The organism is Arthrobacter sp. FW306-07-I, assembly GCF_021800405.1.
Classification (GTDB): domain Bacteria; phylum Actinomycetota; class Actinomycetes; order Actinomycetales; family Micrococcaceae; genus Arthrobacter.
Genome location: NZ_CP084551.1, coordinates 1 through 101,757 on the forward strand (window position 1 = coordinate 1; position 101,757 = coordinate 101,757).

The 101,757-nt window shown below is 61.8% G+C and carries 86 protein-coding genes, 4 pseudogenes and 1 riboswitch; of the genes and pseudogenes, 56 read left to right on the plus strand and 34 right to left on the minus strand.

The window, feature by feature from the left end; all coding sequences use genetic code 11:
- From LFT46_RS20680 to LFT46_RS20735, 12 genes are all read left to right on the plus strand, one after another.
- The coding region (locus LFT46_RS20680; RefSeq protein ID WP_236822114.1) for a class II fructose-bisphosphate aldolase at positions 1–758 on the plus strand (758 nt) is incomplete at its 5' end.
- On the plus strand, positions 758–2,842 hold the full coding sequence (locus tag LFT46_RS20685; RefSeq protein ID WP_236822115.1) for an alpha-ketoacid dehydrogenase subunit alpha/beta: 2,085 nt from the start codon (positions 758–760) through the stop codon (positions 2,840–2,842). The genes LFT46_RS20680 and LFT46_RS20685, both read left to right, overlap by 1 nt.
- 4 nt (positions 2,843–2,846) lie before the next feature.
- Positions 2,847–3,104: a biotin/lipoyl-containing protein gene (locus LFT46_RS20690; protein WP_236822116.1), complete on the plus strand. Its 258-nt coding sequence runs from the start codon at positions 2,847–2,849 to the stop codon at positions 3,102–3,104.
- A complete protein-coding gene (locus tag LFT46_RS20695) occupies positions 2,990–4,642 on the plus strand; it encodes an FGGY family carbohydrate kinase (protein WP_236822117.1) in 1,653 nt (550 codons plus the stop codon). The genes LFT46_RS20690 and LFT46_RS20695 overlap by 115 nt, the downstream gene beginning before the upstream one ends.
- A gap of 153 nt (positions 4,643–4,795) precedes the next feature.
- Complete coding sequence (locus LFT46_RS20700; protein WP_236822118.1) at positions 4,796–5,689, plus strand: sugar-binding transcriptional regulator; 894 nt, start codon at positions 4,796–4,798, stop codon at positions 5,687–5,689.
- A gap of 517 nt (positions 5,690–6,206) precedes the next feature.
- A complete protein-coding gene (locus LFT46_RS20705) occupies positions 6,207–7,586 on the plus strand; it encodes a sugar ABC transporter substrate-binding protein (protein ID WP_236822119.1) in 1,380 nt (459 codons plus the stop codon).
- 8 nt (positions 7,587–7,594) lie between these two features.
- Complete coding sequence (locus LFT46_RS20710) at positions 7,595–9,109, plus strand: sugar ABC transporter ATP-binding protein (RefSeq protein WP_236822120.1); 1,515 nt, start codon at positions 7,595–7,597, stop codon at positions 9,107–9,109.
- Between the two features lie 18 nt (positions 9,110–9,127).
- Positions 9,128–10,168, plus strand: coding sequence for an ABC transporter permease (locus tag LFT46_RS20715; protein WP_236822121.1), 1,041 nt, complete (start codon positions 9,128–9,130; stop codon positions 10,166–10,168).
- A 77-nt stretch (positions 10,169–10,245) separates the two neighbouring features.
- Complete coding sequence (locus tag LFT46_RS20720) at positions 10,246–11,808, plus strand: FGGY-family carbohydrate kinase (RefSeq protein WP_236822122.1); 1,563 nt, start codon at positions 10,246–10,248, stop codon at positions 11,806–11,808.
- 106 nt (positions 11,809–11,914) lie between these two features.
- On the plus strand, positions 11,915–12,682 hold the full coding sequence (locus tag LFT46_RS20725) for an SDR family oxidoreductase (RefSeq protein ID WP_236822123.1): 768 nt from the start codon (positions 11,915–11,917) through the stop codon (positions 12,680–12,682).
- A 175-nt stretch (positions 12,683–12,857) separates the two neighbouring features.
- Complete coding sequence (locus LFT46_RS20730; RefSeq protein WP_236822124.1) at positions 12,858–13,163, plus strand: plasmid pRiA4b ORF-3 family protein; 306 nt, start codon at positions 12,858–12,860, stop codon at positions 13,161–13,163.
- On the plus strand, positions 13,160–13,441 hold the full coding sequence (locus LFT46_RS20735) for a plasmid pRiA4b ORF-3 family protein (protein WP_236822125.1): 282 nt from the start codon (positions 13,160–13,162) through the stop codon (positions 13,439–13,441). The genes LFT46_RS20730 and LFT46_RS20735 overlap by 4 nt, the downstream gene beginning before the upstream one ends.
- A 378-nt stretch (positions 13,442–13,819) precedes the next feature.
- Here LFT46_RS20735 and LFT46_RS20740 read toward each other — a convergent pair whose 3' ends face one another.
- Positions 13,820–14,497 (minus strand): Abi family protein, encoded by a 678-nt coding sequence (locus LFT46_RS20740; RefSeq protein WP_336885566.1) that lies wholly within the window; start codon positions 14,495–14,497, stop codon positions 13,820–13,822.
- A gap of 414 nt (positions 14,498–14,911) precedes the next feature.
- Between LFT46_RS20740 and LFT46_RS20745 the strand changes: the two genes are divergently transcribed.
- The gene (locus LFT46_RS20745; RefSeq protein WP_442863703.1) at positions 14,912–16,051 is read left to right on the plus strand and encodes an IS30 family transposase; all 1,140 of its coding nucleotides are present in this window, start codon (positions 14,912–14,914) and stop codon (positions 16,049–16,051) included.
- 47 nt (positions 16,052–16,098) lie between these two features.
- Here the strand turns inward: LFT46_RS20745 and LFT46_RS20750 are convergent.
- Positions 16,099–16,368, minus strand: a pseudogene (locus LFT46_RS20750) (PfkB family carbohydrate kinase); the annotation flags it as partial.
- Positions 16,369–16,600: 232 nt separating this feature from the next.
- Between LFT46_RS20750 and LFT46_RS20755 the strand changes: the two are divergent.
- The 11 genes from LFT46_RS20755 to LFT46_RS20805 all read left to right on the plus strand — a co-directional run bounded on the left by LFT46_RS20755 (position 16,601) and on the right by LFT46_RS20805 (position 28,743).
- Positions 16,601–17,617: a zinc-dependent alcohol dehydrogenase family protein gene (locus LFT46_RS20755; RefSeq protein WP_236822127.1), complete on the plus strand. Its 1,017-nt coding sequence runs from the start codon at positions 16,601–16,603 to the stop codon at positions 17,615–17,617.
- 52 nt (positions 17,618–17,669) lie between these two features.
- Positions 17,670–18,320 carry a DUF2291 family protein gene (locus LFT46_RS20760; protein ID WP_236822128.1) on the plus strand — a complete coding sequence of 217 codons (651 nt, stop codon included), beginning with the start codon at positions 17,670–17,672 and terminating at the stop codon, positions 18,318–18,320.
- Positions 18,317–19,858 (plus strand): sugar ABC transporter ATP-binding protein, encoded by a 1,542-nt coding sequence (locus LFT46_RS20765; protein WP_236822129.1) that lies wholly within the window; start codon positions 18,317–18,319, stop codon positions 19,856–19,858. Before LFT46_RS20760 ends, LFT46_RS20765 begins: the two co-directional genes overlap by 4 nt.
- Positions 19,855–20,982 (plus strand): ABC transporter permease, encoded by a 1,128-nt coding sequence (locus tag LFT46_RS20770; RefSeq protein ID WP_236822130.1) that lies wholly within the window; start codon positions 19,855–19,857, stop codon positions 20,980–20,982. Before LFT46_RS20765 ends, LFT46_RS20770 begins: the two co-directional genes overlap by 4 nt.
- A gap of 53 nt (positions 20,983–21,035) precedes the next feature.
- Entirely contained in the window at positions 21,036–22,031 is a 996-nt protein-coding gene (locus tag LFT46_RS20775) for a D-ribose ABC transporter substrate-binding protein (RefSeq protein WP_236822131.1), read from the plus strand.
- Positions 22,032–22,122: 91 nt separating this feature from the next.
- Positions 22,123–23,850: a dihydroxyacetone kinase family protein gene (locus LFT46_RS20780; RefSeq protein WP_236822132.1), complete on the plus strand. Its 1,728-nt coding sequence runs from the start codon at positions 22,123–22,125 to the stop codon at positions 23,848–23,850.
- On the plus strand, positions 23,847–24,317 hold the full coding sequence (locus tag LFT46_RS20785; RefSeq protein WP_236822133.1) for a ribose-5-phosphate isomerase: 471 nt from the start codon (positions 23,847–23,849) through the stop codon (positions 24,315–24,317). Before LFT46_RS20780 ends, LFT46_RS20785 begins: the two co-directional genes overlap by 4 nt.
- A 39-nt stretch (positions 24,318–24,356) precedes the next feature.
- Positions 24,357–25,154, plus strand: a complete 798-nt coding sequence (locus LFT46_RS20790) for a triose-phosphate isomerase family protein (protein WP_236822134.1) — start codon at positions 24,357–24,359, stop codon at positions 25,152–25,154.
- Between the two features lie 52 nt (positions 25,155–25,206).
- Complete coding sequence (locus tag LFT46_RS20795) at positions 25,207–26,079, plus strand: DeoR/GlpR family DNA-binding transcription regulator (protein ID WP_236822135.1); 873 nt, start codon at positions 25,207–25,209, stop codon at positions 26,077–26,079.
- Between the two features lie 172 nt (positions 26,080–26,251).
- Complete coding sequence (locus LFT46_RS20800) at positions 26,252–27,292, plus strand: NAD(P)-dependent alcohol dehydrogenase (protein WP_236822136.1); 1,041 nt, start codon at positions 26,252–26,254, stop codon at positions 27,290–27,292.
- A 245-nt stretch (positions 27,293–27,537) separates the two neighbouring features.
- Positions 27,538–28,743 carry a hypothetical protein gene (locus tag LFT46_RS20805; RefSeq protein ID WP_236822137.1) on the plus strand — a complete coding sequence of 402 codons (1,206 nt, stop codon included), beginning with the start codon at positions 27,538–27,540 and terminating at the stop codon, positions 28,741–28,743.
- Positions 28,744–28,983: 240 nt separating this feature from the next.
- Here the strand turns inward: LFT46_RS20805 and LFT46_RS20810 are convergent.
- Positions 28,984–29,307 (minus strand): annotated as a pseudogene (locus LFT46_RS20810) (SDR family NAD(P)-dependent oxidoreductase); the annotation flags it as partial.
- Between the two features lie 602 nt (positions 29,308–29,909).
- Here LFT46_RS20810 and LFT46_RS20815 point away from each other — a divergent pair.
- The 7 genes from LFT46_RS20815 to LFT46_RS20845 all read left to right on the plus strand — a co-directional run bounded on the left by LFT46_RS20815 (position 29,910) and on the right by LFT46_RS20845 (position 36,033).
- The gene (locus tag LFT46_RS20815) at positions 29,910–31,016 is read left to right on the plus strand and encodes a tyrosine-type recombinase/integrase (RefSeq protein ID WP_175319800.1); all 1,107 of its coding nucleotides are present in this window, start codon (positions 29,910–29,912) and stop codon (positions 31,014–31,016) included.
- Positions 31,013–31,348, plus strand: coding sequence for a helix-turn-helix domain-containing protein (locus LFT46_RS20820; RefSeq protein WP_141161575.1), 336 nt, complete (start codon positions 31,013–31,015; stop codon positions 31,346–31,348). Before LFT46_RS20815 ends, LFT46_RS20820 begins: the two co-directional genes overlap by 4 nt.
- Positions 31,338–32,855 (plus strand): recombinase XerD, encoded by a 1,518-nt coding sequence (locus LFT46_RS20825; RefSeq protein WP_236819513.1) that lies wholly within the window; start codon positions 31,338–31,340, stop codon positions 32,853–32,855. The genes LFT46_RS20820 and LFT46_RS20825 overlap by 11 nt, the downstream gene beginning before the upstream one ends.
- Before the next feature lie 551 nt (positions 32,856–33,406).
- Positions 33,407–34,000 (plus strand): hypothetical protein, encoded by a 594-nt coding sequence (locus LFT46_RS20830; protein WP_236822138.1) that lies wholly within the window; start codon positions 33,407–33,409, stop codon positions 33,998–34,000.
- Positions 34,001–34,083: 83 nt separating this feature from the next.
- Positions 34,084–34,476: a hypothetical protein gene (locus LFT46_RS20835; RefSeq protein WP_236822139.1), complete on the plus strand. Its 393-nt coding sequence runs from the start codon at positions 34,084–34,086 to the stop codon at positions 34,474–34,476.
- Between the two features lie 19 nt (positions 34,477–34,495).
- Positions 34,496–35,185 (plus strand): RES domain-containing protein, encoded by a 690-nt coding sequence (locus LFT46_RS20840; RefSeq protein ID WP_236822140.1) that lies wholly within the window; start codon positions 34,496–34,498, stop codon positions 35,183–35,185.
- Between the two features lie 176 nt (positions 35,186–35,361).
- A complete protein-coding gene (locus tag LFT46_RS20845) occupies positions 35,362–36,033 on the plus strand; it encodes a helicase associated domain-containing protein (RefSeq protein WP_236822141.1) in 672 nt (223 codons plus the stop codon).
- 128 nt (positions 36,034–36,161) lie between these two features.
- Here the strand turns inward: LFT46_RS20845 and LFT46_RS20850 are convergent, their stop codons facing one another.
- The 3 genes from LFT46_RS20850 to mobC are packed head-to-tail and all read right to left on the minus strand — an operon-like array spanning position 36,162 to position 39,073.
- Entirely contained in the window at positions 36,162–37,103 is a 942-nt protein-coding gene (locus LFT46_RS20850; protein ID WP_236822142.1) for a hypothetical protein, read from the minus strand.
- An 18-nt stretch (positions 37,104–37,121) separates the two neighbouring features.
- Positions 37,122–38,681, minus strand: coding sequence for a relaxase/mobilization nuclease domain-containing protein (locus LFT46_RS20855; RefSeq protein ID WP_236822143.1), 1,560 nt, complete (start codon positions 38,679–38,681; stop codon positions 37,122–37,124).
- Positions 38,681–39,073 carry a plasmid mobilization relaxosome protein MobC gene (gene mobC / locus LFT46_RS20860; protein ID WP_236822144.1) on the minus strand — a complete coding sequence of 131 codons (393 nt, stop codon included), beginning with the start codon at positions 39,071–39,073 and terminating at the stop codon, positions 38,681–38,683. The genes LFT46_RS20855 and mobC overlap by 1 nt, the downstream gene beginning before the upstream one ends.
- 422 nt (positions 39,074–39,495) lie before the next feature.
- Between mobC and LFT46_RS20865 the strand changes: the two genes are divergently transcribed.
- On the plus strand, positions 39,496–39,756 hold the full coding sequence (locus LFT46_RS20865; protein ID WP_236822145.1) for a helix-turn-helix transcriptional regulator: 261 nt from the start codon (positions 39,496–39,498) through the stop codon (positions 39,754–39,756).
- 10 nt (positions 39,757–39,766) lie between these two features.
- Positions 39,767–40,090, plus strand: a complete 324-nt coding sequence (locus LFT46_RS20870) for a hypothetical protein (RefSeq protein ID WP_236822146.1) — start codon at positions 39,767–39,769, stop codon at positions 40,088–40,090.
- A gap of 323 nt (positions 40,091–40,413) precedes the next feature.
- Here the strand turns inward: LFT46_RS20870 and LFT46_RS20875 are convergent, their stop codons facing one another.
- The 6 genes from LFT46_RS20875 to LFT46_RS20900 form a co-directional block, all read right to left on the minus strand.
- A complete protein-coding gene (locus LFT46_RS20875; RefSeq protein WP_236822147.1) occupies positions 40,414–41,763 on the minus strand; it encodes a ParB/RepB/Spo0J family partition protein in 1,350 nt (449 codons plus the stop codon).
- 206 nt (positions 41,764–41,969) lie between these two features.
- Positions 41,970–43,199, minus strand: a complete 1,230-nt coding sequence (locus LFT46_RS20880) for an IS110 family transposase (protein ID WP_236820602.1) — start codon at positions 43,197–43,199, stop codon at positions 41,970–41,972.
- A 1,084-nt stretch (positions 43,200–44,283) separates the two neighbouring features.
- Positions 44,284–44,433: a hypothetical protein gene (locus tag LFT46_RS20885; protein WP_236822148.1), complete on the minus strand. Its 150-nt coding sequence runs from the start codon at positions 44,431–44,433 to the stop codon at positions 44,284–44,286.
- A 194-nt stretch (positions 44,434–44,627) separates the two neighbouring features.
- The gene (locus LFT46_RS20890; protein ID WP_236822149.1) at positions 44,628–45,620 is read right to left on the minus strand and encodes a DUF4192 family protein; all 993 of its coding nucleotides are present in this window, start codon (positions 45,618–45,620) and stop codon (positions 44,628–44,630) included.
- Positions 45,621–46,208: 588 nt separating this feature from the next.
- The gene (locus LFT46_RS20895) at positions 46,209–46,559 is read right to left on the minus strand and encodes a hypothetical protein (protein WP_236822150.1); all 351 of its coding nucleotides are present in this window, start codon (positions 46,557–46,559) and stop codon (positions 46,209–46,211) included.
- 76 nt (positions 46,560–46,635) lie between these two features.
- Positions 46,636–47,064 (minus strand): hypothetical protein, encoded by a 429-nt coding sequence (locus tag LFT46_RS20900; protein ID WP_236822151.1) that lies wholly within the window; start codon positions 47,062–47,064, stop codon positions 46,636–46,638.
- A 1,052-nt stretch (positions 47,065–48,116) separates the two neighbouring features.
- Here LFT46_RS20900 and LFT46_RS20905 point away from each other — a divergent pair.
- From LFT46_RS20905 to LFT46_RS20930, 5 genes and pseudogenes are all read left to right on the plus strand, one after another.
- Positions 48,117–48,955 (plus strand): annotated as a pseudogene (locus tag LFT46_RS20905) (ATP-dependent DNA ligase).
- Positions 48,956–49,312: 357 nt separating this feature from the next.
- Positions 49,313–51,262 (plus strand): type I restriction-modification system subunit M, encoded by a 1,950-nt coding sequence (locus LFT46_RS20910; protein ID WP_236822152.1) that lies wholly within the window; start codon positions 49,313–49,315, stop codon positions 51,260–51,262.
- Complete coding sequence (locus tag LFT46_RS21230) at positions 51,259–52,377, plus strand: restriction endonuclease subunit S (protein WP_272910847.1); 1,119 nt, start codon at positions 51,259–51,261, stop codon at positions 52,375–52,377. The genes LFT46_RS20910 and LFT46_RS21230 overlap by 4 nt, the downstream gene beginning before the upstream one ends.
- The gene (locus tag LFT46_RS20925; protein WP_236822153.1) at positions 52,374–55,472 is read left to right on the plus strand and encodes a type I restriction endonuclease subunit R; all 3,099 of its coding nucleotides are present in this window, start codon (positions 52,374–52,376) and stop codon (positions 55,470–55,472) included. Before LFT46_RS21230 ends, LFT46_RS20925 begins: the two co-directional genes overlap by 4 nt.
- A gap of 5 nt (positions 55,473–55,477) precedes the next feature.
- Positions 55,478–55,690 (plus strand): helix-turn-helix domain-containing protein, encoded by a 213-nt coding sequence (locus LFT46_RS20930; RefSeq protein WP_236822192.1) that lies wholly within the window; start codon positions 55,478–55,480, stop codon positions 55,688–55,690.
- A gap of 70 nt (positions 55,691–55,760) precedes the next feature.
- Here LFT46_RS20930 and LFT46_RS20935 read toward each other — a convergent pair.
- Both LFT46_RS20935 and LFT46_RS20940 read right to left on the minus strand, forming a co-directional pair.
- Positions 55,761–56,371, minus strand: a pseudogene (locus LFT46_RS20935) (recombinase family protein).
- 886 nt (positions 56,372–57,257) lie between these two features.
- Complete coding sequence (locus LFT46_RS20940) at positions 57,258–58,370, minus strand: DUF6602 domain-containing protein (RefSeq protein ID WP_236822154.1); 1,113 nt, start codon at positions 58,368–58,370, stop codon at positions 57,258–57,260.
- A 542-nt stretch (positions 58,371–58,912) separates the two neighbouring features.
- Here LFT46_RS20940 and LFT46_RS20945 point away from each other — a divergent pair.
- Both LFT46_RS20945 and LFT46_RS20950 read left to right on the plus strand, forming a co-directional pair.
- Positions 58,913–59,344, plus strand: coding sequence for a hypothetical protein (locus LFT46_RS20945; RefSeq protein WP_236822155.1), 432 nt, complete (start codon positions 58,913–58,915; stop codon positions 59,342–59,344).
- Positions 59,341–59,688 carry a GntR family transcriptional regulator gene (locus LFT46_RS20950; RefSeq protein ID WP_236822156.1) on the plus strand — a complete coding sequence of 116 codons (348 nt, stop codon included), beginning with the start codon at positions 59,341–59,343 and terminating at the stop codon, positions 59,686–59,688. The genes LFT46_RS20945 and LFT46_RS20950 overlap by 4 nt, the downstream gene beginning before the upstream one ends.
- 54 nt (positions 59,689–59,742) lie before the next feature.
- Here the strand turns inward: LFT46_RS20950 and LFT46_RS20955 are convergent, their stop codons facing one another.
- On the minus strand, positions 59,743–59,994 hold the full coding sequence (locus tag LFT46_RS20955; protein WP_236822157.1) for a hypothetical protein: 252 nt from the start codon (positions 59,992–59,994) through the stop codon (positions 59,743–59,745).
- A 480-nt stretch (positions 59,995–60,474) separates the two neighbouring features.
- Here LFT46_RS20955 and LFT46_RS20960 point away from each other — a divergent pair, with 480 nt between their 5' ends.
- Positions 60,475–60,903 carry a hypothetical protein gene (locus LFT46_RS20960; protein WP_236822158.1) on the plus strand — a complete coding sequence of 143 codons (429 nt, stop codon included), beginning with the start codon at positions 60,475–60,477 and terminating at the stop codon, positions 60,901–60,903.
- Positions 60,904–61,076: 173 nt separating this feature from the next.
- Here the strand turns inward: LFT46_RS20960 and LFT46_RS20965 are convergent, their stop codons facing one another.
- From LFT46_RS20965 to LFT46_RS21000, 8 genes are all read right to left on the minus strand, one after another.
- Entirely contained in the window at positions 61,077–61,298 is a 222-nt protein-coding gene (locus LFT46_RS20965) for a hypothetical protein (RefSeq protein ID WP_236822159.1), read from the minus strand.
- A 406-nt stretch (positions 61,299–61,704) separates the two neighbouring features.
- Entirely contained in the window at positions 61,705–62,025 is a 321-nt protein-coding gene (locus tag LFT46_RS20970; RefSeq protein WP_236822160.1) for a hypothetical protein, read from the minus strand.
- On the minus strand, positions 62,025–62,657 hold the full coding sequence (locus tag LFT46_RS20975; protein WP_236822161.1) for an AAA family ATPase: 633 nt from the start codon (positions 62,655–62,657) through the stop codon (positions 62,025–62,027). Before LFT46_RS20975 ends, LFT46_RS20970 begins: the two co-directional genes overlap by 1 nt.
- 651 nt (positions 62,658–63,308) lie before the next feature.
- The gene (locus LFT46_RS20980; protein ID WP_236822162.1) at positions 63,309–64,913 is read right to left on the minus strand and encodes a hypothetical protein; all 1,605 of its coding nucleotides are present in this window, start codon (positions 64,911–64,913) and stop codon (positions 63,309–63,311) included.
- 688 nt (positions 64,914–65,601) lie between these two features.
- Positions 65,602–67,035 (minus strand): MinD/ParA family ATP-binding protein, encoded by a 1,434-nt coding sequence (locus tag LFT46_RS20985; protein WP_236822163.1) that lies wholly within the window; start codon positions 67,033–67,035, stop codon positions 65,602–65,604.
- Between the two features lie 9 nt (positions 67,036–67,044).
- Positions 67,045–67,560, minus strand: coding sequence for a hypothetical protein (locus LFT46_RS20990; RefSeq protein WP_236822164.1), 516 nt, complete (start codon positions 67,558–67,560; stop codon positions 67,045–67,047).
- On the minus strand, positions 67,557–68,639 hold the full coding sequence (locus tag LFT46_RS20995; protein ID WP_236822165.1) for a CHAP domain-containing protein: 1,083 nt from the start codon (positions 68,637–68,639) through the stop codon (positions 67,557–67,559). Before LFT46_RS20995 ends, LFT46_RS20990 begins: the two co-directional genes overlap by 4 nt.
- A 30-nt stretch (positions 68,640–68,669) precedes the next feature.
- Positions 68,670–68,957, minus strand: a complete 288-nt coding sequence (locus LFT46_RS21000; RefSeq protein WP_236822166.1) for a helix-turn-helix domain-containing protein — start codon at positions 68,955–68,957, stop codon at positions 68,670–68,672.
- Positions 68,958–69,100: 143 nt separating this feature from the next.
- On the opposite strand from LFT46_RS21000, the gene LFT46_RS21315 reads away from it, so the two are divergent.
- The 10 genes from LFT46_RS21315 (at position 69,101) to LFT46_RS21050 (ending at position 82,659) form a co-directional block, all read left to right on the plus strand.
- Entirely contained in the window at positions 69,101–69,718 is a 618-nt protein-coding gene (locus LFT46_RS21315) for a DUF6668 family protein (protein ID WP_336885567.1), read from the plus strand.
- 15 nt (positions 69,719–69,733) lie between these two features.
- Complete coding sequence (locus LFT46_RS21010; RefSeq protein WP_236822168.1) at positions 69,734–70,021, plus strand: hypothetical protein; 288 nt, start codon at positions 69,734–69,736, stop codon at positions 70,019–70,021.
- 12 nt (positions 70,022–70,033) lie between these two features.
- Positions 70,034–70,759, plus strand: a complete 726-nt coding sequence (locus LFT46_RS21015) for a hypothetical protein (protein ID WP_236822169.1) — start codon at positions 70,034–70,036, stop codon at positions 70,757–70,759.
- Between the two features lie 10 nt (positions 70,760–70,769).
- Positions 70,770–72,116 carry a hypothetical protein gene (locus tag LFT46_RS21020; RefSeq protein WP_236822170.1) on the plus strand — a complete coding sequence of 449 codons (1,347 nt, stop codon included), beginning with the start codon at positions 70,770–70,772 and terminating at the stop codon, positions 72,114–72,116.
- 2 nt (positions 72,117–72,118) lie between these two features.
- On the plus strand, positions 72,119–73,630 hold the full coding sequence (locus tag LFT46_RS21025; protein WP_236822171.1) for an SCO6880 family protein: 1,512 nt from the start codon (positions 72,119–72,121) through the stop codon (positions 73,628–73,630).
- Positions 73,630–75,264 (plus strand): ATP/GTP-binding protein, encoded by a 1,635-nt coding sequence (locus LFT46_RS21030; RefSeq protein WP_236822172.1) that lies wholly within the window; start codon positions 73,630–73,632, stop codon positions 75,262–75,264. The genes LFT46_RS21025 and LFT46_RS21030 overlap by 1 nt, the downstream gene beginning before the upstream one ends.
- Positions 75,264–77,033, plus strand: coding sequence for a type IV secretory system conjugative DNA transfer family protein (locus LFT46_RS21035; protein ID WP_236822173.1), 1,770 nt, complete (start codon positions 75,264–75,266; stop codon positions 77,031–77,033). Before LFT46_RS21030 ends, LFT46_RS21035 begins: the two co-directional genes overlap by 1 nt.
- Positions 77,026–77,448, plus strand: a complete 423-nt coding sequence (locus LFT46_RS21040; RefSeq protein WP_236822174.1) for a DUF4913 domain-containing protein — start codon at positions 77,026–77,028, stop codon at positions 77,446–77,448. The genes LFT46_RS21035 and LFT46_RS21040 overlap by 8 nt, the downstream gene beginning before the upstream one ends.
- A gap of 427 nt (positions 77,449–77,875) precedes the next feature.
- Positions 77,876–81,286, plus strand: a complete 3,411-nt coding sequence (locus tag LFT46_RS21045; protein WP_236822175.1) for a serine/threonine-protein kinase — start codon at positions 77,876–77,878, stop codon at positions 81,284–81,286.
- A complete protein-coding gene (locus LFT46_RS21050; protein ID WP_236822176.1) occupies positions 81,283–82,659 on the plus strand; it encodes a hypothetical protein in 1,377 nt (458 codons plus the stop codon). Before LFT46_RS21045 ends, LFT46_RS21050 begins: the two co-directional genes overlap by 4 nt.
- A 589-nt stretch (positions 82,660–83,248) precedes the next feature.
- On the opposite strand, the gene LFT46_RS21055 is transcribed toward LFT46_RS21050, so the two are convergent.
- The 7 genes from LFT46_RS21055 to LFT46_RS21085 all read right to left on the minus strand — a co-directional run bounded on the left by LFT46_RS21055 (position 83,249) and on the right by LFT46_RS21085 (position 90,408).
- Entirely contained in the window at positions 83,249–83,449 is a 201-nt protein-coding gene (locus tag LFT46_RS21055) for a hypothetical protein (protein ID WP_236822177.1), read from the minus strand.
- Between the two features lie 188 nt (positions 83,450–83,637).
- Positions 83,638–85,116, minus strand: coding sequence for a mannitol dehydrogenase family protein (locus tag LFT46_RS21060; RefSeq protein WP_236822178.1), 1,479 nt, complete (start codon positions 85,114–85,116; stop codon positions 83,638–83,640).
- 221 nt (positions 85,117–85,337) lie between these two features.
- Positions 85,338–85,949, minus strand: a complete 612-nt coding sequence (locus LFT46_RS21065; protein ID WP_442863704.1) for a nucleoside/nucleotide kinase family protein — start codon at positions 85,947–85,949, stop codon at positions 85,338–85,340.
- Between the two features lie 68 nt (positions 85,950–86,017).
- Positions 86,018–87,076: an NAD(P)-dependent alcohol dehydrogenase gene (locus LFT46_RS21070; protein ID WP_236822180.1), complete on the minus strand. Its 1,059-nt coding sequence runs from the start codon at positions 87,074–87,076 to the stop codon at positions 86,018–86,020.
- Positions 87,077–87,108: 32 nt separating this feature from the next.
- Entirely contained in the window at positions 87,109–88,026 is a 918-nt protein-coding gene (locus LFT46_RS21075; RefSeq protein WP_236822181.1) for a carbohydrate ABC transporter permease, read from the minus strand.
- Positions 88,023–88,991 (minus strand): carbohydrate ABC transporter permease, encoded by a 969-nt coding sequence (locus tag LFT46_RS21080; protein ID WP_236822182.1) that lies wholly within the window; start codon positions 88,989–88,991, stop codon positions 88,023–88,025. The genes LFT46_RS21075 and LFT46_RS21080 overlap by 4 nt, the downstream gene beginning before the upstream one ends.
- Before the next feature lie 64 nt (positions 88,992–89,055).
- A complete protein-coding gene (locus LFT46_RS21085; protein ID WP_236822183.1) occupies positions 89,056–90,408 on the minus strand; it encodes an ABC transporter substrate-binding protein in 1,353 nt (450 codons plus the stop codon).
- Positions 90,409–90,729: 321 nt separating this feature from the next.
- On the opposite strand from LFT46_RS21085, the gene LFT46_RS21090 reads away from it, so the two are divergent.
- Both LFT46_RS21090 and xylB read left to right on the plus strand, forming a co-directional pair.
- On the plus strand, positions 90,730–91,680 hold the full coding sequence (locus LFT46_RS21090; RefSeq protein ID WP_236822184.1) for a sugar-binding transcriptional regulator: 951 nt from the start codon (positions 90,730–90,732) through the stop codon (positions 91,678–91,680).
- Positions 91,677–93,077 (plus strand): xylulokinase, encoded by a 1,401-nt coding sequence (gene xylB / locus LFT46_RS21095; RefSeq protein WP_236822185.1) that lies wholly within the window; start codon positions 91,677–91,679, stop codon positions 93,075–93,077. The genes LFT46_RS21090 and xylB overlap by 4 nt, the downstream gene beginning before the upstream one ends.
- A 255-nt stretch (positions 93,078–93,332) precedes the next feature.
- Here the strand turns inward: xylB and LFT46_RS21100 are convergent, their stop codons facing one another.
- Complete coding sequence (locus LFT46_RS21100) at positions 93,333–93,476, minus strand: hypothetical protein (protein WP_236822186.1); 144 nt, start codon at positions 93,474–93,476, stop codon at positions 93,333–93,335.
- 353 nt (positions 93,477–93,829) lie between these two features.
- Complete coding sequence (locus tag LFT46_RS21110; protein WP_236822187.1) at positions 93,830–94,654, minus strand: alpha/beta fold hydrolase; 825 nt, start codon at positions 94,652–94,654, stop codon at positions 93,830–93,832.
- 606 nt (positions 94,655–95,260) lie between these two features.
- Positions 95,261–95,370, plus strand: a riboswitch (TPP riboswitch).
- Here LFT46_RS21110 and thiC point away from each other — a divergent pair.
- Entirely contained in the window at positions 95,368–97,098 is a 1,731-nt protein-coding gene (gene thiC, locus LFT46_RS21115; RefSeq protein WP_236822188.1) for a phosphomethylpyrimidine synthase ThiC, read from the plus strand. (Overlaps the previous riboswitch by 3 nt.)
- 342 nt (positions 97,099–97,440) lie before the next feature.
- Here thiC and LFT46_RS21120 read toward each other — a convergent pair whose 3' ends face one another.
- Entirely contained in the window at positions 97,441–98,127 is a 687-nt protein-coding gene (locus tag LFT46_RS21120; RefSeq protein ID WP_236822189.1) for a dihydrolipoamide acetyltransferase family protein, read from the minus strand.
- Positions 98,128–98,152: 25 nt separating this feature from the next.
- Entirely contained in the window at positions 98,153–99,556 is a 1,404-nt protein-coding gene (gene lpdA / locus LFT46_RS21125) for a dihydrolipoyl dehydrogenase (RefSeq protein WP_236822190.1), read from the minus strand.
- A 361-nt stretch (positions 99,557–99,917) separates the two neighbouring features.
- On the opposite strand from lpdA, the gene LFT46_RS21130 reads away from it, so the two are divergent.
- Together LFT46_RS21130 and LFT46_RS21395 are read left to right on the plus strand one after the other, a co-directional pair.
- Positions 99,918–101,615: a glycerol-3-phosphate dehydrogenase/oxidase gene (locus LFT46_RS21130; protein WP_236822191.1), complete on the plus strand. Its 1,698-nt coding sequence runs from the start codon at positions 99,918–99,920 to the stop codon at positions 101,613–101,615.
- Positions 101,616–101,618: 3 nt separating this feature from the next.
- On the plus strand, positions 101,619–101,757 hold a 139-nt coding region (locus tag LFT46_RS21395; RefSeq protein ID WP_442863705.1), incomplete at its 3' end, for a class II fructose-bisphosphate aldolase.

Here is a 101,757-nt window from a genome sequence, read left to right on the forward strand (position 1 = left end):
TCGGAATCGGCGGACTCTCCGCAAACCACGAATGGCTGCAGTCCGGAGGCATCGAACTCTACGGTGCGGCCTGCCGTGCCCTGGCCGAGCGGGCCAAGGTTCCGGTGGCCACTTTGTTCAACGAGGCCGACAGTTTCGCCGAAGCCGCAGGGGGGCTCGGGGCCGGCTTCAACTCGGTCATGATGCACACGCAGGGGTGGGACCAGAACAAGCTGATCGCGGACACGGCAGCACTGGTCGCAGCAGCCCATGCCGTCAACGTCGCTGTCGAAGGTGAAATCGGCGCCCTGGCGGAAATCAAGGGTGGCATACTGGACGCCGCCGGCGCCTCCTACACGACTCCGGAAGCCGCCGAACTCTTCGTCCGTGAAACCGGAGTGGACTGCCTCGCGGTTGCCGTCGGGAACGTCCACTTCGTCACCGGCGGCCACGTGCCCACGGTTCAGGTGGACCTCATCAAGGAAATCGGCAACACCGTCGATGTGCCCCTCGTTCTGCACGGCGGATCCGGCACACCGGACGAGCAGACGCGGCAGGCTGTGGAAGCCGGCATCACCAAGGTCAACGTCGGGACCAAGCTCAAGCATGTGTTTGGCCAGGCCCTCGTTGCCGAGCTGGGCCGCCCGGTCGAGGACCCGAACCTCGTCTTCGGTTCACGGTTCGAGGGCGATGCCAATTCCCGCGCAGGCGTGGCGCTGCGTAAGGAGATCCAGCGGCTCATGGACGTCTTCGGCTCCACCGGTCAGGCCGGCCGCTAATGTCACACCCAACCGAGACCCTGCAAAAAGAAGTTCTGAACGCCGACGAGGCCCTTCACCTTCTGGAGGAAATGGTCCTCATCCGCCAGTTTGAACAGACCGCCTACCTGCGCTACCTGCAGGGAGAAATCCCGGGAACACTGCACCAGTCCCAGGGGCAGGAAGCCGTCGCTGTCGGTGTCTGCTCGCTGCTGCGGACCGAGGACTGGATCACCTCCACGCACAGGCCGCACGGCCACGCCCTGGCCAAGGGCCTCGATCCCTCTGCTGGAATGGCGGAAATCTATGGCCGGGAAACCGGCTGCCTAGGCGGCCGCGGAGGATCCATGCACCTGGGCGATCCGGCCCTTGGCATCCTACCCTCGATCGCCATCGTCGGCGGCGGAGTCACGATCGCCCCGGGACTCGCACATGCCCTGAAATACAAGGAGACGGACAACGTCGTCGTCTGTTTCTTCGGTGACGGAGCAGTCAACGAAGGCGCCTTCCACGAAGGCGTCAACTATGCTGCCGCGTTCGATCTGCCCGTGATCTTTGTTTGTGAAAACAACATGTACGGCGCCTCAACCCCATTCCACGAGACCACCCGGAACATCAATGTCGCGTCCAGGGGTGCGTCCTACGGGATTCCTTCCGAACAGGCCGACGGCATGGACGTCAGGGCGGTCAGGGAGGCGACCCAGCGCGCATTGGAAACCGCCCGAAGCGGCAAGGGACCAGTCCTGCTCGAGTTCCTCACGTACCGGTACGTGGGCCACAGCCGCGGCGACGCCAGGGGTTACCGCACCAAGGACGAAGAAGCCATCTGGGCGGCGAAGGACCCGATCAAAACGTTCGGTGCTGCACTCGTTGAAGAAGGCACCGCATCCGAGGAACAGGTGAAAGAAGCCACCGCACGGGCCAAGAAGCGGATCGCGGAAGCGCTCAAACACGCCCAACAGGCACCGTGGCCGGATCCGGTCACGGCCCTCGCACCGAACATCATCTTCGGCAACCCGCCCCAGGAAGTTGAAGGTGCCGGCCCGCTCGAAGAAGGCCCGGAGGACCGGTACCTGTCGATCGCGGACTCCATCAGGGAGACACTGCATAGCGAACTGGGCACGGACCAGTCCCTGGTCCTGTTGGGCGAGGATGTCGGTGTGCCCGGCGGATTCGGCGGCGCATTCGGGGTGTACCAGGGACTGGCCGAGGAGTACGGCCGGCACCGCGTGATTGACACCCCGATCAGTGAAAAGGCCATCATCGGCGCGTCGATCGGTGCCGCCATCGGCGGGATGCGCACCGTGCCGGATCTGCAGTACGCGGACTTTGTTTTCGAAGCCATGGACGAACTCGTCAACGAAGCCGCGAAACAACGCTACATGTCCAACGGAAAACTGACTATTCCGATGGTTTTGCGGTGCCCGGTGGGTGCATCCCAGCGCGGTGCACAGCATGCCCAGTGCCCCGAAAGTTTCTTCATGCATGTACCGGGGATCAAGGTGCTCTGCATCTCGGACCCCTACACGGCCAAGGGCGCCCTCACATCCGCCATCCGGGATGACGACCCGGTCCTGGTGTTCGAGCACAAGCTGCTCTACGGGGCGAAGAAGCGACAGGAAGCCGGTTCCATCAACACCCGGGCCTATGTTCCGGAAGAGAACTTCGCTTTGCCTGTTGGTCAGGCACGTGTCCGCCGAAGAGGTAAGGACGCCACCATCGTCGCGACCTTCACCGAACTGTACAAAGCCCTGGAACTTGCCGAAAAACTTTCAGCAGAGGGCATCGAACTCGAGATCATTGACCCCGTATGGTTGTCTCCGTTCGACTGGACGACGGTGATGGAGAGCGTCAAGCGCACTGGCAGGTTGGTCCTTGCGCACGAAGCACATCTGACCGGGGGGTGGGGTGCTGAAGTGAGTGCCCGCGTCTCTGACGAGCTGTTCTCCGATCTCAAGGCGCCGGTGCGCCGCGTCGCCAGCCGGGACATCCCCATGCCCTTCTCACCGCCGCTGGAAGCCGCAGTTCTGCCGTTGGGGGAGCACATTGAAGCTGCGGTCCGGGACGTCCTGTCCCACAACCAAACGCGATCCGAAAAGGAGTAAAACCGTGGAAGCCATCGTAATGCCAGCCCTCGGGCAGACCAGTGAAGAAGCCTACATCCAGGAATGGCTGGTCCAGGAGGGCGACACCGTCGAAATGGGACAGCCCCTGCTGAGCGTGGAGACCGATAAGGCCCAGCTCGAGGTCGAATGCGTCGCCGACGGCGTCCTGCTGAAGATTGTCTGTCCCGCGGACACCACCGTGAACGCGGGCACGGTCATCGCCTACATCGGCGAGCCCGGGGAAACCATCCCTTCCGAATAGCACCATACAAGTGTCCTGGTTCGCATCCCTGCTTGACGCAGGGATGCGAACCATCACTCATCCCAGGAGCGAGCACCGTGGGTCATGCCCAAGTTTTAGCCATTGACTGCGGAACACAGTCCGTCCGATGCCTCCTCTTTGACCCAATAACCGGGTCTCACACAGTAGGGGCATCGGAAAAACTCACGTTGAAAGTCAAGGGCCCGCAGCAAATAGAAATCGATCCCCTTGAACTCGTTGCCGCAACAGTCCGGGTGCTGCGTGCGACCATCGCAGGGTGCGACGAAACCCCGCTCTGCGTTGGCATCACCAACATGCGAGAGTCAGCCATCGCCTGGTCACGCGATACAGGGCTGCCCGTCCATGACGGCATAATGTGGATGTCACAGCAGAGCCAGAACATCGTCGCCCGCTGGGACAACGAAGGGCTGGCGCCCCTGATTAGGAAAAAAACGGGGCTCAGCAACCACACCTTCTTCTTCGGCTCCAAAATAGCCTGGCTGCTCGACGCGAGACCCGACCTCGCCGCCATGGCCCGCTCCGGCAAACTGGCCGTCGGAACCATCGATTCCTGGCTCCTGTACTCTCTAACCGGCGGCGCCGTCCACGCCACCGATGCATCAAACGCGTCGCGATATCAGCTCCTGAACCTGACTTCGCTGGACTGGGACGAACAGCTTCCCGAGGCCCTTGGCATACCCCGGGCAACCCTGCCGGAAATCAGGGCCACCTCGTCACACTTCGGATTCACGGACCCTGAACGCACCGGCTACCGCATCCCAATCACCGGCATGATCGGGGACCAGCAGGCTTCCCTGCTGGGCCACGGCTGCGACCTGCCCGGGGAAGCAAAGGCAACGTTCGGCACCTCCTGTGTCATCAGCTCCAATCTGGGCCATACGCCGTCAACAGCCGAAGGCCTCGTCACCTCGGTGGCCTGGTCCACACCCGGGGCCGGTGCGGTGTATGAGATGGAGGGATCGGCCTTTCACTGCGGGTACACAATGTCATGGCTCTCCCGCGTCCTCTCCCCGGCGGACCACCCCGACAGCGAACCCGGACGCAGTCAGCTGCCAGCGCGACGAAGAGTCTATCTGGTGCCGTCATTTACCGAGTTGGGCGCCCCCCGCTGGCCCAAGGGAACCGGGGCGATCATCAGCGGACTGCTCATGGACTCCGGCCCATCAGACATCGTACGTGCAGGCCTCGAGAGCATGGCCTTCCAGGCCTTCGATCTCATAAACGCCCTCCCCGGTCCCCAACCTGCAAAACCACTATCCGTCGACGGAGGCGGAGCCGGCAGCAACTATCTGTGCCAACTTCTCGCGGACCTCACGTCCAAGACAATCATCCGGCCACCCAGCCGTGAACTCACGGCACTGGGCGCCGCCCGCACGGCCCTCAAAACACTGGGAGACGACCTCAACGCAGCCTCAACGTCAACCCGCGTTCCGGACTACTTTGAGCCCTCAGACCAGTCCTACGCCATGGAAGGATTCCGTCACTGGAAGGAACTCATTACCCGCAACCTCGATTGACCACGGCCGCGACCATGGTCCACCGGGCGGTCGTTATGATTAAAGGAATAATTCGAGGCACTCTAGGTGCCGGTAGGGAGCAGCATGGTAAGGCTAAGCGCTGAGAGACTCGCGCACGCTGCATTCCTGTACTACGTCCAAGGGCTTTCCCAAATGGAGGTAGCCACGCAGTTGGGTGTTACCCGCTCGAACGTCTCCCGCATGCTGACCGCCGCCAGAGAGCAATACATCGTAAGATTCGAGATCGCTTACCCTCTGGACCGGGACCCCGCCATGGAACAGCGCCTCCTGTCCAAATTCTCCCGTGACGGAATTTCTGAGGTCATCGTGGTGCCAGGCCGGGAGACCGGCGTAGGCGCGGCCAGCCACGGGTTGCTCGCCGTAGGCCAGGCCGGCTGCAGCTGGCTTGATAAAAACCTCCATGACGGCCAGACACTCGGGCTGTGCTGGGGCAGCACCGTCGAAGCAATGGTCGACAGCGCCCACTTCAACCGCCGGATGGATGTCGAAGTCGTCCAGATCGCCGGCGAACTCAGCATCGACTCCCGATTCTCCGGGCACGACCTGGTCCGGAACCTCGCCGAGAAACTCGGCGGCCGATACCGGTACTTCAATGCCCCGGCAACAACACAGGACGAAGCCACAGCGGCAGCCCTGATGAAGACCGAGCAGGTCGCCACCGCCCTCGCGCTTGCAAGAACCACCGACGTAGCGGTTCTCGGTGTCGGCCACTACGGCATGGACAGCTCAAACCTGTTTCTCCAGCGCGCTGGCGCATCGGATGAGGAAATCCGGGAGGCAGTCGATCTGGGGGCCGTCGGGCAGATCTCCGGACGCTTTTACGACAAAGAAGGCAAGCAGCTCGACCTCGCCATCAACCGGCGGATCATCTCCCTGGACCTTGACGACCTCAGGAAGATCGACACTGTCGTGGCCGTTGCCAGCGGCAGCAACAAAGCAGAAGCGGTGGCGGCAGCAATCCGGGGCGGGATCGTGAACGTACTCATCGCCGACAGCGCCCTTGGACACTCCCTGGAAGCCGTCTAGGCCCGACATAGCGCTCTCACCGGTCCAGCCCGGGCCTTCCGCGGCCGGCAACCCCGAACCGTTCGCACGCATGTTCCACGTGCCTTCACCTCCATGCTTCCGAACGTGGTGGGAACGGTGACTTTGATTTGATGCCATCCACCTCATGGATGCCCGCAGTGGCGCCCATCCGTGCACTCGGCCCACGAGCCGTTGTGTCCTCATGTACGCCCAAAAGCTGCTTCGTCCTGGTTGTGACAGGTTTGGATGGCCCCGGTAGGACGGCCCCAAAAAGAGTTGACATAGTCATCCTCCCTTCAGCGTCATTGCCGCGAGTTCCGTTCCGCCGGGGATACTGACCTGCGTCTTCGTACTTTCATTGACATCTGTGACTCATAACACTAACGTGGCTTTCACATACGTGACCTTCCTCACAAATGTGATTTCATATTCGCCAAAATGGCACGCCGCCCAAGGAAGGGCGGCGTTTCAGGACGACGATCCCCCATAACTTCTTATGAAACGTGAGTATCCAATGATGAATCCACAGAACTTTGAAGACAGCCCCAAGGCGCGCCTGCTCGCCCGACTGAATGATGGCTCCGTTGACCGCCGGCAACTCCTTAAAGGCCTCGGGGTAGGCGCCCTGGCGCTGGGATTCGGCGGTGCCCTGGCCGGATGCAGTGAACCCCTTGGAGCAGCGTCGGGCGCGAGTGCCTCCGCAGGCGGGGGAGCAGGCGGGGGAGTGGCCCTCGCATCCGTTCCGAGCCTGACGAATGAATACTTCACGCTGTGGAATATCGGCGGTACGGAGGCGGCTAAGGCCCTGGGTCTGACCTTCCGGATGCAGAGCTACGAGGGTTCGGCTTCAGCCCAGATTGATCAGCTGCGTTCGGCCAAAGCGGCCGGCGCAAGCCAAGTGATCACCTTCCCGATCAACAATGATGCGGTCCGTCAGATGGGCAGTATCCTGGCCGACCAGAACATACCCATGGACACCTCATTCACCGCCACCCCGTGGATGGTCCCCTCAGAACCGGATTTCAAGGATCTGTACACTACGCTCTTCACCCCCCGGGAGGTCCTTGGACAAAAAACCCTCAGCGAAGCGGTGTTCAAAGCCATCGGCGGCAAAGGCAACGTCGTCTACATTCAGGGCTCGCCTACCGACCGGACGTCCATGGTGCGGGAGAAGGGATTTGACATGGCCGTGGCGGGCTTCCCGGGCATCACCGTACTCGCCAAGCAGGACGGTAAGGAAAACGGTCAGGACACCCGCCCGGTCGTGCAGACTATGCTCTCGCGGTTCGACAACATCGACGCAATCATCTGCCACAACTCATCGTCAGCGCTCGGCGCTGTCTCCGTCCTGGAGGAAAAGGGCAACGACCACATCAAAGTCGGGGGTACCGATGAGCAAGCCGCGATCCTGGACAAGCTGATCCAGGGCCCGAACGTAGTGGCCGTCCAGTCTATTTTCGGAACCTGGCTGGGCGGCTACATGATCGTCCGCAATTACGACCTGGCCAACGGCGTCAAGATGGATCCAGTCGAACACATGATCTTCCAGGATGCCCTAGTCATCGACACGAAGGAGGCAGCTAAGGAATACAAGAAGATCGCGACGTCGCCGACAACGGGCTTTGACTGGAAAAAGATGTCCCGCCACCTGAACCCTGATGACTGGGACACGCAGGTAGCCCTTGCTCCGGTTGATCCGGTCAAGTTCTTCACCGAGGACCTCAACACCCCTCAACCTGCAGGGTTCAAGTTCCCGGACGCACTGCAGACGTCGCTGGATGCCGGGGGAATAAAGAAGTTCACGGACCTGTACGCGCAGCATGCGAAGAAGAACCCATACGCTAGTGCCATCGCGCTCACGACTACGGGAACGACAGTCTTCGGAATGAAGTTCTAGTTGTGGTTATGGACAGTCTCTTGCTGGAAATCCGCGACCTCAGCAAAGCATTCAAAGGGGTCAAAGCTATTGACTCGGTTTCCTTTGACCTTCACCTCGGCGAAGTCGTTGGTCTCGCAGGGCATAACGGCGCAGGTAAATCCACGCTGTTGAACATTCTGTCGGGACTTTTCACGGCAGATTCCGGATCCATGTCACTAGCGGGAAAGAAATACCGGCCGACGTCGTATTCGGGGGCAACCGAAGCCGGCGTCTTCCGTATCTACCAGGAGCTGTCGGTCATCGACAACCTGACCGTTGCCGAGAACCTGACTCTGGGAACGGAAAAATACATCCGCAAGTTCGGCCTGCTCACGCCCAAACGGACGACCGCGACTGCTGCTGATTTCCTGGACGACACCGGGCTCGGAGACCTCGACGCGAAGAAACGCGTCGATCAGCTCACGATGGCAGAACGGCAGCTCGTTGAAATCGCCAAAGCTCTCTATATGGCACGGCTGGCCAAGATCAAAAAGCCTGTCCTGCTTTTGGACGAACCTACCAGCGGCCTCACCCAGACGCAGGTCGACTTCCTCGAGGGGCACATCAACCAACTTCGCAGCCGGATGGGCATCATTCTCACGACGCACCGGGGCAGCGAGCTTCTGGAATGGAGCGACCGGGTAGTGGTTTTGAGGGATGGACAGGTAGTGGGCGAACCTGACCCGCGCAGGACAACAGCAGAGGAGCTTGGTCAGCTGATGGTAGGCGAAGCGCACGTCACCCGTCACGCCCGCAGAGATGCCCGCGCCGAACAGGGGAAACCCACGCTGGAACTGCAGGAGCTCGTTCTGCCAAGTCTGGCCGAACCTGTCACCCTTCGCCTGCACGCGGGCGAAGTCGTGGCACTCATCGGAGAATCCGAGGAAAAGACGCAGATCGCCAGATGCATCTCCGGGCTGCTCAAACCGTCATCCGGAGAGGTCCGCGTCCACGGAAAGAAAGTCCCAGCCTCCGTCAAGGGCTCACTCAGGGCAGGGGTGAGGTTTGTGCCAGCTGACCGGGGAGGTGAAGGGCTTTCGCTACTTCACTCCGTTCAGGACAATTTGGCCCTGGGCGCCATGGCAGCCGAGCGCCGCCAGGATCTCGCACGTAAACCAAAGGCCGAAAAGGCGTTCGCCCAGGAACTTGTGTCCAAATACGGGATAAAGATTGCGAGACTTGAGCAGCCTGCCGGTGCCCTCTCAGGCGGTAACCAGCAGAAACTCCTGGTGGCCCGTGCAATGTCAGATGCCGCTCAGGTCATCGTCCTGGACAAGCCCACCCGAGGCATCGACGTCCACGCCAAGGCCGAGATATTCCGGCTGATCCTGGAAGCCTCCGACCGGGGAGTTTCGGTCCTTGTCGCCAGCGACGAGCCGGAAGAACTCATGCCGATCTGCGACCGGCTTATCGCCTTCCGCAACGGAAGTATAAGCGCAGAATTCAACTGCCGGTCCGGGGCGGAACCCACGCTGACCGAACTCGCACAAGCAACCTCATAGTTTCAAGGGAGAACCACCATGAGTTCCGAACCACTGGCAGCCACAAAGCCGCCCACCAGCAAAGACACCCTGCCGAGAAAACCCGGATTTGCACCAATCCGCCCGATAAATAAGGCAGGATTTATGAACCGTGACCGCCTCCAGACACTGCTGCTATTCGCGGCCTTGGTGATCCTGCCCGTTATCTTCGTCTCGATGAACCCGCAATACCTATCACCGGGAAACCTCGACAGCATGATGCGCCAGAGTTCGGTCTTGCTTCTTGTGGTGGCTGCAGGAACTGCCCCGATCCTCCTCGGTTCCATCGACCTGTCCGTTGGGGCCATCGTGTCGCTGTGCGCGGTGTCGGCCGCGCTCCTAGCCCAATCCATGGGACAGTCCGCAGTCTTCTTCGTCTTGCCGCTCGGACTGCTCATCGGCCTATTTAACGGCGTCATCGTCTCCTATATTAAGCTCCCATCATTCCTCGTGACATTAGGTACGTCTTTCGCTTTTGGTGGTATCGCCCTCCTTCTGTCCGGGGGCTTTCCCGTTCAGCTGGTCAGCGGGCCGCTGAACGCAGCCTTCCAGCGTAGCCTTTTCGGCGTCTTCCCCCTTCCGCTGGTTTATGCCGTTATTCTTTGGCTTGTTCTGATCGTCTTCCTGCGGCGCACAGCGACCGGCCGGTTCATTTACGCGATCGGCGGGAACGAACGCGCGGCGAAGACATCCGGTGTCAACGTCAAGTGGGTGAAGGCCCTGGCCTTCGGCGCAAGCGGCCTGTGCTGCGCCCTGGCCGGAGTACTCGTGCTCTTCTCAACCACCGCTGCCACCCCCGACATCGGCAACTCCTTCCTACTACCCTCCATCGCCGCCATCGTCATGGGAGGCACTCCGCTTTCGGGCGGCCAGGGAGGTGCGGCACGAGGCCTGATCGGAACACTGATCCTGGTGGAGCTCACAAACGGAATGCTGATCATCGGCCTCCCACCGGCGGCCCAGCAGATCGTTCAAGGACTTGTGGTGATCCTCGCGGTTCTGCTGACGTTTGACCGTCGCGGCGTGGCAGTAGTGAAATAGCGGGCCCCGCAGCCCCGATTACTACAGCGACGGGTTCAACCCACGCTCAGGCGCTATCGCAACTAGGAGAAAATGAGATGGCCACTCGGCTACTTGGGATAGATTTCGGCACAGGCGGCGCCAAAGCCTGCATCATCGACGATCAAGGCGAAGTCCTTGCCTATGCGTTCCGCGAATACCCCATCTTCCACCCGCGTCCGGGATGGTCAGAACATGACCCGGAAACCTACTGGCGGGTGACGTGCGAAATGATCCAGCAGGTGCTCCGCGACACCCAGTGCCTCCCACAGGAAATCGTGGGAATAGCCGTTTCCAGCGCCTTGCCCTCAATGGTGCTGGTCGACACCCAAGGCCGTCCCGTTGCCCCTGCCATGAATCTCATGGACCGCCGGGCACTGGAGGAAGTAACTGTCATCAGGAACCTGGTCGGGGAGTCCGTTATCGAGGACGTTACGGCCAACCGCATCGAGGACCACCCCAACCTGGTCAACCTTTTCTGGTACCGGCGGAATAAGCCTCAGATCTATGACCAGGTCTACAAGGCCCTGACCATCGACGGCTTCATCGTGTCCCGACTCACCGGCGAGTTCACACTCAACACCAGTTCCGCTGTTTTCTACGGGATAGCCTTCGACATCCGTAAAGGCGTTTTCCACAACGACATCCTGGAAAAACTCCAACTCGACCCGGAAATTCTCCCCCGCCTGTGCGACAGCACCGACGTCGTGGGAAGCATCACAGCCGAGGCAGCGGGCGCCACCGGCCTCCAGGCCGGAACCCGCGTCGTAGGGGGACAAGTCGACTGCAATGCCGGCTGGATAGCTGGCGGGGCGGTCGAGGCCGGTGACATGCAGCTGAACCTCGGGACAAGCGGCGTCCTCGGGGTCGTGCACCAGAACATGGATTACCTCAGCTCACCAGACGGTCTGCGGATGGTGAACATCCCCTACACAACCTCCCCCCGGGACACCTTCTCCGCGGTGGCGGTCACCACCACCGGCGGCCAGGCGCTGCGCTATCTCCGGGACACCTTCGGCGAAGGCGAGGCCGACGTGGAACGTCTGCTGAAGGTCAGCTCCTACGACCTGATCACGCTCCAGGCCCGCGACGTTCCCCCTGGCAGCGAAGGACTCCTGGTACTGCCCTACCTCATGGGTGAACGCTCTCCCATCTGGGACACGTCTGCCCGCGCAGTCATGTTCGGGCTCTCACTGCATCATCACCGCGGCCACGTTTTCCGGGCCTTCATGGAAGGCGTGGCCTATGCGCTCTTCGATTCCTTCTCCGTTCTCCAACGAACAGGACTGAATATCACCAACCCCCTCATCTTCAACGAGGGCGGGGCGAAAAGCGAGGTCTGGCGACGGATCATCACGGACGTATTCGGCATCCCAACCGCAATGCTCAAGGGCCGCACCGGCGCCCCACTGGGGGACGCCATTCTGGCCGGCGTCGGTGTGGGCGTCTTCGACGACTTCACCGTCGCCAAAGAGTGGTGCACCTATCGGGAGCACCTTGAGCCTGACCAGCAGAACCACGACATGTACATGGAGTACTTCCAGCTCTACAAAGACGTGTACACAAACATCCAAGGCAACTTCCAGGACTTGCAGGCGATCGTCCGCCGCCACCAGAGCTGACCACCCCTCGCGCTCCCGCTCCGCACATAAGTCATGGAGCGGCCAATGGCGGTCGGCACCCCGTCGCATTGGGAACTAACAGACCCCTTCACCTAGGAGAACTACCGTGAGTGCACCAAAATTCACTCTGGAAAACAAAACCGCCGTCGTGACTGGAGCAAGCAGCGGCATTGGCCGGGCCATCGCCGTTGCCATCGCTGAACTGGGGGCTGCTGTCGGCTGTGTCGACCTCGCTGGCACCGATCTGGAAGGCGTGACCGCCGAGATCAAGAATTGCGGCGGTCGAGCCGCCTACGTCGCAGCAGATGTGACCCAGTCCCAAGACATGATCGATGCCGTTGCCGCCATTGACAAAGAACTGGGCACCATCTCACTGGCGGTCAATGCCGCCGGCATCGCCAACGCCGCGCCAGCGGAAGATATGCCACTCGCCCAGTGGCAGAGGGTTCTGGACGTCGACCTGACCGGCGTCTTCCTGTCCTGTCAGGCCGAAGGCAACGCCATGCTTCGCAACGGGGGAGGATCCATCGTGAACATCGCATCCATGTCGGCCACCATAGCCAACAGAGGACTGGTCCAGGCCCACTACAACACCGCTAAGGCAGGAGTAGTCCACTTGGGCAAGAGTCTCGCCTGGGAATGGGCATCGCGGGGCATCAGAGTCAACAGCGTCAGCCCGGGATACACCAACACACCCATGACCAAACGCCCCGAACAGGCCAGCGCCATGGCTGGCTATGCACAAGATACCCCCTTGGGCAGAAACGCCGAACCCGAAGATATTGCCGGGCCTGTGGCATTCCTCCTCAGCGACGCGGCATCCTTCGTCACAGGCGTCGATCTGCTGGTCGACGGCGGCTTCGTCATATGGTGATAAACCTCTCCGCGATTCTAAGAGCCAATAGTTGATACTTCGTCAACCTATGGGCGCGCCGGGGGAGGTCACCCCGTCTAACCAGTAGGGCCATGAGGCCTGCAAAAATGCGCGGCATGGACAAATTTGAAGCCGGCACCGACGTGGCGCAGGGGACTCGATCCTGGAGGGCCGCGTGGGGCTGGTCGACAGCCACCCTGAGATTTGGCGCCAGCTCGAGATCCGAAGCACCATGACTCTGGATCAAGTCCACCGGGTCCTGCAGGCGGCCTTTGGCTGGAAGGACATGCACCTGCACAGGTTCACAGCCTTGGAGCCTTTCGTGCGGCTGCAGCCGCCCAGCGGCGAGACCCGAAGACCTGCAGCGGCTCCCGAAGCAGGAGCGCTTCGATCCGGGGGACAAACCAGAGGAGCATCCCTCCCTGGAGCAGCTGTTCGCGCTGGCCCCCGGGGTGGCGTTTTACGAATACGACTTCGGTGAGAGCTGGCTGCACCGGCTTGAGCTGGTGTCCCGACGGCCCAATCGACAAAGGCGCGCCGCCAGCCCGTCTGATCGCCGGCGCCCGACGCGGACCGCTGGAGGACTCTGGAGGATTACCCGGGTACGAGGACATCACGGATGCCTTGGCTGATCCGTCTCATCCTGACCACGACGAGTACTCTGCCTGGGTGGCCGATATGACCGGCTCCTGTCAGCCTTTTGACCCGGCTTTTCTGGACATCGCCGCCGTAAACCGGACACTGGCTACATTGTTCTGACGCTGGGACCCGCGACCGAAACTCCACGAATAGCAGGCAGGAAAGAGCCTCATTTAGGGCTCTCCCCCACCTAATTTTAAAGGCCGATAATGAAGATTCCGTCAAGCTGCGTGTTTGAATTCCCACACCTCGGGCGCCCGTCGGGCAGCTAGCTCCAGAGCGGGAATGTGGACCAGTCGCGCGGGGCTCCAATATGTGAGATGGGAAGTAACTGAACATCAGGATATGAGCGCAAGACGGCCGGGAGGAGCTGGAGGCGACCTACATTGAGTGCCTGCAGCATGTACTGGATGAGGGCGAGCTGCCCGAAGGTCCGGTTCATTTCTTGGCGGGCATGATCAAGTTCAGGCAGTCGGCCCACGTTTGGAAGTTTGGGCTTTAGTGCGTGGACCTTATTAAAAAGAGTCTCCCGTGGTGGGCGCAGATGTTCCTCAGGACGTTAAGCGATTTCATCCAGGATTCGAGCTGCGGGGCGGTGAGGCCAAACGTGTCCGCGATGTCGTCTTGGATCTGTCGAGGTGAGAAACCGTACAGGTAGGTGAGTGCTCCCCAGTCGAGAATTTCAACGGCTGCCCAAACGGGAAGAGTTCCCCCATACTTGGCATGATGGTGCTTGACGAAGTCTTCCTTAGAATCGGCGAGGCTCTTCTTGTACCGTTGCATCCACGTCACATAGGAGGTGCCCTGGCCTGCCCTCGGCCCAAGAAGCGCTGGCTTGAGATGGGCGCATTCGTCGATCGTCCCTAACGCATGGCCGAGTAATGCTCGCAATGCCAGCTCGATCGGTGTGAGGGAGGCGAAGGTTGCTGTTCGCAGACTGGCATCGAAGCTGTAGAGCCTGACTACGTCAGCGAATGTTGTTCCAGTGTAGAAGCTGTCGTCCCGGCCTGCAGGTCCTTGGCGCCTGAATGAATACCAATACCCGCTCAAGCGGTAGTAGTTGATGTGCTGTAGCTGCTGGATGGCAGCTTCCCTATCGGCAATGCCCATCCCTCGGGAGGCTAGGAGGTCGACCTGCTCCGTGTAGGTCTTGTAGGCCTTAACGGGTGCGGTCAACTGAGCCTCCTGCTCAGGGAAAGTGAAGACCGGCCCTGGACCTACCGAAGTAGGCGGAACCGGTCGTAGTGCTTCGACTATATCGGTTTTCCGAATGTGGCTCCAGTCGAGGCAGCTGCTGCCAGCGTGCGCCAGCGTCAGAATAGCGTGAGATTCCAATTCAATGACAACGGAACATGACGTTCTTAGATCTCATACTGACAGCATCGGGGACGGTGAATCAGCCTGATGACGCTCGCGTGTCAGCGATGGTCGAAAAGTGAGCCATTTCGCGGGCTTGGCGTCTAGTGGTCGTTGCAACACCTGAGCTTTTGGGAGTTGCAATTGGCAGATATGAAACGACCACGAAAGTCACGGGGTGCCCCTCCAAAGAACGCTGCACGGGCTCACTATGATCAGCTGATGAAACAGGGAATGGGCAATTCCGAAGCGTGCCGAATCGTTGGAATCAGCCGTAGTTCCGGCACTCGATGGCGGCACGGTCATACGGTTGTTCTGAAGTCCGGCGACGTCAAAAAGATCGCCCCCATCTCCCGTCTAAGACCGGCCGCGATTTCTGCCCGATTTCTCTCCGAGTCCGAACGGATCACGATCGCGGACCTCCTGCATGCCGGGCGGAGCATTCGCGCTATCGCAATGGAACTCGGGCGCAGTCCATCCACCGTGAGTAGAGAGATTCGCCGGAACATTCACGAACCCTCTGGCAACTATCGTCCGCGGACAGCACAGCGCAGCGCCGAACGTAGACGGAGCCGCCAGCGGCCCGGCAAGATAGCAGCCAACCCCGAACTGCAGGAGTTCGTGCGTGAACATCTGAAGCAACGCTGGAGCCCCCGCCAGATCAGCAACCGTCTACGCGCTTATTTCCCGGGTCAACCCGAGATGCACGTCGTACCCGAGACTGTTTATCAAGCCCTATATGGGCGCGGAAGCCTGGATCTGGCCGTAGACCCTGCTGTATCGCTGCGCAGCGGACGGACTGGCCGCCGGCCGCGCCGCCGAAAGGAGCACCGGACCAGGCGCTTCCCGGACGTGGTGATGATCCGGGACAGGCCCGCGGAAGTGCTGAGCAGATTAGTACCGGGACATTGGGAGGGCGATCTAATAATTGGGAAGGGCGGTCGCTCCGCCATCGCCACACTGGTCGAACGAACCACTCGCTTCATCATCCTCGTGCACCTGGCAGGGAACCGTGGTGCTGAGAATCTGCGCGATCGGCTAGCTGAGTCGATGAGCCCGCTCCCGCCGCACCTGCGCCGTTCTTTGACCTGGGATCAGGGCACTGAAATGGCTTGCCATCAGGGTTTTACGCGGCAGACGCTGATTCCGGTGTATTTCTGTGATCCCGCGAGCCCCTGGCAGCGCGGCTCAAACGAGAACACTAATGGCCTGCTTCGGCAGTACTTCCCGAAAGGAACAGACCTTGGCGTCCACACCCCCGAACACCTCACCAGGGTCGCCGCTGAACTCAATCGCAGACCACGCGAAATCCTGGGTTGGCAGAGTCCCATGGAGCACCTGGCTAAACTGACTTCACCAGCGCTAGAACCATAAACCGTTGCAACGACCGCTGAACTCCGCCCGCCGGTCAGGTCCACGCTGGCGGCTCGGAGTCTTTCCAGGGCAACGTCAGCGTTGGTGTCCTGGCCCACCGATCCGATAAGCCTGGTTTTCGCACCCAGTCGGGCGGCCGCGAGAGCCTGGTTCGCTCCTTTACCTCCAGGCAGAAGGTGTATCTGCCTTCCCTGCACCGTCTCGCCGGGGCCGGGGTGTCGGGCGACGGTTGTCAGGATGTCCACGTTCACCGATCCGACAACTACCACTTCCCTCTGGGCTTCGGACGGGTTCATTCCATTCACATGCTGATTCATTGCGTTCTTCCCGGCTGGGGGCTCGGATTAGCGGGGCTGAAGTAAGAGGTTGACAGTGAGATAACTCACAGCTACGTTTATTTATAACATGGTTCAGCAACAAGATAACAAAGATCTAACAAACTGAACCTGCAATTCAATTTTTCTTCCAGGACCGGTCTTGGGGGAAAGAAGCGACAGCCCCGCCTCTCAGCCGAGTCGGAGCCCCTTCCGGATAGGAGCGTCAAAGCAGATGCGTGCAATGGTTTTTGAAGGCCCAGGTCAGCTCTCACTCGTAGAGGTTCCCAACCCGACCCCTGGGCCGAAAGAAGTGGTCATCGAAGTGGCGGCAGTTGGGATATGCGGCACGGACACCCATGTTCTCGACGGCGAATTCGAAGGCACCGTTTTCCCGCTCATTCCGGGGCACGAAGCCTCCGGCACGGTCGTAGCAGTCGGCGAGGGCGTCACGAGTCTCGTTGCCGGGGATCATGTTGTCGTCAACCCCAGCACCACGTGCGGCGAATGCGAATACTGCCTGACCGGCAGGGGCAACCTCTGTCGCAACTGGAACGGCCTCGGTGTGGTCGCGAGTGACGGCGCAGCTGCCCAGTTCTTGAAAGCGCCTGTCAGTAATGTCTTCAAGCTCAAGCCCGAGACGGACCTGTATCAGGCGGCTCTTATTGAACCGCTGGCTTGTGCCATCCGCGGATACGACATCCTCCCTCGCAAAATGGGCGAGCACTACCTGGTCTACGGTGCGGGCACGATGGGTCTGCTGATGGCCCAGCTCGCCCCGCGGGCCGGTGCAGCCAGCGTGACCATCGTCGATCTGAACGAAAGCCGGCTGCAGGCCGCCAGAGAAGTCGGTATCGAAAACGTGTATTCGAGCGCAGACGAAGCCAGCCGTGACCAGTGGGACGTGGTAATCGACTGCACGGGAGTCATCCGTGCCATCGAGGACGGGCTGCCCCGCGTGAAGGCAGGCGGAACCTTCCAGCACTTCGGTGTTGCCCCAGCAGAGGCGAAGGCCGGATACTCCCCGTTCCGCGTTTACCGCGATGAACTGAACATCGTCGGCACCATGGCGGTGCTGAACACGTTTGGCCGTGCCGTGGAAATGTTCGAAGCAGGGGCCATTAAGAGTGTGCCGATGATCAGCCACTCGTTCACGCTTGAGGACTACAGCGATGCTCTGGACATGTTCCGAAAGGGCACAGGCCGCAAGCTACAGATCCGGCCCAACGACGCGACGTCCCGGGTGCTCTGATGTCCCAGCCGGCACACTCCATCCCGAATCCAACACAGCAAAGATTGAGCTCATGAGCACTCGCACGTCAACGGCCCTCAGACCGGGCCGTCTTATCGGCCTCGGCGCGATCCTGGTTCTCCTGGTCCTGATGTTCTTCAGCACGAAGATACTTACAGGATCCCAGGCCACGGAGACCGCGCCGGGCACCTTCAGCCCGCAGGCGTTTGCGGAGGAAAAATATGAGTCGGAAATTGCGCCCGACATCGAAAAGCGGGCGACCGACATCGTGACCGTCAGCCAGGCCATCCGCTCTGATCCGGCTGCGGCCGCCAAACAGTACGGCGTTGTCAGCGGAACGTCTCCGGCTGTCTATTCGGTGAAACTGACGGGAGTTGCCGGGGCGCCCGATGCTAATGGTCAGGTGTCCGTGAAGGTCGACGGCGTTCCGGGCGATATCAAGGTTCTCGTTCAAATGGGGCCGGCCGTCAACGGCACGGCCATCCGCGATGCAACGGGAAAAGTTGATTATGCCCAGTTCAAAAACCAGATCGACTATCAGAATGTCGGCGCTGAACTGAATAACCAACTCAAGAAGCTGGTCCTGGCCAGCGTGGACAAGCAGACTCTGGAGGGTAAGACAGTTGCCGTGGTCGGGGCGTTCCAGTTGATCAACCCCGCTGCGTACATCATTACCCCGGTGAAGGTGGACGTGACGAAATGACCACGAACGTGATACTTCGGGCGCAGAACGTCACCAAGCGTTACGGCGGCACGCACGCCCTCAAGGGTGTCGACTTTGATGTCGTCGAGGGCAAGGTGACTGTCCTGTTCGGGGAAAACGGTGCAGGCAAGTCCACCCTGATGAAGATTCTGGCGGGGATCGAAATGCCGACGTCCGGCAGTCTGGAACTGCGCGGCGAGAGGATCGAATTCGCATCCACCGTTGATGCGCGTGAGCAGGGAATCTCCATTATTCACCAGGAGTTAAGCCTCTGCCCGAACTTGAGCGTGCGCGACAACATCTTCATGGGCCGGGAAATCACAGGCCGGACAGGCGCGGTTGACTTCCCGGCAGAACGCCGGGAAGTCAACGAACTGATGGAGCGGCTGGAAGAACCCATCGATCCCGACACCCTGGTGGCAGACCTGCGCCTAGGCCAACAGCAGATCGTCGAGATTGCACGAGCCCTGTCAGTAAATGCCCGGATCCTCATCATGGATGAACCAACATCAGCCCTGAGCGCATCCGAAGTCGGAGTGCTATTCAAGGTAATCCGGGATCTTACCGCCTCCGGCGTCTCCATCGTCTACATCTCACATCATCTCGAGGAAGCGCTGGAGATTTCCGACTACGCAGTAGTGCTGCGCGATGGCTCGATTGTCGCCGCAGAGGACACAGCGAACATCGACCTCGACTGGATCGTCGGGAACATGGTGGGCCGGAACTTCAGTCTCGGCCAGCCGCCGTCGACGGACTTCGGAGAAGTGTCCCTGGAAGTCGACGACGTGAAAGTAGCCGACCCGTCAAATCCGGAACGCCTGTCGGTGAACGGCGTTTCCCTGAACGTACGGGCCGGGGAAATAGTCTGCATCTACGGGCTGATGGGTGCCGGCCGGACAGAAATGCTCGAAGCCCTGGCCGGACGCGTCCCTCTCGTCGGCGGCAGAGTCGTCGTTTCCGGCCGGGACCTGAACGGGCTGTCCATCGCCGAGCGCATCGGCTGGGGCCTTGGTCTGGTACCTGAGGACCGGCAGCGGGACGGGCTGGTGCAGACAATGTCTGTCGGACGAAATCTCTCACTGGCCAGCCTCGGCTCATTCATCCGGGGACTGCTGCTGTCCGGATCGGCCGAGAACACGCTGGTTGCGCAGGGAATTAAGGACGTCAGAGTCAAGACGGCCGGCCCTTCGGCCGCGATAGGTTCCCTCAGCGGCGGCAACCAGCAGAAGGTCGTCATCGGCAAGATGCTCGCCACCAAACCCAACGTGATACTCCTCGATGAGCCAAGTCGGGGAATCGACGTCGGAGCCAAGGCAGAGGTCTTTGGTCTGCTCAGCGAACTGGCTGGCAATGGACTAGCTGTCCTTTATTCGACTTCCGAGGTGGAAGAAAGTTTGAGCATCGCCCACAGGGTAATCGTCATGAGCAAGGGCCGCATTTCCGCCGAATTTGACGCGTCAACCACAACAAAAGAGCAAATCATGGCGGCCTCGGGCGAGTCCACCACCACATCGAAGACGAATGGACACCAGAAATGACTTCAACACGGACACGGATCGGAGCATCCAGGCCAGGATGGCTGTCCGGCGGCCTTGATATCCCCCGGTTGCTGTTGGAAGGCAGGGCCTTCATCGCCCTCATCGTCATCACCGTAATCTTCTCCTTTCTATCACCGAACTACTTCAGCGTTGAGAACCTTCTGACGATGTCGGCGCACGTTGCCGTGTTTGCCATCCTGGCGATAGGCATGCTGCTGGTGATCCTCAATGGCGGCATCGATCTTTCGGTCGGCTCAACGGTCGGGCTTTCCGGCGTCGTGGCCGGGTTCCTCATGCAGGGAATCCAGATCCCGGCGCTGGGCATTGCCTTGTACCCCTCTGTATGGGTATGCGTTGTGATTGCGGTGGCGGTCGGTGGATTTGTCGGTTGGATTAATGGCGTGCTGGTCTCCCGGTTTGGTGTCGCGCCCTTCGTCGCAACGCTGGGCACCCTCTATGTCGTCCGGGGAGCCGCACTGCTGATCACGGGCGGCCTGACCTACCCGAACCTGCGCGGTGACGACGCCTTGGGCAACACCGGATTCGACTGGCTCGGCTTCAACCGGATTCTTGGCATTCCGACCGGCGTGGTTGTCATGGTTGTCATCGCACTCCTCGCCAGTGTGCTGCTGGCCAAGACTCCTTTCGGACGCTGGCTGTTCGCCTCAGGCGGCAACGAACGTGCAGCTGAGCTGTCTGGCATCCCGGTCAAAAAAGTCAAGGTCCGTATCTATGTCATATCAGGCGTCTGTGCGGCCATCGCGGGCGTCATCGTTGCATCCGAACTGACCTCGGCGAACCCTACAACGGGCAATTCGTTTGAATTGACTGCGATCGCCGCCGTGGTCATCGGCGGCGCGGCTCTCTCGGGAGGACGCGGAAACATCCGGGGCACGCTCCTTGGTGCGTTCGTGATCGGATTCCTCTCCGATGGCCTCGTCATCATCGGAGTCTCCGAGTACTGGCAAATGGTCTTCAAGGGTGCCGTCATCGTTGTCGCCGTCATGCTGAACCGCGTCGAATACCGCTCCAAGAGGGTAAAACCGTCCGCCGTCGGATCCGGGCCGGACCCGGCAACCACCTCCGGCGGTCCAGTCCCAAACCTGAGGGAACCGGTGAAGTAGCAGTGATGATCAAACTTTTTCCCAACCTGAATAAACCACTGAAAGGCAAGTCCATGAATCGAAAAGCCGCTGCCATCTTTGCCGCCGGCGTCACGCTCCTCACCCTGGCCGGCTGCGGATCCTCTGCCGGGTCAGGTTCCCCCTCGGCATCCGGCTCCGGCGAAGCAGGCGGAGGCGGCAAGGTCATTACGGTGATCGTCAACGACCCGGCCAACCCGTACTGGGCCACGGAGGGAGACGCAGCGAAGGCCGAAGGTGAAAAGCTCGGATACAAGGTCAACGTGAACGCCCACAAGGGGGACACGAAGGCTGAGAGCGACCTTATCGACGCTGCCATCACGAATAAATCGGCGGCCATCCTGCTGGATCCTGCCAACGCAGACGGGTCCATCGGTGCCGTGCAGAAGGCAACCAGCGCCGGCATCCCCGTCATCCTCGTCAACGCAGAGATCAACAAGCAGGGTCTGGCTAAGGCACAGCTGGTCTCCAACAACGCCCAGGGCGCTGCATTGGGCGCCCAGGAATTTGTCAAAGCGATGGGAAGCAAAGGCACCTACGTCGAGCTCAAGGGAGCGCCTGCGGACAACAACGCAGCAACCCGGTCCAATGGGTTTGCCACCGTATTGTCCCAGTACCCGGACCTGAAGCTCCTCGAAGCCCAGGTCGCCAACTGGGATCAGAAGCAGGGGCACGACAAGATGCAGTCAATGCTGCAGGCACACCCTGACATCCAGGGCGTCCTTGCCGGCAACGACCAGATGGCTCTCGGTGCTATTGCCGCACTGAAGGAAGCCGGAAAGCTGGCCACGGTCAAGGTCGGCGGCTTCGATGGCGCCCCTGATGCCGTTGATGCCGTCAAGGCCGGTTCCCTGAGCTACACGGTCCTCCAGCCCGTTGCCGAGTTTTCCAAGAAGGCGGTCGACTACGCAGACCAGTTCATCAAGACGGGAAAAACGGGGGCCAGCGAGGAGAAGCAGGCTTTCGACTGCACCCTGATCAACAAGGACAACGCCCCCTCATACACCTCCGCATTCACCCTCTCAAAGTAGGACTCGAATAGTCGGCCGGCCGCAGGGCAAACGCGGCCGGCCGCCAACTACCGTACCTACCGGCTTCCTGAATCAAGGAAACAAGGAACTCATGGCTTATCTCTTCAACAATCCGATCGACTTCGCCGACCAACTCACCGACGGATTCGCCGCGGCTTACCCCCAATGGATTAGAAAAGTCCCCGGCGGCGTGGTCCGCAGCAATGGTGCTGCCCCGGGCAGCGTCGTGGTCATCACCGGCGGCGGCTCGGGCCACTACCCTGCCTTCGCGGGCCTCGTCGGCCCCGGCCTCGCCCACGGCGCAGCGATGGGAAACATCTTCGCGTCGCCCTCGGCGCAGCAGATCTATTCCGTAGCCAAGTCCGCCCACGCCGGTGGGGGAGTCCTGTTGACGTATGGAAACTACGCCGGAGACGTTCTGAACTTCACGGTGGCGAAGGATCGACTAAACGCCGAGGGTATACGGACTCTGATGGTCGCCGTCACCGACGATATTTCCAGTGCTCCCACGGCTGAGATCGATAAAAGGCGTGGAATTGCCGGCGATCTGGCCGTGTTCAAGGCGGCCGGGGCGTGCGCGGACGCAGGAGGCAACCTGGACGAGGTCTTCCAGGTGGCAACCCGTGCCAATGAAAGAACCCGTTCCTTTGGGATCGCCTTTTCCGGATGCACCCTCCCTGGCGCCGCGGCGCCCCTCTTCCAGATCCCCGAGGGACGAATGGCAGTGGGCATGGGCATACACGGTGAGCCTGGCATCAGCGAACAGGCTCTTCCGACGGCGGACGCCGCCGCCGAGCTGATGGTCCGCTCACTGCTCGCTGAGGCACCGGAAAACCTGAACGGCCGCCGGGTCGGTGTCATACTTAACGGGCTCGGCGCCGTGAAATCCGAAGAACTCTTCGTCGTATACCGCAAGATCGCACAGATGCTGGACTTCGCCGGGATTGTTGTGGTGGATCCAGAAGTCGGTGAGCTCGTGACGAGCTTCGAGATGGCGGGCGTTTCCCTAACCCTGTTCTGGCTTGATGACGAACTTGAAAAATACTGGACGGCGCCCGCGAGCACCCCGGCCTTCCGAAAAGGTGTCGTCAGCGACGAGGGCCCCCGCTACGGGAAAACCCCGGAATACGCGGCAAAGAACGAGCTGCCAGATGCTTCAGAAGCCTCCCGCCAGGCTGCCGGCCAAGTGCAGAAGCTTCTGGAAACCGTGCAGGCCGAGATAGATGAAAACGCGGAAAATCTCGGATTCCTGGACTCCGTCGCCGGCGACGGAGACCACGGGATCGGTATGCAGCGGGGTGCTGCCGCGGCGGCGGACGCGGGGCGGGCCGCCCTTGCCGCCGGCGCCGGCGCCGGCACCTTGTTGTCCTTGGCCGCGGATGCGTGGGCCGACCGGGCAGGCGGAACATCCGGCGTGCTGTGGGGCCTGATCATCAAATCCATAGGCCAGAGCGTTGGCGACAACGAATCACCCAACACGGCGAGCATCTCACAGGGAATCACCGAGGCGGCCAAACAGGTCATGGCGTTCGGCAAGGCCGAACTCGGCGACAAGACTCTGGTCGACGTCCTGATTCCATTCAGCGTCGCCCTCAGCGAGGGGATCCGGTCCGGAAATGCCCCGGAGAACGCATGGCACGCAGCAGCCGAAGCGGCCGATGAGGCCGCGAAATCGACGGCCTCCCTTGTCCCCAAGATGGGGCGCGCCCGGCCTCACGCAGAAAAAAGTATAGGAACCCCGGACCCGGGTGCCGTTTCCATGGCAATGATCATCAGGGCAGTCGAACGCGACCTCAGCCCAGAAAGAGAAGTCAAATGACTGGCAAGTTCCGAATCGTCATCGGCAGCGACAACGCTGGCTACGAATATAAAGAGGCGCTCAAGGCTGACCTCGAAAAAAGCGAACTCGTTGAGTCCGTTCATGACGTCGGCGTCGACGAAACCGGCCAGACCGCCTACCCCACGATTGCCATCGCCGCGGCAGAAATGATCGCCGGCGGAACAGCTGACCGGGCGCTCCTGGTCTGCGGTACAGGTCTGGGCGTTGCCATCGCGGCAAACAAAGTTGAAGGAGTCCGTGCCGTTACCGCCCACGACAGCTATTCCGTCGAGCGTTCCGTCCTGAGTAACAACGCGCAGGTACTGACGTTCGGGCAGCGCGTCGTGGGACTGGAACTCGCCCGGCGGCTGGCCCGCGAATGGCTCACGTACCGGTTCGACGAAACGTCAGCTTCAGCCCAAAAAGTCCAGCTGATGAACGATTACGAGGCAGACCGGGATGCCTGAACGACACCTGCCATCCGGCAGCCGGCCGGGGGCGGCGTGATGGACCACCCAAAACCCGCGCTCCTCGGAGTCAGTCTCAAGATGTACTTCGGGCATGAAGAAACACTGGAATGGTGTCGGCAGGTGGCTGTGATGGCCAAGGGACACCAGGCCCTGCAGGATGGCGAAGTGGAACTCTTTATACTCCCCAGTTTCCAAGCCTTGGTCCCTGCCCGGCAAATTCTCGCTGACACCCCCGTGGCAATCGGCGCCCAGGACCTGCACTGGGAAGATCGGGGCGCTTTCACCGGCGAAGTCAGCGGACCGGCGCTGGCAGAAGCGGATTGCCGCTACGTCGAGGTCGGGCACGCAGAACGCCGCAGGCTTTTCGGCGAGGATGACGCGGTCGTGAGTGCCAAAACGGCCGCCGCCCTTAGGAATGGTCTCATTCCGGTGATTTGCGTCGGCGAGCCTGACGAAGGTCCGGCGGAGAACGCTGCCGAGGTCTGTCTCGCCCAGCTCAGCTCGGCGCTCCAGCCGGATCAGCGCAACGGACGGGGTTCTGCCGTCGTTGTTGCGTACGAACCCGCCTGGGCCATTGGATCCACGAGCCCGGCATCTTCGAAGCACATCAGCGAGGTCTGTGCCCGCCTCAAGGAATGGCTGAGGACCCAAACCCGCTTTACCCAATGGTCCGTCATCTATGGAGGAAGCGCGGGGCCGGGTCTGCTGACGCAGCTCGACTCCGACGTCGACGGACTGTTCCTGGGCCGCTTTGCGCACCGTGTCACGGCGCTATCGGACATCATTGACGAAGCGTCCCGCCTCCGTGACGGGTACGTCAGGCGAGACGGGTAGGTACGGTGAGAAGCCCGGCAGGCCATGGGGACAAAAAGATTCAGGAGCACGAATGAAATCTGATGCGGACAACCAGACACCGCGTCTTTCCCGTCAGGGCGAACGGCAGCGCGCGATCTCGGAGGCCGTAATGGCCGAAGGGGCGGTGCGTATCGATGAGCTGGCCGAGCGCTTCGGAACCAGCCAGATGACAGTCCACCGCGACCTTGACGAGCTGGAGGCTCGTGGCCTGCTCCGTAAGTCCAGAGGCGTGGCGACGGCATTGTCATCAAGCCTTGTTGAATCCAGCGATGTCTTCCGGACCGGTCAGCAGCAGGACGAAAAGCGGGAGATCGCCCGTACGGCCGTGGAGCTCATCGAGACAGGGCAGGCGATCTTCCTGGACGACTCCACCACTGTGCTCCAAATGGCACGGCTGATCCCTTCACGGACCCCATTGACCGTCATCACCAATGTGCTCACCCTCATCAACGAGCTGAAGGGCACACGAGGAATCTCCCTCGTGGCTCTCGGCGGAAGCTACTACAACTGGTGCAGCTCGTTCATGGGCGGCACCACAATCGAAGCGATCAATAAGCTCCGTGCTGATGTATTCATCATGTCTACAGCAGCGATCACGGACGACATCTGCTTCTTCCAAAGCCAAGCGACGGTAGACATCAAGCGCGCCATGTTCAACGCCGCCGCCAAAAGGATCCTGCTTGTAGATCACACAAAATTCCAGAAACGGGCGCTCTACGCACTGGCGCCCCTCTCGGACTTCGACGTCGTCGTGGTGGACTCCAAAACGAATCCCGAGGACATCAACCGGCTAAGGTCCCATAATGTCCACGTCATCGTCGCCGACGGCCACGCCCGCCATGACGGCCTTCATGAAGATCCAGGCACGGGTAATTCCGCCGCACCCGACAACCGACCAAAATGACACGGCCAATCAGACACCTGCGCCGGTCCACCAAACTCCCTGCGCAAGGATTCCCGCTTGAGCAACACGTCGACCAGCCCGACGACGAAGACGCGCAGATATCCCAGCCAGCCGGAGACCTTCCAGAAACGGCCGACAACGTCCCCAAAAGCACCACAAAGGATCGAATATCATGACGACGCAGAGCACCACATCAACTCCCCGGACCATGCGTGCCAGCGTGCTCGTCACACCCGGAAACGTCGAAATGCAGGACGTGCCGGTCCCCGCCCTGACCTCCACCCAAGTCCTAGTCAAAATCTCCGCCGTCGGGGTCTGCGGCTCCGATACCCACTTCTTCCATGAAGGCCACATCGGAGACATGATCGTGAAGTCACCGCTGATCCTCGGCCACGAATCCGCAGGCAGCATTGTTGCCGTAGGGGTCAATGTCTCCACCTCGCGCATCGGTGAGCGCGTCTCTATCGAGCCCCAAAAACCCTGCCGAATCTGCGAATACTGCAAGGGCGGTCGATACAACCTCTGTCCGAACATTGAATTCTACGCAGCACCTCCCATCCACGGCGCTTTCGCCGAATTCGCAGCCATCGAATCCGACTTCGCCCATCCCGTTCCCGATCACGTAAGCGACGAAGCTGCCGCACTGATGGAGCCGTTGTCGGTCGCAATCGCCACCTGCCGCAAAGCGGCCATAAAGCCCGGATCCCGTGCGCTCATCGCAGGAGCAGGGCCCATAGGAATTCTCGTGGCCCAAATTGCCGGGATCCACGGCGCCACGGACATCACCGTGTCGGATCCGGCCCCGCACCGGCGCGAATTTGCCCTCAGGACGGGTGCCACCCGGACCGTGGACCCCCGAATCGAAGATGTCACCTCCGGTCCACTGTTTGACGTCTTTGTGGACGCCTCCGGCGCCCCGCCAGCGATCCAATCCGGCATTGCAGCCGTCAAACCCGGTGGCAGAGTCGTGCTCGTCGGGATGGGTGCCGACAGCGTGGAACTGCCAGTATCACTTATCCAGAACCGGGAAATCGAGTTGACCGGCATATTCCGCTACACCAACACCTGGTCCTTGGCCATTGACCTGGTCGCTTCCGGCCGGGTGGACCTCGATGCACTGGTCACACACCGCTTCGGCCTTGAAGACGTCAAGACAGCCCTACTCACCGGCGGCGACGATCCCCGGGCCATCAAGTCTGTCATCGTCCCTTAGCGAGTGTTGCTAAAGCTGGCTTTTAACCAGACGAATGGCCCAGTGGGTTGTACGGCGGTGGGGGTATTTGCCTGCGGTTTTGTCCGATCTCATGGCGAGTCCCCGCCAGGACCGCGAAAGAACTGGTCACGCACTCCCCGGATGAATCGCGCAGTTAATCGCTTCGCGTCACCCACCTGTCCTGCACCTGTCCAAGGCCACTCAACGGCAGCCTGAAAACCAAGAATTACGAAAGAGAGACACGGATGTCATCAGCTGCTGCACAACTGGCAAAGGCAATTGCCGAGCATGACGGGGTACTGCCGCTGGACGCGGCCTTAGTCGCCAGGGACTGGCTGCCTGCCGGGCGCAGGCTCGGCCTTCCGGAAGAGCAGTACGACGTGGGGGAGCGGGGCACTATCTGCGAACGGTGGCTCGGATCCACCACTCACGCCGATAACGCCGTCGGGCCGGCCGATGAAGGCGTCAACTACATCCGGCCGTCCAACGGGGAACCGATCAACCTGGCGGACGCTGTCGCTGCAGACCCCGCAGCGATCATGGGTCTCGAATACGCCGCCAGTCATGATGGGCTCGGGCGCTTGGCTAAGATCTTCGATTACGGAGCGCGCATCCCGTTCCACGTCCATCCCCCGAAGGATCAGGCGGCCAAGGTGGGCCGCAATTCAAAGGACGAGGCCTATTACTTCCCATCCGATGTGGATATGGGCGCCCACCCCGAGACCTTCTTCGGCGTGCACCCCGGTATCGCCGAAGACCACCTCTCAAACCTGTTGCTGGATGAATTGATCTCCTGGGATTCTGATGACATCCTCCAGCACGCCCGGGCGTACAAGCAGATGCCCGAGGACGGGTTCTTCCTGCCATCCGGGGTGCTGCACGCCCCGGGCACGGCGTTGACCGTCGAACTCCAGGAAGACTCCGACACGCTGGCCATGTTTCAGGCCCTGAACGCCGGCACGATCATCAGCAAGGAGCTGCTCTTCAAAGATGTCAGCGAACAAGACCGGGCCGAGCGTGGTGAGGCCGCCCTCCTGGACTGGCTGGACTGGGAAGTCAACGGGGATCCCTACTTCTACGAGAACCGCCACATCGCGCCGGTGCTCTTCCACGAATCCGCGGCCGCGACCGAGGCGTGGATCTTCTACGGTTCCACCAAATTCAGCGGTAAACGCCTCATCGTTAAACCGGGCCAGACCTACAGCTGCCGTGAAAACGGTGTGTTCAACCTTCTCGTCTGGCGCGGCGAAGGAATTATCGGAGGCCATCACGTCACCGGCAACCAGCCGGGAGCCGACGAACTGCTCATCGTCCACGACCGCGCCATCCAGCCCCTGGACTACACCAACACCGGCGCCACCGACATGACCATCATCAAATTCTTCGGCCCCGACCTCAACCCCGGAGCACCCACCATCTCGCTGCGCCGTATAGAATCCCAGTCAAACTAGCGAAGAGCAGGCTACACGCTGCTGTCCGTACCGGCCGTGATGCTGCTTGGCATGCAGAATCTGGTTCTGCAGTTCCTTGGTCTGGCAGTACTGGGCTTCCTGCTAAGTGACGCGCACTCCCCGACGTCCGCTTTGCCCCAGCGAGAAGGGCGTCCCAGACACGTACAGGCCGATCGCTGAAGTACGCTCGGAGGTCCACTTTGCCGGTGGTAGATCATTCAGACGCTCGGCTGCGGCAGCGCCCACCACATTCGTGTCCAGCACACGGCGCAGGTCATCGGTCGTCGCCTCGGCCGGTGGCCGCCTGCCGCCGGCAATGCCCGCGTTGTTGATGAGTATGTCCAACGCCCCGGCCTCGGCGCGGACCCGTTCGGCCGCGGCGGTCACCGAGGCCTCGACGGTCACGTCAATCTCGATGGCCCTGGCTCCGAGCAGCCGGGCAGCTTCCGCCCCGCGGGTGACATCACGAGCGCCGAGATAGACGGTATGACCGGCGGCGGCAAGCAAACGGGCGGTTTCGTAGCCCAGTCCCCGGGTTGCCCCGGTAATCAATGTCGTTGTCATGCCACTGATGCTCACTCGTTCCGGAACAGGCAACCAGCGGCCCGCTGGTCCTGGGAGCAGAAGTACCAGCCAATCGTCCGTCCGCTACCTGATAGGCCGCCGAAATTCACCTTGTATTTGAAGGAGCTCACACGACTATGTCCTTCCTCGGGGACGCCGTTCTGGCCTGCGATGCGACAACTGTAATGAAGCTCGCACCACAATGCGTCAGATTGGTTGGAGCTGCGCCAACTTATATTGAAATGGACATCGACCTCGCAGACCTACAAACAGATGAGCGATTCTCGCGCCTAATGGCGGCCAAAACCTAACGCCGATAATTGATATTATGTCAACTAGTACTCTGCGTATTGCATCAGATGAATCAATCGCCCCGATCCCCCGGATCCGCACCAAGTCCTTTCACTTCCCTAAGATTCCGCGGAATTTGCGGTCTGAACAGCGTTAACGCGCCGCTGGCCAGGCGCTGCCCGACGGGCGCAATATCGATCCTTGAAGCGGTTGCGACAAGCGTCTGACCTGCGGTTTTGTGCTGATGATGCATTTAATGAATCATTGATTCAAGATTTGAGCACAAACTTCGAGGGAACTGTGGGGCGAGAATGGCGGTGGACGCGTCCGGGCGTGTGCTGCAGCTGAGTGCTGTTCAGCTGCTGCATCCCGAGGAACAGACTCTTGAGGACATGCTGACCGGGTGGCGCAACCAGCAGCTTTCCAGGAACCTCCAGTTCGACACGATCGACAAGGGCATCGCGAGTGTCCGCCGGTTCGTGAACCATGTGAACGAGTTTCCGTGGAACTGGGCACCGGAACACGTCGAGGAGTATTTCGGTGACCTCCGCTCAATCCACCAGCTGAAGCACTCCACGGTCCGCGGCTACCAGTCCACGCTCCGCCGGTTCACGTCCTACGTGTCAAACCCCGACTACGGCTGGGACCAGGTCTGCGAACAGCGCTTCGGCACGCACCCGTCCCAGGTCTTCTTTGACTGGAACACCGCCTCCCACACACAGGAGTACGAAGGACGTCCCTCCAAGCGGCCCTTCACCAAGACGGAACTCCAGATGCTGTTCGATCACGCCGACGACCAGGTCGAACTCATCGCCGCCTCAGGCAAGAAAGGCTGGCAGGCCGCCTACCGGGACGCCGTCATGCTGAAAATCGCCTACTCGTACGGGCTCAGATTCAACGAGCTCCGGCACCTGCAATCCATCGACTTTGCGGCCAACCCGAAGGCGCGAAGGTTCGGCAAGGCAGGCGTCTGCAAGGTCCGGTTCGGCAAATCCCGCAAGGGCTCCCCGCACAAACCCCGCAGCGTCCTGACGGTCTTCGACTGGACCGCCGGCGTTCTCGAGGACTGGCTCGCCAACGGACGGGGCATGCTCGACACCCTGGACCTGTTCCCCAGCGAACGCGGCGGCCTGATCTGCGAATCCACCCTGCTGCGCCGGCTCCGGCGCTACCTCAACGAGCTGGGCCTGCCAATGGATGGCCTGGACCTGCATTCGCTCCGGCGCTCCTATGCAACGCACCTGTTGGAGGACGGATGGGATCCTAGATTCGTGCAACATCAGATGGGCCACGAACACGCCTCCACCACCGGGATTTACCAGTTCGTCAGCGACGACTTCCGCAACACGACCCTTCGGGCAGCGCTGGACCGCACCATGGATGAAGTCCTGGGCGTGCAGATGCGAGGTGAATGGTGAGACGCGACGTCGAATACAAGTGGCGGCTCTCGGAGCTCATGGCAGCACGGGGCCTGCACAACACCACCGACCTCATCCCCCTTCTGGCCGAGCGCGGCATCACCTTGTCCCGCCCACAGGTCTACCGTCTCGTCAACCAGAAACCCGAACGCGTCGCACTGCAGGTCATCGCCGCGATCTGCGACATCTTCTCCTGCGGACCCGAGGACCTCATCACCGTCACAGCCGCCGACGTCCGCGCCCGCAAAACCGGAACCAGCGCCCCCAACGTCGTCGACCTGAACCGCACCGTCAGACCACGGCGCGCACGCATCATCGACAATGATCACTGACAAACCCGCAGGCCTCAGCCCCCGCAGCACCAGCCGCGGCCGGCCCCGCACCACGGGGACTGCCACCTGCGCACGCTGCGGCCGGGCCGCCGGTAAAACCCGCGCCACCTGGCCCGAAGGCCGAATCTGCGGCCCATGCTTCACCACCGCCACCCGCACCCACGGGACCTGCCCGGAGTGCGGCCAGCACAGACTTCTACCCGGGCCACCGGACATCAGCGGAGGGCCACGCTGCGCGCCCTGCGCCGGCATCCTCCACGACTTCCACTGCACCCGTTGCAATACGGAGGGCGAGTTCTACCGGCGCGGCATATGCGCCCGCTGCGCCCTCCGGGAGGACCTCAACGAACTACTGCTCATGCACCCCGCCGACCCGGACACCGCCGGCAAAATCGTCCATGCGCTTTGCAAAGCGGACCGGCCCGAAAGCATCATCACGTGGAAACGCTCCCCCAAAGTCCAAGCACTCCTGGCCTCTCTGTCATGCGGGGAAACTCCCTTGACGCACGAAGGACTCGATGCCGCGGCCAAGTCAGCGAACCGCGAAGCCAATCACCTGCGCGCCCTGTTCATTCATCATGGACTCCTCCCCTACCAAGACCCGTATCTGGCCCGGTTCGAAACCTGGATTGACGACAAGCTCCGCCACTTGCCCGAGGAGGTCGCCAAACCCGTCGCACAGTTTGCCACCTGGCATCACCTCCGGCGCATCCGGTCCATCACAACACCGGAGAAGAGCGCCCAAGCCCCGGTCCACTCGGCCAAGCAAGAGATCACCGAAACCGTCAAGTTTCTGGACTGGCTCTGGGAAACCCACCAGCGGACAGCGGCGAACTGCACCCAACAAGACATCGAAACCTGGCTCGCAACCGGTTCCACGACCAGAAAAGCCATCCGCACCTTCATCGTCTTCATCAAGAACACCGGCACAAACCACAGGGTGGACATGGGCCACTACACAGCCAAAACCCGCCCCGCGATCACCCAGGACCAGCGCGTGGCCTGGCTCCGGGAACTGCTTACCGGCACCAGCGAGTCCCTGCCCTACCGAGTCGCCGGCATCCTGCTGCTTCTCTACGCCCAGCCGCTCGTTCGGGTCGCCAAACTCCGGACCGACGCTATCGAAACCAATGAAAGCACCGGCAACATGCGGATCACCTTCGGCCCGCACCCAGTGCCCATTCCCGAACCCTTCGCCGACTTGCTTCGAGAGCACCTTAAAGGCCGTCCGAATCTCAGAACAGGATCAGACGCACAAAGCCCCTGGCTCTTCCCGGGGACCCGGGCCGGACAACCACTTCACCCAAACGGCATCATGGATAGGCTCCGAAGCCTGGGCATCGACCTGCGCGGCGCACGAAACACGGCCCTCGACGAACACCTTTTAGTCTCACCACCGCCACTGGTCGCCGACGCACTCGGATACAGCCACCAAGTAGCCTTCCTCCACGCCGACGCGGCAGGCGACGCCTGGTCCCGCTACGTCAACCTAAGAACCGGGCCTTGAAGCGTCCTTGCGAACACTTCGACAGTGACATCTAACTCTCACTCATCAAGGTCTTCTCGCCTGTCTGAGCGCAGATCCTCAATCGGTCTCTTTCCAATGAGCTCCTGACGATAACCCTCAACTTCAGCAGACTTCTTTCGAGACCATCGCCAACCAAAGTAGGACCCAAGAAGCCCAGCTAACGCGAAACCCACCGCCGTCACAGCCGGGGAGCCCGTTGCAACCTGGATCCAGACGGCAATGCCAACAACCAACATCGCTGTGACTACCAAAACGAAGGCTTTCTGCTTTCGACCCGTCATCGCACTCCTCCCCGAGCAGTTGTGCAAATGCTGGCACGAACTAGACCAACAGGGAAAGCCTTGGCAGCAAAGGTAGACATTCCGTGTTCTAGCGGAGGACTTGCACGACGCAGGCTTTCGTGGCGAATACGCTCACATTTGATCCGCAGGGATGCCAGTAGCGTTGCTATAGCGACCTTGCTTGTCAACGCTAGTTGTCAGCGCCCATACTGTCACTGTAGCAATTGCCTGCTGATGAAGGGAAGCACGATGGGCTGGTTCACTGAGGGCAGCGAGCATGAAGGCTATGTCGTGTGCGTCTTCGCGGACGGTATGTACGGGTCCGGTGGCAGGTATATGGAGATCAACCTGATGACGCCCGACGGCCGCCCGGTGGCGCTTGAGAATGAGCCAAGCAGCGACGCATGGCGTCCACCGTCCCAGGTGGTCGGATGGCGGGTCGCCTGCAGCTGTGTTCCGTTTCGGGAACACGTCATCCTGGATCCGCTGTGGACACGGGTCTGGGATCCGGCCGACGAGGACGCCGCCGCGGGGCGCATCTACGCCGGACCGGCGGCCAGCGCCGACGCTGCTGACATCAGCGACCGGGAAGACCTGAAGCCGCTGTTCCTGGATGTGTGGCACCGGCATGTCGCCCCGGACCTGTCGCTGCACACCATCGGCACCCTGAGCCGCAGCCTGAAGGATCTTGAAGCCCAGCTCGACGACGCCGTCGCAGCCGCGAGGGCGGCAGGCGTCTCCTGGGACAAGATCGGCGGAGCGTTCGGGATCAGCCGCCAAGGGGCCCAGAAGCGCTGGCAAACAGGATCCGCCGCTGCGCCTGTCCGGACCGAAAACAACTGAACTCCGGCTGGTTGGGATTTCGCATGTGATCCCGCTTGTGTTTGAGGCATTGATATTTGGTGTTACAAACGTGAGAATGAAGTATGACTGCAGTGACAGGAGCCCGAGGCGGGCTGAAAGCCCATCAGGACTCGATCCGGTTGCCTGAGCCGGAGCTGGTCCGCGATTTGCGGGATCTGCTGGGCGCGAAGCTCGTCGCCTACATCGGTTCCGTGAAGGAAACGCGCGCCGTGCGGCAGTGGGCGGACGGCGAACGGAAACCCTCCGCGGAGGTCATGCAGCGGCTCCGCACCGCCTACCATGTGGCTGCCCTCCTCGCGGAGCGGGATTCACGGGCTGTCGTGCAGGCCTGGTTCCAAGGGATGAACCCGCAGCTGGATGATACCCCTCCGGCCCGGTTGCTCCGCGAAGGCCAACTCGAGGAAGCAGGCCCGCTGGTCCTCGCCGCCGCCCGGGCATTTGCCGCGGCGGGCTGATCGGGTGGTCGCTGGTGAATTGACCGCGTTGGCAGCCGCGGGACGGGTTTGGCGTGTCGGGTTCCGACCGGAACCGTGGGCATGGAGCGGCTGGGAATGGGCCACCGACGGCCGGTTCCCGGGCCGCTGGGATGACCTGCACGGCAACTTCCGCACCGTCTATGCCGGCTCGAGCCTGCTGGCCTGCCTGCTGGAGGTTCTGGCGCATTTCCGCAAGGACGCCAGGCTCAGTCTGGAACTCGATGACATCGTCGAGGACGATGAGGACAAAGTCCTGCACCCCACCATCGCACCGGGCAGCGTTCCCAAGGAATGGCTTGATGAACGTACGGCCGCTTCGGCGGAACTTTCAGGCCGCTATTGCGTGGTGACAGCCTCGAGCACTATCGCGGCGCTGCACCCGCGCTTCATTGGCCTGGCACTGAGCCTGGGGCTCGATGATTTTGACGCCGCGGCGCTGAAGGACGCACGGCCGCGGCGCCTGACGCAGTCGGTTGCCTCCTGGCTCTATGAGACGACGGACTTCGATGGTGTGACGTTCGCGTCCCGGCACGGGGATGATCTGCAGCTCTGGGCAGTCTTCGAACGCCCGGAAGACCCCGCTGTCACTCCCAACATTCGCGACGTGGAGGTCGAGGAGCTGCAGCACGATACCCCGGCACTCCTCACCGCTTTCCGCTTCCTGGGTCTGCAGTGGGAGAACGACTGAGGAAGAACTTACAGGCAGTGTCTGCACAAACACTTTTCCGTCCATGGCCCGCTGCCCCTCCCCGCGGGTCTTCTTGGTGGAGTTCTCTCCCTTGCATTTGTCGGCTGCCAGCCTGTGTTGGGCGATGTGTCCGTAGGCTACCGTGAAGGGAAGAACCGTTTTGTGGGGGTGTAACCGTGGCTCAGACGAAGGAAGCGGTGCCGCAGACGCGCCGCTCTGCTCCGTACTGGGAGTGGGTGCAGATGTACCGGCGGGGCATCGGGCCGGCGAAGATCGCCGCAGTGTGCGGTGCGGCAGTGACCACTGTCCGCTATCACCTGCAGATCGCGGCGACGAGAGATCCTGGTCTTCGTGGAGAGCATGCCGCTGCCCTGCCGGTCAAGGTCCCGTCCGATACGGCTTTGCAAAGGATGGACGAGCTCGTCGCGTTCTACCGCACGCAGGGGCGTCTGCCGGCAGCCCACGCGGCATCCTCCAGCGAACAGGCCCTGGCCAGCTGGCTGTACCGTCGACGCCGGGAATCAGCAGCCGGAACCCTCTCCCCCACACTCAGCGAAGGCTTGGGCGTCATCCCCGGCTGGGATCAGGCGTCGCCCCGGAAGGCCGAGGACGAGGCACGGTGGCAGCGGCGGCTGAGGGAAGTTGAAGCCTTCCGAAAGGCAGGCGGTGAATGGCCACGGCACCAGAAAACCGGCGACCCGGTCGAGCGCACCCTCGGGGTGTGGCTGCACGGCCAGCGCATCAACTACAACCACGGCAGGCTGGCACCGGAGAAGAAGTCGCGGCTGGATAAAGTCCTGCCGGGGTGGCGCGAGGGCCGACCACGCGGCCGCCGCCGCGATTCATAGCCGACGGGCACCCGGCGACACCTGACTCCGGTCACTGGGACATGCTCTCTGGCCAGCGCCCAACCGGGGCCAGTTAGTCGGCCCCGGTCAGCGCTGTTTGATTTTCCCGGGCTGGACGGCCTCAAGGTCTACCGGCTCATGCCCTTTTGAAGGAGCTTTGTCTGTCCGTTCGCTCCGCGCGTTTTGCGGGCCTTTGCAGGCTTTGGCCCCTTAGCCACGGCTGCGTTGGGTGGTGTGCCCTGGTCCTGGTCGGCGCTGAGCCGCGCTTGGACAGCTTCGCGGTCGGCGACGCTTTCCAGGCTGGCAGCCAGTGTCTGGCGGCGTTCGGCTGAATCGTATTTGACTCCGGCTTCATGGTGCAGATGCTCGGCGCGGGGATTGTCGCGGGCGGCTGTCCAATCCCTGATCAGCTTCCTTTCCATGTCCTTTTCCTCGGCGACTCTGTCCGCAAAGTTGTGCAGCTGTTCCCAGTTATGTGCCTCGATGGGTTTTGCCTCATGGAGCCACGCCAGCGCCTCGTTAAGGTCTTCCTTGGAGGGTGCCTCAACGGCGGCCGCCCGTTCCCTGTCTTCTCGGTCGGCTTCGGCCAGCAGCTGTGCAGTCTGGGCATTCTCGTCCCGGCCGGCGGTGCGTTCCGATTGGGCTTGGTCGCGGTCCCGCTCGGCCTTCGCCATTGCGGCAGCCACGGATGCTTCGTCGGCGCCCGGGTTGTCCACGTCCAGGCCGTAGCGGCGTTGCACCTGGTCGCGGATTGCCTCGGCTGCGTCGCGCGCTGCCGGGTCGTGGTCCTTCCATGCGGTGGCGGTCTCGTGGACCCGTTCGATGTCTCGGCCGCTGGCTGTGTCCCACCATCGGTTGTCCATGACCGGGGCGAGCTGTGCGCGGGCAGCAGCACGCTCGGCGCCGTACCGGGCCTGCAGTTCCCGGGCTTGTTGTTCCTCGGCCGCCTGGGCGCGGCGCAGCTCTTGTTCGCGTGTCCTGGCCAGCTGCTCACCGAGCCGTCCGGCGACGGTCAGCCCGACGCGGGTCATTCCTTCGATGGCTTCCTCGATGCCGTCAGATTCACTCATGGTTCCCCCTCCTGGTGGTCATCTTTCAAGGTCCGGGCGGGTGCTCCCGCCCCGGGTGGTCGTGTGGGTACGTGCCTGCTCGTATTTCGGTGGCAGCACCGAACCGGCGGGGCGTCCTTGGGTCTGGCCGGCAGTGCTCGTGCCTACAGCTTCGGCCGCTTCACTATCTACAACCGGTGCCGGCGCGGGAGTGCTGGGCAGCGCGGCAGCGACCTGGCTCAATTGGTGCCTGACCATGTGGCTGATCTGCCGTGCCCGGCGAAGATCGTTTGAGGCCTTGTGCATGTCGTGGACGGCCTTGGCGACGTTGAGCAGCTGCCGCAGCATGATCGCCTGGGCAGCGGTTCCCGCCCCGCCCATCGTGGCCGCCATGAGCATCAGCGAGGCTCCCCGGGCCGATGGTCCGACGCTGCGGATAGGCCTGACTGGGTAGCGGCGGAGCTGCGCCGTCTTGGCCAGTTCATCGGCTGCCGCTGCCAGGGGTCCAGGCGTTGGTTCCGTGGCTGTCGACCAGGCAGCAAACGCCCCCGACGTTTCGCGGGCTACGTGCGCCCAGGTGGCGTGGTCATCCAGCGGAACGGAGCGCAGGTTTTCGCGCAGCCGTGCGACTTCGTCGCTGTACTGCTCCCACAGTTGCGGGTCCGGTTCGTAAGCTTCACGGCCGACAGTTACAGGGCGCCGTCCGCGGGCTGCTGCCTGCCATTCGGCGACGGCTTCAGCCGCCCCTTGCGGGGTGTCCTGCCACTCGGTGCGGAGCTTGGGCAGGGCAAGGTCTTTGGCGAGGTGACCGCCGCCGAACCAGACCGGCCGGCCACCCTTTGGGGGACGTTCGGCCACGCTGTAGCCGACCACGACATCGTCGCGTCCGGACGCGTACCGTGGCCGGACCAAGGCACCGATACGGCGGAGACGGCGGACGAATTCTGCCTCATCCTGGGCTGCAGTCGCGCAGGCACGGACCTTGCGTTCCAATGACCGGCGTTCCGGTTCGGGTGCGCCGCGCCGTGCGGATGCTTCGCGCTCACCGGGACGCAGACCGCGGGTGGAATGCGTGGGTGAGAGTTCTTCCAGGCCGTACTTTTTCTCAAGCTCGCGGGCTACTTGTTGTGCGCGCGGGAAGTCCCGCCAGCTGCTCCACTTGGTGCCGTCCTCGCGGACCATGGACGCGGCAATATGGATGTGGTCGTTCCCGGCTTTGCTGTGGCCGTGACGGATCGCGACCCATTGTGCCGGTGCACGGCCGCTGGCTTCGGTGAACCCCATTTCGTCCATGAAGTCCTGGGCGATGGCCGCCCATTTCTCGTCAGTGAGGTCGCCTTCTTCGGCACGCAGTGACAGGGAGCAGTGCCAGACATGTCCGCCGGGAATCTCGACACCCAGGACGCTACGGGCGCGGTCGAGTTCCTTGGCAATGGCCCCGGCGCCCTCAGCGTTCAATTCGTCGTCGTTGTGCCAGGCCATGATCGACGGTGAGCCTGCGACCAGGTGCGGGTCGGTGTGCTCGTTCGCCCTCCCGGGACCGGCAAGGTATGCGATCAACCCATGCATGCGGGTGCCCTTGGTGATGTTGGGAATCATCAGCGCACCATCGAATCCAGCATCGAATTGAGCCGGTCGGCGACAGCCCGGACACGGGTCAACACGGTGCGGGCAGCTTCCGGGAACTCGTCCGTGGCGTTCGCGTGACGGGCCAGCTGGTTGACGTTGTTCGACAGGGCTGCAAGGTAGCGGCGTGCGGCGATGAATTCCACCGCCATCGCCCGGCGTTCAGCCAGCGACTCGGAGTTCTCCGCGTACAGGGCAGCGCTGACAAGGATCTCCGACGGGCTGCGCCCCGTCCGCGCCTCCAGGACCTTCAACTGCGCGCGCTCAAATTCGGACATCGACACGCGCACGTACTGGGTAGCGCCGTCAATGTTCGCCCGGCGCCGGCGGGTGAACCGGCGGGGAGACTTCGGCTCTTCGCTCATCCCGTGCCCCTCCCCCACATGCCCAGCGCAGCGCCCCGGAATTTCCGGGCCGACACCCTCAGTGTCGCCGATCAACGCGCGCAGGCCGTGGATCGACACGCGGGTTATGGCACATAACCGCCTAGCTTGCTCCGGAAAATCGCCTGCGCTCTTATTCGGCGCTTTGGTGGTTGTCCGGTACTGCCCTGCAGGACGCTTCGCGTCTGACTTGTTCACAACGACTGCGTCGTTCCGTTTCGGCTGGGTGAGGCTACTGCCCGGTCCTTCCTTGGCAAGTCTCCGCAGCCGGCTTTCGCGGCATATCCTCGCTCCGCTCCGGTATTCCACGGTCCGGCCACTCCGACTGGCCAATTCCTTCACCGGCCAAGTTTCGGCAAGCGTGCCGAAAGGAACGCGGCATAGGGATAGCGAAAGGTACAGTTTTGGCTCTCATCTCACCAACCACAGTGGCCAGGCAATACGGCGTCTCATCGACGCAACTGCGACAGTGGCGGCAGCAAGGTATCGGCCCCGAATACTTCCAGTTCACCGCACGCACCGTCAGCTACGTTGACGACTATCTACGGGACTGGTTCAACGACCCCAACAACGCCGGCCTGCTGGCAGAAGGTCCTGCGGCCACCGGGCAAACCTCATGCCGGGATGGGCGCGTCCGGCGGACCCGGCGTCGGGACGATCGTTAGGCTGGATCCCATGGCGAATCTCGACATTGAACAGACACGAAACCAGGCCCGCGCTCTCCTGGACTCACGGATAGAGTCAGTGACCAATCTGGTACGAACACGGCAGCGCATCACAGATCTCAAGGACCAGCTCGCATCAGCCGAGCGTGACGACAAGCGCGCGTACGTTCAGGCAACCCGTGACGGGTGGAGCCCCGAGGAACTCAAGAAACTCGGTCTCGAACCGGCCGCAGCAGGACGGCGCCGCAAGGCCCAGACTAAAGCCACCGACACCGCCACGCTTCAGGGTGAAGCCCGGCAGCCGGATGGGCATCATGCGGCTTCCCTGAACTGACCCCTGCATGCGCTCGTCCGGGCGGCATTCCCGCACTACACGTGGCACTTATTAGGACACAAAAAGGGCCGGCTTTAGCCGGCCCTTTTTGTTCTCCTCGGACAATGGAAATCTGGTCACAACTCTACCAGCCTCTGCAGGTGCTGCGCGGCACGATGGTGCGGGTCGTAGTCTTGCGCAAACGGCGGTCCGCCGCTGGTGAGTGGCTGTCATGGTGCGCACACGGGCGGCGGACCGCCCGACTTTTGGAAGGTTCCTGGCCCTCGGATGATGAGCGGGTGGGGCCTTGCCGGGCGGCGTTCGCGGCCGCCCGGCACGGGACTTTAGGCTTCTTCGTCCGCGGTTGGGGTACCGCTGTCGAGGATGATTTTTTCAACCTCACTTGCGGTGTATCCCCACGTCACCAGCTGGTTCAAGTAGTCCCTGTGGGCTTGGCTCGGGGACCGCCATGAGTCCTTCGCGATCGTCTTCTCATACCCGGCACAGACCAGCGCAATCAGGGAAAACTCTGGCCGTGCCGTGGACTTCGCCACGTGAGTGCGGAGCGGGTTCCACGCCCAGGTCTTCTCCTCGACCATCTTGGCCCCGACCATCCCTGCAGCCACCTCCCCGTCGTAGCCGCTGGCCGTCTCCGGGTGGTGAGTGATCGCGTGGACGGTGAAGTACTGCCATCCCTTCGGTGCCTGCTTCTTCGCCAACAGGCCGGTCACAAAATCACGGCGGACCACCTGCGCGGACAACATCGCTTTATTGCGCTCGATCAGCGTTTTACGCTCGGCCTTCTGTTCCTCGCTCATGGGACCCTTCTGCTGTTGCTGGACACCGTCGTAGCGTTCGTACTTCGGGACGAAGCCCGTGTCCTTCCACGCCGCGATCACGGAATGCGTGCGGTGCTGGCCGCGGTAATCCGTGGTGATCAGGACGGCGTTGGCGTCCTCCTCAGTGGCAGGTTCCCCGTCCTCCCTTTTCGCGGCGGTGACGTAAAGGTTCTCGTCGTCGGCGTAATGCCCGGCGTCCTCCACGATGGTCTTGCCCTGGGCTTCAAGTTCCTCCTGCAGGGCGGCGAGAGCGGCGGCGCTCTCACGCTTATCGCGCAGGAGCTGGGCGACGTGCAGGAGCTGATCGGGTTCGTCCATCATGACCGACTCGAGCTCCTCAGACGCTGATACGTCACCTTCAAACTCGGCCATGATCAGGGCCTCCTCAATCGACCATCCTTTGCCCAGGGCTGCCGCTCCCGCGTCGGAGGACTTGGCCTTCAGTGCGCTTTCAACGGTGGTCCGGGTGCGGCCTGTCTTCTTCGCGATCGCTGCCGCCGACACCCCGATCAGGGACAGCTGATGGTACGCCTCGGCCTCGTCCGCTTCGGTCAGTTCGGCGCGCTGGATGTTCTCCACCACCTGCGTCACGATCCGCTCCGCTTCCTCGGGGGACTGGATGATCATTACTGGGATCACCGGCCGCCCTGCTTCGACGGCGGCGCGGGTGCGACGCTGACCCATCAGCACGTGCACGGTACCGTCGTCCTTGCGGTGGGCGATGACCGGTTCCATCACGCCGTGTTCTTTGATGCTGGCGACGAAATCCGCGGTGAGGGCGGCGTCCTTGCGGACGTTGACATCGACCGTCAGGCTGGCCGGGTCGAGCATCTCCAGTACAGGTGTTGCGCTCATAAAATATCTGTCCTTCTTGTCCGAGAAGTTGGGTGGGTGGGGCGGTTCGTGGTGACCGGCCAGCTCCCCTTCTCCCCGGCGTTGTTTTGGCTGCTGGCGGAGCTTGCGGAGCTGTGCCCGACGGAGCGCCTGTCCACCCGTAAGGGCAAGGGGCGGAAATCTTCGTAAGGAAATCAGCGACGCAGACATCTCACGTGTTTAGGAAGTCAAGCAGCGAGCTCTGCGGGTGGGGTGAAGGCTGTGGTTTCGTCGAATTGGGTGTTGGTGGTGAGGCAGTGGTGGAGTTGGCCGAGGAGGCGGTTGAAGAGGTTGCGTTGGGCTGCTGCGTGCCAGTCCCCGGCTGCGCGGCGGCGTTTGTAGTGGGCTTTGGCGCCTGGGGATCCGGTGAGGGCGGACAGTGCCCACATGTAGCCGACGGTGCTGAGGCGGTCGTTCTTGACGAATCTGCGGCCGACGAATTTCTTCTTGCCCGAGGCTCTGGTGATGGGTGCGGAGCCGGCGTAGGCCTTCAGGGCGCGGGCGTCTGCGAACCGTTGCCTGTCGTCTCCGATTTCGGCCAGGAGCCGGGCTCCGAGCTGGTTTCCGATCCCGGGGAAGCTGAGCAGGATCTGGGCGTCGGGGTGGGTGAGGAAGGCTTCCTCGACGGCGGCGCCGAGCTGGTCGACGGCCTGGCAGGCGGCGTCGAGGAGAAGCAGCAGGCCGGCGGCCTGCTGGCCCATGGCGTCTTCGACGGCCTGGGGCTGGCGGGCGTGATCGCCGCGGAAGATGGTTTTGATCCGCTGGGCCTGGGCAGTGATGCCGCGGGACCGTCCCGCGCGGCGCAGGGCGGTTTCGATCCGGGCGGTGCTGAGCCGTGCGCCCGTGCCCGGGGTGGGGGCGATGCGCAGCAGTTCCCTGATTTCAGGGCGGGTAAGGCCGTTCTGCCAGACCGCGCCGGCCTGTAGGAGGGCCGGGTAGAACTGGCGCAGCACGGAGCGGAGCTGGTTGGCGGTCTGCTGGCGTGCCCAGACCGCGTCCTGCTGGGCGCGGGCCAGGACGGTGATCGCCCGCGCCTGCTCGGTGTCGGCCGGCAGGGGGCGGTGCGCATGGGCGTCGGTGCGCAGGATGTTCGCCAGCACCAGGGCATCGCCCGGGTCGGACTTCTTCTTCGAGACCCCGTGCCGGTCGCGGTAGCGGGCGGCGGAGAGCGGATTGACCGCATAGATTTTCCGGGCGCCGGCGCGCAGGGCCGCGACGAGCAGGCCCTGGCTGGTTTCGATCGCCACCGGGACGGGGTCCTGGGGTGTGTCCCCATGGTCGGCGAGCAATTCCATCAGGTCCCGGTAGCCGGCGGCGTCGTCGGTGATCCGGCGTTTGGCCAGCAGCTCGCCGGCGCTGTCGATAATAGCGATGTCATGGTGGCCTTCGGCCCAGTCGATCCCGCAGTAGAGGTCCAATCTGTGCTCCTCGCAGTCAAGGGTGTGTTCTGTTCTCGGGGTGTGCCAGTTCGGATCACGCAGCGCCCTAATTCCAAGACTCGAAGGTCTGCCATCTCACCAGCCGTTCGTGAAACGAGTCCACTTCGGGCGCCCCGGTCTAACCAAGAGCTCCACGGCTCCCGGAGAAGGAAGGGGTCATCCCGCAGCCTGCACGCCACCACGAGAACCAAGTACCACGCCATCAGTCGGGGGTTCCGCCGCCACGCGGGCGGCGGAACCTGGCCGGCAACAACACCGAAGCATTGGCCGGCCCGGTCCGGGGGGCCTGCGGCGTGAATCCGCCGTTACGCGCCGCTCTTCGTCGAGGGTTCAAGGACCGAAGAGCGCCGGAGGCGTCGCAGCAGCGCTGCCACCGCGGGAACCCCGATAACAGCTTCCGGCGGGGCCAGCTGACCTGGTCCCGCCGGAAGCGATTTGCGGTCACATCTGGGAGTCCCGCGGTGGGGCCGCCGGTGACCGCGCCGCTCTGCGTCGAGGATTCCAAGATCCAAGAGCGCCGAAGGCGTCACCACCGGTAACTCCCCCACAGAACCCCAACAAGACAGCCCCGGGAAGAGCCCCACCACCTGGTCACCTGGAAGCCGCTTAACTACGAATTAGGAGCGCCGTCGAAGAATTTCCACACCGCAGGCCCCTGGAGGAACGACAGGGGCTGGACGGGCCGGAGCGGGCACGTACAATCCGTCAGGACAGCAGCCAAAAAGCGTCGCAGACAAAAACGGGCCAGGGGGTCCGGAGCCCTGCGACGGCACCCCCTGACCCCAACAGCCGGCCGCGGAGCCTGCGGAGCGGACGCCCGAACCTTGGAGGTGAAGGTTCCCGGGTTTTGGTGAGGGTGTTGCTAGGGTTGTCCCGTCCTCCTGCGCCGGTTGTTCTCTAAGGACGTCCGGCCGCGGCGGGCATCCTTCTGTCCTTCTGCCGGAGCTTGTCCCTTGCGGGTAGGGGTTGATGGAGGACGCAAAGAGCCGGCCACCATCGGGGCCGGCTCTTTGTGTTCCTCGGACAAAGGAAGATTCAGGGCAGCATCAGTGCTGCGAGATGCTTAGAAGTTGTGGTGTTCCTGGGCCCACGCAATATCCACCGGCACGCCGGATTCGTCGGCGGTAAGCAGGCTCAGTTCCATGATGTCTTCGGCCAGGCTGGCGTCGTCGCCGGGTAAGTCGTCCTCGGTGAGGATGTAGTCGGTTGCCATGCTCGCGCGCTTCCTGGTTCGGTGCAGTGTTCCAGGGTTTCACTGTAGCCGTGGTTTCTGCGCGTTCAAGGGATTTTGTGGCTGCGCCCGCGCCAGCGTGAACGGCGGCCGGGGGAGCGCAGCGGAGGAGGCCGCCCCGCCACCACAGGAAGGCCGGGCCGGGATCGTATAGTGATCCGGCCCGGCCCGTTCCCCTACTGAATGATGCGGCGCTGGTAGGACTTTCCGGGGTCGCGGGCTACGTCAGCGACTCGGCCCTGGATAATCACTTCCCGCAACAGCACGGCGAGGCGGAAACCTGCAGCGTCCTCGGTAGCGAGCTTCAGGTACCGGTCGGCTTGGGATCCGCGGCCCTTCAGCCACTGAAGCCAGCCCATCAGGGTCAGCATCGGGGCGCGCTGCCCGGCCGGTACAACCTTCATCAGCTCGAAGGCGAGGGCTTCCGCGCGGTCCACGCGGTCCCAGTCGGGACGGGCGGTGAACGTGCCCATCAACACGTCTTCAAAGCTGCCGTTGTGGGTGGTGATGATGTCCCGGAACAGGTAGTCGCGGATGTGCCGGTGCTGGAATGCCGCCGCCAACTGCCGGGCGGTGTCCGTGTCCAGCGCCGGTGCTCCATCCACGCGATCCAGCGCGGCCGCCCACATCCCGCGGGCGGTGTCCAGGTCTTCGTCGGTGCCTTCCGGGGCCTGGACCGGTGCCGCCCACGTGCCCAGGAACTCGGGGTTGTACACGTCAAGGTCCGGGGCGGACCCGAAGTAGGTCAGCGTAGCGTTGGCGTTGCTGTCCCGAACCTCGTCCAGCGCGTTCGTCTCGGCCGTCCCGTAGGGTGCCCAGTGGGTACCGGTGACCAGCAGAACGATGTGGACGGGCATCCGGGCGGTGGCCAGCTCGTTCGTGAGGGCCGCGACGTGCGCGGCGTACGGGCAGCCGCTGCCGTGCTCTTCGTCGGTGTACACGATGACGACGCTGCCTGTCGCCTTCTCATCGTAGGCCGCGTAGGTGGTCATCAGCTGCGCGTAATCCTCCGGGGCCGCCTCCGCCGGTGCATCCATGCGCAGGCTGGCGCCCAGGATGCCCGCACGGAGCGTGAACACGACGAAGGACTCCTTCGGCTCGGTGCCCAGCAGGTGCGGGACGGCGGCGAGCAGGTCAGCGGAACCGGAGATCGTCAGTTTTTCAGTCATGGGTGTTGTTCCTTCTTGTCCGAGAAGTGGGGTGGGTGGGGCGGTTCGTGGTGACCCGGCCAGCTCCCCTTCCCCTCCCCCGCGTTGTTTTGGCTGCTGGCGGAGCTTGCGGAGCTGTGCCCGACGGAGACCCGTCCACCCGTAGGGCAAGGGGCGGAAATCTTCGTAAGGAAATCAGCGACGCAGGAGCGCCGTCGAAGCATTTCCACACCGCAGGCCCCTGGAGGAACGACAGGGGCTGGACGGGCCGGAGCGGGCACGTACAATCCGTCAGGACAGCAGCCAAAAAGTCGCAGACAAGAAGGGCCAGGGGGTCCGGAGCCCTGCGACGGCACCCCCTGGTCCCCCAGCCGGCCGCGGAGCCTGCGGAGCGGACGCCCGCTTCATGTGAGCCCTGGCGAACACACTCCCCCAGCCACCAGGCGCCCCACCAGGGTTGCGGCCCCGGCATGCCGCGGGCGGCAGGCACCCGCACCCGTCCCCTGCGCGATGGGCGGTCCGCCGCCGGCAACCACCTCCTGAAGCCGGCCACGCAGCGGCGGACCGCCCGCGGTGACCGGCCCCCGGGAAAGGCTGGTCACCTCCTGGCTATTCGCGGCGGTCGTGGAGCGGGACCGCTCCGTAGCGTCCGGCGGCGCGGCGGAAGCGGGCGTCACTGCTGTAGATGAACGTGCCCCCGAACATGTACCACGGTGCGGGTTCCCCTGCCTGGGTGACCGGCTCGGCGTGGACAACAGTCTCGGCGTTGAAGTGCTTGTTCTTCACGAGCCGGACGGCGGGCCGTTCCTCGGTGGCGGCGAACACCGGGTCGATGCCTTCCCCGATGACGGTCACTTCCATGGCTGTGGCGGAGATGCCCCGGTTGGAGAAGTCCGTGCCCAGGTCGTCGCGGTAGATCAGGGCTGTGATGCCTTTGGGTGCTGTGGTGTCGTTACTCATCTGCTGATATCCCTTCGGGTTTGTTGGGCTGTGCTGCCCGGCCCTGTGGCCGGGCAGCACAACGGTGTGGTGGTGGTTAGGCGACGTTGACGGTGCAGGGCATCCGGTAGCGGCTGGGGAGCTCGGCGGCGGCTTCGGGCAGATCGTCCGGGCCGTGTGCCTGGCCGTTCTTCCAGTGGAAGAACGCCTGTTCGGTGATCGCGTCCCACTGGCGGGCCTTGGTCCGGTAGTAGGTGCAGGTCACGTCGCCCTCGCAGTACGTGGCGACGCCAAACAGGTTTCCGATGCGGTCAGCGGTGCGGGTCGCGGCAACCATCACGTAGGGCCACTGGCCCAGATCCCAGCCCTCCGAGCCCCAGCAGGAGAGCACGGTCCAGCCGTGCTGTTCGATCAGATCCATCCAGTCGTAGCCGCCGTTCATGTGGTAATCGCCCAGGACGGTCATGTCCTCGATGGCTTCCCCGGTGTCGGCGAGGGTCACGGTCTTCCTGATTACTGCGTTCATGGTGTTGTTCCTTCTTGTCCGAGAAGTGGGGTGGGTGGGGCGGCCCTGTGGTGACCGGCCAGCTCCCCTTCCCCTCCCCCGCGTTGTTTTGGCTGCTGGCGGAGCTTGCGGAGCTGTGCCCGACGGAGACCCGTCCACCCGTAGGGCAAGGGGCGGAAATCTTCGTAAGGAAATCAGCGACGCAGGAGCGCCGTCGAAGATTCCCGCACCGCAGGCCCCGACGAAGGAGGGGCTGGACGGGCCGGAGCGGGCACGTACAATCCGTCAGGACAGCAGCCAAAAAAAGCGTCGCAGACAAGGACAGGGCCAGGGGGTCCGGAGCCCTGCGACGGCACCCCCAGGCACCAACAGCCGGCCGCGGAGCCTGCGGAGCGGACGCCCATCAATTGGTTGCTGCGCAGCGGCAACCGGTCCCTGCGGCGGTAAACTTGTACTGCCCCCGTCACCGGCCGCTCCCCCCAGTTGGCCGGTGACGGCGAGGCTAAAAACTCCCCGGCCGCACCCTTTCTGTGGGATGCTCGAAGGCGTAAGCAGCAGGATGTTTACACCCAGGGCAGAGGGCCGCTTTTCCCACGCCTGCGGCCCTTTGCCTTCCCCTCATGGCTGCTTTGGGCTCTTGGTACGGTGGAGGTGTCTCGCCGGTGGTAGCGGGACCCGCAGGGGACTTACTCCTGGCGGGACGCTTGGTGGAGGGGAAAGCGTATGGGTTTGCGGGACTGGTTCGGGCTGCGAAAGCCAGTGACGAACGCTGACGGATCCGTCCTGGCATTGGCGGCTGTGCCTGAGGAACAGGAGCCGTTGACACCTGAGCAAGTGGCTGAACTAAAGGATGCTTGGGCAGAGCTTGCCGAGGCGGCCAAAGAGTCAGCTGCCACGAGCTTCCATGCCTGTTCACGGGGCGCCCAGCCCTGGCAGGAAGACCCGGCAGCTGTGCGGAGCATGGCGGCCTTGCTTCGCAGCCTCCGCAAGGAGGAGGCTGCAACGCAAGGTTCGCCGATCCGATAAGTCGGAGCAGACGTCCCGTGCCGACGTTTCTCCTCTAGGCTGGGCGGATGGCCGAGTCCCTGCCGCCGGCACTGCAACCACCGGTCGCGGTTACCCTGGCCAAACTCATCAAGGCCTTCCCTGGCCGCAACGCGCTGCCCGGCGGCCTATGGGCAGAACCCAAATGGGATGGCTACCGGACGACACCCTTCATTGAGGCCGATCAGGTGACGCTGTGGTCCCGACAGGGCAAAGAACTTACCCGGATCCTGCCTGATCTGGCCGAAGCCCTCGCAAATCAGGTACCACATCTGGATGCGTTATCGACGGCGAAGCCGTGATCTGGAGCCAGGGCCGGCTGAACTTCACCGCCCTGCAGCAGCGCCTGGGCGCCGGACCAAAAACCCTCCCCGGACTGCTCGCCGCGGCACCTGCCACTTACGTGGCGTTCGATGTGCTGGCCGTCGCCGGGCATGACGCCAGGGACCTGCCTCTGAGCCAGCGGCGGGCGCTCCTTGAAGAACTCGCCAACGGCTGGGAGCCGCCGCTGTCCCTCTCCCCCACCACCACGGACCGGGAGGTAGCAGCACAGTGGTTCGAGGACCTGCCACCGACAGGGATTGAAGGGCTGGTCATCAAGGATTTGAACCAGCCCTACACCCCGGGTGCCCGCTCATGGCTGAAGCTCAAACACCGAGAAACCGTAGACATCATCTGCGGCGCAGTGATCGGACCCATCAGCCAACCTTCTGAAGTTGTCGCCGGCCTCGTCCTGGGCGGCGAGCTGCGGATCGTAGGCCGCTCCACGCCACTGAAGACGAGGGAAAGCCGGGAACTGGCGCGATGGCTACAGCCCCCATTGCGTGAGCACCCCTGGACAGGTTCAACCGCGACAAGGAACCCGTGACGCTGACGCTCGTGGAGCCGCTGGTTGTTGAGGTCTCTGCAGACACCGCATGGTCAGGAAGGTCCTTCCGGCACCCCTTGCGGATCCTCCGGGCTCGGCCGGAGCTATCCCCTGCCGATGTCGTCCTACCGGACCGGCTTCATGCGGGCTAGCGATCCGTGCGGATCAATATGAGGTTTTGGCGCTCTTCCAGAAGCGCGTACAGGTCTTCCCTGGCATCTTCGTACGTGTCGCCTTCGGCCTCGATGTGGTTGCAGTTGACCAAGGGGCTGACGTCCGTACGAACGAGCGGGACCGGCATCTCTTCCCAATGTAATGTTGCTGATACAGCCGTAAGCGACATGAAACTGGGTAGGCATGACAGTACCAACAGCGATTTCTGCAAGTTCTAGAACGACGGCGCGGATCGTCTGGGAAACTGCCGATAAATTTCTTCGCGATGTGGTCGAGGAAGAGGATTACGGTGACTACATTCTGCCGTTCACGGTCCTACGGCGCTTGGAGTGCATGCTGGCCGACTCCAAAAAAGACGTGGTGCATTTCGTCCAATCGCTCGGTGAGTTACCTCCCCACTTCATTGATATTGCAGTCAAGGACCGGTTCGGCCTGAGCTTTTTCAACACCTCTCCGCTGGATCTGGTGACCATCGCATCTGTAGATGACAACGTTGATAAGTCCGTGTTGAGCTACGTCTCAGGGTTCTCCGACAACATCGCTGATATCTGGACCGCCTTCGAGTTCCCGAGGCGGGTTGCAACATTGGCCTCCGCGAACCGCTTGCACTCAGTCATAAAGCACTTTTCCACCCTCGACCTCAACCCGGGCCACTTCGCCGATACCGCAATGGGCGACATCTTCGAGGACGTCATGTACCGGGCCTTCAACAAAAAGGGCAAGGCCGCCGGTAATTTCTATACTCCGCGCGACGCCATTCGACTCATGGTAGACATCTTGTTCGCAGCTGACGATGACTCCTTGGTCGGTGAGAGTACATTGCGTTCGATTTACGATCCGACGGCAGGATCCGGCGGCATGCTGCTCGTCGCCCAAAGTGCCCTGCGAGACCTTAACCCAGACGTAAAGGTCACGCTCTATGGCCAGGAACTTATGCCCTCTGCCTACGCGCTGGGTAAGGCGGATTTGCTCATCCAGGGAGGCCGTCCGGATGCCATTAAGCAGGGCAACACCCTCGTTGCCGACCTCTACGAAGGCCAGACTTTTGACTACGTGTTGTCGAACCCGCCGTTCGGCAAGGACTGGTCTGCTGAAGAGGACCAAAAAGCTGTCCGCAAACAGGCCAAAGTTCCAGGCTCCCGGTTCAGCCATGGTCTGCCTGGTACCAGCGACGGGCAGATGCTGTTCCTTGCACACTGCGCCTCGAAGCTCAGCCCCGCTGGAAAGACAGGCCACGGCGGACGCGCTGCCGTAGTATCGAACGCCTCGCCGCTGTTTGCTAGTGATCCTGGGCCCAATGCCATACGAGAGTGGCTGTTGCGTGAGGACCTGATTGACGCCATCGTTGCTCTGCCTGTGAACATGTTTTACGGCACAGGCATCGCCACCTATGTCTGGTTCCTGGACGCGGAAAAAGAACCGCACCGCAAGGGCAAGATCCAACTCATCGATGCCTCCGGGCATTGGGACCCGATAAAGCCCATGGGCGAGAAGCGCCGCGAGATGACCGAACCGAAACGCGAGGACATAGTGAAGGCGTACAAGGCCTTCACAGACTCCCCGATCTCGCGCATCCTCGCACCGGGGGACTTCATGTTTCGCGACGTCCCGGTCTACCGGCAAGCCCGCCTCGCCACACGTTACAGCGACCAAGCAGTGGACGCACTGCGCAGCCGACGCGACTTCACCGATGAGCATGTCCCAGTGCTCAAGTCACTGGATGGCACCAGCTGGAATGACCTTCCGGAGACCTTCCCTAAGGCGGCCAAGGCAGCGGGACTAAAGACTCCCATCGGTCTTTTGGACGCCGTAATGAAAGCTATGGCTGCGCCTGACGAGGCTGCCCCGCCTGCTACGGACCGTAAAGGGAATCCGGTGCTCGATAACGGCTGGAAGATGACCGAGCGTGTCTCGATGAACGAAGACATAACCGAGCATATGGAACGTGAAGTACTCCCGTTTGCGCCCGAAGCGCAATGGGACGAGTCCAAGGCGAAGAAGGGCAACGAGATCCCGTTCACGCGCCTTTTCTACGTCCCAGAGGAACCCCGTCCCTTGGCTGAGATCGATGCCGAAGTGCAAGCACTCATGAATGAGCTGTCCGAGATGTTCGCAGCGGTGAGGGACGAATGACCGAAAGCGCCGAGGTTGCCCTCCAGTACCTCGTACGGTTTCGAAGCGGGCAAGATTACAAGCACGTTGTTGATGACGAGGGAAGGGTCCCAGTAATCGGGTCAGGAGGACCCTTTGCGACTGCCTCCTCACACCTGTACGACGGCGAATCCGTCCTGTTCGGCAGGAAGGGAACCGTTGACAAGCCGTTGCACGTCAAAGGGCGATTCTGGACCGTAGACACTATGTTCTATACGGAGCTAAGCGACGCTATCGACGGGAGATGGCTTTACTACTGGGCTACGACAATCCCCTATGGCCTGCATTCCACAGACACTGCAATCCCGAGCATGACGAGTTCGACGCTTGGACGACTGAAGGTGCCCCTCCTCCCGACCGCTACACAGCGACGCATGGCCGAATACTTGGACCGGGAGACCGCTAAAGTCGACGCAATGCTCCGCAAGCTTGGTGATTTAGCTGAGCGTCTCCGTTTGCGTCGGGCGACCGCCGGATCCAGGCTGTTTTCAATGGGCTTCGAGAACGTGAAGCTGAAGTGGCTCATGGACGAGGTGGACATTCGGGCAGGCGAGGCGAATAGTGAACTGCCGCTGCTCTCCGTCTCCATTCACCATGGTGTTCAGTTACGAGAAGAATCCACGTCCAATCAGAGAGCGGGTGCAGACCTGACTAGTTACAAGGTCGCACGGGCTGGCGACATCGTGCTGAACCGTATGCGCGCGTTCCAAGGAGGCCTCGGACAGGTGCACGTAGATGGGTTGGTAAGCCCTGATTATTCAGTACTCAGACCTCATAGCCGCCTCAGTCCTGCTTGGGCAGAACATGCTATGCGTTCCCCAGAGTTTATTGGTTATATGTCCCAAAGACTGAGGGGGATCGGATCCGTGGATCAAGGCAATGTCCGCACCCCTCGCATTAATGTTCGTGACCTGCTGGATCTCCCGATCCCATTTACGTCCCCCGAAGAGCAATACGGCGTGACGAGCCACCTTGACGAAGTCATCGCTGAGATTGACGCCATGCTCGCCAAAGTCCTAAGACTGAGAGAGCTTCTCACCGAACACAAGTCCGCGCTCATCACTGACGTGGTAACCGGCAAGAAGGAAATCGCATGAGCCATGCGCAGCTGATGGAGCTGGAGTTCGAGGAAAATCTTTGCGCCGAGCTCTCCGAACAAGGCTGGGTCTACGAGGACGACGGAAAACCGATTGATTGGGACGTCGCTCTGGCCTTGGTGCCCGGTGATGTGCTGCGCTGGCTGAACCTGCAGTACCCGGACGAGTATACAAAGGCTGTTCCCGATGACCTGGTGAACGGCGCGAAGGAAGCTGCCGAGCGTAAGCTCCTGGAGCACGTCACCAAGGAACTGGCCAAACCTACGAGGATGGATCCGACCACCGGCCACCCGATCGGTGGCCTACTCGGCGTGCTGAGGCGAGGCTTCAACTTCGCCCAAATAGGCCGGCCCACGGCCAAATTCGGCCCGATGATGGCATTCCCGCCTGCAAACCCAAACCTGACAGAGGTCCTCGAAGCGTCCGATGCTGTGCGCCTGCGTATCTTGCGACAGGTGCGCTTCGATACCGGGACAAATGAGTCCATCGACGTCGTGCTGTCGGCCAACGGCATCCCGGTAGTGACGATGGAAATTAAGACCGACAACACCCAGACGGTCATCCATGCCATCCGTCAGTACAAGCAGGACCGCAAGCCCGGGAAGGCCAGCGCACTACTGGCCCCCGGACGTGTCCTCGTTCACTTCGCGGTTTCCAACGACCTGGTTTACATGACTACGAAGCTCCAGGGGGAGGACACAGTCTTCCTGCCGTTCAACCAGGGCAATGAAGGGCACGAAGGCAACCCGCCCTCCGACGGGTCTTCCACGAACTACCTCTGGCGCGCCATCCTCGCCCGACCGACCTTTATGCGCATCCTCAAGGACTTCGCACTCTGGGAACCGAACAAGACTGGTAAAAAAGACGAGGGTCGGCTCGTGTTTCCGCGCTTCCATCAGCTACGCGCCGTCGAGCGCGTGGTCGGCGACATCGAGACCCATGGTCCTGGCGGGCGCTACCTGATCTGGCACTCCGCCGGCTCCGGCAAGACCAAGACCATTGCGTGGCTGAGCCACCGCCTAATTCGCCACATGAGCTCCGACGCCAAGTCGACCTTCGACTCCGTCATCGTCGTCACCGACCGCACGGTTCTGGATGAGAACATCCGCCACGACATGAACCTGGTCCAGTCCAGCCGAGGACTGGTCTTCACGGTCGGTGAAAAGTCAGGGGCAAAATCACCGCAGCTGAAGAAGTCGCTGCTGGAGGGCGACCACATCATCACCTGCACGTTGCAGACCTTCCCCGAGTTGATGAAGCTCATAGAGGACACAAGCGAACTCCGCGGTAGGCGTTGGGCGGTCGTTGCGGACGAGGCGCATTCGTCGCAGTCCGGCTCGGGGGCGCGCAATCTCAAGGAACTGCTGGCCGACGTGGACCTCGACGACGACGAGGACATCAGCGCTGACGACTTGTTGCAGGCCAAAGACTCGGCCATCGCCGCGTCCAGTAACATCACGTTCATCGCCCTGACGGCTACTCCGAAGGCAAAGACGCTGCGACTGTTCGGGACCGAGCGCGACGGCCGGTGGGAAGCCTTCGATACCTACACGATGGCCCAAGCTATCGAAGAGGGCTTCATCCTCGACGTGCTGTCCAACTACTCGACGTACGACATGTTCCTCAGGGTCAAGAACGAGCTGGACGCCGAAACTGAGATCCAGGTCAACACCGGTGAAGCGGTGACCAATATCGTCCGCTACGCACGCCTGCACCCGACTGCGATCGCTCAAAAGGTCAGGGTTGTCGTGGAGCACTTCCGCCGCAACGTTGCGCATATGCTCTCAGGTACAGCAAAGGCCATGGTTGTCACCAGCTCGCGCATCGAGGCTTATCACTGGTCCACGAAGATGAACGAGTACATCGCAAGCCAGGGCTATTCCGACATGCGCACCCTCGTCGCGTTCTCAGGCACCCTCACACCCGACGGGACTGACGGCGTGACCGAAGCGGGATTAAACCAGCGCAGCGACACCGCCAAGTCATTCCGTGAAGAAGACGAGTACAGGGTTCTCATCGTTGCCAACAAGTTCCAGACGGGATTTGACGAGCCGCGTCTGATGGCGATGTACGTCGATAAGAAGCTTTCCGGGGTTGCCACTGTCCAAACGCTCTCGCGTCTCAACCGGACTTACCCCGGCAAGCCGGCGCCGATGGTGGTGGACTTCCGAAACTCCCCTCAGAACGTCCAGGCTGACTTCAAGGTGTACTACTCGGATGCACATGTAAATGGAGACGTTGATCCCAACGCTCTATACACCCTTGCCGACCGGCTGGACACCGCCGACATCTACACCTTGGACGAGATGAACGCGGTCGCGAAGGCTTACTTAGAAGACGAAGGCGGAGAAGCACTTCAGAAGTCACTCGGGCTGATCAAGAACCGCTGGAATGGGCAGTGGCAGCAAGCAAGAGTTAAAAAGGACAAACCCAAGCGTGAGTTACTTGAAAGCTTCCGGGCCGACGTGATCGGCTACCGGAATGCCTGGCAGTTCCTTAGCCAGATTGTCGACTACCAGGACCCGGACCTCCACCGTCGCGCCATCCTGACGACTCTTTTGGCTAGGAATCTGCACGTCGACGGCAGACAGCACGACGACAGCTACCTAGAGGGCGTGCAACTCTCCGGTGTGAAGTTCACTCCGTCGGCTATCAGCGAGGACCACTCGTTGACAGAGGGCGGCGACGGAGCGATAAGGCTGCCTGAGTTTGAGGGCGAACACAAGTCGGGGGGAGCGCCAATCCGGGGGCCACTCGACGAAGCGATCAGCCGCGTCAACGAAATGTTCCAGTCCAAGGGCGTCGAGGTGAATTCAGCAAGCGTTGCTGGTTTCATCACCACCTACTGGGGGTTCCTGGACTCCAACACGGAGGCCGTAGCGATGGCTAAGAATAACAGCGCAGCTCAGCTCAAAGCTTCCGAGAGCTTCGGCGGCGCGGTCGGGTTAGCGATGCTCAAGGCATGCCAGGAGTCGCAGGAAATCCAGTCGTATTTGGCAGATCCAGAATTTTTGGCGGAAATCACGAAAATCAGCGCCGATGCCTTACACGCGGAACACCACACCGCCCCCTCATCAGACAATTCCTTGGCATGAAAGGGATGAAGGAGAAGTCGCATACGGCTGCAGGCCTCGCTGAAGCTATTCGAGAGGCTCGACATCAGCGAGGCTGGTCGCAGGAAACCCTCGCCGAACAGGCCGGGGTCTCGCGACCTACCATCGCTCGTGTAGAAGCGGGGAACGATATCTCAACCGCGACCCTTTCCAAGGTCGCAGAGGCACTTGGGCTCACCTTGAAGGTGGAATCTTTGTAGCAAGACAACCCTCTGTTGTGGCTTTGAGTGTGACTTTTGGCGATAAATGGCGGTCTTTTTGCGGCGCTATTTATCGCGTTCCTAGCAGTCGGCACCGCGTCCGTCTTCTGATGGTGCGCCTTTGCAGCTCGCGGTACACCGTCGTCCGCGACACCCGGAACAGCTCGGCCAATTCAGCCTGCGTATGCTCGCCGGCGTCATGCAGGGACAGAAGATGCTTCCGCTGCGTCTTGGACAACTTGGGCTGCTTGCCTTTCAGCCGCCCCTTCGCCTTAGCGACCGCCATTCCCTCACGGGTGCGCATCCGGATCAGATCCGCCTCAAACTCGGCCACCATTCCCAGGACGTTGAACAGCAGCCGGCCAACCGGATCGTTCGGATCGTGGGTGCTGCCGCCGAGACTAAGCACTACCTCCTTGGCTGTCAGCTCGTCGGCTATATCTCTGGCATCGGAAAGGGAGCGCGCCAGCCGGTCGAGCTTGGTCACCACGAGCGTATCGCCGGTCCGGCACGCCGCCATCGCTTCACGGAGCCCAGGGCGCACCCGATTCGCCCCGTAAGTCCGTGATCGACATAGATCTGGGCCTCCTCTACACCCAGGGCAAAGAGGGCATTACGTTGAGCGGTCAGGTCCTGATCAATCGTCGAGACCTGGGCATAACCGATCTTCATTCCAGTCATAAGGAACACGGTTGCAGTAATCCCCCCCGTCACCGTGCATTTGATCGTGCAGGTCTTACGTACATGACCTAGGCCAGCAACCGCGCGGAACGTGACGGCGGACTTCCCCGATACGGTGATCGACCGGCTAACGGGCGGGGCGAAGGCATGCGACGCTGAACGGGCGCAGATGATCAGTAGCATTGCCACATGCGAGTGCAGATGGATGACCTGGGGATCTCGGTCTTCGGCATGAGTGTGGGGGATGTGGCGACCTGGGCTGGCGCGATTGCGACAAGTGCTGCAGTCTGGGTTGCAATCCTCGGTCTTCGCACTGAGAGAGCGCGACGAATCGCTGCTGAGGTAGAACGAGCAGCGCACGTGAAGAGAGCCCAAGCGGAGCGGGTCTTTGGATGGTTTGGTGGCCGCGTCGAGGGACAGGATATGGTCGACTCTTTGGTCGTAAGAAATGATTCCCAGTTGCCCATCTACAACGCGGTAGTCAGCCTCGTGCTGCTCCAAGGCGCGGGAGCCAGGACAGGTGAGGATCTTTCAAGTCTGGACTTGCGATGGACCTATCAGAAGACCGTACTCGTCGTTCCTCCGGGGACTTGGCGGGTCCGGGTCCAAAGCGGGTGGCAAGGGATGAGTCGCCGCGCCGGGGTAGAAGTGGCGTTCCGCGATGCCCAAGGCAGTGCCTGGATCCGGCGTGCAAACGGCATCCTAGAAGTTCTCGCGGAGGACCCCTTCGACCATCTCAATGTCTCTCGGCCAGTGACCGACGAGCCGCTCGAGCGCTTGGCGTAATGTAGGCCCAGCACTGCAGGCATCCAGCGAGCGATAGGCCCGACGGCCTGCGCGGGCTTCCTGCTCTGCGGAAGATAGAGCCTTTGCCTTCTCGCAGCCTCTAGTGCCAGATGAAGTGGCCTTGGATCTTCGAGTCGAGACGGTTGGCGTCTTCATACAGAGTCCCCCGCATCTCAAGAAGGGCATTGTCGCTAAGCACCTTGTGGGCGGCCCAAAGGCGTGAGAAGCCGGACCCAGCCGGTTCGCTGTTGGACCTGCGGAAGTCGTTCGCGATGTCGCTCATGTCGGGATTCCGCCAAGACATGAAGCCATAGAGCGCTGAGAGGAAGAGCGCCAGAGGGGTCACATCGTCGTTCGATTTGATATGTGTGTGGGAGGTTGTAATGGTCTCGCCAAAAGCCGCCATCTCCGGGTTCCACCAGACCTTATCTGTATCTCCTTCGCCGGGGCTTCCGGGGTGTTCTAGGTAACAGGTCATCTTTGTCCACGTGCCCAAGTCCGCTACGCACACAAGGTCAATGCTCTCGGATGGGTGATGCGAATGTTCGAGATCATTGTTGTAGAGGTGTTCCGCAACGTTTTTGACTGGTGTCGACCCATCGGCTTTCCAGCAGTGTGAGGCGGCGAGGAATCCGAAGACATAGGGCTTCCAAAGCTCGAGTCGCGCGTGCCCGCGTTCCGGGCCCACGACTTTCTGGAGTGCGGCGCTGTGTCGTGCCGCTTCGTCCAGGCCGTCGGGCCTGACCGTGAGCTTGGTGGAGAATGCCGCAGCCACTCCTCCGGACATGACCTCGTTCATACCGCGCAGCATCTTTGGGTAACCGGGATTAAAGATCACTAAGTCGGTCTCGAATGGTGTGGCCTCCGAATCCCGTGGGCCGATAATGTACTTCCGAGTGTCGACCTCATACTGTGGAGGCAGCCAATTCTGGAGAAATCGCTGCCAGACCCGTTCGTTTCCATGGCCGACCTCCTGAGTTCGACCGGATTCGGCCGCCGTTCGGAACAGCTGGTCGTAGTCCTTCTGGATGTCCTGACTAGCGTCCTTCAGCCACTGATGATGTTTATGCCCCATGCCAGTCAAGTTTCGCAGAGAAGAGGCGAGCGGCGTCTTACCGACGCGGTTAACTTCTCTGACCTGAACGACCGCTTCTGGCGGCCCGTGCGTCCGGTAAAGGCTCCTCAATTGACCCTTGTGGATGTAATGCCCCATTGATACATTTTGTGTCAATCGAGTGATACATGGAGGTCGCCGTGCAGCAGTGGAGAATCACTTTTCTGGAGTTGTCGCCCTTGCTGCTGGGCGCGGTAGTGTCCGTTGGCATATGGCCTGTGATCTGGAAGGACCGGGCGGTGCTGAGGGGCCGGGCGGGTGTTCTCGCAGCCAGCGGCGGTCTGCTTCCGGTCGTAGTTAGCTGCCTGTACTCGGTGATGGCAATTACGCCGCAACTGCTCGCCTGGACGGGGCGGGACGTGAGTATTGGTAATCAGGAAGCCAGGTTTGTCATGCCGTTGGCTGGCGGGCTTATCGCCTTGGCCGTACTCTTTGTTCCCGGCCCCCGGAGTCCTTCCGGATCGACGACCGCGGGCATTGCCCGAAGGACAGCGTGGACTTTCCTTTCGGCTGGCTGGCCGGTCGCACTGATCACTGTAGTTGGCGTTACGATCGCCCTCTCGGTTGCGGCAGGGTTGGCATCCGCTCCGGATGAAACAGGCCGTTACACCATGTTCAGTTTCAAAATCGGAACTACGAGCGTGGGCTCTACGATTTACGGCTGGTACTACTCAGTTCCGGCGATGTTTCTCCTTGTGGTTCTGATCAGCGCGGCGTGGGCGGCCCTGGCACTGATTGCCCGCCGTCCGCTGGGTGAGTCCAGAGAACAGGACGCTGCTGTCCGCCGAATCCAGAGCCGGAACATAGCCGCTACGGTCACCGGTGCTCTGCTCTTCCACCTGGCCGCGATCCTCGGCTCGCTGGCGGGAACATCAAGGGTGGGAGGTGCGCTCCCCACCGATACCGCCGGAGTAATCAACGTGGGGTCCTCCTTCGCCGCCCTGGGCACTTTTCTCAACGTCAGCAGTTTCGTGGCAACGTGCCTCGGCGCAGCGCTCTGCCTCAGCGTTGTACTCACTGCCGTTCCCTGGACCGCTGGGGCGCGGCAGTCCACCATCAAGTCCGCGCCATGATCATCGCCCTTTCCACGACTGGCGGAACCCCCGCTGAGCAGGTACACGACCAGATCCGCGGTCTGATCACCACCGGGGCACTCGCTGCAAACGAACGGCTCCCGTCGGTCCGACAGCTCGCAGCTGATCTCCGAGTCGCCCCCGGCACTATCGCGAAGGTCTACAAGCAACTAGAAGAAGAACACTTCGTTGAGACTCGAGTCGGAGCCGGCACCCGAGTCAGTCCCCACGCCGCGGCCGTCTCCAAGGAAGTCGCTCGAGCTGCACGAAAGCTAACCGACGTATGCAAGCGGGACAACCTCGAACTCAACGAAGTCCTCCAGATCATCCGTGCAACTTGGTAGAGGACGGGGCCTGCACGTAGAAGGATCCTTGACAGCGCACCGCGGTATCGCACATTAGTCGTCGTCCCGCTCGGGTTCCAGAGGACGACCAACAGCAATGCGCCGCTGGTCTTCTTTGTGGGATCTATGGACCAGCCTGAACCGGAGTAGTCCCTTCAGCATCAGGCCGCCGGCCACCAGCATGAGCATTGCCAACAGTCCGATGGCCCAGTATGTATTCGGATCGCTGGCCTTGGGCTGGAAGATCACGTACACGATGAGGACAAGGAACAATGTGAAGTTAGCGATGGCGAACGGCCCGAACATAGAGTACGCGGCTTGCCAAGTACGCCTACTAGTCGTGAGTTTCCTCGGTGCTCCGGTCACATCAACGATTCCCCCGATCCATCTCTAAACCCATCTGAAAAGGCCGGTCCCCTATCTGCCTGATTACGCTTCCAGGTTGATCGTTGCCAGTCATGGCTCAGGCTAACCCTGAACTTGCGTTATCGATAGGCATTTTCGACGGTCTGATTCCATCAGGTATCCACGAACGAGGTGGTTAACCACAGTCGTCTGCTCCCTGCGAACAACAATGGGCTTCACCTCCAACGCGCCCATAAGCCGGTGGCGTGCCGGACGCCGCGGCGTCCGATTCGGGATCGCTAAACGCACAGATGGCCTACTGTTTGCTACGTTCGGGTAGATCCCCAATACTGAGTTCTCTAGGTCTACGATCCCTGAAGTAGACATTGTTAGTCGATGCCAGTACAAGGGCAGCGGCTTATTCTCTAGAAAGCAGATCGTATGCCGAAATCATCCATCCAATGGTTTTGGGAACCGCGTCCAGAGGTCATGCATGCGCGACTGGAGATGTGGGAAAGCCGTCTGGGTCGGGAGGCTGTTGAGTCACTTGAACGAGGCAAAAAGCTGTTCAATGAGGCTCACCTTGCAGTTGTCATCCTGACTGTGTTGTATGTGGCTTCAGTCTTCGCGCATCTGCCCGTTTCTGGGGCAGCCTACATGGGGCTTGTTTGTCTAGTCTGGTTTCCCGCAGCGGGGCTCTCCATGTACCTCATGAAGCGGATGGAAAACCTTGTGCGACAGAAGTACCGGATCACCGGGCGCTTTCGGCCACCTCTGAGTTTCCGCAGACTTCAAACGCCGGAAGCTTTCGATGCATGGCTTCTGTGCCAGCACAGGATTCCTACTCCAGGCACCGAAATTCCCCGCTAATAACAGCTTGGCGACCGACAAAGCCCACCGTAAGCCGGTGGATTAGAGGAATGATCTTGCGTCCGGTGAGGCATCCCCTTGCGGGCGCATAGTCGATCGCTGAACGGCGAGTCCTGTCAGCGACGGGATGCCCGACTGACGTCGTAAGGTCACAAGGAATGCACCAGACCGGTCTACGCCAATTCGACCTTGAATCCGCGGAACTCTAGCGCGTCCAGGACGAATTGTCGGATCTGCTCTGAATCGCCGGTCTTCGCAGCCAAGCTCCGTTGAAAATAGATGACAATACTCATGGGCGGGTTCAGCATCTCCGAATCTATGTCATATTGCTGGCCGTGAAAACTCACGGAAAGACCTACCCGGGCAATGCGAAGCTCGCCTTCAGTAGAAGACACGACATTCGGTCCTGTTGCTTGGAACCCCCTACTCATCTTGGGCCCAAACTATTGACGTAGGTGACGTCGGGGGTAGGTTCATGCAGCCAGACTAGTCAGCTTGCTCCCGCAGCTCGGGCGCAACGCCAAAGCGACGTCCATCGCGTGCAGGTGGAAAGCGCACTTTGACCGATCCCCTTGCGGGCTGAGCTCATGCGCCAGATAGCGCCGCCAGAACGCCGCCACTTATCGCCGGAAGACACAGGTTTTCGGAGGCTCGCCGAGCCGCTGGTCAGAAACGACCGTTTCTGACCAGCGCAAACTTCGCCTTCCTGGCATTGTCCGGCAAATGGCCTATGAGCATTCCGGTGACCACAAATGCTATTGGCTTGCTATCAAACTGGTAGCAAAAAAAATAGTGTTCGTTTTACTCATAACTGTCGCGCACCTGCTCGAGGCCGATCCTGAGAGCACGCAATGCCATCGGATGCTTCTTGCGGCCCTCAAGCTTTGCCACAGCCGCGAGCAAATCCATGAGTTCGCGGTCCTCGTCGAAACGAAGCAACATCGTCCTGGCGCTCACTTTGTCCCTCGAATCACTTAGGGTTGGCGTGACGCTCGGCCTAACCGGAATCGCGCGTTCAACGCTAGCCGCCGGCGGACTCAGCAGCGGTTCGGCCGCGTTACCGAAGGCCTCGATAGCCTCGTCCCTAGCCTGTTCGGAGGCAGACCGTTTCTTGATTGCCACTACCCCATCAACTCCTCTACCAGGCCCCGGATTTCCCTTGCCGCCTTAGGGTTCTTCCACTCAACAACTCCAAGCCCCTCCCCCACTACGTCTCGATAAGCCTTGCGCTCATACAAGACGGTTCGCATTGGTTCGATACTCGGATAATCGGATAGGTAGTCTCGGGCGTCACCGCTTTCAGACTCGAACGCGTTAGTCGAGACACGTGTAAGAGCTCCCCTTACACGCAATGAGGGATTGAAGTCCCGGGCAGTTTCGATCAACCTATCCACTGTCGCCAGTGTGTCGAGATCGAATTGGCTCGATTGAGTCAGGATCAACAATTGGTGCGCGGCGGTCATGGCCGTGCGCATCTCCTTGCTGTCCTTCCCTGCCACATCAACCAGGACTACGTCGTAACTCGTATCGAGTTCGCGCAATGTCTCGTGCAGACTCCCGAGTTTCTCTACGACAAATATGCGGGGTTCGTGCCCAGCCTCTTCTCGGTCCACCGCCCAGCGTGCAGTAGATCGCTGTCGGTCGCCATCCACCACTGCTATCCGCATCCCTCGCTTCGCCAGCTCGACAGCAAGGTTGGTTACAACCGTGGACTTGCCCACGCCGCCCTTTTCACTACCCACCACAATGATCATGCCTTCAACGTACCGCCGCGGTTGATAGCAAACGGCTAGCGACACGCTATTTTGTTGCTAGCACTATCAAAGTAATGCCATTTTGATACTCTCCATCGCCGCACCGCTCATGGGATGGGCACAAAGTGGTAGCGATTTAAAAGCAGTATCAAACCAGCAGGGCGGCCAGCATCCCTAGCCGGTTTCGCTAGCGTATGTGTAGCATATGCATAGCAAATTGATATCGATATAGAAGTGCTATTTATTCGCTATCTCGGAGCGGGTACGCGTCGAGGGAGCTCAGAGTTTGCTCGTTCATCCCGAGATGATCCGAAGTGGTTGCTCTCCCAGATCCACAGGAGTCTGCTAGCAATCCGATCTTTTCTTGCTAGCAACTCTAGGGTCGCGACTGCATCATGATGCCCGAGCTAAGGACTTATAGCGAAAGGCAAGGTGGTCTTTAGCAGTGTCATCGCAAGCGGAAGGCCCACCAAGCTAAAAGTCTCCATGAGATTGGGAGAGTAGTGCCACCCGTTCCAAAACGACGCCATTGCTAGCAAAATACTACTAAAAAGCTAGCACTTAAGAACTCTCTCGATTGACTAATGACCGAATGGGCTCCAGGTCATCATCAGACCGCTGGAAAAGCGCACCCCCAATGACCCGACAGACCTAGGCAGATTGTCGGCGCCACCATACGGCCGCATCATCCGGGGGAAGCCAGTAGTCATCCCTTTCGGAATCATGCATTTCGCCCTCAACGATTGAATCCGGAGTCCTAAACCTGTCCAGGTACGCATGCCAAGCAGCGCGTTCAAACCGATGCCGGTGTATATGTTCTTGATAGTCCTCGAGCACCCCCAGCCGCGTCGCCAATGCTCTAAGACTGACATTGGTGACCCTCCAAGCACGTCCTTGCCGTTGGATCATGCCAAGAGTTTCCATCTCCACAAGGGCGGCTGAGCATGCATTACGGCTGACACCGGTAGTGCGTACGAGCTCTGCGGTGGTGGGGGAGTGGCGTCCTCGTTCGATTGCTTCGTATACCAGTGCAGTCGCGTCTCCGAGCGCACGGAAGACGGGCCGGACGGCGTGGATTTTTCCTTTTCGCCAGGTCAGTTCCCTGGCAAGTTGTTGGTAGTGCTCAGGGAGTTGGATGAGGTAGATGTCGGCGGTTTTGTGGCGTGCGTCGGCGATTTTGGTAAGGATCCCGTCTGAAGCACTGACGAGCACGGGCAGGAGCCGGGCGATGGTGACGTGGTGTTTGCCCATTGCGGCGGACAACGTGCGACAACCGACGTCAAGGATGTCGGTTTCTTTGGCTCGCATGTAGCCCAGTAGTCCGCGGATGAGGAGACGGAGGCTGAGGCCTTGCCGGCCTCTGGCCTGCAGTCTGTGGTCGAGGACTGCGTAGAGGACATTTTCCAGATCGTTCACGAGCTGGTGCACGCCAGCGCTGCTGAGATTTGTTGCCCCCCCTGTGGTTAAAGTGAGGCTTGTGTTGTTAATAAGGGCATTCTTTTTCCTTTCTTGACGGGGTTCTCGTTTCTGCGATCGGGTAGAGGTGAAGGTCTGGGCTTTGGCCCACTCAACGGGCAGGAGCCGTGCGCGGCGTTCCGGGGAGCCGTAGAGGGCCGCAAGTCCGGGGAACTGGCCGGTGAGCTCGTTCTCGACGTGCTGCAGGGACCAGCCGCAAGCGCTGAAGTGATTCAGGACAGCCATTCGAGCCTCCGACGGGCTCTTGTACCTGGCCGTGTCATACAGTCCGGTCCGGGCCACCGTGCGCAACGGAGACTCACTGGCCTTGGTCAGTGAGAGTTGTGGCAAGGACCCTGTTCGCTGTGTGGCCAAAGTCTTGGCGGCCCTGGCTTTGAGTGCGCGTTTCCGGGTTAGCTCCGGAGCCAGAGCGGTCCGAAGCTTCCCCAACGCAGGTGCCGGGTTTCGGCGGCGCAGGATGTCGTAGGCCTGGGAGAGTGGAGTGACCAACGTTTGATGGCCGCCGGCCTTGTGCACCGATCCAGGGACACGGATACATCCGTCGGTGACGTTCTGGTGCGGACTCGGGTCCAGGCTCGTCACCGTCAACGCCAGCGCTTCCACCAGCTCCCTGGCTTCGGCTGCATCCATACGGTCCTGCACGGGGATGTAAAGGTGCCGGCCGCCGCTGGGGGAGAAATCCTCGACAAACAGTACCCCGCATGACGACAACAAGCGGCCTACCCGGGCAGCGTCCGCATCAACCACACCCTTAAGTGCCTTGGATGTGTCAAAGTCCAAGCACAAGGTGGCAACACTGCCATCTGGTCCATGCACCATCACCGCCGCCGGACGCTGCGGGAGGGACCGCGTAATCTTCGGCATCTCCCGCGGTCGCGGGTACTGGAATCGCGAACCAACCCACCGACCCAAGCGGTATGAAGGTGCACCAGCAATCAGCGGAGCAAGGCTCCATGCATCTTCTGGCTTCACATACGGCGCGACACCCATAAGGGCATGCGTTGACGCCGATACCGGTTCCGGTACCATGGTGTGCAGTAGTTCCTTTCGAGGTAACACAAATGGCACCCACAGCGTGGGTGTTGTCAAAGTTCAGATCGTGTCCCGCCAAGAACTGGATCTGGACTTAATGCTTCCGAGAAGGCCCGCCTAGTGCGGGCCTTCCTCTTTTAAGAGGCGATACGGCCGATAGGCAGTTCCTCCTGGCCGCTTACGAATGTCATGTCGATAGCGGCGAGCTTTTCAGCAACGGCATGTGCGATGAACTCACTAGCCGACTGTCCTTGGTGATCTGCAACAGCGAATAACTTTTCTGCGTCTGCAACGGGGAGCCGGGTAGTCAGAACATGACGGTCCCCTTTTGAAGGGCGTCCTCCGCGTGCGCGTTTCTGAATTGCCATGCCCCTCACGTTAGTTTCTGAAACGCTGGGGACTGGACATAACGTACGGCGTGTCGGCTTCATCTCTTTTAGAAGCCTTTTGCGACGGCGGCGGCTGCGGCGAGCCAGGCTCGTTGGGTGGTGGGCTGGAGTGCGTCGTAGCGGATGGGGCCGTTGACCAGGGCGGGGTCGTAGGGGATGCGGACAACAGCGCGCACGTGGGGTGTGAAGCCGTCGGCAATTCTGCGGGCTTCGTCTTTGGCGCGTTTGAGTGCGTCGCCGCTCATGCTTCGTTTGGCGTCGGTGGATTCGGAGACGATGACGACGGCGTTGCGTGCCAGTTCGGCGTCGTGACCGCCACGGGATTCGAGGGTTTGGAGGGTCAGGCGGGCGGCTTCGGCGCGGTCTTCGATCGCGGTGACCGGGACGACGAGCTGGTTGGTGTGGTGAATCATTCTCCGCCAGTTCGCGGCGCGGGCGGTGTTTCCCGAGTCCATGACGATGAGCCGGTAGTAGCGGGTAAGCACCTGGTGGGCGATGTCCACTTCCTCGGCGGTGACTTCGTGGTCGCCCTCGTCGTTTTCGTCTGAGCGCAGGACATCGAACTTGTCGGCAGTCTGGTGGTGGACGAACTGGGCGATCTCTGCTGCTTGGGCGCTGGGGGAGAGCAGCGCCTGGGATGAGTCGATGAGGTCCAGGACGCTGTTGTTGTGACCGCCTTGTTCCGTGCGCCAACCGAGTGTGCCTTGTGATTCGTTGTTGTCCCAGGCGACGGTCGCAGCGCCGCTGTAGCGGGCGAGGATGGCTGAGAGCATGACGACGGTGGGTGTCTTGTTCGCTCCGCCCTTGCGGTTGACGACGGCCACGGTACGGGGGCCGGGCCAGTGCTGGCTGACGATGCGGATGTCTTCGCGTTCGGCGAGCTCTTCGGCTGATGGGTCCATGCGGAGGCCGAGGCGGCTCAGGGCACCGCGCCAACCACGGGTGGCGGGCTGGAGAACGGGGGCGCTGATGAGGAACGAGGCGTCTTTGAGGCTGCGCCGGGCAGGCGGCTCAACGGCTGCTCTGGAGGCTGTGGCGGGCTCCTGGGCGTGCGCGGCCGTGACCGCTGCACCGAATCTCGCCGGGGCAGTGGCTGCGGGTTGTGCGGGCGTTTCCTCAGGCGCGGGAGCGTCGGGGGTCGGAGCGGTCAAAACCTGGGCTGGCTCGGGTGCTGAGGCGGCCTTAGCGGGCAGGGGGTCCTGCTGCCGGCGGGGGGCGGGTTTGGTCGGGGCGGCCTCGCTGACGACGCCCTCGGGGGAGACGATGATGAGGCCCTGCCCGTCCGGGTCGGTGGTGCTGACCTGGACGGGTCGGCCGAGCTGGGCAGCGGTTTCGGTGATGAGGCGCAGCGCATCGGTGAGGACGGCGGCCTCGTCGGCGGCCTCGATCGCGTGGGAGGTCCCGTTGATAGTGACTTCGCCGGTTCCGTTGGTGCGCAGGACGGCGTTGATTTTGGGGAAGTCGAGTGCCTGAGTTTCCATCTTCTGTCCTTACTTTGTGCCGTTCGGGGGTGTGAAGCGGTTGACCTGCCAGGGCTTGTCAGCCGTGCTGCGTAGCAGCTGCACGTCGTAATCGCCGGCGTCGGTGGGAATCACGACGTGGCAGCCGAAGCCGTTGGTCTCATCGATCTTGACTTGGCCTGTTCCGGTGACCTTGGTGGCCGGGATGTTGGCGGGGTCAACGTACTGGTAATCGGCGGTGGCCTGGGCGGTCAGGATTTGGCCGAGGTCCTGGATCCATGCCTTGTCCGTGACCGTAGGCCGGGCGTACAGCGTCATGGCCTTGGTCGCGGTTTCCAACGCGGCTGTCTTGCTTACCGCGTCCCAGGCGATGCCGAGGGTGGCCGGGGCAGTGCCGCCGGGAGCCTGGGGCTTGCCGCCGGCGCTGAGCGTGGCCGGGCTCGTGGCGGACGTACTGACCGACGATTCCGCCGGCGTTGAACTGGATACCGGCGCGCAGGCGGTGCACATGAGCAGGGCCGTGAGGGCTGTCAGGGTGCGTTTCATGGTTCCTCCGGTGAGTCGCTGCCGGGCAGGTAGAGAAAGGCGCTGGGAGCGCCGTTCTGGACCGTGCGGGTGTAGTAGGTGTGGTCATTCGGGGCGGGATTGCCGTTGTAGCCCTCTTCGAGGAAGCTGCCGTCGCCGTTGACGGCTTTGACGATGGCGACGTGGCCGTAGGTCCCGTCCGCGCCTCCGGTGCCGGGGGAGTACCAGACGACCGCGCCAACACGGGGCGTCATGCCGGTGGGCCAGCCTTTGGCGTCCCAGCCGTCCTTCCAGGTCAGGGCAGAACCGAGCAGGGCGCCGTCGGGCCGGAAGGTGCCGTTGAGGATCTTGTAGGGGGCGGTGCTGCTGCCCAGTTGCTGGTTGACGCGCCAGAGAGCGAAGTCAACGCATTCGCGGTTGAACATGCCCAGCGGAGAGGGCTGGTAGACCCTGGATGCGCGCCACGGCAGGTCATCGCCTTTGCCGGATTCACCGGGGATGCCGCAGGAGCTTGTCCCTCCGGTGTCGGTGATCTTGGTATCGCCCAGGGCGGCCACGACTTCCACGGCTGCAGGCCAATAGGTCTGGTAGTGGAACGGGTCGGCGTTGCGTTGGACCCTGTGCGCGGCGGTGGTGGGTTCGAGCTGTTCCCAGCCGCTGATCTTCGTCAGGGCTGTGAAGAAGTGGGTGGCGGAGGCCGTGGGGTTCATGCGGTCCTGGTAGGTGCCCCAGGCGCCGTTGTCGCGCTGTTGGAAAAGGCCCCGGGAGTCCGGGCCGGGACCATCACCATGGTCCAGGACGCGCAGGCCGGACTCTCCCATCGCGGTCATGACCCCTATGGTCTGGGCCCTGGCGGACAGGCCCATGGCTTTCCCGGCGTTGATGATCAAGGCCGCGTTGCGGAGCTGTTCGCCTTGGTAGCCAGCGATGGCGACCTTGGGCAGCCGGGCCTCGTCAACGCTGACGCTGCCGGCCGTGGGTGAGCAGACGTCGGCATCCGCCGTGGAGCCTCCGCCGAACAGGATGATGGAGAGCACCAGCCCGATGGGTGCGAGGACGGCACCAGCGGCCAGCACAGGCCCGCTCGTTCGTGCTTGCATGTGTCCCCCTCACATCTGTCCTGCTGCGCCTTACGGCTGGTCCTGGTCTGCCTCGTCTGCGGTGTTCGCTTCCGGTGTCTGGCCCTTCCTGAGGGTGTTCCGGTTTTCCCAGACCCAGTCTTTGACTTGATCTCTGGCGATTAACCATGTCTTCTCGACTTGGTAGGCAGGAATCACTCCGGTTTGGAGCCAGCGGTACACGGTGTTCCGGGAGAGCCCGAAGATTTCTTCGAGGTCCTGAGGCGTCAGACGCTCCGGGTACTTGGCGAAGAGTGCTTCCAGGTACTTGGGGTCCACGCTCAGTCCGTCCCACCGCATGAAGCAATCGTAGACCATAAATTGGTACTGTGATGTACTGGAAGTGACTGAAAGGTACTAAAGCTGTTGTTGGGGGTCACTTTTGGCCTTTCGTGTCGGATGGTACCGATACGATCTTTGCGGACATTACAGGGGGATGTGAAATGCCGGTCTCAAAGAATCGCTGGGTGACGTTCGGGGCAGAAACCATTGACGAACCTGTTCCAGTCATTCAGGAACAGGTTTCATTCGTTCCTACAGGGGCGACAAAGCCGCAGTTGAGTGTGCCGCAGCCGGATCAGGCGGACCGGCTTCCGAGAAGGAATGTCTCCGGGAGGGAGCCGGCTTTCTGGTGGCTTGGTGTCCACGGCGGCGCAGGCGAGACGTCGCTTGCACGTCTGGACAAGAACACCAGGGCAGCCGACCATCACTGGCCGTTGACGGCAACCGGATCCGCTGTGGTCCTGGTGGCCCGTTCCAACATCCCGGGCCTGCGTGCAGCACGGCTCGCGGCAACTGAATGGGCGTCGGGTTCCCTTCCCGGGATCCGCGTCGCCGGCCTCGTGGTCATGGCCGACACTCCCGGCCGGCTCCCTAAAGAGATCCGCGACTTTTCCCGCGTCGTGGCCGGGGGAGTGCCCCACGTGTGGCATTTCCCCTGGGTGGACGGATGGCGCTACGGCCACGACCTTCCCCCCGAAGAACTTCCCAAAGAAGCCCGCACCGCCCTGGAGCAGGTGCACATCGCAGTAACCGCCACTGCCGGACTCCCGGCCAAGTAGAAAGAAGAAACTTAAATGTTGTTCTCCAAGGCCATGAAATGGTCAAGCTTTGCCATCACCGAGATACCGAACCCGGGCACCGGTGAAGCACCTCCCGGCTCTGAAGGGTTGCTGACAATCCTCAAATGGGTCGCATGGATCGTCTTCGGCCTGGCCGTCGCGGGCATCCTGATCACCGCCGGAACGATGATGATCAACAACCGACGCGGTGAAGGCGGCGAGCACGCCGGCCGCCTCGCCTGGGTCCTCGGCGGCTGCATCCTGGCAGCCTCCGCCGGCGGCGTCGTAGGCGCCCTGGTCTAAGGAGCTTCAGCCATGACTGAACCGACAGTGAACGAAGACCAGAACCCACTGACCAAACCTAAGTTCATCATCTCGGCCGTGGTCGTGGCGATCATTGTCGCGCTTGGGATCATCCTGGCCCTGCCCAAAGGCGGAGGAACCCCGACAGCCGAACCAAGCAATACCGGATCAACCACGGCCAGCGCGCAACCCACCGCAACGGCGGCCGCAAGCATATGTGGCCTGCCCTCCGGGGACCAGGCCAAACCTGCCACCACACCCGCTGACACCAAATGGGAATTGGTCGGCAAGATCGCCGCCCCAACATCACCTGCGGAATTCGGCCCGGGCAAAACGGAAGCCAACGGCCTCCGTTCCTGCTTCGCACACTCACCAACCGGGGCGCTATACGCCGGAGCGAATATCGTGATCCTCGCCAGCTCAGGCCACAACGACTTGGTTCTTCGGTACCTCACCGTTGACAGTCCAGAGCGCGACAAGTTGCTCGGATCTTCCTCACCTTCAAGTAGTTCTGGAGGTCCTTCATTCCAACTGGCTGGCTTCAAGCTGACGGACTACACGGCGGAGCGCGCCGTGATCGAGTACGGATTCAAGGTATCCAACGGAACCTTCGGCTCATTGCCCGTTGTCTTGCAATGGTCCGGCGGCGACTGGAAAGCTGTTCCTCCTGCTTCCGGTCAGCCTGAAGGAAAGCAATTGGCCGACCTGAGCGGGTTCATTCCCTGGGAGGGCGTCTAACTTGCGGCCAATGGACCAGAACGGGAAGCCCTGTGACTGGTGGAACTTTGGGTGCCAGGCCGGCGACTTCATCAGTGACAAGGCGAACGACTCAATCAAAGACATGGCTCAAGCAATTGCCGATGCCGTGGGAAACGTCATCAAAACGCTTGGTACGTTCTGGGTGAATGTGGGAACTCCCGACATAACCTCCGCCCCGGGTGGTTCCACAGCGAGTGACCCAGTGTTGTATTTGCAGAACAGTCTCTATTTTTGGACGGCTGCCCTTGCGGTGCTGTCAGTCCTTGTGGGGTCGGCAAAGATGGTGATCGAACGCCGGGGTGCACCCCTGCGCGATCTGGCGCGTTCGCTCGCGACCTTGATTGTTGTATCCGGCGCGGGCGTAGCCGCGGTGGGTCTGCTGACGGTCGCTGCGGATCAGTTCTCTGCCTGGATCATCAAGAACTCCACCGATGGAACGTCGTTCAACGAGAACATCACGGCCCTGCTCGCGCTTTCGGCCACCAGCCCGATCGGTTCGATCATGATCATCCTTCTGGGGCTGATCGCGATTCTGGCCTCCGTGATGCAGATCGTCCTGATGATCATCCGCGGCGGCCTGCTCGTCATCCTGACGGGCATCTTTCCCACGGCTGCGGCTTTTACCAACACCGAGGCCGGCAAGGGATGGTTCCAGAAGTGCACGGCATGGCTGATCGCCTTCATTCTCTACAAGCCCGCGGCTGCCATCGTCTACGCCACAGCTTTCCAACTGAGCGGCACCAGGATCTTCGGAAACGTTGGTGAGGGCAAGGACTTTGGCTCCGCGCTCCTGACAACGGTCACAGGGCTGGCGCTGATGGTCATTGCTTTGTTCGCCATGCCAGCGCTCATGCGGTTCGTTACCCCCATGGTGGGTGCCGTCGCTGGCGGCGGTGGGGCCATGGCGGCGGGAACAGTCGGTGCACTGGCATCCGGCGCTATCAGCATGGGCAGCGCCGGACGAGGCGGCGGCCCCTCCACCAGCGGGGCGGCCACAGCCCACAGCCCATCAAGCCAGACCCCCGGGTCGCAGGGCCCCTCGGGGACTGGAAGCCAAGGAACGGCAGGAACGTCCGGCACGGCTGCAAAAGCCGGCGCCCGGGGTTCGGGCGCCACGGGCGCGCAGCCCGGGGCTGGCCCGGGAGCATCTACCGGCGCGGGCAGTACTGCCTCAGGCAGTGGAGCTGCATCCAGTGGAGCGGCCGCCGGCGGTGCCGCCGCGGCAGCGGGTGCTGGTGGCGTCGCCGTGCTGGCCGCCCAGAAGGGCGTTGAAGCAGGCCAGGCCGCGTCCGGGGCGATCAAGAACATGAGCGACGAATCTACGGGAGGTGCCTGACAGTGGCAGCTATCGAAAACACCTACAGGGAACCGACCTACGGCAACTGGCGGCGCCCGCGAAAGGCAGGCATCGGCACGCTGGGCGGCCTTGCCACCGCCGGATTGTTTGTTGGCCTGATCATCACGGTGATCTGTCTCTTCGTCGGCGGCTGGCTCCCAGGGCTCGTCTCGCTGCTCATCCTTGGTGTGGTCCTGGCCGTCGTCTCGGTGACCGACAAGCACAACAAGTCCGTAGGGGAGCGGGTCTTCGCCCGGCTGGCGTTCCGCTCGGCACGGCGCAGGAAGGCCAACATCTACCGCTCCGGCCCGCTGGGGCTCACGCCGTGGGGCGAGTTCCAGCTGCCGGGAATCTCTGCCGGGTCCAAGCTGTACGAGTTCACGGACTCCTATGGCCGCCCGTTCGCGCTGATTCACCTTCCCTCCACCGCTCACTACACCGTTGTCTTCGGCACCCAGCCCGACGGTGCGTCACTGGTCGATCCTGAGCAGATTGATGCCTGGGTGGCGAACTGGGGCGGCTGGCTGGCGTCGCTGTCGAACGAACCGGCCGTTGTGGCCGCATCGGTCACGGTCGAAACCGCACCCGATTCCGGGGCCCGGCTCCGCAGGGAAGTTGAATCCAACATCCACGACGACGCCCCCGCCATCGCGAAAGCCATGCTCCGGGAAGCGCTGGAGACCTACCCGCAGGGATCGGCCACAATCCGGGCGTGGGTCGCGCTGACGTTCAGCGCCGCTGCCCGGGCAGGCGGCAAGCGGCGCACCGCCGACGAGATCGCACGGGATCTCGCCTCGCGGCTTCCCAGCCTGACCGAGCGCCTGGAATCCACCGGTGCCGGGGCATGCGCACCGTTGAACGCCCAGGAACTGTGCGAGCTCGTACGGGTCGCATACGACCCTGCAGCGGCGAGGCTCATTGACGAAGCCCACTACCAAGGCAGACCCGTGGACCTGGACTGGGGCGACGTCGGACCCTCGGCCCATCAGGCTGACTGGGACGGCTACCGCCACGATTCCGGGCACTCGGTGTCCTGGTCGATGACCGGGGCACCCCGCGGCCACATCCTCGCATCAGCGCTGGCCCGCCTGGTCGCCCCGCACGGGGAGATTGCCCGCAAGCGCGTCACCTTGCTGTACCGGCCGATCGAAGCCGGCCGCGCGGCCGCCATCGTCGAATCCGACCAGACCAACGCCCTCACCCGGGCCTCCTCAACGAACCGGCCCACCGCCCGCGCCCTCGTCGACGCACGTGCGGCGCAGGCCACCGCAGCCGAGGAAGCCAAGGGCGCCGGGCTGGTCAACTTCGGCATGGTCGTCACCGCCACCGTGCTGTCCTCCCGTGACCTCGATGACGCCGTGGCCGTGGTCGAGGGCAACCTGGGCCCCTCGGCACGTCTGCTGTTGCGCCGCGCGTACGGCTCCCAGGATTCTGCCTTTGCCGCATCCCTGCCGCTGGGCCTGGTCCTGCCCAAGCACTTGAAGGTCCCCGAAGAGATCCGCGAGGCCATGTGATGTTCGGCAGCAAGACCAAACACCACCGCACACAAGCCCCTGCCACCAAAAAGACCCCTGCCACGAAGCTCGCGGCCGCGGTCGCGCGCCGCCCGGGCCTGCGCGGCTGGCGCGGCCGCGGGCAGGGCGAAGCCGTCTACGTCACCGCCGCGGACGAATGGCGCGGCACCTCGGTCCAGGTCTGCGGTCTCTGGCCGTTCGTGGGAGGGTCCGGCACCCCGATCCTCGGGGTGCCGATCGGCGTGCACACCGACACCGGGGCGCCCTTCGGCGCCGATCCGATCAGCTGGTTCATGCACGGCATGATCAACAACCCCTCCATGTTTGTCCTCGGCCTGCCGCACTACGGCAAGTCCACCCTCGTGAGGCACATCGTCCTCGGTCTGGCAGGGCGCGGTATCAACCCGTTGATCCTCGGTGACCTGAAACCGGACTACGTTGACCTGATCGAAGCCCTCGGCGGGCAGGTCATCAGCCTGGGGCCCGGGCGCGGGCACCTGAACGTCCTGGACCCCGGCGAGGCCACCGGTGCCGCCGTCAGGCTGCTCGCCTTCGCCGAGGAACACCGGGCCAACGCCAACCGGGCCCTGAACGATCCAGATAGCGAGCAGGCCGCGGCCACTCAGCTGCTGGCTGCCGCTGTGAAGGCGGAGAAGCTGGCCGAACAGCTGATGGCCGACTCGCACAACCGGCGCCTGAACATGATCACGGCGCTGATCACCATCGTCCGTAACGCCAAGCCCAGCGCCCATGAGGAATCCCTGATCGACCGGGCGCTGCACATCCTGGACGAGCGCCTGGACCGGGTTCCCCTGATCGGGGATCTGATCGAGGTCATCAAAGACGCCCCCGACGAACTGCGGGCCATCGCCCTGGACCGTGGAGACATGAGCCGCTACCTCGACGCGACCGACCAGCTGCGCCAGTCGCTGTACTCCCTGGACGGGTCGGGCCGCTTCTCGGACATGTTCTCCCAGCCCACCGACCAGCCGATGGACCTGACCAAACCCGTGGTCTTCGACCTCTCCGGGATCTCCGACACCCAGCGCGACATCCAGGCGGCCTGCCTGCTGGCCTGCTGGTCAACCGGGTTCGCGACCGTCCAGGTGGCCCACACCCTGGCCGACGCCGGCCTGGAGCCGCGCCGTAACTACTTTGTCGTCATGGACGAACTCTGGCGGGCCCTGCGCTCCGGTGAAGGCATGGTGGACCGGGTCGACTCGCTGACCCGGTTGAACCGTACCGAGGGCGTGGGGCAGGCGATGATCACGCACACCATGAGTGACCTTGAAGCCCTGCCCACCGAATCCGAGCGGATGAAGGCCCGTGGCTTCGTCGAACGCTCCGGCATGGTCGTCTGCGGTGCCCTGCCTGGCGGCGAGATGGAGAAGCTGAACAAAGCCGTCACGCTCTCCCGGGCCGAGCAGGCCCGTCTCATCTCCTGGGCCGATCCCGGGTCGTGGACGGACATCGGCGGCTCGCGCAAGCGCGTCCGTCCCGGCCTGGGAAAGTTCCTCTTCAAAGTCGGCGGCCGGCCAGGAGTTCCCGTGGCCCTGAAGCTAACCATTGTCGAAAAATCGCTCCACGACACAAACAAACGCTGGAAGACAACCCACGGGGAAGGGGAAAACTGATGGGTGCACCAAACAGCGGCAAGCGATCCGGGCTCACCGCGGAGACGATCCTGCTCTGGATCTTCATCACCCTAGTGGTGCTGGGAGTCGGGTCGGTGACCGGCGCCGTGCATCTGGGGTCGATGCTGTCCAATGACGGCCAGAAACTCCCGGCGAACCCGTTTGAACTGGTCTTCGGCCTGATCTCACACAAGGTCACCTGGCCGGCGGCCGCCACCTGGGTCCTGGCCGGCTTCGGCGTCCTCATCATCGTCCTGGCCGTGCTCGTGGTCCGCGGGGTGCTGCGTCGACGGTCCAGACGTTCCCGCGTGGACGTCGCCGCCCAGCACATGGCCAAGGGCAAGGATCTGCGGGCACTGAGCCTGCGAGGGGCCACGGCGACCGCGGAGCGCCTGGGCGTCAAGGGATCGCCCGGTGTCCCGATCGGCAAAACGGTCCTGGGTGGGCAAATGGTCTACGGCTCCTGGGAAGACATGCACATGGACATCTGGGGGCCTCGGACCGGTAAAACGACATCCCGGGCCATCCCGGCCATCCTGGCCGCTCCGGGCGCTGCCCTGGTGACCTCAAACAAGCGGGACATCGTTGACGGCACGCGCGACGTCCGGGCCGCCGATGGGCCGGTATGGGTCTTCGATCCCCAGGCCGTCGCCCTCGAGGAACCCACCTGGTGGTGGAACCCCCTGTCCTACGTCACGGACGAAGTGCGGGCGGCCCGCCTGGCTGACCACTTCGCCGCCGGCTCCCGCGGCCCGGATGCCAAAACGGATGCCTATTTCGATCCTGCCGGCCAGGATCTCCTGGCCGGCCTCCTGCTCGCGGCGGCTCTCGACGGCCGGCCGATCACGCAGGTTCATACCTGGCTGACCAGGCCGGCGGACGACGAAGCGGTGGACATTCTCAAGACCCACGGATTCCTCCAGACCTCCAACGCTGTCGGCGGCGTCATCAACGCACCGGAGAAGCAGCGCGGCGGCGTCTACGGCACAGCGCTGCAAATGGCGTCGTGCCTCACCAACCGCCAGGTCGCCCGGTGGGTGACTCCGCAGGGCGAAAACGACGAGCGGCCTCAGTTCGATCCGGCAGAGTTCGTCCGGTCCAAGGGCACCCTGTACAGCCTCTCCAAGGAAGGCAAAGGCACCGCGGGCCCACTCGTGACGGCGCTGACCGTCGCGACCGTCGAAGCCGCAGAAGAACTCGCTGTCCATTCGCCCGGTGGCCGGCTGGCCACTCCGATGGTTGGTGTTCTGGACGAAGCGGCCAACGTCTGCCGCTGGCGGGAACTCCCCAACCTGTACAGCCACTACGGATCCCGAGGCATCGTCCTGATGACCATCCTCCAGTCCTGGTCCCAAGGCGTGGAAGTCTGGGGCCGCGACGGGATGCGCAAACTCTGGTCAGCCTCCAACATCAAGGTCTACGGCGGCGGCGTCGCCGAAGCCGAATTCCTGAACGAACTCGCCCAGCTCGTGGGGGAGTACCGCTACTCCAACACCACCCGCAGCCGCTCCAAACAGGGCACCTCCTACAGCCACGACGACGACCGCAAGGAACGCACCCTGGACGTCTCAGACCTCGCCGCGTTTCCTCGCGGCCGAGCCATCATGTTCGCCTCCGGCGCCCCCGCTGCGCTGCTGGAAACTGTGCCCTGGATGAGCGGCCCGCACGCCGAAGCGGTGCGGGCATCCATCGCCGCGCACGACCCCGCGAACAAGCCGACGCCAGCGGCCGGGAACCGGTGGATCGCTGCGGGTGCCTCTCATGAGTGAGGGCCTGGGGGAGTGGGACGACGAGCTGGAGGACCCCCCGGTCCCGACGGAGCCGGGCGAGGAGGACTCGGACGCTCCTGAGCTGTTCTACCCAACCGTCGCCGACTTCGTCAGCGGCAAGCTGGCCACCAGCTACCGACGGCAGCTCAACGTCCAGGGCGGTGTGACCTGGTGCCCGCAGTGGTGGAAACACGCCGAAGCGATCAGCCGCCTCGAAGCACTCTGGCGGGCATGGGAATTCCTGCGCCTGGACGGTACCACGGGGATGAGCGTCTGGTGGCGCGACCACGCAGACCACCACATGTCCGTTCTCCTCTCAACCGATGGGCCATTCAAGGGCTGCAACCCGGACGACGGTCACCGTGCCAAACTCGCTCCTCTACCCTGCGAGGAACCGCCCACAGGGCTGTTCTGAGGCGGATGTCGTTAAGCAACGCTCAAGGTGACCACCCGGGCTGTCCACAGTTGGGGTCAATCCGGGTTATCCACGGCTGGAATCGGGAGCCATTAGGAAAGCTCCCTCAGCAGCCGTAGCGGTGGATAACCCCTCAGGATTGTCCCCGGCTGGGGGCAAGCTACTGAGCGCCCAGACCGCGGCCAACCGCCACATAAGCCTCCTGCGCTCCACCGAAGACCCCATCAACTGATGCATCCGTCAGTGGCTATCGAGCAGCCAACACGCCAAAAGCTCTACAGTATGGTCCTTCCCAGAAAGCCGATTTAAACGGCTTGGCTTGTTCCGGTGTGGCGGAACCTATTTTCACGCTAGTGTCTGGCCCTCATGGGAAGATTGCTGCTGGCGGCGCCGCTGGAGACGCCGCCATTTACATCGAGGAGAGATTTTGGCGGATGAAGTTGGGGGGCACTTCACCCTGCTCGACGTTGGTTCCCGAAGCGGAAACTTTGGGGTAGTTCGCAAGGGTATTGATCGACGCGACGCATCATTTGTGGCTGTTAAGTTTGTTAATAGCCAGTCCGATGAGCTGAGCCTTAGGGTTTTTCGACGGGAAACAAAGACACTCGGGGAGCTCACTCACCCCAATATCGTGCCTTACCGAGGTTCGGGAATTGACGAGACGGGCAACTATTACATTGTTTTGGACTGGGTTGAACGCAACCTCGACGACGTTCTCAAGGAGACGGGTCCTTGGACCTCGTGGGACCGCCTTTATACCGAGCTCGCTTTGCCCCTAGTGGAAGCTTTGGCCTACACGCACCTAAAGCAGGTGGAGCACCGAGACATCAAGCCCAAAAACGTACTCATATCCTCCAGCGGAGTACCCATGCTGGCCGACTTCGGCATCGCCAAGATCCGCGGCGACGAGGAGGAAACCACCAATACCGTGGCGGACTGGCACTCCCGTCCCTACGCCCCGCCGGAGCTGAACGCCGACGCTCGGTATGTCCGCGACGTCTACTCTATTGGTGTTCTCCTACTGCAGTGCTTAAGCAGTAACCAGCTAACTTCCCTGGCGGACGTTGAGCACGCCGTACAGGGCGTCGATATACCGCCGGCGATTCGCAAGATCCTAAACGCTTGTATTGCCACGGATCCAAACGACCGTCCAAAGAATGCCAGTGATCTACTGGGCCTTTTGGCGACTGCACAGAAGCGCCGTGTGACCACGGCGGCTTCCAGCAAGTGCATCTGGTTAAGGATGCAGGGCAGCGCTGCCACCGCCCTTGCCGGGCATAGGGACAAGCGCCAAGAGGCACAAGCGATCGCTCAAGCTGACCTAGCCGGCGAGGTCTACGCGGCCTTCTTCTTGGACCGAGACTCCGGCGAGCAACAACGTGACTCCATCTTTCTAGTGGGTGAGACCTGGCGCTTTCACATCAAGCCAGATGGCGAGGGCGCGGTGTTAGTGTCCGCTAAAAAGCTTGAGTTCGACGAGCTGGAGCGTTTCCGGCGCCGAGCACTCCTGCTCTCCCGCCGGTATGAATGGTCTTTCTACCGGCCCACCAACCTCACTGGTGCCAGGGAGGCAGTCGGCGAACTGATCGACGCACTTGATGATTTTTACACTGAGCAAGCTGACAGCATCGCTGCCGGAGCGGTAGACCGTGAGGGCGATGACCTGTTCGATACCTGGCTTCGGGTCCTCAATGCCCGCGAAGAGCTTGCCCGGGGCGAAAAGAAACCGATCCCATACACCAAATGCAAAACTAGGGGACGCGAGGCGACTTTCACCCTCGTCGATCCGGTGGAACAAGATCTCGTTAACACTGAGTGGCGAGTTAAGGACCAGCACAGCGAACGACGCTTCGGCTGGGGTGAAGTCATTGACCATGACGGCGATAAGGTCGTCATCCTAGGCAATCGTTGGGGCAGCTTGCCCGATCGTGGGCAACTTATCCCGCATATCGGCCCGGACGAAATTGCTATTGGAAGGCAACGCGAGGCAGTTATTGCTGTTAAGAACGGAGCAGCTGCCCGTCCAGAGTTGCGGGACTTGTTGCTGCGCCCAGAGGGCGCCGAAGAACCCAGCCAAGCAGAGATTACTCACTGGAGCCGTGACCTTGATAGCAGCAAGCAACAGGCTGTGAGCAATGCGCTTGGCACCTCCGACCTATTCCTCGTCCAAGGTCCACCGGGCACGGGCAAAACAAGTTTTATTGCCGAACTTGTTGAGCAAACTCTGCTAGCGAAACCTGACGCCCGGATATTGATAGCCTCACAGACCAATGTCGCGGTGGACAATGCGTTGGAGAAGCTCGACGCAGGTGGTTTTTCCAATCTTGTCCGACTCGCCAGTGCAGACGTGACTCGAGTCAGCGACTCAGTGCGCCACCTGCTACTGGAAGCCCAAATGAAGCGATGGGCTCAGCTGGTCCGAAAGCGGGCAGAAGCACAGCTAGGGGCTCGCGCTGAGGCTGCCGGCATTCCCAGCGCCCACCTTCGTGCAGCCCTTGCGCTACAGCAACTCGCAGGCACCGTCAATGAAATCACCATGCTGCAGTCTCGGGCGCTCATCGACTCTCGGCAGGAGACCGAGGAAACGGAGCTGACAACAGCTCTGGGATCAAGCGAGTCGACGTCGTCCGCTCAAGAGCGAGTCGACGCGCTCATTGATTTGCGTGATGAGCTAATCGAGGAGGCCCAGACATTGTTGGCCAGTGATCTCACTCTCTCACGCAACATGACAAGTCAGGATGCGCTCAACGCCGTCGAACTTCTTGTTGGTGACGGTGATGCTGAGCGGGCGCTCCTGGCCCGCCTACGGCTTCAAGGCCAGTGGCTGCAACGCATAGCATCTGACGAACGCCTCGCCACAACCTTCCTCGACCAAACCAGCGTTATTGCAGGCACATGCACAGGTTTTCTACGCCATCCGGCCGTTCGACACCTCGATATTGACCTATGCATCGTTGATGAAGCCTCGCGCGCCACCCTGACCGAAGCCCTTGTGCCTGTATCTCGAGCTAACCGTTGGGTTTTCGTCGGGGACACGAAGCAGCTACCGCCGACCGATGAAGAACTGCTTCGGAGCCAAGAGCTCCTGAATGAGCAACAACTCGCAGAGGAGGACATCAAGGAGACCCTCTTCCAGCGGTTGGCGGATAAGCTGCCCGCTCATTCTCAGATGATGCTAAGTCAGCAATACCGCATGATTCGCCCCATTGGTGATCTCATCTCATCCTGCTTCTACGATGAAAAGCTCAGGTCAACTCGTGAGGATGGGCTGGACGGTTACGAACTCGGCTATGGCAAGCCGGTCATGTGGGTAGACACCTCAGGCTTGGGAGATTCACGGCGAGAGTCAGCACCTCAAGGTAAAGCGACGAGCTATGCCAACCGCACTGAGGTGCGGGTACTGATTGATCGCTTGAGAATCCTCAACAAGGCAATTGACCATCAAGTCGTCAAGCTTCCCCAAGAGGGCAAACCCCTGGAGGTGCTCGTTATTGCGCCTTACGTCAGCCAAGTCACCGAGTTGAAGGTGCAAGTTGCTCCAATATTGAGTCGTCTCACTCATCTAAACGTCACCATCATGTCGGTCGATGCTGTGCAAGGACGTGAATCCGATGTCGCGTTGCTGTCAGTCACCCGCAGTAATGCGGGCGGGCACCTAGGGTTCTTAGGTGCTGAATATTGGCGCCGTATCAATGTGGCCCTATCACGGGCAAGATTCGGCTTGACGATAGTCGGGGACGCCGGATTCATCAAAGGAACCACCGGCGCACTGCGCCAAGTCCTCACATATATAGAGATGAACCACGAGGATTGCGAAATCAGAATGGCTGAACGATGACCATCACTGCTTCCGAACAGATCCGCCGCCGCTTTGGTAATCAGCGCCCGGGTCTTGAGCTACTTGGACTCGTCGAGGCCGCCCTGCCAGTGACGGTACTTCGTCTCGATGTACTCGCCCAGGAGCGCAAGCAACTTCCGTTGTTGGACGAATTCATCATCCGCTTCATCCATGAAGGCGTCGAGGATATCGACGAGCTGGCCGAACTGCTCGGACTTGAACGGGAACAAGTTCTCAATGCGACCGCTGAGCAAGTGAGCGAAGGCAACATTCGGCGCTCGTCTGGTCGGCTGGCGCTGACTGCCCAAGGTTTGGAGACTGCACGAAGCCTAGCGGCCATTCAACCGGTGCTCCGGCAGTTGCCTGTCCCATTTGATCGCGTGACGTGGAGCATCGAGAACTATCCGCAGATCACCTTGGTGCGTAAGAAGGAAGCCGAGGACCTCGGCTACCTCCTGCTGCCTGCCAAGAAACACTCTCGGGTGACATTGGCGGATCTGACCGTCGAACGGTTCAACCAGATCTTTCGTAGTCGCGATGACCGCAATCGGCTTATCGAGATCATCAGACTCCGGAAAATTGCCTCCCAAAATCAGTTTCTCTACCTCCCTGTCAAACTTCTCGTCTACGGCAATCCTGAGTCAGGGGAAGTAGAACTGGCCCTTTGTATCGATAATGAGCTCCAGGCTGCGCATGGTCTGGAGCTGGCAGCCATGGATGCGGTGGCTAAGCTCGGCATCCAGGTCGGCCACGCCGAGCCTCGCCCAAGACTTGAACCCGCGCTAGAAAAGCTGCGTGTGTCAGCCGAACAAGTCGAAGTCTTGGCCCACTTGAGTGACACTTCGCCCCCCAAGGTCGAGAGCGCAGAACTGTCTAGCGCTGAAGCGGCTCCGAAGGTGTCCGAAATGCCAGTCCGCAGTGTGAGCGTCTTCGAGCACCCCGATCATTTGACCGCGGCCCTAGAGTCCGCCAAAAAACGACTTCTGATCATCTCGCCGTGGGTAAAAGGTGGCGTTGTAAACACCGACTTTGCCGCCAAACTTGAGCGTCGCCTTCGAGCTGGAGTTGAGGTCTACATCGGTCATGGAATCGGTCCGGATGATCGCGACTCAGACGATTGGGCGCTGCGGAAACTGCATAATCTGTCGAAACGCTACCCCGGCAAATTCCATTTCGTACGGCTAAAGAACACCCACGCCAAGATCCTTGTCTATGACGGCATATGGATCAATACCAGCTTCAACTGGCTGTCCTTCAAGGGCGATCCGGACCGCACCTTTCGAATGGAAGAAGGCACCCTTGTTCAAATTCCTAGCGAAGTCGACAAGGCATACAAACAATACGTGACGATTCTGCAGCAAGACGCCAAGTAATCACGGGCCAGGACGGAACTCAAAAAGGAGGAGCCTGCCAGAAAGGGTTTCGTTTACCGGAAACTACAACGTCGCGCGCGCAATCTCATCCGAGGTGCCGACTGTCAGGTTTGAATCTTAGACTGTCCGCCGAAAGTGTACACGAGCGGCCTTCTGGACCCTATTCTGACGCTCTTTTCCTTGTTGGCTGACGTCAGGTTGGGGTGTAGCCCATGTCATTTTCGGAGCCAAATAAAACGACGATATGGGTGTCGGGTGTCAGGAAGCTGTGGACCTGTTTGCCGAAGGTCCCGGTGAAAGCTTCCTTGGCTGAGGTAGCCGCTGCCGTTCTCCGCCGCGTTAACAATTTTGATGTTCTTTCTGAAGCTGTGTTCTCGGACCAGTTTGGAGACATGCGGGAACAGGAGCGATAGCGGGGCGGTCGTGTAGCTGAGGGCGGCGAATCAAAGGCAATGTTTGAGGTCCTGTCGCTGCAGCAGCTCGGCGGGGGCCCCTTTGAGGCGAAGCGCTCCGACTCTTCGACAGCCATGAAGGCGTGTGCATCAGGACCGCGATGCTAGAACGGTCCTTTGGGGGCGCGAGTCGCGGTTTAGTTTTCGCGCTGCTCGAACTCCGTATCAAGCTCATAGTGGCGGAACTCGGTTTCGGGGTTAGACTCGCCACCGGTCACGATTTCGTGGTCTAGTTGGCGTTGGACCTGGCTGTCGAGAACCTGCAGTTTCTCGTCTTTGAGTGTTCCAAGATCCTCCGGAAACGGCTCGGCCGGGGTGATCCGCAGATTGTCTGACATGGGCTTCCCTTCGCAGCTAGCGGCACTCCAGCTGATCGGACACCCGCAACGAGAGTATTTTAGCCGGGTTCGCTCAGGCGCGGTCCTGAGCTTGAGCATGAATCGTCCCGGGTTTGATGCCGCTATCTTCAGTGGAAAAGATAGCGGCATCAAACCCGGAACGGTTCAGAGATACGTTTTTGGTCGGGCTAGAGACCGGGGTTTAGGGATCGAAGGGTGTCTTTGGTGCCGTGGTCATGGAGCCTGGTCAGTGCATCGGAGTAGGCGCTGACAAATCGTTGATCGTCGATGAGGTCTCCGAAGACTTCGCGGTTCGAGATGAAGGACAGCGGGTCCTGGCGTTGCCGGGCGGCGGCGGCCATCAGGGCGTCTTTCAGGCGGTCGACCACGTCGATGGGGTTGCCCTGTTCGTCGATGCCTTCGTCGTATCGTGCCCAGCTGGCTACGATGGCTGTGGAGCGATGGATTTCGCCGTTGTTGGCCAGATTGATGCGGATTACCGGCAGGAGCCACTTGGGAATACGGTCTGAGCTTTCAGCGCAGAGCCTGGCCAGGGTGTCACGGACGTATTCATTGGAGAAACGTTCGATGAGAGTGTGCTTGTAGGCGTCGAGGTCGATCCCCGGGACCGGGTGCAGGGTCGGCGTGGCTTCCTTGTCCATGTAGTCGAGCAGGAACTGGGAGAACAATGGGTCCTGAGCGACTTCATGGGCGTAGCGGTAGCCGGCGAGGTAGCCGAAATAGCACATGCCTTGGTGGCTGGCGTTGAGCAGGCGCAGCTTCATGAGCTCATAGGGTTCCACGTCTTCCACCAGTTGGACGCCGACGTCTTCGAAGGGCGGCCGGCCGAGGTTGAAATGGTCTTCGAGCACCCATTGTTCGAAGGGCTCACAAACCACGGGCCACGCGTCTTTCACCCCGAAGTCGTCCTCGATGGCGGCTCGGTCCTCGTCGGTGGTTACGGGGGTGATACGGTCGACCATGCTGTTGGGGAAAGGCACGTTTTTCTTGATCCACCCGCCAAGCTCGGCGTCTTTGAGGGATGCGAAGGCGGTAAACATTTTCCGTGCGACGTCGCCGTTGCCCTGGATGTTGTCACAGGACATTACCGTGAATGGTTCCAGACCCCGTTCGCGCCGCCGGGCGAGGGCCTCGGTGACCAGCCCGAAGGTTGTTCGCGGTGCGGCTCCGGGTTGGAGGTCGTGGATGACGTCCGGGTTCTCGGTGTTGAATTCCCCGGTGACGTGGTGGAAGTTGTAGCCGCCCTCTGTCACGGTGAGCGAAACGATGCGGATGGTGTCGGAGGCCATTTTTTCGATGACAGCCTCGGGGTCGTCGGGGGCGAAAAGGTATTCAATGATCGAGCCGATGACCCGCGCCTCCCGGGTGCCGTCCGGGTTTTTTACCACGAGGGTGTAGAGGCAGTCCTGGGCGGCCATTACCTGCTTCATACGGGCGTCTCCCGGCAGTACGCCGACGCCGCAGATCGCCCAGTCAAGTGCGCGGCCGGCGTTCATCAAGCGGTCCAGATACATGGCCTGGTGTGCGCGGTGGAAGCCCCCGACACCGAAATGGACAATTCCCGCCGTCAAAGCTGAGCGGTCATAAGAGGGTTTTCCCACAGCAGCGGGCAGTTCCGGGAGAGTTGAGCTGGTGAGTGAATGCATGTGTTTAGCCTTTCAGAATGTGATGGTCGACTGACGGGGAGCCCCGATCCATGGCGGGCGGTTCTCTTTCACGGAACCAGCCAATGCTCCGTGCCTTGCCGGGGTGGGCAGGAAGTGCGGTGAACGTGTCAGGGATGGAGCAGCGGCGTCGTTTCGCTGAACGCAAGACGAACGGACTTCAGGTGAGTGGCATTTGCTGTCGTCTTGGCTTGTCCAAGGGGTCAGGCCCACGGGATGATCCGGTCTGCTGCGTGACGGGTGGATTCGATCAGCCGGGCGTTGGTTTCGTCGGATCCGGCCGCCCATTCTTGCGCTCCGGGGCGGTCTTTGCCGAAGAGGATGTGCCTGTCCACGAGCCGGGAAAGGCGTAGGTGCCGGGGTGTATCCAGGAACCACACCTCATCCAGCTGCGCCCGGACCTGCGGCCACGGGGGCAGTTCAGCGAGGAGGTAGTTGCCCTCGGTGATGACGAGCGGCACGGCTGCGGGCACTTCAATGGACGCGGCCACAGGTTCGTCGATGGTGCGCCGGAAATCGGGCGCATAGACTACCGGTTCGTCGGCTCGTGAAAGGCGCTGCAGCAGGGAGAGGTATCCTCCGACGTCGAACGTGTCGATGGCGCCTTTGCGTTCCCGGAGTGGGGTGCCGTCGATGATGGCGTTACCCAGGTGGAAGCCGTCCATTGGCACCACGACAGCGGACCCGGCTGGTAGATGTTTCTGCAGGCAGGCGGAGAAGGTGGACTTACCCGATCCGGGGGCTCCCACGATACCGAGCAGCATTCTGTTCCCGTCCGCGAGGCGGAGCCGGAGCTCCGCCACGGCCCGTTCCATCTCCGGTGACTTGAGGGCGTCAATCCCTGGGAACGCAGTCCCCGGCTGCCCGGCATTCGTCAGGCCCATCAGCGTCCCGGGTAGACGACGGCTTTGAGCTGGCCGGGCTGCTTGCCGGCCTTGAGTGCCTGTTCTGCGTCGGCGAGGGGGAACTTTCCGGTGACCAGGACGTCCAGGTCCACCTTGCCGTCGGCGATGAGCTGGATGGCCAGGGGCCAGGTGTTGGTGTAGCGGAAGACGCCGGAGAGCCAGATTTCGCGGTTCTGGATGTAGGAGACGGGAAGCTCGACGTCGTCGGCCCCCAGCCCGACCAGGATGACCCTGCCGGCGGGGGCGACGGCTTTGATTCCTGAACGGACCGCCTGCGGTGCGCCGGAGGCGTCGATGAAGGCGTCGACGTCGAGCCCTTCGGCGCTGTCCGTCTTCGCGTTCAGGGCGTGGGTGGCCCCGTGTTCCAGGGCGAAGGCCAGCCGGTCCTCGGCGATGTCGCTGATGTAGATCTCGGTGGCGCCGAAGGCGCGGGCCGCTTGGGCCGCGATGATGCCGATGGGGCCGGCGCCGGCGATCAGCACCCGGCTGCCGGGCCGGATTCCCGCGCGTTCACACGCCCACAGGCCCACAGAGAGCGGTTCGATCAGGGCGGCCGCCTCGTCGCTGACGCTGTCCGGGATGTCGTAGGCGAAGTCGGACTGGATGGTCACGTACTCGGCGAACGCGCCGTCGATCGGCGGGGTGGCGTAGAACTCGATGTCCGGGCACAGGTTGTACCGGCCGGCCTTGCACTGCTTGCACGTGCGGCAGGGGCGTTGGGGTTCGACGGCGACCCGGTTGCCGATGCGGGCGGGGTCGACGTCGCTGCCGACGGCGGCGATCCGGCCGGAGAGTTCGTGGCCCAGGATCAGCGGGTGGTCCACCACGTAGGGGCCGATGCGGCCGTGCTCGTAGTAGTGGACGTCGCTGCCGCAGACGCCCACGGCGGCGACCTGCACCAGGACCTGGTCCGCGTCGAGCTGCGGGAGCGGCAGGGTTTCCATGGACATGTCGCCCTGGCTCTTGAGGATGTTGGCGCGCATGGTGGCGGGCAGTCCGGAGTCGGCGGCAGGTGATTGTGTGGTTGTTGCGGTCATCGGGGAAATCCTTTCGAATGCGGCTTCGCAGGTTACTTGACGGCGCCCAGGGAGAGGCCCTGGACGAGTTTGTCCTGGGCCGCAAAGCCTGCGAACAGCACTGGCAGGGAAATGACGACGGCGGCCGCGCAGACCTTGGCGAGGAAGAGGCCTTGGCTGGAGACGAACCCGGTCAGGAAGACCGGTGCGGTACCTGCCATGACGCCGGTCAGGACGCGGGCAAGGAGCAGTTCGTTCCAGCTGAAGATGAAGCAGATAAGGGCGGTGGCGGCGATGCCGGGCATCGCTACGGGTGCGATGACCTTGCGCAGGGTCAAGAGCAGGGAGGCGCCGTCGATCTGGGCCGCTTCCAGCATTTCCACCGGAACCTCGGCGAGGAAGGAGCGCATCATCCATACCGCGATAGGCAGGTTCATGGAGGTGTACATCAGGACCAGGAACCAGATGTTGTCCAGGGCGCCCACCGTCTTTGCGAAGAGGAACAGGGGCAGGATCGCGGCTACCACCGGCATCATCTTGGTGGACAGAAAGAAGAACATGACGTCGGTCCACTTCTTCACCGGCCGGATGGACAGGGCGTAGGCGGCAGGGACGGCCAGGACCAGGACCAAAACGGTGGAGAGGATGGAGGAGGTGGCGGAGTTGATGAGCGGAGGCCATGGGCTGACCCCGGAGCTGGCGCCGAAGAATTCGCCGTAGGCGTCAAGGGTCAGGTTCGCGGCGATGGATGGCGGGTTGGTGGCCGCGTCCGTTTCTGAGTGGAAGGACGTCAGGATCATCCACAGGACCGGTGTCGCGAAGAGCAGGGCGAGGAGCCAGGCCGCGAGCCCGGCTGCGGTGTTGTTGCGGGTGGGGTCCATCCGCGACTTGCCGCGTCGGCGTGAACCGGCCTTGAGGGCGGTGGTGTCGGGGGCTGAGCGGCGGGGTGCGGCGGGTGTGAGGGTGCTCATCGTGCTGCCTCCTTCTTGAAGAGCGAAAAGACGGTGCGGAGTGCGAAGGTGGCCACGATGATGGTGCCGATGACCACCACGACGCCGGCGGCAGACGCCAGGCCGTATTCGTTGGCGAAGTAGAACGTCTGGTAAATGGCGTAGGGCAGGTTTGCGGTGCCCAGGCCACCGGAGGTCAGGGTGAAGACCGCGTCGAAGTTCTGCACAATGTAGATCGCGCCGAGCAGGCCGCCCAGTTCCAGGTACTGGCGAAGGTGCGGCAGGGTCAGGTGCCGGAAGATCGCCCAAGGCGCGGCGCCGTCCATCTGGGCTGCTTCCACCGTGTCCATGGGCCGGGACTGCAGGCCGGCGAGCAGGATGAGCATCATGAACGGTGTCCACTGCCAGACCAAGGAGAGGACGACGGCGGCCAGCGGCGCCTGGGAGAGCAGGTCCGGCTGGGGCGGGGTGTTGCTGCCGAAGAGGGACCAGATCCAGGTCAGGGTGCCGTTGATTAGCCCGTAGGTGGGGTTCAGCAGCGCGTGCTTCCAGATCAGGGCTGCGGCAACGGGGACCACGAGGAACGGGGCAATCAGCAGGGTTCGGGCCAGGCCGCGGCCGATGAATTTTTTGTCCAGCAGCAGCGCGAGGCCCAGCCCGATGAGCAGGCTGGCCAGGACCACGGAAACGGTCAGGATGATGGTGGTGAAAATGGCCTGGCGCAGGTCCGGATCGGTGAGGACCTGGACGTAGTTGGAGAAGCCCGCGAATCCAGTCTCGTCCGGGCGCAGGCTGTTCCAGTTCAGGAACGAGATGATCAGGGTCACCACGAAGGGCAGCTGGGTGACGATGATGAGGAAGATCAGGGCCGGCAGCAGGGGCGCACGCCGGGCCCAGGCCAGGGCACGTTCGCGGGACCTGGCGTTTTTGGAAGGTTTGGGGGCGCTGCGCCCGGTGCGGGGAATGCGCGCTGTTGCAGTCGTCATGATGGGTCTCCTGCGGTTCAGGGGCCCGCCGGGGAGGCGGGCCCCTGAACCGGTTGGTGGGGTGTTACTTGGTTTTGTACTTGTCGCCGACTTTTTGGGCAGCGTCCTGGCCCTTGGCCAGCGCATCAGCTACGGAGCCTTGGCCTGCGATGGCCGAACTTATGCCCTGAGAGACCGTGGTGCCCAGGTCGGCGAACTCGGGGATGCCGACGAACTGAACGCCGATGGCCGGCCGCGGCTGGACGCCCGGGTTCTTCGGATCCGCGTTTTCAATCGCGGTCCGTTCGGCCTGGAAGAACGGAGCGGACTTCTGGAAATCCGCGTTCTCGTAGGTGGAGATGCGCTTACCCGAGGGGACCTTGGCCCAGCCGAGCTTGGACGCTACGAGTTCTTCGTACTTCTTCGAGCTGGCCCAGGCGATGAACTTGCTCGCGGCGTCCTGCTTCTTGGATGCTGCCTGCACGCCCCAGGACCAGGTCCAGAGCCAGCCGGAGGACTTGGTTTCCTTCACGGGAGCCTGGACGTAGCCGATCTTTCCCTTCACCGGGGAGTTGTCCGCCTCGAGGGAACCGGCGGCGGAGGTGGCGTCGTACCACATGGCGGTTTTGCTCTGGGTCATGTTGTTCAGGCATTCGGTGAATCCGGCCTGGGCGGCGCCTGCTTCACCGTGCTGCTTCACGAGGTCAACGTAGAACTGGGTGGCAGCGGTGAATTCGGGTGCGTTGACTTTGGCGTTCCAGTCCTTGTCGAACCAGGTGCCCCCGAAGGTGTTCACTACGGTGGTCAGTGGGGCGAAGAGCTGGCCCCAGCCGGGCTGGCCGCGCAGGCAGATACCCTTCATCCCCGGAGCCGCACCGTCAGCTTTTGCCGCGAGGTCGGCGACCTGGTCCCAGGTGGGGTTCGCCGGCATGGTCAGGCCCTTGGCGTCAAAGATGTCCTTGCGGTACATCAGGAAGGAGGACTCGCCGTAGAACGGTTCGCCGTACAGCTTGCCGTCTTTGCCGGTCAGGGACGCGGTGTAAGCCGGCAGAATGTCTGACTGGTTGAACGCGGCATCCTTCGCCACGTTATCCAACGGGGCCAGCCACTTGTTGGCGGAGTAGAACGGGATCTCGTAGTTGGACAGGGACGCCACGTCGTACTGCCCGGCCTGGCTGGAGAACTCCTGGCTGATCTTCGCCCGGACATCGTTCTCCGGCAGGACCGTGTAGTTGACCTTGATCCCGGTGTCCTTGGTGAAGTTATCCGCCGTGAGCTTCTGCAGGTCCTCCATCTGAGGGTTGTTCACCATCAGGACATTGATGCTGTTCTGGTCTCCGGCCGTGCTTCCGCCGCCGGCACCCGAACAAGCAGACAAAGCCAGAGTAAAAGTAATAGCGCCGGCCGCGACTGCGGCCAAACGGGACTTGGGTCGCATTAGGACTCCTTTGTTCTTATGAGGTCGGGATACCGCTGTGCGTCTGCTTCCCTGGATGTTCGGAGCCGCCACTGATACCGGCCGCACGACTTCATCCTGCAGAGAAAGACCCGGAGTTCCCTCCAGGACCTTTCATTGCACTCACACGCACTCGGCAACTGGCGCCTCTGTGTGGATTCCAAGCCCCGGATGTCGGGGCATCACTGCCCACTCAATACGCACATCTGAGCGGCTCGGAATCGCTCATGTGTTAAGTGACTCTAGTCATATATACTCATGTGAGCAAGAGGCTGCTGCTCACATGGTGAAGGAGGTGCCCAGATGCCCGAACAATCCCATGAGGAGCTTTTGGCGTGTATCGGGCGGGAGTACTACCTGGAGAACCGTTCAAAGGTCGAAATTGCGGCCGGCCATGCCCTCTCCCGCTTCCAGGTCGCCCGGCTTCTCAATGAAGCTGTGGAAAGCGGCATCGTGGAGATCAAGGTGCGTTTCCCCTCCCATCTCTCCAGTGCGGATCTGGGGCGCCTGGAGTCCTCGCTAGGCATAGGCCAAGTGATCGTCGCTGATACCACAGGCGGGGAAATCCAGGCCCGCGGTGTCCTGGCGAAGGTCGCTGCCTCGGAAATTTCCCGTCAGGCGCCGGACGGCGGGATCCTGGGCATCTCCTGGTCCCGCACCCTGGATGTGGCCTCCCGGCTGGTCAAGGAGCTTCCCCGCTGCGATATTGTCCAGCTCGCTGGTGCCCTCCCGGCCGAGGCAGACAGCAATCCCCTGGAACTGATTCAGCGGCTTGGGCATTTGAGCGGCGGTCTCACTTGGCCGTTGTGGTCGCCCTTGGTCGTTGAGGATCCGAGGACGGCATCGGGACTGCGCCGCCAACCGGAGATCGCCGGGGCCTTGGCCAAGGCTGACTCCCTTGACCTGGCCGTCGTGGCAATCGGCGCCTGGAAGGCCGGCAGCTCCACGGTATGGGAGAGGGCAGACCCGGCAGTGCGCGAGGAAGCGGTGCTGGCCGGGGCCATAGCGGAATGTTCGGGACGGCTGCTTAACTCAGCGGGTGCCCCGGTCGAATCCGGGCTGAACGAGCGCATCATAGCCGTCACTATCAAGCAACTGCAGCGCACCCCCCAGGTGATAGCCATCGCCCAGGGGGAAGCCAGGGCGGAGGCAGTGCGTGCCGTGGCCAGGGCCGGCTTTGTCACCACGTTGATCATTGATGAGCCGCTGGCCAAAGCCCTCAATGACATGAGAGATGAGGAGAAAAACCAATGAGCACGGTCATCGGAGTGGATTCCTCCACCCAGTCCTGCAAAGTTCTCGCCGTGGATGCACAGAGCGGAGACGTCATCTCTTCGGCAGCGGCCCCGCACCCCGACCGCACATCGGTGCACCCCCTAGTCTGGACATCCGCCCTGCGTGAATCGTGGCAGGCAGCCGGCGCGGACCGTCTGGGTGGTTCCGTTGCTGCCGTCAGTGTTGCCGCCCAGCAGCATGGAATGGTCGCCCTCGACAGTTCCAGAACACCCGTGTATGAGGCTCTGCTGTGGAATGACACCCGCAGCGCTGAAGACGCGGAGCGGCTCCGGGAAGAACTGGGACCCGAAAGGTGGGTCGACGCCGTCAACCTTGTCCCTGTCGCTTCGTTCACCATCACCAAACTGGCATGGCTGGCACGTAACGAACCGGACGCTGCGAATCGGATCGCACAAGTAGTGCTGCCTCATGACTGGCTCAACGGCGCTCTGGGCGGCGAGTTCACCACCGACCGAAGCGACGCCTCGGGCACCGGCTACTATTCCGCCGTGACCAGCACCTACCGAACCGACCTGCTGGAACGCTTCTTCGGACGCGTTCCTCAGCTTCCACGGGTAGTGCCCTCTGACGAACCGGCCGGAAGCGTGCAAAGTGGGTGGGGAATTGACGGGGCGCTCCTGGGAGCAGGTGCAGGTGATAACGCCGCAGCAGCCCTGGGACTGGGCGTCCGGCCCGGCGAAATCGTCGTCTCGATCGGAACCTCCGGAACCGTCTTCACCACAACACCATCCGCCGTCCCGGATCCGACCGGGGCGGTCGCCGGCTTCGCGGACGCCACGGGCAACCAGTTACCCCTCCTGGCCATGCTCAATTCCGCCCGGGTCATGACCGCGACCGCCTCAATGCTTGACATAGACCTGTCGGCACTTGATTCCCTCGCAATGGCCGCCGACCCGGACGCAGGAGGGCTGACATTCCTTCCGTATCTGGACGGGGAGCGGAGCCCCAACCTTCCCCACGCGACCGGATCCCTGACCGGACTGCGCAGAAGCAACATGACCCCGCAGAACCTCGCCCGCGCCTCCGTTCTGGGTGTACTCAATTCACTGGCCGACGCCATCGACATTCTTAAACAGTCCGGTGTGGCGCCGGATAAAGTGCTGCTGATCGGCGGAGGATCGAAGTCCAGGGCACTGCGCCAGGCCGCAGCCAGCATTTTCGGGATGCCCGTCGAGATCCCGACAACCAAAGAATACGTGGCGCTAGGGGCTGCTAGACAAGCGGCATGGGCCGCCTCCGGAAGCCTTCCCGACTGGCACCGAAGCGTTGAAGCGGCCTACGAACCCGACGGACACTGGGGCTCCGAGGCCCGGGGACGCTACATCGAGACACGCAAAAACGTCTACGGACTCTGAGCTACTTCTGAGTTCGATCTATAGAAGCTGCTCCCTGGAGCTGGCATGGAGACCATCGCCGGTTTTGGCGGGAGCAAGGATCGGGGCGCGTTGTACACAAGGGGGGACAGCCTATGAGCTGTGCAGAGGGCTCCACGTGCCCGCCAGCGTGCACAACCGGCCCAACCTCGGCTTCAGGGACATTTCATCTTTGGATCCGGTCCTCCTTGGAGGAGCCGACGAGGCGCTGCCGCACCTGTGGGAAGGCGTGGTGGGTCAGGAGAGTCGCCGGAACTGGCCGGGCTTCACATGTAGGAGGATGGGCAGCCCCAACTGAACGGGTGAGTCACCGATGGGTTGGTCGAGCAGTTCGTTGATCGATCTCTGCCCTTCCAGTTCCCCGGACTTGGTCCTTTCCATATCTTTCACCCTAGACGGCTGGGGCTGCCGTGGGACCTGAACCGCGCGGCCGGCCCAACCGCTGGCGTTCTCTGCCCGGAAAGCCCAGATCATTGAGGCAAGGACGGCGTTCGGAACTGGTTGCGGCGCGCTCTACCAGTTCTGCAGCCTGTTCCGACGTACCTGTTCCGACATATGGGTGTTCCGGTCCCTTGTAGGCGCAGCGCTCCGTGGCCAGGGGGATCCCTTCCCTCCGGTGTTCTTTGATGAGGGAACGTTCGAATTCTGCGATGACGCCTATACGGAAAGCATGACGTTAGGCCCTGGGGGAGTACCCACCCGTAAGTGGAGCGGGGGTGGGCCGGGGGCACCTGTCACGAGCGGGCGTCGAGGTAGTGCAGAATCGCCCGGGCCGTTTCCTCCGGAGCGCTGAGGTGGGGGCAGTGGCCGGTGGCATGGAGTTGCGTCAGGGTGCTGTGTTGCACATTCTTGTGCAGGTAGGCGCCCACTTCCGGCGGGGCAAGCCGATCGTCCGAGCACTGCAGAATCAGGCAGTTGGTGCGCACCTTTTTCAGTTCAGGGCGGGAGTCGGAAAAGAAGGTTACCCCGGCGAAGTGCCGTGCGATGGACGGATCTGTCCGGCAGAAGCTCACCCGCAGGTCCTCCGCTAATTCCGGCTCCTGCTGGTTGCCCATCACCATGGGCGCTACGGCCGCGGCCCAGGCGAAATAGTTGCTGTCTAGAGATGCCAGCAGGCCCTCGATGTCTTCCCGCGAAAATCCGCCCACGTAGCCGTCGTAGGGGTCATCCGTATGACGGGGTGAAGGGGCAAGCAGGACCAGGTGGGAGAAACGGTCCGGGTCCTGCACTGCCGCGATCATGGCAATCATCGTGCTGACACTATGGCCCACCAGGATGACGTTCTCAAGGCCGAGAGCGGCGCAAATCTCCAGCAGGTCCGACGCGTACCCGTCCAGGGTTCCGTACTTCTCCCAGTCATAGGCACTGATGTCCGAGTGCCCTGCACCAACATGGTCAAAAAGCACCAGCCGGTAATCATCAACGAAATAGGGCAGTAGCTTCCGCCACATCGCCTGATCGCAGCCAAAACCGTGGGCAAACATCATCACAGGCCCATCATCCCGGCCGAACATGGTGACATTGTTCCGGCCGATTACCGCAGCAGCTGCTTCGATCACGTTCACGTTCTCACTGACCCTCGCTAATTGGCGTCCTGCCCCAGACTATCCACGGGAAATAGAGAATCCCAGGGATCCTTCCACTATGGCCTTTAAGGTGACGTCGATTCAGCCCGTTACATGCCCAAGGCTCCGTCAACGTGCTTAGGCTCAGACAAGCTGACCGTGGTGACTCTATTCCGTCCACAGCTGGGGTCAAGTGGGGTTAGCCACGGCTGGAGGTCGGGAGCCGTTGGGGTAGCTCCCATTGCAGCAGTAGCCCCGGGTGTGGGCGCAGGCGGGACCAAGCCTTTCAGTGGCCCCGGATCCAAGTTCCTCTTTCTGGACCCAAGTCAAGACGCCCGGTGCCAGGTTTGGGTGTGCCCTATTCGGGCGGTGTGAGCTGTCATCCAGATCTCTACTTTCAGTAGACCATCTTTTTAAGAGGGCCTGCTGTCCGAGATCTCCACGGCAGCTCAAGAGAGTTGCTGCGGCGATCTCAGACAGCGGAATTAGTGGATTCTTCTACGCTGCCAAGGCTGGTTGTTGATAACCCAGATGACCAACGCCCCGGAAGCACTGTCAGTGGGGGCCTGTTGCGTCTCGCCGACTGCTCTGTAAGGTTGGTCACATCCACACGGGGGCCCTGGTGCAGGGGCTGAGATCGGGCTGATGCAGTTCGTGACCGTTGAACCTGTCCGGGTCATGCCGGCGAAGGAAGTAGGAAATCACTCATGAACGCCATGAATTCGCATTCGCTCGCGTATGCCCATGACCCGGAACACGCCATTAGCGTCCCTGTCACGGAGATCGCTTTGGAGGATTCGCCGAACGGGGTGAAGAATCCTCCCTTCACGGTCTACCGGACAGCGGGGCCTGGCAGTGATCCGGTGATGGGCTTGGAGCCGTTCCGGTCCGAATGGATCGAATTGCGGGCCGATACCGAGCCTTACGGTGGCCGGGAACGGAACCTGCTCGATGACGGCAGGTCCGCGGTGCGGCGCGGTGCTGCGTCGGCCGAGTGGAAGGGTGCCCAGCCTGTTCCCCGGCGTGCCGTCGACGGCAGGACCGTCACCCAGATGCACTACGCCAAACGGGGCATCATCACCCCGGAGATGCGGTTCGTGGCGGTGCGGGAGAACTGCGACGTTGAACTGGTCCGCTCCGAAGTCGCCGCCGGCCGGGCGATCATTCCGAACAACATCAACCACCCCGAGTCCGAGCCGATGATCATCGGTAAGGCGTTCCTGGTGAAGATCAACGCCAACATCGGCAACTCTGCGGTGACCTCCTCCATTGCCGAGGAGGTGGACAAGCTGCAGTGGGCGGCCCAGTGGGGCGCCGACACGGTGATGGATCTCTCCACGGGCGATGACATCCACACGACCCGTGAGTGGATCATCCGTAACTCTCCGGTCCCGATTGGCACGGTGCCGATCTACCAGGCGCTGGAAAAGGTCAACGGGCAGGCCAACGAGCTGACGTGGGAGATCTACCGGGACACCGTGATCGAGCAGTGCGAGCAGGGTGTGGACTACATGACCGTCCACGCCGGGGTCCTGCTCCGGTACGTTCCGCTGACCGCCAACAGGGTGACCGGGATCGTGTCCCGTGGCGGGTCGATCATGGCCGGCTGGTGCCTGGCGCACCATCAGGAAAACTTCCTCTACACGCACTTCGACGAACTGTGCGAGATTTTCGCCAAGTACGACGTCGCGTTCTCCCTGGGTGACGGTCTGCGCCCGGGTTCCACGGCGGATGCCAACGACGCGGCCCAGTTCGCTGAACTGGACACCCTGGCCGAACTGACCAAGCGGGCCTGGAAGTATGACGTGCAGGTCATGGTCGAAGGACCCGGTCACATCCCGTTCCACCTGGTCCGTGAAAACGTCGAACGTCAGCAGGAACTCTGCGACGGGGCACCCTTTTACACCCTGGGGCCGTTGGTAACCGATGTTGCACCGGGGTATGACCACATCACCTCCGCGATCGGGGCCACGGAGATTGCCCGGTACGGCACCGCCATGCTGTGCTACGTCACGCCTAAGGAGCACCTCGGGTTGCCGAACAAGGATGACGTGAAGACCGGAGTGATCACGTACAAGATCGCGGCCCATGCAGCGGATCTCGCCAAGGGCCACCCGGGCGCGCATGAACGCGACGACGCCCTCTCTAAGGCCCGGTTCGAGTTCCGGTGGCGCGACCAGTTCGCGCTGTCCCTGGACCCGGTCACGGCGGAGGAGTTCCATGACGAGACGCTGCCCGCGGAGCCGGCGAAGACGGCGCATTTCTGTTCGATGTGCGGGCCGAAGTTCTGTTCCATGCGGATCAGCCAAGACATCCGGGACCAGTTCGGTGGAGCATCCGAGCAGGAAGTAATCGCGGGCATGAACGCCAAAAGCGCAGAGTTCCGCGAAGCCGGTGGCAAGGTTTACCTCCCCGAACCCGCCCGCCTCAACCCCTAGAAATGGCGAGGGCCTGCGACTGCCGCCGCGGGCCCTCGCATAGGACCTTTCCGTGCACGGAGCCTCGACTGCCACGGCAGCTCACTGGGCGGCGGGGGAACGTCGACACCGCAACGCCCGTGGGGTGGATGCTGTTCACGACCATGGCAGCCCATGGGAAAGCTCGTGGGCCTAACTGGGAAGGTCTAATGTGGTGGTGCGGGTTGGCCCGGGGGCTTTCCGGGCAACATAACGCTCCAGGTGTTGCGGTCCGACGGGCTGGTTTTGTCTCAAAGCCGGGGAGTGGCAGGACTCTTTAGTTGATGCTGTCGCCATGATCGCCTTCTGTGAGGGGTTGCTTGCCTAGGGCGTGGTGATGGGGGCTTCGAGGAGTTCCTTGAGCCTTTTTAGGAAGACGGCCCCCATGGATCCGTCTACGGCCCGGTGGTCGCAGGTGAGGGTGAGTTCGGATATGGGGCGCCATTCGGCGTGGCCGTCCAGCATGACGTACCGCTGGCGTGTGGAAGCTACGGCGAGGATGGCCACTTGTGGGACGTTGATGATCGCATCGAAGCGGTCGATGCCGAGCATCCCAAGATTTGAGATGGTAAAGGTTCCTGCTGAAATGTCGGCCATGCCCAGCTTCCTGGCACGGGCCTTTTCGACAACTTCACGCCGCCTTTGGGCGATGTCGGGCAGGCTCATGCTGGGTACACGGTGAATGACGGGGACGGTCAGTCCGGCATCCGTTGCGACCGCGATCCCGATGTTGATGTCCTCGAACGTGGTCACGCCTTCCTCGGAGTAGTGGGCGTTGAGTTCCGGATTTTCCGATAACGCGGTGGCTGCGGCAGAGATGAGTCGGTCAGTCACGGTTGACTGGGGGGACACCGATTTCACCGTGAGGGCGTTTGTCATATCTACTTCGACGGTGAGATGAAATGCAGGTGCTTGCCATGCGGTAACCATTTGCTTAGCCGCTGCACGCCGGATGCCCTTGAGGGGCAGCGTGGTTCCTTGAAGGGTTGGGATGTCGTTGGTGGTAGTCATGGGTTTTCTTTCTGATTGGTCGTGGTTAGATGTTGATGCTTTGACCGGCTGCCCCGTGGAGGGCTTCCTTGACTGCTTCGCTGAGCGTGGGGTGCGCGTGAATGTTCCGGGCCAGCTGGGTCACGGTCAGGCCTTCCTGCCGGGCCAGGGTCAGTTCAGGTAGCAGCTCCGTGACATCTGGCCCGATGAGGTGAGCGCCCAGAAGTTTGCCGTTGCGGCTGTCGGTCAGCAGTTTCACGAAGCCGCTTGGTTCGCCCACAGCGTGTGCCTTGGCATTTGCCACGAACGGGAAGGCGGTCTTTTTGACTTCGCTGCCGTGGGGAGAAAGTCCGTTGTCGGTGTAGCCGAAGCTTGCGATCTGAGGGTTGGAGTACGTCGCCCGGGGCATCATGAGGTAGTCCAGGGGAACCGTTGGTTCACCTGCCAGAGCTTCGGCCGCAACCAGTGCCATCGCTTCGGCGGCGTGAGCGAGCATCAGCTTGGCCGTGACATCACCAATGGCATAAATGTGCGGGATATTGGTTCGCATCTGGTCATCGACGCCGATGGCTCTGCGGTCTGTGAGGGCGATTCCTGTTTTTTCCAGGCCGTAGCCGGTGACCCGGGGGGTGAACCCCGTTGCTTGGAGGAGCTTTTCGGCGTAGATGACATCTGACGTTTCACCATTCGTCACCGTGACTGCGACTTCGGTGGAGTTCTCCTCAACGCTGGTGACCTTGGTTGCCGTCCGGATGTCTATTCCGAGTTTCCGGTAGCGCCTGGTCAGCTCCTTGGAGATCTCCGGATCTTCCAGCGGAACGATGCGGTCGGCGAATTCGACTAAAGTCACTTTTACCCCGTAGCTGCTCATGACGTAGGCGAATTCAACGCCAATGGCTCCGGCTCCGGCGATGACGACACTTTTCGGCAGGATCGGTGAAAGAATCTGTTCCTTGTAGGTGACGACCTTTTCGGAAAGTGCCGTTCCGGGCAGGAGGCGTGTTTCTGCGCCGACGGCGATGATCGCGTGATCGAAGCTGATGCTTTGTCGTTCACCGTCGGTGATTTCCAGGTCCATGGTGTTTGCATCGGCGAAAGTTCCTCGTGCATTGAATTCAGTGATGCCGTTCTTTTTCATGAGGTAGTGGATGCCTTTGACCCGGCCGTCAGCTACGGACCTGCTGCGCTGGAAGGCTGCCCCGAAATCGTAGGTCACCTCCCCGCCCACCTGAATGCCGTGTTCCTTGGCATCGTTTCTGAAGGTCTGTACTAGTTGTGCGCTGTGGATCAGTGATTTCGAGGGAACACATCCGATGTTCAGGCACACTCCTCCCCAGTGCTGTTCCTCGACGATCGCGACCCGTTTGCCTAACTGCGCGGAGCGGATCGCCGCTGTGTAGCCTCCTGGGCCGGCACCTACAACGAGTACATCGAACTTTTGCGGATTCATCTGAACCTCTCCTGTTCTGCTTCGGATTCTGTTTTTGCCCGTGACGCGGGCCGTGGGTCCGTTTTGCCGATCGGCTCATGCGTCCCAGCTAGCTGTGTAGTTGGCTGGCCGCTAACCCCTGATGTGAGCCAGCTCCTCGGGCAGGTCGTGGCCCTTTTTCGCCGTTCATTGACTAAGGCGGGGGAGCCCTTGTCCTCTGACCTCCTCATTGGCACCCCTTCCGAATTCAGTGATCGCAAATGTAAAACCAGCTCACTCGACGTCGCCACACCGTACGTTGACAGGCCTTCGTGATCTGGGTCATACTCTACCTATGAATCACATATGTGAGCAAGTGCACAATTGTGAGAACGAGGGGTCCGTGGCATTAGATCCTGTCGACATTCTCGTAATCGGCGGCGGCGTCAACGGCTTGGCAGTAGCCAGGGAAGCGTCCTCCCAAGGCTGGCTGGCGGCGGTAGTGGACGCAGAAGATTTCGGGGCGGGCACGTCAGGGACCGCAAGCCGTCTCGTCCACGGCGGTATCCGGTATCTGGAGAATCTGGAGTTTCATTTGGTGCGGGAGTCGCTGCGGGAGCGGGAGCGGCTGCTTCAGACCGCTCCGCACCTGGTGAAGCCGTATCCGCTCCTGATTCCGTTCTACCGTCATAACCAGCGTTCTGGCTTCATCATGCGCCTGGGCATGTTCCTCTACGACGTATTGTCCTTTGACAAGTCCACGCCACTGCACAAACCCCTGTCCAAAGCAGAGGTCGAACTCATGTATCCGGGGCTGGAGTCAGATGATCTGTACGGAGCGGTGCTGTACCACGACGCCCAAGTCGCCAACGCAGAACGGCTCTGTATTGAACAGGCGCTCGACGTCGCGAGCTTCGGTGGTCGTGTCCACAACCATCTAAGAGTGACGGGACTGAACGAGTCGAAGGCGGGCGTAGATGTTCGCCTCACTGACACACTCACCGGGCGGGAGCTAGTCCAGTCGGCACGGGTTGTGGTGAACGCGTCAGGACCGTGGGTCGACATGGTGTTGTCCCGCACCATAGATGAGACGTCGCGGCTTATTGGAGGAACCAAGGGTTCCCACATGACCGTGGGGCCATTTCCGGGGGCCCCCGAAACCGGCGTGCACTACGAGGCGGTCAGTGATGGCCGGGCGATTCTGGTCCTTCCGTTGCCGGACGGCAACTACCTCCTCGGCTCCACGGACATCTTCTTCGAAGGTGATCCGGCGGACGCCATCATGACTGATGAGGAGATCACGTATTTGCTCAAGGAAGTTAACACTCTGATTCCCCAGGCACGTCTCACACCCCAGTCCGTCTTGCACACAGTCTCGGGCGTCCGCCCGCTGCCATACTCGCCTGAAGCCAAAACAGCGGCCGAGGTGAGCAGAAACCATCACGTCATCGCCCACCCGACGATCAAGAACCTCTTCAGCATCAGCGGCGGAAAGCTGACCACTCACAGAGCTCTGGGTGAGATGGCAATGAACGTGGTGGAAAAGCACACGAACCTCGTTTCATCCCGCCGGCCCTGGTACGGGATCTTCCGATCCGGACCGGGCGGGACGAAGCACCTCAAGCTCCCCGGCGCACGCTGTGCCGACTGGGGAAAGTTTCAGAAGGACTTTCTGGACCGTACCAGCCTGCCCACAGCCACCGCGCAGAGGCTACTGGGACTGTACGGAGTCCGGGTCGCCCGGATCGAAAGTCTGATCTGCGCCGATCCTTCACTCGCCGCACCGCTGCCCGGCCACAACAGCGCTGTAGGCGCTGAAGTTGTACTAGCGGTCCGTGAGGAATTTGCGCGCACGCTTATCGACATTGTCGCCCGCCGAATGCTGCTGTCCTGGGCCGACGATGCGGGGCTTAGGGCAGTTGAAGCCGTTGCTGAAATCGCCGCCCGGGAACTGCAGTGGGACGAGCAGCGCGTTCACCAGGAAGTCGAGGCCTACCATCAATGGATCCGGCTCCGAAGACCGCGTGCCTTGGAAGACGCCTCGATCATGCTGTCCAACCTAGACAAATACCCATCATCAATGAAGAAGTCGGAGCAATAACTCATGTCACTGGTATCACTTCCCGAACTGCTGGACCACGCTGGAAAGAACCGCTACGCAGTCGGCTACTTCGAGTCTTGGGACATCTACAGCCTTGAAGCGACCATCGCAGCTGCCGAGGCAAGCCAGTCCCCGGTGATCA

Excerpts from the sequence above, each read along its gene's own strand:
- LFT46_RS20830 (WP_236822138.1), top strand. The coding sequence starts at position 33,407 with ATGGGCTGGTTCACTGAGGGCAGCGAGCATGAAGGCTATGTCGTGTGC.
- LFT46_RS20770 (WP_236822130.1), top strand. The coding sequence starts at position 19,855 with ATGACTTCAACACGGACACGGATCGGAGCATCCAGGCCAGGATGGCTG.
- LFT46_RS20900 (WP_236822151.1), bottom strand. The coding sequence starts at position 47,064 with ATGAACGCAGTAATCAGGAAGACCGTGACCCTCGCCGACACCGGGGAA.
- LFT46_RS20790 (WP_236822134.1), top strand. The coding sequence starts at position 24,357 with ATGGACCACCCAAAACCCGCGCTCCTCGGAGTCAGTCTCAAGATGTAC.
- LFT46_RS20825 (WP_236819513.1), top strand. The coding sequence starts at position 31,338 with ATGATCACTGACAAACCCGCAGGCCTCAGCCCCCGCAGCACCAGCCGC.
- LFT46_RS21085 (WP_236822183.1), bottom strand. The coding sequence starts at position 90,408 with ATGCGACCCAAGTCCCGTTTGGCCGCAGTCGCGGCCGGCGCTATTACT.
- LFT46_RS21075 (WP_236822181.1), bottom strand. The coding sequence starts at position 88,026 with ATGAGCACCCTCACACCCGCCGCACCCCGCCGCTCAGCCCCCGACACC.
- LFT46_RS21015 (WP_236822169.1), top strand. The coding sequence starts at position 70,034 with ATGACTGAACCGACAGTGAACGAAGACCAGAACCCACTGACCAAACCT.
- LFT46_RS20855 (WP_236822143.1), bottom strand. The coding sequence starts at position 38,681 with ATGATTCCCAACATCACCAAGGGCACCCGCATGCATGGGTTGATCGCA.
- LFT46_RS20755 (WP_236822127.1), top strand. The coding sequence starts at position 16,601 with ATGCGTGCAATGGTTTTTGAAGGCCCAGGTCAGCTCTCACTCGTAGAG.
- LFT46_RS20990 (WP_236822164.1), bottom strand. The coding sequence starts at position 67,560 with ATGAAACGCACCCTGACAGCCCTCACGGCCCTGCTCATGTGCACCGCC.
- LFT46_RS20715 (WP_236822121.1), top strand. The coding sequence starts at position 9,128 with ATGAGTTCCGAACCACTGGCAGCCACAAAGCCGCCCACCAGCAAAGAC.
- LFT46_RS21050 (WP_236822176.1), top strand. The coding sequence starts at position 81,283 with ATGACCATCACTGCTTCCGAACAGATCCGCCGCCGCTTTGGTAATCAG.
- LFT46_RS21030 (WP_236822172.1), top strand. The coding sequence starts at position 73,630 with ATGTTCGGCAGCAAGACCAAACACCACCGCACACAAGCCCCTGCCACC.
- LFT46_RS21000 (WP_236822166.1), bottom strand. The coding sequence starts at position 68,957 with ATGCGGTGGGACGGACTGAGCGTGGACCCCAAGTACCTGGAAGCACTC.
- LFT46_RS20930 (WP_236822192.1), top strand. The coding sequence starts at position 55,478 with ATGAAGGAGAAGTCGCATACGGCTGCAGGCCTCGCTGAAGCTATTCGA.
- LFT46_RS20985 (WP_236822163.1), bottom strand. The coding sequence starts at position 67,035 with ATGGAAACTCAGGCACTCGACTTCCCCAAAATCAACGCCGTCCTGCGC.
- LFT46_RS20805 (WP_236822137.1), top strand. The coding sequence starts at position 27,538 with ATGTCATCAGCTGCTGCACAACTGGCAAAGGCAATTGCCGAGCATGAC.
- LFT46_RS21065 (WP_442863704.1), bottom strand. The coding sequence starts at position 85,949 with ATGGAACGGGCCGTGGCGGAGCTCCGGCTCCGCCTCGCGGACGGGAAC.
- LFT46_RS20705 (WP_236822119.1), top strand. The coding sequence starts at position 6,207 with ATGAATCCACAGAACTTTGAAGACAGCCCCAAGGCGCGCCTGCTCGCC.
- LFT46_RS20815 (WP_175319800.1), top strand. The coding sequence starts at position 29,910 with ATGGCGGTGGACGCGTCCGGGCGTGTGCTGCAGCTGAGTGCTGTTCAG.
- LFT46_RS21020 (WP_236822170.1), top strand. The coding sequence starts at position 70,770 with ATGGACCAGAACGGGAAGCCCTGTGACTGGTGGAACTTTGGGTGCCAG.
- LFT46_RS21040 (WP_236822174.1), top strand. The coding sequence starts at position 77,026 with ATGAGTGAGGGCCTGGGGGAGTGGGACGACGAGCTGGAGGACCCCCCG.
- LFT46_RS20995 (WP_236822165.1), bottom strand. The coding sequence starts at position 68,639 with ATGCAAGCACGAACGAGCGGGCCTGTGCTGGCCGCTGGTGCCGTCCTC.
- LFT46_RS20780 (WP_236822132.1), top strand. The coding sequence starts at position 22,123 with ATGGCTTATCTCTTCAACAATCCGATCGACTTCGCCGACCAACTCACC.
- LFT46_RS20685 (WP_236822115.1), top strand. The coding sequence starts at position 758 with ATGTCACACCCAACCGAGACCCTGCAAAAAGAAGTTCTGAACGCCGAC.
- LFT46_RS20765 (WP_236822129.1), top strand. The coding sequence starts at position 18,317 with ATGACCACGAACGTGATACTTCGGGCGCAGAACGTCACCAAGCGTTAC.
- LFT46_RS20955 (WP_236822157.1), bottom strand. The coding sequence starts at position 59,994 with ATGTTCGGGCCGTTCGCCATCGCTAACTTCACATTGTTCCTTGTCCTC.
- LFT46_RS21035 (WP_236822173.1), top strand. The coding sequence starts at position 75,264 with ATGGGTGCACCAAACAGCGGCAAGCGATCCGGGCTCACCGCGGAGACG.
- LFT46_RS20785 (WP_236822133.1), top strand. The coding sequence starts at position 23,847 with ATGACTGGCAAGTTCCGAATCGTCATCGGCAGCGACAACGCTGGCTAC.
- LFT46_RS20890 (WP_236822149.1), bottom strand. The coding sequence starts at position 45,620 with ATGACTGAAAAACTGACGATCTCCGGTTCCGCTGACCTGCTCGCCGCC.
- xylB (WP_236822185.1), top strand. The coding sequence starts at position 91,677 with ATGAGCACGGTCATCGGAGTGGATTCCTCCACCCAGTCCTGCAAAGTT.
- LFT46_RS20925 (WP_236822153.1), top strand. The coding sequence starts at position 52,374 with ATGAGCCATGCGCAGCTGATGGAGCTGGAGTTCGAGGAAAATCTTTGC.
- LFT46_RS20720 (WP_236822122.1), top strand. The coding sequence starts at position 10,246 with ATGGCCACTCGGCTACTTGGGATAGATTTCGGCACAGGCGGCGCCAAA.
- LFT46_RS20910 (WP_236822152.1), top strand. The coding sequence starts at position 49,313 with ATGACAGTACCAACAGCGATTTCTGCAAGTTCTAGAACGACGGCGCGG.
- LFT46_RS21120 (WP_236822189.1), bottom strand. The coding sequence starts at position 98,127 with ATGACTACCACCAACGACATCCCAACCCTTCAAGGAACCACGCTGCCC.
- LFT46_RS20960 (WP_236822158.1), top strand. The coding sequence starts at position 60,475 with ATGCCGAAATCATCCATCCAATGGTTTTGGGAACCGCGTCCAGAGGTC.
- LFT46_RS20895 (WP_236822150.1), bottom strand. The coding sequence starts at position 46,559 with ATGAGTAACGACACCACAGCACCCAAAGGCATCACAGCCCTGATCTAC.
- LFT46_RS21055 (WP_236822177.1), bottom strand. The coding sequence starts at position 83,449 with ATGTCAGACAATCTGCGGATCACCCCGGCCGAGCCGTTTCCGGAGGAT.
- LFT46_RS20795 (WP_236822135.1), top strand. The coding sequence starts at position 25,207 with ATGAAATCTGATGCGGACAACCAGACACCGCGTCTTTCCCGTCAGGGC.
- thiC (WP_236822188.1), top strand. The coding sequence starts at position 95,368 with ATGAACGCCATGAATTCGCATTCGCTCGCGTATGCCCATGACCCGGAA.
- LFT46_RS20695 (WP_236822117.1), top strand. The coding sequence starts at position 2,990 with ATGCGTCGCCGACGGCGTCCTGCTGAAGATTGTCTGTCCCGCGGACAC.
- LFT46_RS21230 (WP_272910847.1), top strand. The coding sequence starts at position 51,259 with ATGACCGAAAGCGCCGAGGTTGCCCTCCAGTACCTCGTACGGTTTCGA.
- LFT46_RS21010 (WP_236822168.1), top strand. The coding sequence starts at position 69,734 with ATGTTGTTCTCCAAGGCCATGAAATGGTCAAGCTTTGCCATCACCGAG.
- LFT46_RS21090 (WP_236822184.1), top strand. The coding sequence starts at position 90,730 with ATGCCCGAACAATCCCATGAGGAGCTTTTGGCGTGTATCGGGCGGGAG.
- LFT46_RS20760 (WP_236822128.1), top strand. The coding sequence starts at position 17,670 with ATGAGCACTCGCACGTCAACGGCCCTCAGACCGGGCCGTCTTATCGGC.
- LFT46_RS21070 (WP_236822180.1), bottom strand. The coding sequence starts at position 87,076 with ATGACCGCAACAACCACACAATCACCTGCCGCCGACTCCGGACTGCCC.
- LFT46_RS20745 (WP_442863703.1), top strand. The coding sequence starts at position 14,912 with ATGGGCAATTCCGAAGCGTGCCGAATCGTTGGAATCAGCCGTAGTTCC.
- LFT46_RS20950 (WP_236822156.1), top strand. The coding sequence starts at position 59,341 with ATGATCATCGCCCTTTCCACGACTGGCGGAACCCCCGCTGAGCAGGTA.
- LFT46_RS20975 (WP_236822161.1), bottom strand. The coding sequence starts at position 62,657 with ATGATCATTGTGGTGGGTAGTGAAAAGGGCGGCGTGGGCAAGTCCACG.
- LFT46_RS20800 (WP_236822136.1), top strand. The coding sequence starts at position 26,252 with ATGACGACGCAGAGCACCACATCAACTCCCCGGACCATGCGTGCCAGC.
- LFT46_RS20850 (WP_236822142.1), bottom strand. The coding sequence starts at position 37,103 with ATGAGTGAATCTGACGGCATCGAGGAAGCCATCGAAGGAATGACCCGC.
- LFT46_RS20940 (WP_236822154.1), bottom strand. The coding sequence starts at position 58,370 with ATGGGGCATTACATCCACAAGGGTCAATTGAGGAGCCTTTACCGGACG.
- LFT46_RS21100 (WP_236822186.1), bottom strand. The coding sequence starts at position 93,476 with ATGGAAAGGACCAAGTCCGGGGAACTGGAAGGGCAGAGATCGATCAAC.
- lpdA (WP_236822190.1), bottom strand. The coding sequence starts at position 99,556 with ATGAATCCGCAAAAGTTCGATGTACTCGTTGTAGGTGCCGGCCCAGGA.
- LFT46_RS21315 (WP_336885567.1), top strand. The coding sequence starts at position 69,101 with ATGCCGGTCTCAAAGAATCGCTGGGTGACGTTCGGGGCAGAAACCATT.
- LFT46_RS20885 (WP_236822148.1), bottom strand. The coding sequence starts at position 44,433 with ATGGCAACCGACTACATCCTCACCGAGGACGACTTACCCGGCGACGAC.
- mobC (WP_236822144.1), bottom strand. The coding sequence starts at position 39,073 with ATGAGCGAAGAGCCGAAGTCTCCCCGCCGGTTCACCCGCCGGCGCCGG.
- LFT46_RS20710 (WP_236822120.1), top strand. The coding sequence starts at position 7,595 with ATGGACAGTCTCTTGCTGGAAATCCGCGACCTCAGCAAAGCATTCAAA.
- LFT46_RS20775 (WP_236822131.1), top strand. The coding sequence starts at position 21,036 with ATGAATCGAAAAGCCGCTGCCATCTTTGCCGCCGGCGTCACGCTCCTC.
- LFT46_RS20700 (WP_236822118.1), top strand. The coding sequence starts at position 4,796 with ATGGAGGTAGCCACGCAGTTGGGTGTTACCCGCTCGAACGTCTCCCGC.
- LFT46_RS20835 (WP_236822139.1), top strand. The coding sequence starts at position 34,084 with ATGACTGCAGTGACAGGAGCCCGAGGCGGGCTGAAAGCCCATCAGGAC.
- LFT46_RS20875 (WP_236822147.1), bottom strand. The coding sequence starts at position 41,763 with ATGAGCGCAACACCTGTACTGGAGATGCTCGACCCGGCCAGCCTGACG.
- LFT46_RS20870 (WP_236822146.1), top strand. The coding sequence starts at position 39,767 with ATGGCGAATCTCGACATTGAACAGACACGAAACCAGGCCCGCGCTCTC.
- LFT46_RS21060 (WP_236822178.1), bottom strand. The coding sequence starts at position 85,116 with ATGCATTCACTCACCAGCTCAACTCTCCCGGAACTGCCCGCTGCTGTG.
- LFT46_RS21080 (WP_236822182.1), bottom strand. The coding sequence starts at position 88,991 with ATGACGACTGCAACAGCGCGCATTCCCCGCACCGGGCGCAGCGCCCCC.